109 protein-coding genes and 2 pseudogenes (2 of these 111 running past the window's edge) are annotated in these 112,481 nt (G+C 62.7%); 62 read left to right on the top strand and 49 right to left on the bottom strand.

Features of this window, described 5'->3' with window-relative positions; translation table 11 throughout:
* The 14 genes and pseudogenes from napE to ccmI form a co-directional block, all read left to right on the top strand.
* Window positions 1-140 carry the 3' portion of a periplasmic nitrate reductase, NapE protein gene (gene napE, locus ACAX43_RS15555; RefSeq protein ID WP_120344667.1) on the top strand. 10 nt of this gene lie to the left of the window's left edge, so the window shows 140 of its 150 coding nt (coding positions 11-150); the start codon falls outside the window, past its left edge; it ends in the stop codon at window positions 138-140.
* Window positions 141-197: 57 nt separating this feature from the next.
* A complete protein-coding gene (locus ACAX43_RS15550) occupies window positions 198-533 on the top strand; it encodes a chaperone NapD (RefSeq protein WP_370709282.1) in 336 nt (111 codons plus the stop codon).
* Window positions 505-2,997: a periplasmic nitrate reductase subunit alpha gene (napA, locus tag ACAX43_RS15545; RefSeq protein WP_370709281.1), complete on the top strand. Its 2,493-nt coding sequence runs from the start codon at window positions 505-507 to the stop codon at window positions 2,995-2,997. The genes ACAX43_RS15550 and napA overlap by 29 nt, the downstream gene beginning before the upstream one ends.
* A gap of 9 nt (window positions 2,998-3,006) precedes the next feature.
* Window positions 3,007-3,489 carry a nitrate reductase cytochrome c-type subunit gene (locus ACAX43_RS15540; RefSeq protein ID WP_370709280.1) on the top strand — a complete coding sequence of 161 codons (483 nt, stop codon included), beginning with the start codon at window positions 3,007-3,009 and terminating at the stop codon, window positions 3,487-3,489.
* 8 nt (window positions 3,490-3,497) lie between these two features.
* The gene (locus ACAX43_RS15535) at window positions 3,498-4,115 is read left to right on the top strand and encodes a NapC/NirT family cytochrome c (RefSeq protein ID WP_370709279.1); all 618 of its coding nucleotides are present in this window, start codon (window positions 3,498-3,500) and stop codon (window positions 4,113-4,115) included.
* A 67-nt stretch (window positions 4,116-4,182) separates the two neighbouring features.
* Window positions 4,183-4,821, top strand: coding sequence for a cytochrome c biogenesis heme-transporting ATPase CcmA (ccmA, locus tag ACAX43_RS15530; protein WP_370709278.1), 639 nt, complete (start codon window positions 4,183-4,185; stop codon window positions 4,819-4,821).
* Entirely contained in the window at window positions 4,818-5,486 is a 669-nt protein-coding gene (gene ccmB / locus ACAX43_RS15525) for a heme exporter protein CcmB (protein ID WP_370709277.1), read from the top strand. Before ccmA ends, ccmB begins: the two co-directional genes overlap by 4 nt.
* A 5-nt stretch (window positions 5,487-5,491) precedes the next feature.
* Complete coding sequence (gene ccmC / locus ACAX43_RS15520; RefSeq protein ID WP_370709276.1) at window positions 5,492-6,235, top strand: heme ABC transporter permease CcmC; 744 nt, start codon at window positions 5,492-5,494, stop codon at window positions 6,233-6,235.
* Window positions 6,232-6,408 (top strand): hypothetical protein, encoded by a 177-nt coding sequence (locus ACAX43_RS15515; protein ID WP_370709275.1) that lies wholly within the window; start codon window positions 6,232-6,234, stop codon window positions 6,406-6,408. The genes ccmC and ACAX43_RS15515 overlap by 4 nt, the downstream gene beginning before the upstream one ends.
* Window positions 6,398-6,814: pseudogene (gene ccmE / locus ACAX43_RS15510) on the top strand (cytochrome c maturation protein CcmE); the annotation flags it as partial. The gene ACAX43_RS15515 and the pseudogene ccmE, both read left to right, overlap by 11 nt.
* Window positions 6,815-6,939: 125 nt before the next feature.
* Window positions 6,940-9,141: a heme lyase CcmF/NrfE family subunit gene (locus ACAX43_RS15505; RefSeq protein ID WP_370709274.1), complete on the top strand. Its 2,202-nt coding sequence runs from the start codon at window positions 6,940-6,942 to the stop codon at window positions 9,139-9,141.
* On the top strand, window positions 9,138-9,683 hold the full coding sequence (locus ACAX43_RS15500; RefSeq protein ID WP_370709273.1) for a DsbE family thiol:disulfide interchange protein: 546 nt from the start codon (window positions 9,138-9,140) through the stop codon (window positions 9,681-9,683). Before ACAX43_RS15505 ends, ACAX43_RS15500 begins: the two co-directional genes overlap by 4 nt.
* Window positions 9,676-10,155: a cytochrome c-type biogenesis protein CcmH gene (locus ACAX43_RS15495; RefSeq protein ID WP_370709272.1), complete on the top strand. Its 480-nt coding sequence runs from the start codon at window positions 9,676-9,678 to the stop codon at window positions 10,153-10,155. Before ACAX43_RS15500 ends, ACAX43_RS15495 begins: the two co-directional genes overlap by 8 nt.
* The gene (gene ccmI / locus ACAX43_RS15490) at window positions 10,152-11,045 is read left to right on the top strand and encodes a c-type cytochrome biogenesis protein CcmI (protein WP_370709271.1); all 894 of its coding nucleotides are present in this window, start codon (window positions 10,152-10,154) and stop codon (window positions 11,043-11,045) included. The genes ACAX43_RS15495 and ccmI overlap by 4 nt, the downstream gene beginning before the upstream one ends.
* 166 nt (window positions 11,046-11,211) lie before the next feature.
* On the opposite strand, the gene ACAX43_RS15485 is transcribed toward ccmI, so the two are convergent.
* Both ACAX43_RS15485 and ACAX43_RS15480 read right to left on the bottom strand, forming a co-directional pair.
* Window positions 11,212-12,402: a porin gene (locus ACAX43_RS15485; RefSeq protein ID WP_370709270.1), complete on the bottom strand. Its 1,191-nt coding sequence runs from the start codon at window positions 12,400-12,402 to the stop codon at window positions 11,212-11,214.
* A 425-nt stretch (window positions 12,403-12,827) separates the two neighbouring features.
* Window positions 12,828-14,189 (bottom strand): YihY/virulence factor BrkB family protein, encoded by a 1,362-nt coding sequence (locus ACAX43_RS15480; RefSeq protein ID WP_370709342.1) that lies wholly within the window; start codon window positions 14,187-14,189, stop codon window positions 12,828-12,830.
* 203 nt (window positions 14,190-14,392) lie between these two features.
* Here ACAX43_RS15480 and ACAX43_RS15475 point away from each other — a divergent pair, with 203 nt between their 5' ends.
* A complete protein-coding gene (locus tag ACAX43_RS15475; protein ID WP_370709341.1) occupies window positions 14,393-14,968 on the top strand; it encodes a YbaK/EbsC family protein in 576 nt (191 codons plus the stop codon).
* A 47-nt stretch (window positions 14,969-15,015) separates the two neighbouring features.
* Here the strand turns inward: ACAX43_RS15475 and ACAX43_RS15470 are convergent, their stop codons facing one another.
* The 6 genes from ACAX43_RS15470 to ACAX43_RS15445 form a co-directional block, all read right to left on the bottom strand.
* A complete protein-coding gene (locus ACAX43_RS15470) occupies window positions 15,016-15,618 on the bottom strand; it encodes a histidine kinase (protein WP_370709269.1) in 603 nt (200 codons plus the stop codon).
* A gap of 199 nt (window positions 15,619-15,817) precedes the next feature.
* Window positions 15,818-16,408 carry a YSC84-related protein gene (locus ACAX43_RS15465; protein WP_370709268.1) on the bottom strand — a complete coding sequence of 197 codons (591 nt, stop codon included), beginning with the start codon at window positions 16,406-16,408 and terminating at the stop codon, window positions 15,818-15,820.
* Window positions 16,409-16,728: 320 nt separating this feature from the next.
* On the bottom strand, window positions 16,729-17,391 hold the full coding sequence (pdeM, locus tag ACAX43_RS15460) for a ligase-associated DNA damage response endonuclease PdeM (protein WP_370709267.1): 663 nt from the start codon (window positions 17,389-17,391) through the stop codon (window positions 16,729-16,731).
* On the bottom strand, window positions 17,388-20,033 hold the full coding sequence (locus tag ACAX43_RS15455) for a ligase-associated DNA damage response DEXH box helicase (protein ID WP_370709266.1): 2,646 nt from the start codon (window positions 20,031-20,033) through the stop codon (window positions 17,388-17,390). Before ACAX43_RS15455 ends, pdeM begins: the two co-directional genes overlap by 4 nt.
* Window positions 20,034-20,435: 402 nt before the next feature.
* The gene (locus tag ACAX43_RS15450; RefSeq protein WP_370709265.1) at window positions 20,436-21,770 is read right to left on the bottom strand and encodes an MFS transporter; all 1,335 of its coding nucleotides are present in this window, start codon (window positions 21,768-21,770) and stop codon (window positions 20,436-20,438) included.
* A 114-nt stretch (window positions 21,771-21,884) separates the two neighbouring features.
* The gene (locus ACAX43_RS15445) at window positions 21,885-23,456 is read right to left on the bottom strand and encodes a sulfatase-like hydrolase/transferase (RefSeq protein ID WP_370709264.1); all 1,572 of its coding nucleotides are present in this window, start codon (window positions 23,454-23,456) and stop codon (window positions 21,885-21,887) included.
* 213 nt (window positions 23,457-23,669) lie between these two features.
* Between ACAX43_RS15445 and ACAX43_RS15440 the strand changes: the two genes are divergently transcribed.
* Window positions 23,670-24,164: a MarR family winged helix-turn-helix transcriptional regulator gene (locus tag ACAX43_RS15440; protein WP_370709263.1), complete on the top strand. Its 495-nt coding sequence runs from the start codon at window positions 23,670-23,672 to the stop codon at window positions 24,162-24,164.
* Between the two features lie 14 nt (window positions 24,165-24,178).
* Here the strand turns inward: ACAX43_RS15440 and ACAX43_RS15435 are convergent, their stop codons facing one another.
* Complete coding sequence (locus ACAX43_RS15435) at window positions 24,179-25,468, bottom strand: NRAMP family divalent metal transporter (RefSeq protein WP_370709262.1); 1,290 nt, start codon at window positions 25,466-25,468, stop codon at window positions 24,179-24,181.
* A 254-nt stretch (window positions 25,469-25,722) separates the two neighbouring features.
* Between ACAX43_RS15435 and ACAX43_RS15430 the strand changes: the two genes are divergently transcribed.
* The 5 genes from ACAX43_RS15430 (at window position 25,723) to cls (ending at window position 29,863) form a co-directional block, all read left to right on the top strand.
* Window positions 25,723-26,073: an FKBP-type peptidyl-prolyl cis-trans isomerase gene (locus ACAX43_RS15430; RefSeq protein WP_370709340.1), complete on the top strand. Its 351-nt coding sequence runs from the start codon at window positions 25,723-25,725 to the stop codon at window positions 26,071-26,073.
* A 511-nt stretch (window positions 26,074-26,584) separates the two neighbouring features.
* Window positions 26,585-26,923 carry a hypothetical protein gene (locus ACAX43_RS15425; protein WP_370709261.1) on the top strand — a complete coding sequence of 113 codons (339 nt, stop codon included), beginning with the start codon at window positions 26,585-26,587 and terminating at the stop codon, window positions 26,921-26,923.
* 180 nt (window positions 26,924-27,103) lie between these two features.
* Window positions 27,104-27,916, top strand: coding sequence for an H-NS family nucleoid-associated regulatory protein (locus ACAX43_RS15420; RefSeq protein WP_370709260.1), 813 nt, complete (start codon window positions 27,104-27,106; stop codon window positions 27,914-27,916).
* A gap of 22 nt (window positions 27,917-27,938) precedes the next feature.
* Complete coding sequence (locus ACAX43_RS15415) at window positions 27,939-28,424, top strand: hypothetical protein (protein ID WP_370709259.1); 486 nt, start codon at window positions 27,939-27,941, stop codon at window positions 28,422-28,424.
* Between the two features lie 176 nt (window positions 28,425-28,600).
* Complete coding sequence (gene cls / locus ACAX43_RS15410; protein WP_370709339.1) at window positions 28,601-29,863, top strand: cardiolipin synthase; 1,263 nt, start codon at window positions 28,601-28,603, stop codon at window positions 29,861-29,863.
* 66 nt (window positions 29,864-29,929) lie between these two features.
* Here cls and ACAX43_RS15405 read toward each other — a convergent pair whose 3' ends face one another.
* From ACAX43_RS15405 to ACAX43_RS15395, 3 genes are all read right to left on the bottom strand, one after another.
* On the bottom strand, window positions 29,930-30,472 hold the full coding sequence (locus tag ACAX43_RS15405) for a hypothetical protein (protein ID WP_370709258.1): 543 nt from the start codon (window positions 30,470-30,472) through the stop codon (window positions 29,930-29,932).
* A 98-nt stretch (window positions 30,473-30,570) separates the two neighbouring features.
* Window positions 30,571-31,218 carry a response regulator gene (locus ACAX43_RS15400; protein WP_370709257.1) on the bottom strand — a complete coding sequence of 216 codons (648 nt, stop codon included), beginning with the start codon at window positions 31,216-31,218 and terminating at the stop codon, window positions 30,571-30,573.
* A gap of 2 nt (window positions 31,219-31,220) precedes the next feature.
* Window positions 31,221-32,630, bottom strand: a complete 1,410-nt coding sequence (locus ACAX43_RS15395; protein ID WP_370709256.1) for a cache domain-containing protein — start codon at window positions 32,628-32,630, stop codon at window positions 31,221-31,223.
* Window positions 32,631-32,831: 201 nt separating this feature from the next.
* Between ACAX43_RS15395 and ACAX43_RS15390 the strand changes: the two genes are divergently transcribed.
* The 5 genes from ACAX43_RS15390 to ACAX43_RS15370 all read left to right on the top strand — a co-directional run bounded on the left by ACAX43_RS15390 (window position 32,832) and on the right by ACAX43_RS15370 (window position 38,163).
* Window positions 32,832-33,029 (top strand): DUF3311 domain-containing protein, encoded by a 198-nt coding sequence (locus tag ACAX43_RS15390; RefSeq protein ID WP_093634922.1) that lies wholly within the window; start codon window positions 32,832-32,834, stop codon window positions 33,027-33,029.
* Entirely contained in the window at window positions 33,026-34,507 is a 1,482-nt protein-coding gene (gene mctP / locus ACAX43_RS15385; RefSeq protein WP_370709255.1) for a monocarboxylate uptake permease MctP, read from the top strand. The genes ACAX43_RS15390 and mctP overlap by 4 nt, the downstream gene beginning before the upstream one ends.
* A 258-nt stretch (window positions 34,508-34,765) precedes the next feature.
* Complete coding sequence (locus ACAX43_RS15380) at window positions 34,766-36,874, top strand: D-(-)-3-hydroxybutyrate oligomer hydrolase (protein WP_370709338.1); 2,109 nt, start codon at window positions 34,766-34,768, stop codon at window positions 36,872-36,874.
* Between the two features lie 236 nt (window positions 36,875-37,110).
* Window positions 37,111-37,329 carry a hypothetical protein gene (locus ACAX43_RS15375; protein ID WP_370709254.1) on the top strand — a complete coding sequence of 73 codons (219 nt, stop codon included), beginning with the start codon at window positions 37,111-37,113 and terminating at the stop codon, window positions 37,327-37,329.
* Window positions 37,330-37,353: 24 nt separating this feature from the next.
* A complete protein-coding gene (locus tag ACAX43_RS15370) occupies window positions 37,354-38,163 on the top strand; it encodes an exodeoxyribonuclease III (protein ID WP_370709253.1) in 810 nt (269 codons plus the stop codon).
* A 138-nt stretch (window positions 38,164-38,301) separates the two neighbouring features.
* On the opposite strand, the gene ACAX43_RS15365 is transcribed toward ACAX43_RS15370, so the two are convergent.
* Window positions 38,302-38,577, bottom strand: a complete 276-nt coding sequence (locus ACAX43_RS15365) for a CsbD family protein (RefSeq protein ID WP_370709252.1) — start codon at window positions 38,575-38,577, stop codon at window positions 38,302-38,304.
* Between the two features lie 280 nt (window positions 38,578-38,857).
* On the opposite strand from ACAX43_RS15365, the gene ACAX43_RS15360 reads away from it, so the two are divergent.
* Window positions 38,858-39,871 carry a hypothetical protein gene (locus ACAX43_RS15360; protein WP_370709251.1) on the top strand — a complete coding sequence of 338 codons (1,014 nt, stop codon included), beginning with the start codon at window positions 38,858-38,860 and terminating at the stop codon, window positions 39,869-39,871.
* A 156-nt stretch (window positions 39,872-40,027) separates the two neighbouring features.
* Window positions 40,028-41,440, top strand: coding sequence for a DUF2252 domain-containing protein (locus tag ACAX43_RS15355; protein ID WP_370709250.1), 1,413 nt, complete (start codon window positions 40,028-40,030; stop codon window positions 41,438-41,440).
* Window positions 41,441-41,514: 74 nt separating this feature from the next.
* Here ACAX43_RS15355 and ACAX43_RS15350 read toward each other — a convergent pair whose 3' ends face one another.
* Window positions 41,515-42,372 carry a polysaccharide deacetylase family protein gene (locus ACAX43_RS15350; protein WP_370709249.1) on the bottom strand — a complete coding sequence of 286 codons (858 nt, stop codon included), beginning with the start codon at window positions 42,370-42,372 and terminating at the stop codon, window positions 41,515-41,517.
* A gap of 238 nt (window positions 42,373-42,610) precedes the next feature.
* Here ACAX43_RS15350 and ACAX43_RS15345 point away from each other — a divergent pair, with 238 nt between their 5' ends.
* The 6 genes from ACAX43_RS15345 to ACAX43_RS15320 all read left to right on the top strand — a co-directional run bounded on the left by ACAX43_RS15345 (window position 42,611) and on the right by ACAX43_RS15320 (window position 47,530).
* A complete protein-coding gene (locus tag ACAX43_RS15345) occupies window positions 42,611-43,375 on the top strand; it encodes an SDR family oxidoreductase (RefSeq protein ID WP_370709248.1) in 765 nt (254 codons plus the stop codon).
* Window positions 43,376-43,497: 122 nt separating this feature from the next.
* The gene (locus ACAX43_RS15340) at window positions 43,498-43,710 is read left to right on the top strand and encodes an oxidoreductase-like domain-containing protein (RefSeq protein WP_370709247.1); all 213 of its coding nucleotides are present in this window, start codon (window positions 43,498-43,500) and stop codon (window positions 43,708-43,710) included.
* A 51-nt stretch (window positions 43,711-43,761) separates the two neighbouring features.
* The gene (locus tag ACAX43_RS15335) at window positions 43,762-44,631 is read left to right on the top strand and encodes an NAD-dependent protein deacetylase (RefSeq protein ID WP_370709246.1); all 870 of its coding nucleotides are present in this window, start codon (window positions 43,762-43,764) and stop codon (window positions 44,629-44,631) included.
* A gap of 90 nt (window positions 44,632-44,721) precedes the next feature.
* Complete coding sequence (locus ACAX43_RS15330; protein ID WP_370709245.1) at window positions 44,722-45,354, top strand: DUF938 domain-containing protein; 633 nt, start codon at window positions 44,722-44,724, stop codon at window positions 45,352-45,354.
* A 180-nt stretch (window positions 45,355-45,534) separates the two neighbouring features.
* Entirely contained in the window at window positions 45,535-46,944 is a 1,410-nt protein-coding gene (gene gndA / locus ACAX43_RS15325) for an NADP-dependent phosphogluconate dehydrogenase (RefSeq protein ID WP_370709244.1), read from the top strand.
* Between the two features lie 268 nt (window positions 46,945-47,212).
* On the top strand, window positions 47,213-47,530 hold the full coding sequence (locus ACAX43_RS15320) for a DUF4148 domain-containing protein (protein ID WP_370709243.1): 318 nt from the start codon (window positions 47,213-47,215) through the stop codon (window positions 47,528-47,530).
* Window positions 47,531-47,661: 131 nt separating this feature from the next.
* Here ACAX43_RS15320 and ACAX43_RS15315 read toward each other — a convergent pair whose 3' ends face one another.
* Complete coding sequence (locus ACAX43_RS15315; protein ID WP_370709242.1) at window positions 47,662-48,417, bottom strand: DUF2968 domain-containing protein; 756 nt, start codon at window positions 48,415-48,417, stop codon at window positions 47,662-47,664.
* A gap of 179 nt (window positions 48,418-48,596) precedes the next feature.
* A complete protein-coding gene (locus tag ACAX43_RS15310) occupies window positions 48,597-48,917 on the bottom strand; it encodes a hypothetical protein (RefSeq protein WP_370709241.1) in 321 nt (106 codons plus the stop codon).
* 248 nt (window positions 48,918-49,165) lie between these two features.
* Between ACAX43_RS15310 and ACAX43_RS15305 the strand changes: the two genes are divergently transcribed.
* From ACAX43_RS15305 to ACAX43_RS15290, 4 genes are all read left to right on the top strand, one after another.
* Entirely contained in the window at window positions 49,166-49,477 is a 312-nt protein-coding gene (locus tag ACAX43_RS15305) for a cupin domain-containing protein (protein ID WP_370709240.1), read from the top strand.
* A 147-nt stretch (window positions 49,478-49,624) separates the two neighbouring features.
* Entirely contained in the window at window positions 49,625-50,389 is a 765-nt protein-coding gene (locus tag ACAX43_RS15300) for a peptidoglycan DD-metalloendopeptidase family protein (protein WP_370709239.1), read from the top strand.
* A 141-nt stretch (window positions 50,390-50,530) separates the two neighbouring features.
* Complete coding sequence (gene ltaE, locus ACAX43_RS15295; protein ID WP_370709238.1) at window positions 50,531-51,538, top strand: low-specificity L-threonine aldolase; 1,008 nt, start codon at window positions 50,531-50,533, stop codon at window positions 51,536-51,538.
* Between the two features lie 597 nt (window positions 51,539-52,135).
* On the top strand, window positions 52,136-54,589 hold the full coding sequence (locus ACAX43_RS15290; RefSeq protein ID WP_370709237.1) for a glycogen/starch/alpha-glucan phosphorylase: 2,454 nt from the start codon (window positions 52,136-52,138) through the stop codon (window positions 54,587-54,589).
* A gap of 83 nt (window positions 54,590-54,672) precedes the next feature.
* On the opposite strand, the gene ACAX43_RS15285 is transcribed toward ACAX43_RS15290, so the two are convergent.
* Entirely contained in the window at window positions 54,673-55,764 is a 1,092-nt protein-coding gene (locus ACAX43_RS15285) for a hypothetical protein (RefSeq protein ID WP_370709236.1), read from the bottom strand.
* 336 nt (window positions 55,765-56,100) lie between these two features.
* Window positions 56,101-56,490 (bottom strand): DUF6232 family protein, encoded by a 390-nt coding sequence (locus ACAX43_RS15280; protein WP_370709235.1) that lies wholly within the window; start codon window positions 56,488-56,490, stop codon window positions 56,101-56,103.
* Between the two features lie 388 nt (window positions 56,491-56,878).
* On the opposite strand from ACAX43_RS15280, the gene ACAX43_RS15275 reads away from it, so the two are divergent.
* Window positions 56,879-58,363, top strand: coding sequence for an alkaline phosphatase family protein (locus ACAX43_RS15275; RefSeq protein WP_370709234.1), 1,485 nt, complete (start codon window positions 56,879-56,881; stop codon window positions 58,361-58,363).
* A gap of 114 nt (window positions 58,364-58,477) precedes the next feature.
* On the opposite strand, the gene ACAX43_RS15270 is transcribed toward ACAX43_RS15275, so the two are convergent.
* Entirely contained in the window at window positions 58,478-58,957 is a 480-nt protein-coding gene (locus ACAX43_RS15270; protein ID WP_370709233.1) for a hypothetical protein, read from the bottom strand.
* A gap of 186 nt (window positions 58,958-59,143) precedes the next feature.
* Window positions 59,144-60,172 carry a LacI family DNA-binding transcriptional regulator gene (locus tag ACAX43_RS15265; RefSeq protein ID WP_370709232.1) on the bottom strand — a complete coding sequence of 343 codons (1,029 nt, stop codon included), beginning with the start codon at window positions 60,170-60,172 and terminating at the stop codon, window positions 59,144-59,146.
* A gap of 157 nt (window positions 60,173-60,329) precedes the next feature.
* On the opposite strand from ACAX43_RS15265, the gene ACAX43_RS15260 reads away from it, so the two are divergent.
* The 3 genes from ACAX43_RS15260 (at window position 60,330) to ACAX43_RS15250 (ending at window position 63,639) form a co-directional block, all read left to right on the top strand.
* Window positions 60,330-60,917, top strand: coding sequence for a gluconokinase (locus ACAX43_RS15260; RefSeq protein WP_370709231.1), 588 nt, complete (start codon window positions 60,330-60,332; stop codon window positions 60,915-60,917).
* Between the two features lie 78 nt (window positions 60,918-60,995).
* Complete coding sequence (locus ACAX43_RS15255) at window positions 60,996-62,321, top strand: MFS transporter (protein WP_370709230.1); 1,326 nt, start codon at window positions 60,996-60,998, stop codon at window positions 62,319-62,321.
* Between the two features lie 94 nt (window positions 62,322-62,415).
* On the top strand, window positions 62,416-63,639 hold the full coding sequence (locus ACAX43_RS15250; RefSeq protein ID WP_370709229.1) for a porin: 1,224 nt from the start codon (window positions 62,416-62,418) through the stop codon (window positions 63,637-63,639).
* 195 nt (window positions 63,640-63,834) lie between these two features.
* Here ACAX43_RS15250 and ACAX43_RS15245 read toward each other — a convergent pair whose 3' ends face one another.
* The 3 genes from ACAX43_RS15245 to ACAX43_RS15235 all read right to left on the bottom strand — a co-directional run bounded on the left by ACAX43_RS15245 (window position 63,835) and on the right by ACAX43_RS15235 (window position 67,510).
* Window positions 63,835-64,998 carry a porin gene (locus tag ACAX43_RS15245; protein WP_370709228.1) on the bottom strand — a complete coding sequence of 388 codons (1,164 nt, stop codon included), beginning with the start codon at window positions 64,996-64,998 and terminating at the stop codon, window positions 63,835-63,837.
* A 377-nt stretch (window positions 64,999-65,375) separates the two neighbouring features.
* Complete coding sequence (locus ACAX43_RS15240; RefSeq protein WP_370709227.1) at window positions 65,376-66,491, bottom strand: succinylglutamate desuccinylase/aspartoacylase family protein; 1,116 nt, start codon at window positions 66,489-66,491, stop codon at window positions 65,376-65,378.
* Between the two features lie 236 nt (window positions 66,492-66,727).
* Window positions 66,728-67,510 carry an ABC transporter substrate-binding protein gene (locus ACAX43_RS15235; protein ID WP_370709226.1) on the bottom strand — a complete coding sequence of 261 codons (783 nt, stop codon included), beginning with the start codon at window positions 67,508-67,510 and terminating at the stop codon, window positions 66,728-66,730.
* Between the two features lie 360 nt (window positions 67,511-67,870).
* Between ACAX43_RS15235 and ACAX43_RS15230 the strand changes: the two are divergent.
* Together ACAX43_RS15230 and ACAX43_RS15225 are read left to right on the top strand one after the other, a co-directional pair.
* Window positions 67,871-68,017: pseudogene (locus ACAX43_RS15230) on the top strand (diguanylate cyclase domain-containing protein); the annotation flags it as partial.
* A 68-nt stretch (window positions 68,018-68,085) separates the two neighbouring features.
* Entirely contained in the window at window positions 68,086-68,376 is a 291-nt protein-coding gene (locus ACAX43_RS15225; protein ID WP_370709225.1) for a hypothetical protein, read from the top strand.
* Window positions 68,377-68,384: 8 nt separating this feature from the next.
* Here the strand turns inward: ACAX43_RS15225 and ACAX43_RS15220 are convergent, their stop codons facing one another.
* The 7 genes from ACAX43_RS15220 to phnG all read right to left on the bottom strand — a co-directional run bounded on the left by ACAX43_RS15220 (window position 68,385) and on the right by phnG (window position 74,293).
* On the bottom strand, window positions 68,385-69,518 hold the full coding sequence (locus ACAX43_RS15220; protein ID WP_370709224.1) for an alpha-D-ribose 1-methylphosphonate 5-triphosphate diphosphatase: 1,134 nt from the start codon (window positions 69,516-69,518) through the stop codon (window positions 68,385-68,387).
* A gap of 64 nt (window positions 69,519-69,582) precedes the next feature.
* Window positions 69,583-70,362, bottom strand: a complete 780-nt coding sequence (gene phnL / locus ACAX43_RS15215) for a phosphonate C-P lyase system protein PhnL (protein ID WP_370709223.1) — start codon at window positions 70,360-70,362, stop codon at window positions 69,583-69,585.
* A gap of 8 nt (window positions 70,363-70,370) precedes the next feature.
* Window positions 70,371-71,141 (bottom strand): phosphonate C-P lyase system protein PhnK, encoded by a 771-nt coding sequence (gene phnK, locus ACAX43_RS15210; RefSeq protein ID WP_370709222.1) that lies wholly within the window; start codon window positions 71,139-71,141, stop codon window positions 70,371-70,373.
* On the bottom strand, window positions 71,138-72,061 hold the full coding sequence (locus tag ACAX43_RS15205) for an alpha-D-ribose 1-methylphosphonate 5-phosphate C-P-lyase PhnJ (RefSeq protein WP_370709221.1): 924 nt from the start codon (window positions 72,059-72,061) through the stop codon (window positions 71,138-71,140). The genes phnK and ACAX43_RS15205 overlap by 4 nt, the downstream gene beginning before the upstream one ends.
* Complete coding sequence (locus ACAX43_RS15200) at window positions 72,058-73,197, bottom strand: carbon-phosphorus lyase complex subunit PhnI (RefSeq protein ID WP_370709220.1); 1,140 nt, start codon at window positions 73,195-73,197, stop codon at window positions 72,058-72,060. Before ACAX43_RS15200 ends, ACAX43_RS15205 begins: the two co-directional genes overlap by 4 nt.
* Window positions 73,197-73,808: a phosphonate C-P lyase system protein PhnH gene (gene phnH / locus ACAX43_RS15195; protein ID WP_370709219.1), complete on the bottom strand. Its 612-nt coding sequence runs from the start codon at window positions 73,806-73,808 to the stop codon at window positions 73,197-73,199. The genes ACAX43_RS15200 and phnH overlap by 1 nt, the downstream gene beginning before the upstream one ends.
* Window positions 73,808-74,293: a phosphonate C-P lyase system protein PhnG gene (gene phnG / locus ACAX43_RS15190; RefSeq protein WP_370709218.1), complete on the bottom strand. Its 486-nt coding sequence runs from the start codon at window positions 74,291-74,293 to the stop codon at window positions 73,808-73,810. Before phnG ends, phnH begins: the two co-directional genes overlap by 1 nt.
* A gap of 181 nt (window positions 74,294-74,474) precedes the next feature.
* Between phnG and phnF the strand changes: the two genes are divergently transcribed.
* From phnF to phnN, 3 genes are read left to right on the top strand one after another with little or no spacing between them, the layout of a single operon-like run.
* Complete coding sequence (gene phnF, locus ACAX43_RS15185) at window positions 74,475-75,233, top strand: phosphonate metabolism transcriptional regulator PhnF (RefSeq protein ID WP_370709217.1); 759 nt, start codon at window positions 74,475-74,477, stop codon at window positions 75,231-75,233.
* Window positions 75,230-75,952: a DUF1045 domain-containing protein gene (locus ACAX43_RS15180; protein ID WP_370709216.1), complete on the top strand. Its 723-nt coding sequence runs from the start codon at window positions 75,230-75,232 to the stop codon at window positions 75,950-75,952. Before phnF ends, ACAX43_RS15180 begins: the two co-directional genes overlap by 4 nt.
* Window positions 75,953-75,954: 2 nt before the next feature.
* A complete protein-coding gene (phnN, locus tag ACAX43_RS15175; RefSeq protein WP_370709215.1) occupies window positions 75,955-76,509 on the top strand; it encodes a phosphonate metabolism protein/1,5-bisphosphokinase (PRPP-forming) PhnN in 555 nt (184 codons plus the stop codon).
* Between the two features lie 6 nt (window positions 76,510-76,515).
* On the opposite strand, the gene ACAX43_RS15170 is transcribed toward phnN, so the two are convergent.
* Window positions 76,516-77,424 carry a LysR family transcriptional regulator gene (locus ACAX43_RS15170; protein WP_370709214.1) on the bottom strand — a complete coding sequence of 303 codons (909 nt, stop codon included), beginning with the start codon at window positions 77,422-77,424 and terminating at the stop codon, window positions 76,516-76,518.
* A 128-nt stretch (window positions 77,425-77,552) separates the two neighbouring features.
* Between ACAX43_RS15170 and ACAX43_RS15165 the strand changes: the two genes are divergently transcribed.
* A complete protein-coding gene (locus ACAX43_RS15165) occupies window positions 77,553-78,743 on the top strand; it encodes a M20 aminoacylase family protein (protein WP_370709213.1) in 1,191 nt (396 codons plus the stop codon).
* 90 nt (window positions 78,744-78,833) lie between these two features.
* Window positions 78,834-80,135 (top strand): MFS transporter, encoded by a 1,302-nt coding sequence (locus ACAX43_RS15160; RefSeq protein ID WP_370709212.1) that lies wholly within the window; start codon window positions 78,834-78,836, stop codon window positions 80,133-80,135.
* 107 nt (window positions 80,136-80,242) lie between these two features.
* On the opposite strand, the gene ACAX43_RS15155 is transcribed toward ACAX43_RS15160, so the two are convergent.
* Window positions 80,243-81,067, bottom strand: a complete 825-nt coding sequence (locus tag ACAX43_RS15155) for an IclR family transcriptional regulator (protein ID WP_370709211.1) — start codon at window positions 81,065-81,067, stop codon at window positions 80,243-80,245.
* Between the two features lie 206 nt (window positions 81,068-81,273).
* On the opposite strand from ACAX43_RS15155, the gene ACAX43_RS15150 reads away from it, so the two are divergent.
* The 7 genes from ACAX43_RS15150 (at window position 81,274) to pcaF (ending at window position 88,375) form a co-directional block, all read left to right on the top strand.
* Complete coding sequence (locus tag ACAX43_RS15150) at window positions 81,274-81,978, top strand: FadR/GntR family transcriptional regulator (RefSeq protein WP_370709210.1); 705 nt, start codon at window positions 81,274-81,276, stop codon at window positions 81,976-81,978.
* A gap of 71 nt (window positions 81,979-82,049) precedes the next feature.
* Window positions 82,050-82,940, top strand: a complete 891-nt coding sequence (gene ltnD, locus ACAX43_RS15145; protein ID WP_370709209.1) for an L-threonate dehydrogenase — start codon at window positions 82,050-82,052, stop codon at window positions 82,938-82,940.
* A gap of 15 nt (window positions 82,941-82,955) precedes the next feature.
* Complete coding sequence (gene otnK / locus ACAX43_RS15140; protein ID WP_370709208.1) at window positions 82,956-84,266, top strand: 3-oxo-tetronate kinase; 1,311 nt, start codon at window positions 82,956-82,958, stop codon at window positions 84,264-84,266.
* On the top strand, window positions 84,263-84,925 hold the full coding sequence (locus tag ACAX43_RS15135; protein WP_370709207.1) for an aldolase: 663 nt from the start codon (window positions 84,263-84,265) through the stop codon (window positions 84,923-84,925). Before otnK ends, ACAX43_RS15135 begins: the two co-directional genes overlap by 4 nt.
* A gap of 191 nt (window positions 84,926-85,116) precedes the next feature.
* Entirely contained in the window at window positions 85,117-85,905 is a 789-nt protein-coding gene (gene otnI, locus ACAX43_RS15130; protein WP_370709206.1) for a 2-oxo-tetronate isomerase, read from the top strand.
* A 17-nt stretch (window positions 85,906-85,922) separates the two neighbouring features.
* On the top strand, window positions 85,923-86,903 hold the full coding sequence (denD, locus tag ACAX43_RS15125; protein ID WP_370709205.1) for a D-erythronate dehydrogenase: 981 nt from the start codon (window positions 85,923-85,925) through the stop codon (window positions 86,901-86,903).
* Window positions 86,904-87,172: 269 nt separating this feature from the next.
* Window positions 87,173-88,375 carry a 3-oxoadipyl-CoA thiolase gene (gene pcaF, locus ACAX43_RS15120; protein ID WP_370709204.1) on the top strand — a complete coding sequence of 401 codons (1,203 nt, stop codon included), beginning with the start codon at window positions 87,173-87,175 and terminating at the stop codon, window positions 88,373-88,375.
* 34 nt (window positions 88,376-88,409) lie between these two features.
* Here the strand turns inward: pcaF and ACAX43_RS15115 are convergent, their stop codons facing one another.
* The gene (locus tag ACAX43_RS15115) at window positions 88,410-88,616 is read right to left on the bottom strand and encodes a hypothetical protein (RefSeq protein ID WP_370709203.1); all 207 of its coding nucleotides are present in this window, start codon (window positions 88,614-88,616) and stop codon (window positions 88,410-88,412) included.
* A gap of 316 nt (window positions 88,617-88,932) precedes the next feature.
* On the opposite strand from ACAX43_RS15115, the gene ACAX43_RS15110 reads away from it, so the two are divergent.
* Window positions 88,933-89,517: a hypothetical protein gene (locus ACAX43_RS15110; protein WP_370709202.1), complete on the top strand. Its 585-nt coding sequence runs from the start codon at window positions 88,933-88,935 to the stop codon at window positions 89,515-89,517.
* Window positions 89,518-89,829: 312 nt separating this feature from the next.
* Here ACAX43_RS15110 and ACAX43_RS15105 read toward each other — a convergent pair whose 3' ends face one another.
* The gene (locus ACAX43_RS15105) at window positions 89,830-91,104 is read right to left on the bottom strand and encodes a metallophosphoesterase (protein ID WP_370709201.1); all 1,275 of its coding nucleotides are present in this window, start codon (window positions 91,102-91,104) and stop codon (window positions 89,830-89,832) included.
* 37 nt (window positions 91,105-91,141) lie between these two features.
* On the opposite strand from ACAX43_RS15105, the gene ACAX43_RS15100 reads away from it, so the two are divergent.
* Together ACAX43_RS15100 and ACAX43_RS15095 are read left to right on the top strand one after the other, a co-directional pair.
* Entirely contained in the window at window positions 91,142-91,309 is a 168-nt protein-coding gene (locus tag ACAX43_RS15100) for a hypothetical protein (protein ID WP_370709200.1), read from the top strand.
* A gap of 338 nt (window positions 91,310-91,647) precedes the next feature.
* Window positions 91,648-92,595 (top strand): hypothetical protein, encoded by a 948-nt coding sequence (locus ACAX43_RS15095; RefSeq protein WP_370709199.1) that lies wholly within the window; start codon window positions 91,648-91,650, stop codon window positions 92,593-92,595.
* 72 nt (window positions 92,596-92,667) lie between these two features.
* Here ACAX43_RS15095 and ACAX43_RS15090 read toward each other — a convergent pair whose 3' ends face one another.
* Complete coding sequence (locus tag ACAX43_RS15090; RefSeq protein ID WP_370709198.1) at window positions 92,668-93,885, bottom strand: sensor histidine kinase; 1,218 nt, start codon at window positions 93,883-93,885, stop codon at window positions 92,668-92,670.
* Window positions 93,886-94,365: 480 nt separating this feature from the next.
* Here ACAX43_RS15090 and ACAX43_RS15085 point away from each other — a divergent pair, with 480 nt between their 5' ends.
* The gene (locus ACAX43_RS15085; protein ID WP_370709197.1) at window positions 94,366-95,364 is read left to right on the top strand and encodes an aldo/keto reductase; all 999 of its coding nucleotides are present in this window, start codon (window positions 94,366-94,368) and stop codon (window positions 95,362-95,364) included.
* Between the two features lie 8 nt (window positions 95,365-95,372).
* Here the strand turns inward: ACAX43_RS15085 and ACAX43_RS15080 are convergent, their stop codons facing one another.
* Both ACAX43_RS15080 and ACAX43_RS15075 read right to left on the bottom strand, forming a co-directional pair.
* Entirely contained in the window at window positions 95,373-96,683 is a 1,311-nt protein-coding gene (locus tag ACAX43_RS15080; protein WP_370709196.1) for an MFS transporter, read from the bottom strand.
* Window positions 96,684-96,776: 93 nt separating this feature from the next.
* Window positions 96,777-97,871, bottom strand: coding sequence for a tartrate dehydrogenase (locus ACAX43_RS15075; RefSeq protein WP_370709195.1), 1,095 nt, complete (start codon window positions 97,869-97,871; stop codon window positions 96,777-96,779).
* A 109-nt stretch (window positions 97,872-97,980) separates the two neighbouring features.
* Here ACAX43_RS15075 and ACAX43_RS15070 point away from each other — a divergent pair, with 109 nt between their 5' ends.
* Window positions 97,981-98,889, top strand: a complete 909-nt coding sequence (locus tag ACAX43_RS15070; protein ID WP_370709194.1) for a LysR substrate-binding domain-containing protein — start codon at window positions 97,981-97,983, stop codon at window positions 98,887-98,889.
* Here ACAX43_RS15070 and ACAX43_RS15065 read toward each other — a convergent pair.
* The 5 genes from ACAX43_RS15065 to ACAX43_RS15045 form a co-directional block, all read right to left on the bottom strand.
* On the bottom strand, window positions 98,864-99,835 hold the full coding sequence (locus ACAX43_RS15065) for an alpha/beta hydrolase (protein ID WP_370709193.1): 972 nt from the start codon (window positions 99,833-99,835) through the stop codon (window positions 98,864-98,866). The genes ACAX43_RS15070 and ACAX43_RS15065 overlap by 26 nt on opposite strands.
* Window positions 99,828-100,337, bottom strand: a complete 510-nt coding sequence (locus ACAX43_RS15060) for a thioesterase family protein (RefSeq protein ID WP_370709192.1) — start codon at window positions 100,335-100,337, stop codon at window positions 99,828-99,830. Before ACAX43_RS15060 ends, ACAX43_RS15065 begins: the two co-directional genes overlap by 8 nt.
* A 90-nt stretch (window positions 100,338-100,427) precedes the next feature.
* The gene (locus tag ACAX43_RS15055) at window positions 100,428-101,393 is read right to left on the bottom strand and encodes an L-carnitine dehydrogenase (protein WP_370709191.1); all 966 of its coding nucleotides are present in this window, start codon (window positions 101,391-101,393) and stop codon (window positions 100,428-100,430) included.
* A 76-nt stretch (window positions 101,394-101,469) separates the two neighbouring features.
* A complete protein-coding gene (locus ACAX43_RS15050) occupies window positions 101,470-102,399 on the bottom strand; it encodes a 3-keto-5-aminohexanoate cleavage protein (protein ID WP_370709190.1) in 930 nt (309 codons plus the stop codon).
* Between the two features lie 56 nt (window positions 102,400-102,455).
* Entirely contained in the window at window positions 102,456-103,409 is a 954-nt protein-coding gene (locus tag ACAX43_RS15045; RefSeq protein ID WP_370709189.1) for a choline ABC transporter substrate-binding protein, read from the bottom strand.
* Between the two features lie 341 nt (window positions 103,410-103,750).
* On the opposite strand from ACAX43_RS15045, the gene ACAX43_RS15040 reads away from it, so the two are divergent.
* The gene (locus ACAX43_RS15040; RefSeq protein WP_370709188.1) at window positions 103,751-104,725 is read left to right on the top strand and encodes a GlxA family transcriptional regulator; all 975 of its coding nucleotides are present in this window, start codon (window positions 103,751-103,753) and stop codon (window positions 104,723-104,725) included.
* Window positions 104,726-104,787: 62 nt separating this feature from the next.
* Here the strand turns inward: ACAX43_RS15040 and ACAX43_RS15035 are convergent, their stop codons facing one another.
* The 7 genes in view from ACAX43_RS15035 to ACAX43_RS15005 are tightly spaced (at most 49 nt apart) and all read right to left on the bottom strand, a layout consistent with a single transcriptional unit that may run on beyond the window.
* Window positions 104,788-105,582, bottom strand: coding sequence for a crotonase/enoyl-CoA hydratase family protein (locus ACAX43_RS15035; RefSeq protein ID WP_370709187.1), 795 nt, complete (start codon window positions 105,580-105,582; stop codon window positions 104,788-104,790).
* A gap of 16 nt (window positions 105,583-105,598) precedes the next feature.
* Window positions 105,599-106,606, bottom strand: a complete 1,008-nt coding sequence (locus ACAX43_RS15030) for an acyl-CoA dehydrogenase family protein (RefSeq protein WP_370709186.1) — start codon at window positions 106,604-106,606, stop codon at window positions 105,599-105,601.
* 48 nt (window positions 106,607-106,654) lie between these two features.
* Window positions 106,655-107,833, bottom strand: a complete 1,179-nt coding sequence (locus ACAX43_RS15025) for an acyl-CoA dehydrogenase family protein (protein WP_370709185.1) — start codon at window positions 107,831-107,833, stop codon at window positions 106,655-106,657.
* A 49-nt stretch (window positions 107,834-107,882) separates the two neighbouring features.
* A complete protein-coding gene (locus tag ACAX43_RS15020; RefSeq protein WP_370709184.1) occupies window positions 107,883-109,106 on the bottom strand; it encodes a CaiB/BaiF CoA transferase family protein in 1,224 nt (407 codons plus the stop codon).
* A gap of 38 nt (window positions 109,107-109,144) precedes the next feature.
* The gene (locus tag ACAX43_RS15015; RefSeq protein ID WP_370709183.1) at window positions 109,145-110,590 is read right to left on the bottom strand and encodes an aldehyde dehydrogenase family protein; all 1,446 of its coding nucleotides are present in this window, start codon (window positions 110,588-110,590) and stop codon (window positions 109,145-109,147) included.
* Window positions 110,591-110,611: 21 nt separating this feature from the next.
* Window positions 110,612-112,300: a thiamine pyrophosphate-binding protein gene (locus tag ACAX43_RS15010; RefSeq protein ID WP_370709182.1), complete on the bottom strand. Its 1,689-nt coding sequence runs from the start codon at window positions 112,298-112,300 to the stop codon at window positions 110,612-110,614.
* A gap of 7 nt (window positions 112,301-112,307) precedes the next feature.
* Window positions 112,308-112,481 carry the 3' portion of a 2-hydroxymuconate tautomerase gene (locus ACAX43_RS15005; RefSeq protein ID WP_370709181.1) on the bottom strand. 138 nt of this gene lie beyond the right edge of the window, so the window shows 174 of its 312 coding nt (coding positions 139-312); the start codon falls outside the window, past its right edge; its stop codon occupies window positions 112,308-112,310.

Genomic DNA, 112,481 nt, shown 5'->3' with positions numbered 1-112,481 from the left:
AAGTCCGTAAGTCGGAAGAGTGGCGTAGCTTTCTGTTTCTGACCGCAGTAATGGTGCCTGTTTTGACAGTGATCCTTATCGCCGGCTATGGTTTTGCCGTCTGGTTTTACCAATTGCTTATTGGTGGGCCGCCTCATTGATTTCCACCTGATTTTACCGTTTCCCATATAAACCGGATTTAACCGGAGGGCCGCGCCATGTCTGTCGTTTCAGAAGAAGCGGTATGCGGGAATGACGCGCGAGCCGAATTGCATATTGCCGGAATCGTCGTGCATGCACAGGCGGCGCGCCTCGACAGCGTCCGTCTCGCAATCGCCGGGATGCCCGGCGCTGAAATTCACGCCGTGAGCGAGCAGGGCAAACTGGTCGTGACGCTCGAAGGCGCTCACACGGCCGAAGTCGCCGCGCAATTGAGCGCGATTCACGCATTGCCGGGTGTTTATGGTGCCGCACTGGTTTATCAGCATCATGAAGATATCGATCCGTTGAACGAGGAGTTCGCCGATGAAGCTCACCCGCCGCGCGTTTATTAAGCAGACCGCGGCGGCGACCGCCGCTTCCGCCGCGGGCGTCGTGCTGCCGGGCATGGATGCCGCGGGCGCGAGCGCTGCCCATGACGACCTGCGCTGGTCGAAAGCGCCGTGCCGTTTTTGCGGCACGGGTTGCGGCGTCAGCGTGGGCGTGAAGGACGGCAAAGTCGTCGCGACGCAAGGCGATCCGCAAGCGGAGGTCAATCGCGGTCTGAACTGCGTCAAAGGCTATTTCCTGTCGAAAATCATGTACGGCCAGGATCGCCTGACCACGCCGCTCATGCGCATGAAAGACGGCAAGTACGACAAGAACGGCGAATTCGCGCCGGTGTCGTGGAACCACGCCTTCGACGAAATGGCCGCCCAGTTCAAACGCGTGCTGAAAGCCAAGGGGCCCACGGCCGTGGGTATGTTCGGCTCGGGTCAGTGGACCGTGTGGGAAGGCTACGCCGCAGTCAAGCTGATGAAGGCCGGCTTTCGCACCAACAATCTCGATCCGAACGCGCGCCACTGCATGGCCTCGGCGGTCACGGGCTTCATGCGCACCTTCGGCATGGACGAGCCGATGGGCTGTTACGACGACATCGAGCAAACCGATGCCTTCGTGCTGTGGGGCTCGAACATGGCTGAAATGCATCCAGTGCTGTGGACCCGCGTCACCGATCGCCGGCTGAGCGCGCCGGCCACCAAAGTCGTCACGTTGTCTACTTTCGAGCATCGCAGCTTCGATCTCGCCGACGAGACGATCATCTTCACACCGCAATCCGATCTGGCGATTCTCAACTACATCGCCAACTACATCATCAGGAATGGCCATGTGAACCGCGAGTTCGTCGATAAGCACGCGGTGTTCAAAGCGGGCAATACGGATATCGGCTATGGTCTGCGGCCCGACAATCCCCTGCAAATAGCCGCTAAAAACGCCGCCGATCCCAATGGTTCGCAACCGATCACCTACGAGGCGTTCGCGAAATTCGTCTCGAAGTACGACGCCGCCTACGTCACGAAACTCTCCGGCGTATCGAAACTCAAGCTCGATCAGCTGGCGCAGCTTTACGCCGATCCGAAGATCAAGGTCGTGTCGTTCTGGACCATGGGCTTTAACCAGCATACGCGCGGCACGTGGGCCAACAATATGGTCTACAACCTGCATCTGCTGACCGGCAAGATCGCGACGCCCGGCAACAGCCCGTTCTCGCTGACCGGCCAACCTTCGGCGTGCGGCACCGCGCGCGAAGTCGGTACTTTCTCGCACCGCCTGCCGGCCGACATGGTCGTCACCAACCCGAAGCATCGAGAGGAAGCCGAACATATCTGGAAGCTGCCGCCCGGCACGATTCCCGACAAGCCGGGGTTTCACGCCGTGCTGCAAAACCGCATGCTGCGCGACGGCAAGCTCAATGCCTACTGGGTGCAAGTGAACAACAACATGCAGGCCGGGGCGAACCTCAATCAGGAAGGACTGCCCGGCTACCGCAATCCGGAGAATTTCGTGGTCGTGTCGGACGTGTATCCGACGGTGACGGCGGTGGCAGCCGACCTGATCCTGCCGTCGGCGATGTGGGTCGAAAAGGAAGGGGCGTACGGCAATGCCGAGCGGCGCACGCAATTCTGGCATCAGCTTGTGGTGGCGCCCGGCGAGGCGCGTTCCGACCTGTGGCAACTGGTGGAATTCTCGAAGCGTTTCAAGGTGGAAGAGGTGTGGCCGGCGGAGCTGATCGCGCAAAAGCCTGAATACAAGGGCAAGACGCTCTACGACGTGCTGTATCGCAACGGCCAGGTCGACAAATTCCCGCTCTCGCAGACTGACGCGAGTTATCGCAACGACGAGGCGAAGGCGTTCGGTTTCTACATCCAGAAAGGTTTGTTCGAGGAATACGCGAGTTTCGGCCGCGGCCACGGTCACGATCTCGCGCCGTTCGACGACTATCACAAGGCGCGCGGCTTGCGCTGGCCGGTCGTCAACGGTAAGGAAACGCGCTGGCGCTACAAGGAAGGTTCCGATCCGTATGTGAAAGCGGGTACGGGCTGGCAGTTCTATGGCAATCCTGACGGCCGCGCGGTGATTTACGCGCTGCCCTACGAGCCGCCGCCCGAGTCGCCGGACAAGGAGTATCCGTTCTGGCTCGCCACCGGCCGCGTGCTCGAACACTGGCACTCGGGTTCGATGACGCGCCGCGTACCCGAGCTATACCGCGCATTTCCGAATGCCGTGTGCTTCATGCATCCCGACGACGCCAAAGCGATGGGCTTGCGGCGCGGCGTCGAAGTCAACGTGATGTCGCGGCGCGGATACATCCGCACGCGGATCGAGACGCGCGGTCGCGACAAGCCGCCACGCGGCCTCGTGTTCGTGCCGTGGTTCGATTCGAGCCAGCTCATCAACAAGGTCACGCTCGACGCCACCGATCCGATTTCGCTGCAGACCGACTTCAAGAAGTGCGCGGTGAAAATTGTCAAAGTCTAGGAGCACGCCATGCGCGCATGGTTCTTCCTTGCGGTCCTCTCGATGCTCGCGCTGGGCGCCAGCGCTCAGCCGACTATTCCGGCGACGCCGTTCCACGATACGTTGCGGGGCGCTACGCCGCTCGACGAGGAAGCGAAGCCGCCGCTGATCGCGCCCACCGAAAACCGGGATGTGATCCGCGGCCGCGCTTACGCGCAGCAGCCGCCGACCATTCCGCACAAGATCGACGGCTATCAGCTCGACCGCAATGCCAATCGATGTCTCGCCTGCCACGCCCGCAGCCGTGCTGAAGAGAGTGGCGCGGTGCCGATCGCGGTCTCGCACTACACCGACCGTGCCGGCGAAACGCTCGGTCATCTCGCGCCGCGCCGCTATTTCTGCACGCAGTGTCATGTGCCGCAGGCCGATACGAAGCCGTTGGTCGGCAGCACGTTCGCCGATATTGCGGACGTCCGGTTGCCGCCGGCCCCCGCCCAGCCCAGGAAGAAATAGAGGCCGACATGCGCGATCTGATCCGGCGCTACTGGCGAACCATCAATCGGCCGAGCACCTATTTCAGCCTGGGGTTTCTGACCCTGGGCGGTTTTATCGCGGGCGTGGTGTTCTGGGGCGCGTTCAACACGGCGATGGAATTGACCAACACCGAAGCGTTCTGCACCGGCTGCCACGAGATGCGCGACAACACCTTTGCCGAGCTGAAGACCACGATTCACTTCAGCAATCGCAGCGGCGTGCATGCCAAGTGTTCCGACTGTCACGTGCCGCACAACTGGACCGACAAGATCGCCCGCAAGATGCAGGCGTCGAAAGAAGTTTGGGCCAAGGTGTTCGGCGTGGTGAACACGCGCGAGAAGTTCCAGGACAAGCGGCTTGAGTTGGCAGAACACGAATGGGCGCGCTTCAAGGCGAACGATTCGCTGGAGTGCCGCAATTGCCACTCGTTCGAGTACATGGACTTCACGCGGCAGAGTCCGCGTGCGCAGGAGGCGCACCAGCGCTTCCTCGGGACCGGCGAGAAAACCTGTATCGACTGTCACAAGGGCATTGCGCACCAGTTGCCGAATATGACGCAGGCGCAGGCCGATGCGGCCGCGAAGCGCGACGCTGGCAAGCACTGAGCAGTGCAGTGAATGCATAGGCGAGCGGAGATGTAAGCGATGTCAGCCAATCCATGGGCGGTTTGCGATGCTATGTGCTGAACAGTTGGGGTTGGGACGCGGCGAGCGCATGATCGTCGACGGCGTCGGTTTCGAAATCGAGCCCGGTTCGGCGTTGCAAATCCACGGCTCGAATGGCTGCGGCAAGACCACGCTGCTGCGGGCGCTGGCGGGCCTGCTGCCGCCGGCCGCCGGCAGCGTGCGATGGCGCGGCATGAACGTGCAGGCGCAGCCGGAGCGGTTTCGCCGTGAGCGCGCCTACGTCGGTCATAGCAACGGGCTCAGCGACGATTTGTCCGTGCTGGAAAATCTGCGTTTCGCCGCGCTGCTCGGCGTGAATCCGGGCGGTTTGGGCGATGCCCGCCTGCACGAGCGCGACGTGCTGGAGATCGCCGGGCTGTGGCCGCTACGGCAGGTGCGCGTCGGCAGCTTGTCGCAAGGGCAGCGGCGCCGGGTGGCGCTGGCCCGCGTGATGCTCGAGCGCAAGCCCTTGTGGCTGCTCGACGAACCGGCCGAAGCGCTCGACGACGCCGCCCAGGCGTGGCTGTGCGACGCGCTCGACGACCATATGCAGGACGGCGGCATCGTGGTGGCGACCACCCACCTGCCGTTACCGACCGCCGTCACGTGCACTCATCATCTGCAACTCGAAGGGGGCGCGTCATGACCGCGCTGATGCTCGGCATCGTGCGCCGCGAACTCGCGCTCAGCTGGCGCAGGCGCAGCGTCGCGCTCGGTGGGTTGCTGTTCTTCGTGATCGCTTCGAGCCTGTTTCCGCTCGCGGTCGGCACCGATCCGGCGCTGCTGCATGTGATCGCCCCCGGCGTGCTCTGGGTGACGGCATTGTTCGCCGCGATGCTCTCCGCCGGACAGCTGTTCGGCCAGGATTTCGCGAGCGGCGCGCTCGAACAGATGATGCTGTCGCCGCAACCGCTGCCGGCCATCGTATTCGGCAAGATCGCCGCGCACTGGCTGACGAGCGGCTTCGCGCTGGTGCTGCTCGCGCCGGTGGTCGCGCTGCAATACGACCTCGGGTTGCGCGACACCGTGCCGTTGATGGCATCGCTGCTGCTCGGCACGCCGCTTCTGAGCCTGATCGGCTCGATGGGCGCCGCACTCACGCTCGGCATGCGAGGCGGCGGCGCGCTGCTCGGCCTGCTGATTCTGCCGCTGTATGTGCCGGTGCTGATTTTCGGCGTCGGCGCGGCCGATCCGGCCGGCAGCGCGGCGTGGTCCGCGGCCAACTTTTCGCTGCTCGGCGCAGCACTGTGCGCCGGCGTCCCGCTGTGCCCGTGGGCCAGCGCCGCCGCCCTGCGCATCACGATGGAGTAACGAAGATGAACCGCCCGAACTGGTTCCGCTACGCGTCGCCGCGCACCTTCGATCCACTCGCGGCACGGCTCGTGCCGTTTTTCGCCGCGGCCGCCGTGCTCTTGATGCTCGCCGGCCTCGCGATCGGCCTGATGGTGGCGCCGAGCGACGCGTTGCAGGGCGACGTGTATCGCATCATGTTCGTTCACGTGCCCGCCGCGTGGATGTCGATGCTGATCTATCTGGTGATGGCTTCTTATTGCGCACTCGGGCTGATGCTCAACGCGCGCCTCGCCGCGATGATGGCGCGGGCGCTGGCGCCCACCGGCGCACTCTTCACTTTTATCGCGCTGCTGTCCGGCTCGCTGTGGGGTAAGCCGACATGGGGCGCCTGGTGGGTGTGGGACGCGCGTCTCACGTCGGAACTGATCCTGCTGTTTCTCTACATCGGCTTTCTCGCGCTGTATGCGGCGATCGACGATCCGCGCCGCGCCGACCGCGCCTGCGCCGTGCAGGCGTTGATCGGCGTCGTGAATATTCCGGTGATCTATTTTTCGGTGCAGTGGTGGTACACGTTGCATCAGGGGCCGTCGCTGAGCTTCGGCAGCGGCGTGTCGATGAGCGCGTCGATGGTGTGGGGCATCGTCGTCATGACGGGCGGCTTCTGGTCGTACGCGATCGCCGTGACGCTGGCGCGTGTGCGCGCCGTCATGCGCGAGCGACGTCACGCGGCGCCGTGGGAAACGAACCTTGAGGAGCGTGCGGCATGAACAGCGTGGCAAGCGTAGTGGCGATGCTCGGGCAGAGCCCTTATCTGGCGGCGGCGCTCGCGACGACCTTCGCGTTGCTGGCCGTCGAAGCCTGGCGCGTGCGCGGCCAGGTCCGCGAAGTCGCGCGCGCGGCGCCCGCCGCCGGCGCGCCGGGGCGTGTGGATGAAGGCTAGAAGCTGGCGGCTCGGCTGGATCGTCGGCGCGGTGGCGGCCGCGGGGCTCACCTGCGCGCTGGTGCTCAACGCGTTTCGCGCCAACGTGGTGTTCTTCGTGAGTCCGAGCCAGATCGCGGCGCAACAAATGCCGGCGGTCCATCGGTTCCGTCTCGGCGGGCTGGTCGAACGCGGTTCGCTGACGCGTGCCCCGGACGGCCTGACCGTGCGCTTTGTCGTGACCGATACCGTCAAGCAGGTGGCCGTGGTCTATCACGGCGTCCTGCCGGACCTGTTCCGCGAAGGCAGCGGCGTGGTCGCGCAGGGCTGGCTCGGCAGCGACGGTCAGTTCCACGCCGACGAAGTGCTCGCGAAGCATGACGAAAAATACATGCCGCCCGACGCGGCCGACGCTGTTCGCCGCGCGCAAGCCGCAACGATGCGGCCGGCTGCATCGGCGGGCTCTGTCACGCCGGTGGCGTTGCGCGTGACAACTCGAATGACCGGCGGCGAGGATCGCGGCGCCGATCGCCGTAAAGAAGGAGCCCAACCTTGATCCCCGAGATCGGCCACTTTGCTCTGATCCTCGCACTGCTGCTCGCGCTGACGACGGGCATCCTGCCGCTGATCGGCGCGCAGCGAGGCATCGCAGGCTGGATGCGGCTCGCGTGGCCGGCGGCGCGTGCGCAGTGCGGGTTCGTTGGATTGGCGTTCGGCTGTCTCGCCTGGTCATTCCTGAACGACGATTTTTCGGTGGTCTACGTCGCCGACAATTCAAATTCCGCGCTGCCTGCCATCTATCGGTTCGCTGCCGTCTGGGGCGGCCATGAAGGCTCGTTGTTGCTATGGGTGCTGCTGCTGACCGTGTGGATGGTCGCCGTGACGTTTTTCAGCCGCCAACTCGCGGTGCCGATGGTGGCGCGCGTGCTTGCCGTGATGAGCTGGATCGCCGCCGGCTTCCTGCTGTTCATGCTGTTCACCTCCAATCCATTCAACCGCCTGATGCCGCCCGCGATGGACGGCCGCGATCTGAATCCGCTGCTGCAGGATCCGGGCATGGTGATTCACCCGCCCATGCTCTACATGGGCTACGTCGGCTTTTCGGTGGCGTTCGCGTTTGCGGTTGCGGCGCTGCTGTCGGGCGAACTGAATGCGGCGTGGGCGCGCTGGTCGCGCCCGTGGACGACGGCAGCATGGCTCTTTCTCACGCTCGGCATCATGCTCGGCAGCGGCTGGGCGTACTACGAGCTCGGCTGGGGCGGCTGGTGGTTCTGGGACCCGGTCGAAAACGCGTCGTTCATGCCGTGGCTCGCGGGCACCGCGCTGATCCATTCGCTGGCCGTGACCGACAAGCGCGGCAGCTTTCGTAGCTGGACCGCACTGCTGGCGATCTGCGCGTTTTCGCTGAGTCTGCTCGGCACGTTTCTCGTGCGCTCGGGCGTGGTCACGTCGGTGCATGCGTTTGCCAGCGATCCGACGCGCGGCATTTTCATTCTCGCGTTCCTTGCGCTGGTGGTGGGCGGCGCGCTGCTGCTGTTCGCGTGGCGTGCACCGCAGATCGGTCTGGGTGCGGGCTTCGAGCCGGTTTCGCGTGAGGCTCTGCTCCTGTCGAACAATGTGCTGCTGATGGTGGCGGCGGCGTCGGTGCTGCTTGGCACGCTGTATCCGATGGCGCTGGACGCGCTCGGTCTCGACAAGATTTCCGTCGGGCCGCCGTATTTCGACAGCGTGTTCGTGCCGCTGATGACGCCGGCGATCTTTCTGATGGGTATCGGGCCGCTCGCGCGCTGGCGCGCCGCGCGCGTGCCCGATCTGGCGCGGCGTCTGCGCTGGGCGGCACTGGTTAGCGTGCTCACCGCGCTGCTGTTGCCGTGGGTGCTGGGCAACTGGCGGCCGCTCGTCAGTCTGGGGATTCTTCTCGCGGTGTGGAGCTTCGCGACCGTGGCCGTGAGTGTGTACGAACGGCTCGGCGTGCCGGCGGGTGGGTCTGCGGGCGAGTCTGCGGGTGGGGCCTCGGTTGGGTCTGCGGTTGAGTCTTCGGCTGGGTCTGCGGTTGAGTCGGCAAGCGCCGCGGCCGTGATGCCGGCCGCCGGGCCAGATCGCCGTTCGCCTGGCAAAGCACGGGTCTCGCTCGTCGCGCGTGCGCGGCGGGTGCCGCGGGCGTACTACGGGATGTGGTTCGCGCATGCCGGCATCGGCGTGTTCATCATCGGCGTGACGATGGTCAAGGGTTATCAGGTGGAGCGTGACGTGCCGATGCGCAGCGGCGAGACCGTCGAACTCGGCGCTTATCGATTTCGTTTCGACGGCGTGGTTCAGGTCAGTGGTCCAAACTATCTGGCGACGCGCGCCAGCGTGGCCGTGAGCCGGGACGGCCGGTCGGTGGCCACGTTGTATCCCGAGAAACGCACGTTTCTCGTCCAGAAGATGCCGATGACCGAGGCGGCCATCGATCACGGCCTGCTGCGCGACCTGTACGTGGCGATGGGCGAGCCGATCGGTGCGGGCGCGTGGACGCTGCGTATCCAGATCAAGCCGTTCGTTCGCTGGATCTGGGGCGGCTGTCTGCTGATGGCGTTCGGCGGCCTGCTGGCCGCGAGCGACCGGCGCTATCGCTTGATGCCGGGGCGGCGCACGAGTGGGCGTTGGCGCGAGCGCGTCGTCGGCAACACGCTCACGCGGCCCGCCGCAGATGTCCCGGGCACGGCCGCCGCCGCCAAGGCAGCGAATTCCGTCAGCGAGGCAGGCCGATGAAACGTGCGCTGGTTCCGCTCGCCGCGTTCCTCGTGCTGCTCGCTTTGCTGGCGGCAGGCCTCAGACACGATCCGCGGCAGTTGCCCTCGGCGTTGATCGGGCGCCCCGCGCCCGGGTTCGATCTGCCGCGCCTCGCGGCAACCGGCGAGCGCGTGTCCTCGCACTCGTTGCGCGGGCAGGTGTGGATACTCAACGTGTGGGCCTCGTGGTGCGAGCCCTGCCGCGACGAGCAGCCGGTGCTGGTCGATCTCGCGGCGCGGCGGATCGCGCCGGTGTACGGCCTGAATTACAAGGACGACCCCCAGCCGGCGCGGCAGTGGCTGGCCGAGGCGGGCGATCCGTACACGGCGTCGCTGGTCGATCGCAGCGGCCAGACCGGGATCGACTACGGCGTGTACGGCGTGCCGGAGACTTTCGTGATCGATCGCCTGGGCATCGTCCGCTATCGGCAGGCCGGACCGCTGACAGCGGCATCGCTCGACGGCGTGATCGTACCCTTGCTCAGACAGCTGCAGCGAGAGGGCGGAGGCGGCAATGGTTAGCGGCGCGCGAAGCCGGGCACGGCGCGGCGGCGCGCTCGTGCTGCTGGCGATCTCGCTCGGCGCGGCGGCGGACGGCCCGGGCGTCGCCGGCGAAGATGCGCGCGTGCGCAATCTCGCCGAGAGCTTTCGGTGCCTCGTGTGCCAGAACCAGACCCTCGCCGATTCGAATGCCGATCTGGCCGCCGATCTGCGCGAGCGCATCCGCGAGCAGGTTCGAGGGGGCGCCACCGACGCGCAGATTCAGGCTTACATGGCGCGCCGCTACGGCGATTTCGTGCTGTACCGGCCCCCGCTCAAACCGCTGACGTGGGTGCTGTGGTTCGGCCCGTTCGCCGCGCTGGCGGCGGGTGCGTGGGTGGGGTGGCGCGTGATCGGGCGCCGGCGCGGCATCGCCGCCCGACCGCTCGACGACGCCGAGCGCCGCCGCGTCGACGCGTTAATGGCAACGGCTGACGAGGGCTTACCGAGATGATTCAATTCTGGCTGATCGTCGCGTCGATGCTGGTCGCGGCCCTGTTGTCCGTGATCGTGCCGCTGTTGCGACGAGGCTCCCGCGGCGACATGGCGCTAAGCCGTGCCGACGGCGGCGGCGCTGCCCTAGCCACGGTGATGTTCCGGACCGAAATGGCCGAGTTGGCGCGGCAGGTCGCGGCCGGCGACCTGTCGAGCGCGCAGCATGGCAACGCGCGGCGTGAACTCGAGCGGCGTTTCGTCGACGAGACCGGCGCGGAGCCCGCCCCGGCGACCGTGCGTGCGGGCAGCATCGCACAACGCGCGGGCACCGCGGCGCTGCTGCTGGCGTTGCTCCCGAGCGCGGCGCTGGTACTGTACATGCGCCTTGGTGATCCGCTCGCGGCGGCGGTGCAGGCGGACAGCGCCGCCGGACCGGAAGACAGCCACGCCGCCACCCAGGGCTCGCTCGACGTGATGGTTGGACGCCTCGCGGCCAGATTGCGGCGGCAGCCCGACGATGCCGCCGGCTGGACCATGCTGGCGCGCTCCTATGCCGTGCTCGAACGCGCCGACGATGCCGCTGCCGCTTACCGGCGCGCGCTTGCGTTGACGCCCGGCGATCCGCAGTTGCTCGCCGATTACGCCGACGCCCAGGCGAGCGCCAACGGCGGCGACCTGACGGGCGCGCCGTTGCAGAGCGTGGAGGCCGCGTTGACGCTCGATCCCGCGAACCCGAAGGCGTTGGCGCTGGCGGGGTCGGCGGCATTCGAAGCGCACGACTACCCGCGCGCGATCCAGTATTGGGAGCGGCTCGAACAGGTGCCGGGCGTGAGCGCGGAAATCGTGACGCAGGCTCGGGCGAATCTCGCCGAAGCGCGTCAACTGGCGAGCGGCGCTGCGCTGCGCTGAGGGCTATCGAGCGGCGCGTGGCCGGCATTCAGCGGACCACGGCTGCGATTCACGGGCGGGATCGAAGGAATCGAAAGAATCGAGGGACGAAAAAAAACCAGCCACAGGCTGTTCGCCCGTGGCTGGTCTTCAACTGCGTGTTGCTTCAGCAGTCCGTCAAGTTCGATTAGAACTTGTGGCGGATGCCCAGGCTGACCATTTCTTGCGAGCTGGAAGCCGAGTTGTAGCCGTACGAACCGATCGATGCGCCAGCCGAAACCAGTTTGCCGCCCGAGGTACGTTGTTCGCCGCTTGCGTGTTGCCATGCGCCGACCAGGTAGATGTCCGTGCGCTTCGACAGGTTGTAGTCGCCGCCCAGCGAGACCTGGTTGTACGTTGCGCTCGAGTCGCCCGTAGCCTTCGTGTAGATGTAGCCCACGCCCACCAGCATAGCCGGCGTTGCCTGGTAGCCAAGGTACACACCGCCGACGTTGAACTTCTCGGTCGAACCGAAGCCCGAATTCGCATCCGGCTTGTATTGCGCGTTGCTGTAGCGGAGGTTGACCGTGAACGGGCCTGCCACGTATTGCCCCGCGACCGACGCGATACCGATCGACTTCGCTGCAGCGTAGGCCGTGTTGACCTGGCCGTCGAACGTGCCGTCCGACGTGCTGCCGTTCCAGCCTGCTGCCGGCGGCGTGCCTGCCGTGCGGCTAGCCAGCGTGTTGCCGTTGTTGGCACGGTAGTAACCCGCAGCCACGCTGAACGGACCCGTTGCGTACGTTGCCGCGCCCGCCCACGTTTGACCCGAACCCGTCGAGCCGGCCACGCCGCCGAATGCGTACATGCCTTCGAACTGGAAGCCGCCCCACACCGGCGAGGTGTACTTGACAGCGCTGTTCGTGCGCGAGGAGTTATCGTTGTTGTCGACGTCGCCCGGCGTGGTGAAGGTGGAACCGAAGTAGTTGTCAGCCGTCAGCGGCTGAACCAGGTCGACCAGCGGATCGTATTGACGACCCAGCGTGAACGTACCCCATTGATCGCCCGTCAGGCCGACGTAGGCTTGACGACCGAACATCCGGCCGCCCTGACCCAGCTTGCCGGTGTTCACGTCAAAACCATTTTCAATCTGGAAGATTGCCTTCAGGCCACCGCCGAGGTCTTCCGTGCCCTTCAAGCCGAAGCGATCGCCTTGCAGGTTGCCGCCGTACATCGCAACCAGGTTCTTGTTCGGACCGCCGGCTGAATTCGTCGTGTTATGAACGTACTGGATCGATTCGTCGATCAAACCGTACAGGGTAACGCTGCTTTGAGCATGTGCCACGCCGGTGACGCCGAGAAGCGCCAGCGAGAGGGTAGACAGTGCGATTCGTTTCATCCATTTCTCCACGCAGATGATTAGTTTCGTTGTTGCGGAAAGGAGAATAGCTCACTGCCTCAAGCAGTAAGAAATGGAAAAAAAAGAGTGTCTCTAAAAAGTGACAAAGGCGCAAACCCTTGTATTTAAAGCCCGTTAGCGATTATTGCTGTTTTCGCAATAGTTATTCGTCAATGGCGCATTATTGTTGTTTTGTTGTCAGCGCGGGCTTCGGTTCCCGCAATTTGGATGCCTGTTTGAAGGCGTTTTGTAATCTAGTCGTCCAGCTTTCAGGGTTGCTCTGAAGCGCCCATATAAAAGTGGGGCCATGTCTCGCTTGACGGGCGCGCTGGACAGAATTTATGCGTTGTGAGCAGGCGCAAGCGCCGCGAATATCGATATCCGCCGCTGAGGTCTTTACGGCTGATGAGTCTTCACTCGCCTTGTCACCCGGGGCGCCCCCGCTTGCGTTCTGACTCGCGGAGGACGTGATCGTCGCCATTGCGGCGCGCCACGGTGGCGGCGGCCAGTCCGGCAGCCGCCGCAAACAGTACCGAGGTCCACGGATGCCGTCTTACATACCGATCGGCGGCTACGGCTTTGCGGCTCGCTTCGACCAGCGTGACGGCGGCCACGCGTGTCGCCTGCGCTTCGGCAATGACGACCGTGCGGCCGATCCTGACTGCGGCCGCCCGCGCCGAGGCCTTTTTTTGCGGTTGCGCCCGCGGCAAAGCCGACGCTGGAGCGGTTGCCGCAAGAGTCGCCGCCGCCGCCGCCGCCGTTCCGGTTGCGCTGGCAAGCCTGGCGGCACGGGCGTCGCGCTCGGCAACGCGCGGCGGCAGTGCGTCGGCCGATACCGTCGATGCAGCCAGCACCGAAGCGAGCTTGGCGCGACTGCCGGGCGGCGGGTCGTCCTGCATGCCCCAGCCCCCGCGCGGATCGTGCATGCGCCCGCGCGCCGCCGAAAACTCCGCGCCGAGCAGGAGCACGGCGGCCGAAAAGTACAGCCACATCAGCAGGACGGCGAGCGAGCCGGCAGCGCCGAACGAGCTGGCCATGCCGGCATGCGCGATATAGAGGGCGAACAGCTTCTTGCCAGCCGAGAACAGCACCGCCGCGACGAGCCCACCGACCAACGCATCGCGCCACCGCACCCTTGCGTCCGGCAGAAACTTCAACAGACCGGCGAAGGCGAAGGCCAGTACCAGCAAACCGACCCCGAGTTGCAGCAGGTTGCCGATCGCCACATACGGCGAATCGCCCCACAGCCACTTGCCGATGAAAGTGATGACCGTATCGAGCACCAGCGAGACGATCAGCAGGAACGCGACGCCGAGCACCAGGCCGAACGAGATCAGACGCACGCGCACCAGCGCGATCACGCTCGACGAACGCGGCCCGGCGTACGGCCACACGATATTGAGTGCGCTATTGAGCGACGAGAAGGTGGCCGAGGCGCCGATTGCCAGCATCGTGAACGAAATGATGGCCGCCACGCCGCCGGCGCTGCCGCTGTGATGTGCGTTCTCGACGATGGTCTGCACGCCCGCGGCCGCCTGGTCGCCGAGCAGACCGTGAATGTGGGTGAACAGTTCGCCGCGTGCGGCTTCGGCGCCGAAGAACCAGCCGGCGACGGCGATTACCATGACCAGCGTGGGCGCGAGCGAGAATGCCGCGTAGAAGGCGATGCTGGCGGCCATGGCTGCACAGCGGTCTTCAGCGAATTGTTTGAATGCGCTGATTGCCCAGTTAGCCTGTTTGCGAGCCACCAACTGGAGGTTCTCGGCGGAAAGCGTGTCGATGTCCATGTTCATGGTCGTTCTTCTCGATGGGTCCTGGCGCCGGATGCGCCATGTGCGCGCCGTTGAGGCGGCCTCGACGCAGTCTTCGCATCGATGCCTCGCGCAAACCTTGTGCCCGTCACTATAACAAGCCCGCTCCGTGCACCGGCGACACGCCGGGACCGAGGTGTGCCGTTAGAATGCCGATGGACCCACACACTTATTTCACTATGCACTCGCACGAACGCCTCAAGCAGTTGGACGTCATTCCCGCCGAACAATTGGGCGCGCATTTGCCGGAGCATGTCGCCGCGCAGTTGCCGGCCCAGGGCGTGACGGTGTTCGCCGTGAGCGACGACGCGTCGGACACCGCCGAATTCAGCTCGCGCTACGGTTTCGGCCTGGAGGACTGCGCGAACACGATCGTGATTCGCTATAAGAAGGACGGCGCCGAGCATTATGCGGCGCTGATCTCGCTGGGTTCGCGGCGCCTCGACATCAATGGCGCGGTGAAGGCTGCGTTGGGTGCGCAGCGGCTTTCGTTCGCCAAACGGGAGGCCGCCGTGGCGCATAGCGGGATGGAGTTTGGCGGAATCACGGCCTTCGGCCTGCCGCCGGATTGGCGCGTCCTCGCCGATGCCGCGGTGATGGAGCGCGCTCAGATCGTCATGGGTGCAGGGGTGCGAGCGGCTAAGTTGCTGTTGGCGCCCGAGGTGCTGCGGCAGTGGCCGCGGTGCGAGGTGGCCTCGCTTACGCTGCCGGAAACACAGCCTGAGGCCACGCCGCGAGCCAACGGATTGGGCTAAAACTGGCTGAGCCAACCGGGCTCGTTGCGAGTAGCCGTGCGTCTTGCTCAAGCGTGGACGAAATAGCCTTGGAGGATGTCCACCACGCGCCACAGCGAACAAGGCCGCCGGCAATGTCCGTCGAAACCGGCTGCCTTCAGCACACCAATTGGATCGAGCGGCCAGATATTGCTCATTGCCAGCAACAGTATTCCGGCGTTCGCTGCTTCGGCGCGCACGGTGCGCGTAAATTGGTAATCCGAAACGGAATCGAGCCTCGTATCGAGTAAAACCGCATGCGGTTTCCACCACTTCAGAAAGCTGTTTACCTTGCTTAGGTCGGTGGCGTAAACCGCATCGAATCCCTTCAGCGAAAGTAGCAGCTCAAGCGATTCGCCGATCGCCTTGTCGCGATGCCCGATCAATACGCGGCGCGACGGCGTCGCCTCTGCCGCGCTGCTTCGTTTCCAGATTGCGAATTCGGTCTCATCGTCGAGCGAGACGCGTCTTGTCACGTTGGCCTCCGGCATACTGCGCGAAACGTCTAATGTAGTAAAAAAGAACCGGCCTCGGGGAGCTTGCCGTTTGTCGGCGTTCGCATCATCCGGCGAACGTAACCGCAAAACGGCGGCAAACAGCGTGGCGATACGCGATGCGTCAGACAGGATCATGTCTCGGCGCAAGGCGGAGCAGGGGCCAGGCAAGATTGCAAAACGGGGGGTGAATTTTACACCGTGGTCAAGTTACACCGTGGTCAAGTGACCGAGGCCCGCGCCTCAATCAACGCACGGATCGCCGTCAGACGGAGCCGTCATGCAGTCGGCTGTGCGACTGCATGACGGCGTGCCTACTTGCCAGAGCGTGCCTCGCTCAGATCATCAGACGTGAGATCTTGGTGCCTTCCAGCGACACACCGGCCATCAAGCCGCCGTTCGTCAGCACAAAAGCTTCGACGGGGCTGGTGGCGGTCGAGGTGTCGACCGCGCCGTTCGCGCCGACCTTCAGCACGGCGACGGTCGCATCGGCGCCTGCCGCCCATCCCTCGCTGCGGAGGAATTTGTCGAGGGCCTCTTGCGTCATGAACAGAAACACGAGGGCCTTCGACTGAGCACCGATCTGCAAACCGAACGAGCCAGCGACGGTGCTGTAGTAGCCCGTCGTGCGGCCGCCCACGCGCAAGGCGCCTTCGCCGTATTGGCCGCCGACCCAGAAGCCCGCCGAAATCACGGACGGGAATACCAGCACCCCGCGTGCTTTGCCGACCAGTTCACGGGAGCCGGCGACATTTGCGTACAGGCGCGAAAGCGTGGAGTCGACACCGGCGTTGATCGTGTCGCGCTTACCGGCGTTCGCCGAAGGCGACGCGCTCGAGGACGGCGACGTGGTCGTACAGCCGGCGAGGCCAAGACCCGCAGTGGCTAAAGCGGCGCTGGTGGTCATGATGAATTGTCGTCTGCGCATGATGGTTTCCTTTTGCGTGGTGGAAATTGTGTTTTCTATTTGAGCAGTGGGTGCCGTAACGCCGGCATGCCTGTACGTCACTTGCTAACCAGCAGTTACCGTGCCTGACCCTGAAACTTGCGCGTGAGACAGGGTGGTCGCGCATGCGGGTGGGGGATTACGCTGCCCAGCGCGAACGGCGCGGCTGCGTCGAGAAAGCGCGGGCCCACGCGATGCGGCGCTCGTCGTCGCTCGCATCGTCCCAGCGGCCGTGCACAATGACTCGCGGCGGCATCTCACATCATCGCCAGCAAAGGCCAAAACCGATTTTCACAAAATCTTCACCGCCCCACCTCGATCACCCGTTCCTGCACCACTACAAAAACCTTCTCCCCAACCACGCGGCCATCCTCACGCGCGCCGCCGGTAAAACTGCCGAACGCCGGCAGCACCCCGCAAGCAGTCCCAAACCGGAAGCACGGCACACGCAGCGAATCGGTCCGCGTCGTGATTCGATAAACCGGATGCACATGACCCGCTAACGCATACGCACCCTCGACCACCTGCGGGTGATGACACAGCGCCCAAGGGCCAATCCGCCAAGGCTCCTGCACATACTCGACGCCGAGCGTATCCGGCAGCGCACCTGCATGCCGGTCATGATTGCCCTCGACCAGCACCACCCGCAGCGCCGCATGCTGCGCGCGCCAGATATGCAACGCGTCGAGCGTTTCTTTCCCGCGCGCCTCGCGCGCATGCAGCAGGTCGCCGAGAAACACGAGCAGGGCCGGTTCGAACTCAGCGATCAGGATATCGAGGCGCATCAGGTTGTCGGCGGTCGAACCGATCGGCACCGGAATGCCGCGTGCGCGAAACACCGCGTCCTTGCCGAAGTGCGCATCGGCCACGAACAAGCAGCGCAGCGTGGGATCGAATATCGCACTCAAGCTCGACAACACCAGGGGATGCCCGGCGATTTCGACCGGCAGCGAAGTGGGTTTCATGTGCGCGCCGCCTTCTCGAGTTCCGCAAGCATCCGCTCGACGCGATCCGCGAGTTTCTCCGTGCTGACTTTCTCGCGCAAGCGTCCGACGATCAGCGGAAACGCAAACGGCGTCGGCTTCTTTGGACGCATGACGACCACGCGGCTCGCATTCATCCGCTCGAGCGCGACGCGAATGCGCTGGGCATCGAGTTCCTGCAACAGCACCTCGGCATCGGCCTGATTGAGCAGCAGGTTGCCGCTATCGTGATTGCGGAAGATCTCGTAGAAGAGTCCACTCGACGCCTGCAATTGCCGTGCGCTTTTTTGCTGTCCGGGATGCCCTTGAAACACCAGCCCCGACACGCGCGCGATCTCGCGAAAGCGTCGCATGGAGAGTTCAGACGAATTGAGGCTCGCAAGAATGTCGTGATCGAGTTCGTTCAGCGACAACAGGCTGTTCTCTAATGCCGCCGCCCAATCGAATGGTTGCGCGGACAACAACTCGAAACCGTAGTCGTTCATCGAAATCGAAAAAGTGCCGGGCGTCTCGCGAGCCACCCGCCATGCGAGCAATGCACCCAGGCCGACGTGCGCGGTGCGCCCGGCAAACGGATAACAAAAGAAATGATGTCCTTCGCGCGATTTCACGAGTTCCACCACTAGCACACCAGGCTCCGGCAACGCCGACCACTTCTGCTGCAATTCCAGCAGGGGTCGCACAGCGCGCATTTCCGGTTCGTCGTAAATGCCGTTGGCGGCGCGCGCGAGCATCATCAACGTTGCATCGGCAAGCTCGGAGGAAAGCGGCATGCGGCTGCCCGCCCACTTCGGCATGGCTCCGCGTGACGAGGTGGCGCGCCTTACCCACGCGGTCATATCCTGCACGCGGATCAATTCGAGCGCGCGGCCTCCGAAGGTAAAAATATCACCCGGCTTCAGCCGCGAAATAAACGACTCCTCGATCGCCCCGATGCGGCCGCCGGACAGAAAGGCGACATTCAAGGTGCCGTTCGCGACGATCGTACCGATGTTGTTACGATGCCGGCGCACCAGATCCTCGCGTGGCACGCGATACAATCCGCCGCTGTCGCGCACCACGCGATGATAGTCGGGGTACGCACGCAACGCCGTGCCGCCGCCTTCGACAAAACCGAGGGCCCAGTCGAATTCCTCCGGGGTCAATTGCCGGTAGGCGTAGGTGCCGCGAATTTCGCCGTACAGTTCGTGGGCGTCGAAGCCACCCCCGATCGCCACGGTGACGAGATGCTGCACGAGCACGTCGAACGGTTTCTCCGGCGTTTCGCGGCCCTCTATCTGACGCTTTTCGACGGCCTCGCGCGCCGCGGCGGCTTCGACGAGTTCAAGCGCATGCGTCGGCACGATCGTGACGCGCGATGGGCGGCCCGGTGCATGGCCCGAGCGTCCCGCGCGTTGCATCAAACGGGCGACGCCCTTCGGCGAGCCGATCTGAAACACGCGTTCCACAGGCAGGAAATCGACGCCGAGATCGAGGCTCGATGTACACACAACCACTTTCAACATGCCGTTCTTGAGGCCGCGTTCGACCCATTCGCGTACTTCCTGGTCGAGCGAACCGTGATGCAACGCGATCAGGCCGGCCCATTCGGGCCGTGCTTCAAGCAGCGCCTGATACCAGACCTCGCACTGCGAACGCGTGTTGGTGAAAACGAGCGACGTCTGTGCTTCGCCGATCGCATCGGCCACGGCGCCGACCTGACGCATGCCGACATGGCCGCCCCACGGAAAGCGCTCGATGGTCTCCGGAATCACCGTGTCGACGATCAATGCTTTAGGGAGCGCCCCATGCACGCTGACGCGCGGCGTCTGCACGGGTGCGAGCAATACTTCGGTGGCGAAGGGCAGATTGCCGAGCGTCGCCGACAAGCCCCACACCAGCAATTCAGGCCGCCAATGCGCGAGACGCGCGAGCGCGAGTTGAGTCTGTGTGCCGCGCTTGTTGCCGAGCAACTCGTGCCATTCGTCGACGATCACCAGACGCACGTGCGAGAGCACGTCGCGCGCATCGGGCCGCGTAAGAATCAGCGTTAGGCTTTCGGGTGTCGTAACCAGCGCCGAGGGCATGCGCCGGTTCTGCCGCGCGCGCTCCGCCGACGATGTGTCGCCGGTACGCAGCCCGACGCTCCACGGGACGGCGAGTTCTGCCGCGGAGCTTTGCAAGGCACGCGCGGTATCCGCGGCGAGCGCGCGCATCGGCGTGATCCACAGAACGGTGAGCGGCTCAGGCTGCGTGCGCGGCGCGCGATGACGGGCGGACGGCGCTGTGGCAGCGAAGGCGCCAAGGGCACCGAACCAGACCGCCCATGTTTTACCCGCGCCGGTGGTGGCGTGCAGCAAACCGCTTGCGCCGCGGCCGATTTCTTGCCACACCTCGCGCTGAAAGTCGAATGGCTGCCAGCGGTGCGTTTTGAACCAGGCATCGAGTCTTTCGGTAAATGGGGGGCGCCCGGCGGCTTCGTCGACGGAAAACGGGATCGGTTCAAAGGCCGGCTCGCGTGCGGCCAGTCGCGCCTCCTGCTCGCGGCTGCGCGGAATCCGGCGCGGCCGGGGTGCGCGGCGCCGCTCGGAAGAAACCGAGGGGGCCGGGACGGTGTTGTCGTCGGAATCAGCCGGCTCGGTCATCTAGAGCGCTCTTTAGCATCGGATTCGCATGTCGGCAGATAGCGGGCAGTGGATGTCTCATGTGGACCGGTAAACCGCGAGGGTGGTTCACTACCGTATCTTCGCACTAACGTACGGAATGCCGTCCGTGTTTAAATGCCGAGGCTGCGCTGGCCGGTCTAAACGCTAAAGCTGAAACCCGGCAGCTGTGCCGCAACGGTCCATTCATATTCAACCGTTCCGGGGCGCTGATCGAGCCGTATCACAAACGACCGGGAAGGAGTGATGCCGCGCTACTCGCTCCGGCGTGCTGGCCGACGTGCGAGAGCGAGAGACGGTACCTGCGGACTTCAATGCGCGCGGCGATGAAACGACGGTTGGCTGCGTGGTGCACCGTCTGAACTGAAAGCTCGCGCGGCCTGCTTACTTCAACGCAGCCGGCCGCCCTGCGCTCACGGTATAGCGTTGCGGTGCGGGCACCGCCCACAGGAGCGCCACCATGCCCACGATCAGGAGCGCCGCGATAACGGCAAAACCGGCGTAGACGCTGCCTGTTTCGGTCTTCAGCATTCCAACGAGCGAAGGGCTTACCGCGCCGCCGATCGCACCAATCGCGGTAATCGTCGCGATACCTGCTGCGGCCGCGCCCCCGTCCAGATAGGCAGTGGGAATCGTCCAGAAGATACTCAGGGTCGCATAAATGCAAATCGACGCGACTACCAACAGGGCGACAGTGAACGGTACGCTATGCGCGGCCAGCGGTAGCAGCAGAAAACTGCCGGCCACCGCGAAGCCGCATCCAGCCACATGCCAGCGCCGTTCCGCGTGACGATCCGAGCTACGCCCGATCGCCACGATACCGATTGCGGTACATACGGAAATCGCGCCGCTCAGCCAGCCGATATTGCCGATCTGCTGCACGCCGACGTGCCGCAGCAGCGTCGGAATCCAGAAGCCGACCGCATTGAGCCCCATGAACACGCAGAAGTAAATCGCCGACAGCAAATAGATGCGTGGATTACGCAGCACGTCGGAGAGGCGAGCCGGCGGCGCGTAATGTGTGCCGCGCTGTTTTCGATCCGCTTCGAGCGCGGCGCTGATGTGGGCCTTCTCCGCGTCGCTCAGCCATTTTGCATGCAGGGGACGATCGTCCAGATACAGCATCGCCATCATGCCGAGCACGATGGCCGGGACGCCTTCGATCAGAAACAGCCACTGCCAGCCGCGCAAACCGAGCGTGTCATGGAAATGCACCATGATCCAGCCCGACAGCGGGCCGCCGATGATGCCCGCCAAGGGCACGGCCATGATGAACAGACTGGTGATGCGTCCGCGTTGCCGATCGGGAAACCAGTAAGTGAGGTAGAGAATGATGCCGGGAAAGAAGCCGGCTTCGGCGGCGCCCAGCAGAAAGCGCAGCAGATACAGCATGCTTGCGCTCTTGACGAACATCAGCAGCACCGTCAAGCCACCCCACAACACCATGATCCGCAAGAGCGTTTTGCGCACGCCGATGCGTTCCAGCAGCAGATTGCTCGGCAACTCGAACACCAGGTAGCCGACAAAAAACATCCCCGCCGCGAGACCGAACACGGCGTCGTCGAGCTTCAGATCTTGCAGGAATTGCAGCTTTGCAAAGCCGATGTTGACGCGGTCGATGAAATTGACCACGTAGCAGACGAACAGAAACGGCACGATGCGCCGCGCGATCTTGCGATAGATCGCGTCATCGGGCGTGAGGGCTGACGAGCGCTGCATGGTGTCTCCTGGCGTCGCGGCAGGGTGTGCCGGACGCATATGATGTTTTTTTTTGAGGCGCTGCTTGAGGCTCCGCCTCAAGCAGCATTCGCGCCTTTACCGTCAATTGCTTTACTACCACTCGCCGAAAAAGACGCCCCAATCCTTGTGCGTGTCGGTCTTGCTTTCGACAGTCGGGTTATCAATCGTGACGCGCTGTTTCAACGAGCCGTACCAGTCGGCGAGCTTCGCATGCATTTGCGCGCGAATCGTTGCGTGACTCGCGTCGGCGCCGAGGTCGACGTATTCGTCCGGATCGTTCGTCAGATCGAAGAGTTGCGGACGATAGCCCAGCCAGTGAACGTATTTCCAGCGCATATCGCGCACCATCCAGCCTCGGCATTCGTCGGGCCTGCGTTCCAGCGCGAGACGCGCGCCGCGGAAACTGTAGTCGAGTTCGGAGACCACGTAATCGCGCCAGCCTTGTGCGCGATCCGCTTCGCCGCGTGTGAGCGGCAAGACCGAGTGTCCCTCGATACGCTCTTCATAGGCCGGCAGGCCGAGCGCGTCGAGCACTGTCGGCACGACGTCGATGCCCGACATGAAACGCGTTTCGACACTGCCACGGGTGCCATCGGCACGCGTTGACGGATCGTAGACGATCATCGGCACGCGCTGCACGGTATCGTAGAACAATTCCTTTTCGCCGAGCCAATGGTCGCCGAGAAAGTCACCGTGGTCGGCGGTGAATACGATCAAGGTGTCCTGCCAGCGGCCGAGCCGTTCGAGCGTGTCCCACAGTTGGCCGAGGTGATCGTCAATCTGCTGGATCAAGCCTTGATAAACGGGCCGCACGGTGTTCGAGACTTCTTCTCGCGCGAAATTCACGCACTCTTCCTGCATACGATACGCAGCAACGACCGTATGCGCATTGTCGAGCTCAGCGGGCTTGCGCGCGAGCGGCAGACATTGATCGAGCGAATACAGGTTATGGTAAGGACGCGGCGCCACATACGGCCAATGCGGCTTCACATATGACAAATGCAAGGCCCACGGCCGATCGCCTTGCTGCTCGATGTAGCGGATCGCCTGATTCGTCATATACGCGGTTTCGGAATGCGGCTCGGCCACGCGCGCCGGCCAGCGCACATTGCGCATTTTCCAGCCCGAATGCACAGCGCCGCTGTCGTCTTCCACACTGATCGCGAAATCGCTCCACGGTTTGTCGCTGACGTAGCCGTGTTCGCGCAGGAAGGCCGGGTAGCCGCTCTCCCTGCCGGGTTCGTGATGACCGTCGTAGCGATCGAGTTCGTCGAATGAACCGGTCGAGAGGCGCTGGCCGAGCGGGCTCTGCCGCGCGATTTCGAGGCGCTCCATGCCGTTGCCGTCGGCCATCACGTGCGTCTTGCCGGCCAGCGCGAGTGAGCGGCCGTTCAGCCGCAGGTATTCGCCGAGCGTCATTTCGCCGACCGAGAGCGGCACGCGGTTCCAGTTGGCGCCGTGACTGCTCATCGTGCGGCCGGTGTAATACGACATGCGCGACGGACCGCACACGCCGGAACTGACGAATGCGTTGTCGAAACGCACGCCGCGCGCAGCCAGCGCATCGATGTGACGGGTTCGCAGATAAGGATGTCCGTAGCAGCCGAGATGATCGCGGCGAAGCTGGTCGCACATGATGAAGAGAACGTTGCGGGTGTCCGCCATCTATTAGCACCGTCTGCGGCCTTGCGGCCTGAAGTGGGAGAAACCGGGGAGATGTGTCGATGCTAGAAACGAACCTGACGATTGACCTAATCAAATATATGTGCGCACGCACAATGCGCCCGGGCCGTTGCCGCCAAAGCGCGTCATAATGGCCGCCAGGTCAACCTTTGTCGTACGCTCACCGTGCCTGCCACCGATCCTCCATCGCTACCCATGCTGAAACATCCCGAGCATATCGACGAATTCCTGCTTTATCGGCTGCACAACCTTGCCCGCGTGGCGACTCAGGGCGTTGGTCTGATGTTCCGGCGGGAGCTCGGCATTAGCCGGCGTGACTGGCGCATTCTCGCGTTTGTCGGCAAGTACCCGGACGCGAGCCTGACCCGGCTCGCCGAACTGGCCGCCCTCGACATGGTGGTGGCGAGCCGCTGCGTCGCCAATATGGTGAACAAGGGCTTGATTACGAAAACGCGCTTGCCGGAGAACAAGCGGGTGACCGTGCTCGCGCTCACCGAAGCCGGCCACACCGCCTATGAACAGGCACGCGTGAGTGGGCAACGCTATAACACCGAGTTTGCGTCCTGCCTGAACGATGAAGAAGCCCATTTGCTGGACGGCTTGCTCAAGCGGATGGAGCAGCAAGCCGCGCAACTCACGCAGCGCGAGATTGCGAAAAGCGGGCCTCTGTTGAGCGAAGACGTCGAATAAGCCCGCCTATGCATTCACATAGGCCAGAACATGCCGGCCGCGGCCAGCCCCATCGCGGCGGTGGCGATCCAGCCGAGCCAGCGCAACCACCCCGTGACGGCGAACTGGCCCATGACCTTGGGGCTGCCCGCCATCACCATCACTAGCACCATGATCGGCACGGCCGCGACGCCGTTGATCACCGCACTCCAATACAGCGCCTTGATCGGGTCGAGCCGCATGAACGTGAGCGCAATGCCGCCCAGAATCGCCACGGCGATCACGGCATAGAACTGCTTCGCCAGATTCACCTGCAATGCGAGACTGTTGCGCCATTTCATGGTGCCCGCTGCTGCGTAGGCGGCCGAACCCGCCAACACCGGCAACGCCAGTAGTCCCGTGCCGATGATGCCGAGACTGAACAGCGCAAACGTCAGGTTGCCGGCAATCGGCCTGAGCGCACTGGCGGCGTCGGCGGTGGTTTTTACTTCAATGTGATGCACGTGCAGCGTGGCGGCGGCGGTCAGCATGATAAAAAACGCCACGCCATTTGAAACGGCCATGCCGACCCACGTATCGATGTTGATCCGCTTCAGTTGCGCGGAGGCTTGCATCGGCGCGCGCAATAGCGGCTGCTCCGCCGGTTTCGAGCGGATCTCCTCGACTTCCTGCGACGCCTGCCAGAAGAAGAGATATGGACTGATCGTCGTCCCGAGCACCGCGACCACGGTAGTCAGATAGTCGCCTGACCATTGGATCTGCGGCTTTACGATACTCAGGCCGACGGCTTTCCAATCGATCGGAATCACGAAGATGATGGCGATATACGCGAACAGCGCAAGCGTCAGCCATTTCAGAATGCTCGCATAGCGTTCGTATGGAATGAATACCTGCATCAGCAAAGACACGGTGCCCAGCAACGCGACATAAAGCTGAACCGGGCCGCCGATCACCAGCTTGGCGGCCGCGCCCATTGCCGCGAGATCGGCCGCGATATTGATCGTGTTGGCCGCGAGCAGCAGCAGTACTGCAAGATACAAAAGGGGCGCGGGGTAGTGGCGGCGCAGATTGGTTGCGAGTCCGCTGCCCGTCACTCGTCCCATGCGTGCGCTGACCAGCTGGATCGATACCATGAGCGGATAGGTAATCAACAGCGTCCACAACATTCCGAAACCGAATTGCGCGCCCGCCTGCGAATAGGTGGCGATCCCGCTCGGGTCGTCGTCCGCGGCGCCGGTGATCAGGCCCGGCCCGAGCCGTTTCATCCACGAGCGTTCGGCGGCGTCTTCAACGACAAGTTCCGGCTCTAGGTTTTCAGTGGTCATCGCTATCCGCCTGCAAGGAAGCCGTGTCGAATCTTTTCTCTCTCGTGCGTACGAGCGCAGCCGTCGCGGTACTCGCCTCTCGTCAGCGAAGTAGCATACTTTGTGCCACCGCAGTGGGGGCCGCGATTGTTGCTGTCGCGTGGCGCCGGCATGCAACATGGCATCCGCTACAATGGCGCGCACTACCCACCTGGAGAGTCGCTTTGAAATCTATCGTTGCTTTGTTCGCCGCAGCTGTTCTTTCTTCAACGGCGATGGCCGCCACACCCACGACTGAAAAACTGCCGTCCGGCGTAGTTGTCGAACACCTGACGCAGGGCACGGGCGCGCAGCCGACCGCCGACGATGTCGTGAAGGTCAACTACCGCGGCACGCTCGCCAACGGCACCGAGTTCGATAGTTCCGCGAAGCATGGCGGCCCGGCAACGTTCCCGCTCAATCGCGTGATTCCGTGCTGGACGCAAGGCGTGCAAAAGATGAAGGTCGGCGGCAAGGCCAAGCTGACGTGTCCGGCGGCCACTGCCTATGGCGAGCGCGGTGTCGGCACGATTCCGCCGAATAGCGATCTGACCTTTGAAGTCGAACTGGTTGGCATCGTGAAGTAATACTGCGCGAAGCGCGTTGAGAAAACCCCCGCCCCGGAAGAATCCCGGCGCGGGGGTTTTTCTATTGCAGGGCACGGCATTGGCTCACTGAAGCTTATCGGTGATGCGGTTTGAGTGTTTTAAAGCAGGTGATGCTTGCGCGATGATCGAGTCTCACGCGTACTCGATAACCTGGCAACCGCGGCAAGGGCGGCCTTGATAAAGCCAGCTTTCATCTGAAAGTACCATGCTAGTGAGCTTTTAGAAGGTGACGCTTTTGCGCATCATTTGAATAGCCGCCCAAAGGTCGCATCCACATGCGCGGACCTCACGCCTACTAAGTTCGGTCCGGAGTGTAGAAGGGTGGTCCGGACGCAGGTGAAACAGCTCTGCGAGATTGGTAACATGGGGTAGCTGGTTAAAAAATGTACTGCCGCCCTTTGAATCTTCGAATGCTTGCCTATAGTAGAAGCGTCTATTACCGCATTGCACAGCGGCAGGCTTCTCTTGACGTGGTGACGGGGAAACAGAAATGACGCCATCGAACGCTGCGATTTATCAGGCCCAAGCTTGCACGCCGGATTCATTACGAACGCTTGCCGGCTATCTCGAACTGGCGCTGGACGAAGGTGAAAGCGTGGTTCTAATGCGGATCGGTACGCAAGTACGAAGTGTGTACGTCGGCAATCCGTCCGGCGCATTGGAGGATTTGACGGATCACGGCGTAGTGGCCGCTTTTCAAGCCGACGAGATGCTGGCGTTGACGCAGTTGGGACTCAACCGGATAACCGCCGATGATCAGCAGTACCGGTTCATGCGCAGTGTGAGGTACATTGCCGACCGCCAGGTCGTCGTTTTTACTCCGACGTAAGCGGCTGGGGTGCAAAGGGAAAGGTAAAAGAATGTGGCTATAGAGTAGTGGACTCGAAAGCTTCGTACTCCACCGGATACGCGATTTTCGTAAGCCGGATATCTCAATAGTCGTATAGATCTGCCTTTCTCCCGCTATTCGTGGCATAGTTCGATCGATTACCACATAAGGAGCAATCAAATGCCCACGTTAGAGCAAATCCAGACAAAGCTTAAGAAGCTCCAGGCGCAAGCCGACGTTCTTATTGCCAGGAAAGCACAAGTCGCGGTCGACCAGATTCGCGAACTCATGCTTAAGCACGGCCTGACTACCGAAGATATCGAAGCAAAGGCAAAGGCGAGGCGCGCGGCGAATACCTTGAATGGCCATGCCGCAGGTGGCAAGGCAAAAACCTCCGGCGCAGGCAAGACGCTGCCGAAGTACCGCGATCATAAAACCGGCGCGACCTGGACGGGTCACGGGCGTGCACCGGGATGGATTGCCGCTGTGAAAGACCGGACTCAATTCCTGATCGAAGGCGCCAGCGAATTGAAGTCCGCTGCGAAGGCACCAGTCACGCACGCCAAAGGCGGAAGTAAAGGCCAGCCTAAAGGCGCACAGCCGCCCAAGTACCTCAACCCTAAAACCGGTGCGACCTGGAGCGGACGCGGTCCGGCGCCGGCATGGCTCGCGTCGGTCAAAGACCGCACCAGGTTTTTGATCGATAGCGCCGCGGCTAGCAAGAATGTCGCAGCCAAAAAAGTCGTGGCGGCGAAAAAAGCAGTAGCGTCCAAAACGGCTGCCAGGAAGGGAACGGCGGCGACCAAAAAAACGGCGGCAAAGAAAAGCGCTGCCAAGCCCGCTGTGAAAAAGATTGCTGTGAAGAAGATTGCTGTGAAGAAGACGGCTGCGGCAAAGAAAGCGCCGGGCCGCAAGACGGGTGGAAAGGGTAAGGCAGGCGCGACGAGCGCTGCCGCAGCGCCGCAAACCTCGACGGTGCAAGACGGCGCGTGAGCGCAACGGAGTAGCGAAGTAGATGACCAGCACGCTCGAGTCACCCCAGCAGGAAGACCACGTCGTCCTGCTGGACTCCGTTCCTCATCCGGCGGTTGATGCCGCCGAACCATTCATCGTCGCCAGCGGCCGCCGGGTGATTCTGGCTTATCCCATTGCGGAATCCGATTTCGAACGGTTTGGGCCATTCGATTCCGACGACGATCCATTTTGCACCGTGCTATTTCCAGACGCGGTGTTTCATCGGGTGGGGCCACCCGGCGATAGCGATCTCGAGATTCATCCACTCGCCTCGCAAGGGCTGAGCGGCTACTCGGTTCACGAAGTGATGAATTCTTCGCTGGCCGCCGAGATTTCCGCCGTTACTTCGCCCGGGTCCGCGCAGCGCCATTTTGTCATTACTTTTCAGGGCTCGACGTTCGAATGCGTGGCGTCCGACTATACGGTGGTCGGCGTGTATGGCGCGGGTGAAATTGCCAGCCGGGAAGCATTTTCCCTGGTCCGTTAGCGTGGTTGGGTGTTCCCGGAAGAGACAATCAGCGAAGCAAGACGCGATCCTGATCACGGGCACGCGCAATGCGTCCTGTGTTGCGAGTGAAGCCCGGGTCCACGGTCCGGGCATGTCCACCAAACCGCAGCGCGCCTACCGGCGCGTCTTGCCGATTAGCATCGAGGCCACGCATGCTGCTGACGATTTCAATTACCGCCTTTGTTACGCTCGTCATCGTATTGGTGATTGCCAATCTGTCGAGTGGCGAAAAAAAGATCGAACACAAGATCGAACGGCTTTACGCGAGCGACGATCCGCAGTTTCTGCGCTCAATGGGGTTGCTGCTCGGGCCGCCCGTCATCTCGGGAAATCGCTTTGAGATGCTGTTGAACGGAGACCGCATTTTTCCGTCGATGCTCGAAGGCATCCGCTCCGCGCGTAAAACCATCACGTTCGAAACCTTCATCTACTGGTCTGGCGAAATCGGCGAGGAGTTCGCCCGCGCACTTGCGGATAAAGCGCGCGAAGGTGTCGCCGTGCATGTGCTACTAGACTGGGTCGGCTCGTCGAAAATGGATAAGCGCTACCTGAATACGCTGCGCGACGCGGGCGCGGAGGTGATTCAGTATCACAAGCCGCATTGGACCGGCCTCGGGCGAATGAACAATCGCACTCACCGCAAGCTGCTGGTGATCGATGGACATATCGGCTTTACGGGGGGCGTCGGCATTGCGCCTGAGTGGACCGGTCACGCGCAAGATGAAAAGCATTGGCGCGATACGCATTTTCGCGTGGCCGGCCCGGTGGTCGGCCACATGCAGGCGGTGTTCATGGACAACTGGATCAAGGCGACCGGCAACGTGCTGCACGGGCCGGACTATTTTCCGGAAGTCGACCCGGTCGGCGACGGTCTCGCGCATATGTTCAGCAGTTCACCGTCTGGCGGCAGCGACGACATGCAGTTGATGTATCTGTTGGCGATCACCGCGGCCACGCATACCATTCATCTGGCGAGCGCCTACTTCGTGCCGGACAAGCTGACGATCAATGCGATCGTCGAGGCCGCGAAGCGCGGCGTGAAAGTGCAGATCATCACGCCAGGAAAACGTATCGACACGCATACCGTGCGCGAAGCATCGCGTGCGTGCTGGGGCGATTTGCTGAGAGCGGGCGTCGAGATGTTTGAATACCAGCCGACCATGTTTCATTGCAAGTTGCTGGTGGTGGACGAGTATCTGGTTTCGGTCGGCTCCACCAATTTCGACAGCCGCTCGTTCAAGCTCAACGACGAAGCCAACCTGAACATCTACGACAGCGACTTCGCAAAGCAGCAAACCGCAACCTTCGCGGACGATATCAAGAAATCGCAGCAGGTAACGCTCGAGGCATGGATGCAGCGGCCGTTTACCGAGAAGGTGATCGAGAAGTTCGTGTCGCTGCTGGATACGCAGCTGTGACGCAACGATGCGTTGCTATGTTCGATTGTCGATATAAGGCTTGAGCGTGGTGCGGCTCTTGTGCCGCTAGTTGCCTGGATCGGTCACTGGTTTGTCCGGGGCTGCGAGTGTTTTGTAGGGCAGTTGCGCGGCGTGCGGATTGGTTGTTGTGTTGTCGATCACGCGATCGACGTCCGCTGTTTTGGCGAGTTCCGCGAGGAACGTCTGTTTGTCGAAGCCGGGCGCGACGCAACCTTCCACGTAGATGAAGCGGCGCTGCAGGGTGAGCCAAAGCGTCGACTGTTCGCGCCAATGGGTTGTGTAATGGATGTTGGTGAGACGCCGTTGGACCGCATCGGCGATTTCCGCGTCGTAGAGGTAGGCATTCGACAGGCGGCAACGGCCTTCCAGCCAACAGCTATTGCCGCGCTCGATCCGGTAATGACTGTCGTCAAGCCATTCCTGCTCGGTCTCGAGTGGACCAAGCGGCACCGGGCATTCGCTGATTGCTTTGGATATCTGAAAGAACGGATCGTGGCCGCGGTTGATGCGTTGCGCTTCGGCATGGGCGTGCGTCGCAGCCATGCAGATCAGCAGACTCGCCAGTGGCAGTTGGATCGGGCGTTTCATCGTCCTGGGCTCCGGTCTTTTGAGCGTAAGGAAAAACGGCTCGATGGACTTGGTTCGTAGGTAATTCAGCGGAGAGGATGCGACGGTGTTTCAGGACCTCACCGGCCCTTGCGTCGGTTCTCGACCGCGAACTTGATCAACTCGGCCTGACCTTCGATATCGAGCTTGCGTTTCAGATTCAGCCTATGCGTTTCCACCGTGCGCACCGACAGGTCATTGCGTTGAGCGATCTGCTTGCTCGAAAGACCTTCCGCCAGCGCATCGAGAATATCGCGCTCGCGCGGCGTGAGCCGTTCGATGGGCGATTGCATTGCCGACGCCTGAATCAACCGCGCGCCCAGCCCCGCGCTGAAAAACGTCTTGCCGTCGAGCACCGCGCCGATCGCCTGAATGATCTCGGTGGCGGGCGAATCCTTGAGCACATAGCCGCTGGCGCCCGCACGTACCGCCTGGGTCACGTACTCGAGGTTATCGTGCATGGACAGCATCAGTACGCGGATCGCCGGGAAGCGTTCATGAAACATGCCGGCCAACGCGATGCCGTTCATCCCGTTCATGCCGACGTCCATCAACACCAGATGAGGGTTCTGGCTGGCGGCAAGCGCGAGTGCTTCCTGCGCATTGCCCGCTTCGCCGACGATTTCGATGTTGCGCACGGCTTCGAGCCGGGCGCGCAAACCGTCGCGCACGAGCGGATGATCGTCGATGAGAAGCAGACGTGCGATGGCGAGTGAGTGATCATTCATAGTCAGATTTCCTGCAAGGCCTGCAAGTGAGGCGCGTGCGTTCCCAGCGGCACGCTTGCGCTCACCTGGGTGTGGCCTGGTTGCGAACCGAGCGACAGCGTGCCGCCCAGCGCTTCCAGCCGCTCGCGCATATTGCGCAGACCCACGCCCGAGCGCCGGCCAACGAATGCATGAGTCACGTCGAATCCGCGCCCGTTGTCCGAGATCCTCAACGTAACGGCGTCGTTCGATACTTCCAGTGCGAGTGCCGCGCTCGATGCTTGCGCGTGACGCACGATGTTCGTGAGCGCTTCCTGGGCGATACGAAATAGGACCGTATTGACCGCTTCCGGCAAAACCGCGGCGTTCGTGTGCGCGATTTGGGTGAAGCCGATCTCGATACCCGACTCGTCGCTCAGTTCGCGCGTGAGTTGCTCCAGGGCGGCCGCCACACCGAGGTCATCGAGCATTGACGGACGCAGCGCATGAGAAATGCGGCGCACCTCGCGCAACGTATCGCCAAGGCGCGTGAGGCTGGTGGATAGGGCGGCTTCTGCCGCGGGCACACGCACTTCGCTGCGCTCGAAGCGCGCCAACGCGGATTCGAGCAGGAGTTTCACGGAGACCATCATCTGGCTGATACCGTCGTGCAGTTCACGCGAGAGACGCGCCCGTTCGTTTTCTTGCGAGTCGACCACCTGCTGCGCGAGCCGCTTCAATTTTGCATCGGCACTGCGGTATTCGGTCACGTTGAGCACCAGTGCACACAGTGCGATCACGGCGAGTCCGGCCACGGCGATGCCATCGATCCACTGCATCGTGCGATCGATGTTGGCCGCCGCGCCTTGATCGATGTGCGCAAGCGTTGCGTCGATATCGTCGAGATAGATACCGGTGCCGATCATCCAGCCCCAGCGGGGGAGCGGCACCACGTAGCCGAGTTTCGATGCGAGCTTGCCCGTCGACGGACGATGCCACACGTAGCGCACATATCCGCCGCCGCGCGAGGCCGCGGCGAGCAGTTGCTGGATCGTCGGCGTGCCTTGCGGATCGCGCAGCGCCCACAGATCACGTCCGACCAGATCGGGCTCGCGTGGATGCATCAACGATCGGCCGTGCATGTCGTAGACGAAGAAGTAGCCATCCTCGCCGAAATCCATTTTCTCCAACGTGGCGAGCGCGCGGGTGCGCAGCATCGCTTCGTCGCGCGCGTTGTCGCCGCCGGCGTCGTAGAGCGGTGCGATCGCCGTGGTGGCGAGCTCGACGTAATGCTTGAGTTCGAGTTCCTTGCTGGCCATGTACGCGGCCTGGGTGGTCGCGTGCTGCGTTTCGGCAAGCGCGGTGGCTTCCCGGCGCACACCGGTTTCAATGCTGGCGATGGCCGCCAGAAAAGGCACGATCGCCAGCAGGACAATCTTTGCTTTGAGTTTCATCGTTGAAAAGACGGCCGGTGGGCTACGTGGTATTACGTAGCCGGCTTACGTAGTTGCGCGCTTGTGGGGAGGCTCACGAAAGCGAATACTACATCCCCACGGCACACCGCGTCTGTCGGCGTGTGTCGTTGCAAAGCGCGAGCCGGCGTGCCGGCCACAAGTCATGGCACGCGGTTTCAATAATAGACTTAGGAGAAGTTTGTGGAGACCTCCCAATCCGCCGGCCGTTCGTGGCTATGGCTCATCTTGCTGATCCCGTATATCGCGTTGTTGTGGTTGCCGTTCTATAACGACACACGCCCTTCGTTCGCCGGCTTTCCGTTCTTCTACTGGTATCAGTTCTTGTGGGTGCCGTTGACCTCGCTACTGATTTACGTCGTGTATCGAGGTGTCAAATGAGCGATGTCCATGCTGTGAACCCGGTCGCGATGACCGTCTTTATCGCATTCTTTGTTCTCGTCACCGTGATCGGGTTTTTTGCCGCTCGCTGGAAGCGGGGCGACCTGACGCAATTGAGCGAATGGGGCCTCGGCGGCCGCCAGTTCGGCACGGTGATCTCGTGGTTTCTCGTCGGCGGTGACTTCTATACCGCCTATACCGTGATCGCGGTGCCCGCACTGGTGTATTCGGTGGGCGCATATGGTTTCTTTGCGCTGCCGTACACGATCATCGTTTACCCCTTTGTGTTCGCGGTGATGCCGAAACTGTGGAAGATCGCCCACGCGAAGAACCACATCACGGCAGCGGACTACGTGCAGGGGGAATACGGGGGCAAGTGGTTCCCTGCCGCGGTGGCGATCACCGGAATCGTGGCCACCATGCCGTACATTGCGCTGCAACTGGTGGGTATGCAGGTGGTGATCAAGGGGCTTGGCGTGACGGGTGAAATGCCGTTGATCGTCGCCTTCGTGATTCTTGCACTGTATACCTATGCAAGCGGCCTGCGGGCACCGGCGATGATCGCGTTCGTAAAGGACATCATGATCTATATCGTCGTCATCGCGGCGATCTGGCTGATTCCGGCGAAGCTTGGCGGCTACGCGCACGTGTTCGATGCGGCCGATACGTATTTCAAGGCCAAGGGTGGCGCGACCGGAATCATTCTGAAGCCGACGCAGTTCACGGCCTATGCATCGCTTGCGCTGGGCTCGGCGCTGGCGGCGTTCATGTATCCGCATACGATGACGGCGGTGTTGTCGTCCTCGTCGGCGAGCACGGTGCGCAAGAATGCGATTTTCCTGCCGGCTTACACGCTGTTGCTCGGCCTGATTGCCTTGCTCGGCTATATGGCGATTGCAGCAGGCGTGCACGTGAAGTCGGCGTCCGACATGGTGCCGGCGCTGTTCAACACGCTGTTCCCGTCATGGTTCGTCGGTTTTGCAGCCGCGGCGATTGCGATTAGCGCGTTGGTGCCTGCCGCCATCATGTCGATTGGCGCGGCCAATCTGTTCACACGGAATTTGTGGCGTCCTCTCGTCTCGCCGAATATCACGCCTGAAGGCGAGGCCAGGACCGCGAAGATCGTTTCACTGGTCGTGAAGTTCGGCGCGCTGTTGTTTATTGTGTTCTTGCCGACGCAGTATGCGATTGATTTGCAGTTGCTGGGCGGCGTTTGGATTTTGCAGATTTTCCCGGCTATTGTGTTCTCTTTGTATACGCGGCGGTTGAACACGCCAGGGTTGTTTCTTGGTTGGCTTGTCGGGATTGTGATCGGCACGGGTATGGCAGTTTCTCAAGGCCTCAAGCCGGTGTTCGCCTTGCATCTTGGTGATGCGGTTTATCCGGTTTATATCGGCTTGATCGCGTTGGCCGCAAACGTTGTGGTTAGTTTTGCCGTGTCGGTTTTGTCGCCGCGGAGGGTTGTGGCTGCTATTTGATTTTTTTCTGACCGGCGCTTTGGGGTGGTGCGCCCCGAGGCGTCGGGTCTTGCTTCTCCTTTTGCGTACGCGGTGCGCGAACAAAAAACCTCTTTCAAAACGGCAACCGCCTCCTAAACTTGCATCAAGCTTCCATCCACCCCCAGGGTAAAACCGATCTCCTGACAGGTGACACCAGGAAGCGCGATTCATCGAGAACCCCACCCCAAGTGGGTCCACGAACAAAAAACAGTGGAGACAGCAAAGATGACATCACCGATGAGAACAGGGGCAGCGCCGAGATCCACCGCACTAACGCGCGCAACAGTCATGGCAACGGCAATCGCCCTAACCGCCTGCCACGGCGGCAACGACGACACTAACAATCCAGCCCAAGCCAACATTCTCCCGAACTTCATTACCAGCTCGGTAAAAACTCAATCGTATGACGGCAATACCGACGACCTCCTCACCGCCGGTCTCGGTAAATCCGGCCTCGCCTTAGCCACGCCGCCGGCAATCGCCAATGCGGCACAACCGACCGCCGCCGAACTCAGGCGTCTCGCCATCTGGTCGAACTATCGCGCACTCGTCGACATGACGGCGAATGGCGGCTATGGACGTTTCTGGGGCCCCAATGTGGACCTGAACGGCAACGACACGCTCGGCGAGGGCAAAATCGCGGGCAAGGAATACCTCGCGTTCGCGGACGACGGCAGCGGCACACTGAATGTGAGCATGCTGGTGCAAATCCCGACAAGCTTCAATCCGGATCAGCCGTGCATCGTCACGGCCACGTCTTCAGGCTCGCGCGGCGTGTACGGCGCGATTTCGGCAGCCGGGGAATGGGGCCTCAAGCGCGGTTGTGCGGTGGCCTACACCGACAAGGGCAGCGGCAATGGCGCGCATGAACTGTCTACCAACCGCGTCACGCTGATCGATGGCACCTTGCAGGACGCCACCGCTGCTGGCAAGGCCAGTGTCTTCACGGCGAACCTCGGCAGCAGCGATCTCGCGTCGTTCAACGCTAATTTCCCGAACCGCTACGCGTTCAAACACGCGCACTCGCAGCGGAACCCGGAAAAGGACTGGGGCAAAAACACGCTGCAGGCCATCCAGTTCGCCTACTGGGCGCTCAACGATTCGTACGGCACGCTGAACGGCTCGGCGCGCAGCGTGCGCTATGCAAACGGCAGCATCACCACAATCGCGGCGTCGGTGAGCAACGGCGGCGGTGCGTCGCTCGCGGCGGCCGAACAGGATACGTCCGGGTTGATCACCGCGGTCGTCGTCGGCGAGCCGCAAATCAATTTGCGGCTGCCCGCGCAAGTGTCGGTGACGCAGGGCGGCGTGCCCGTCGGTGCGTTCGGCAAACCGCTCGCCGACTATACGACGCTCGCGAACACGTTACAGCCGTGCGCCGCGCTTGCGCCTGCCGCAGCCGGTGCGCCGTATCTGAGTGCTTTGCCGCTCGCGACGACCACGGCAATTCGCACCGCGCGATGCGCGTCGCTGGCGGCCAACAGCGTTATCGCCGGCGCGGATGTGACGACCCAGGCGACCAACGCGCTCGCGCTGCTGCATCAAAACGGCTACCAGGCCGACTCCGACTTGCTGCAGGCGCCGATGTGGGACTCGCAAGCGGTACCGGCCGTCGCCGTGACCTACGCGAACGCTTACGCGATGGCGAGTGTTACCGACAACCTCTGCAACTTCAGCTTCGGCACCACCAGCGCGACTGGTGTGGCCGGCGTTACGCCGGCGGTGTCGCCGATGCTCACGGTGTTCGGCAACGGTAACGGGGTGCCGCCTACCAATGGCATTAACCTGGTCTACAACGCGGGCTCGGCCGGCGCGGCGGATCATCGGCTTGCGAGTGCCGACGGCAGCTATGCCGGCGCCGCCTGTCTGCGTGCGCTGTGGACCAACGGCAGGCTGACCAGCAGCGTCGAGGCAATCCGTGTGAACGCGAATTTGCACGGCAAACCCGCCATCATCGTGCAAGGGCGTGCGGATGCGCTGGTGCCGATCAACCACGCCTCACGCCCGTATCTGGCAATGAATGAGTTGGCCGAAGGGGGCGCCAGCAAGCTGTCGTTTTACGAAGTGACGAACGGTCAGCATTTCGACGCGTTCCTTGGCGTGGCCGGCTTCGATACGCGCTTCGTGCCGGTGCACTACTACAACATTCAGGCGCTCAACCTGATGTGGAGTCATCTGAAGAACGGCACGCCGCTGCCGCCGTCTCAGGTGATTCACACGACGCCACGCGGTGGCACCCCCGGTGCCGCGCCGGCGTTGACCACGGCCAATCTGCCGGCGATTGCGGTTAGCCCGGGCGTCAATGCGATTACGGTCGCCAATGGTGCGGTGAGCGTACCGAACTGAGTCAGGCCGGCCCGCGGCGGAGACGATGCGGGCCGAGTACCTGATATGGGCATGCCGTCGCCACGGCAAAAAAAATCGCTGTGCAGCGTAACAGGTAACCTTCTTCTGCTTGATCCCTGACAGTGCGCGACCGCATACGCCGATGCTTGAAAAAAAAAGCGATTGCAAACAAAAGAGCGGAACATGGACAGCGGTTCCGGTCAAAACCCCAGAACCCACTTCAAAGGGAAGCCAAAGTGCAATTCGACTACAAACACTTCCACCTCGATTGCCGAGCACGCCACGCGGAAGACGGCGTCTACTACGCCCGGGCCAAAATCACCCGCGTGCCCCGAAAGAACGAGCATGTCCAGTCGCACGATTCGGGCGACATCGACACCTTTTCCAACGAAGCGGACGCCATTTCATGCGCGAAGTCGTGGGCCATCGAATGGTGCGACGCGGCGGCAAAATAGGTTGCTTTCGAGGGAGCACATGGGATGGCCAAGCTTCGAATCGCGACTTTCAACATCAACGGTATCCGTTCGCGCCTGCCGGCATTGCTGCAATGGCTCGAGCGCGAAGCGCCGGATATCGTGTGTTTGCAGGAACTGAAAGCCGTGGACAGCGCTTTCCCCGCCGACGCATTGCGCGAGGCGGGCTACAGCGCCATCTGGCAAGGTCAGAGCGCATGGAACGGCGTGGCGATTCTCTCGAAGGGAGAGGCGCCCCTCGAGAGCCGCCGCGGCCTGCCCGGTTTTGAAAACGACACGCATAGCCGCTATCTGGAAGCGGCCGTGGGGGGCGTACTGGTGGCGTGTTTGTACCTGCCGAACGGCAATCCCCAACCGGGCCCCAAGTTCGACTACAAACTTGCATGGTTCGACCATCTGATCGCGCACGCCGCGAAGCTATTCGAGAGCGGCCATCCGGTGGTGCTGGCGGGCGACTTCAACGTCGTCCCCACCGACGAAGACATCTACAACCCGCGTTCATGGCTGAAAGACGCCTTACTGCAACCCGAAACCCGCGAACGTTACCAACGGCTGCTTACGCAAGGTTGGACCGACGCGTTGCGAACGCACTTTGGCGACGAGCGCGTCTACACCTTCTGGGACTATTTCCGCCGGCACTGGGACACAAACTCGGGCTTACGTATCGACCACATACTGCTGAGCGCCGACCTGGCGCCGCGTTTGCGCGATGCGGGCGTAGACCGCTGGGTGCGCGGCGAACCGCACGCGAGCGATCACGCGCCGACGTGGGTGGCGTTGGATCTGAGCGCAGGACGTCGCAAGAAAAGCGGCTGATAGCCGGTACATCTCGGGCGCGTCGAAAAGCGAATGTCGGGAAGAGCGCACCAACAAGAATGCATCTGAAGAGCCAAGCAAAAACAGAATCGGGCGATCGCCATTGGCGGATCGCCCGATGATCAGACACGTCGAAGATTACCGGCGATAGCCGCGATCCGAAGCACCGTGTGACCAGAGCGCCCCTGCGACGAAGCCAGCGAGAGCGACGACCGCGATCGTGGCAAAAGGGCTTTCGACGGTGGTATCGCGAACCAGGCTGGTGGTACTCGCGCAGAGCTGCTGGGCTTTGCCGCTGAGTTCTTTGGCCTTCCCGGCCAGTTGAGTGCTTGTATCACCGAGCACGTCGCCGACGGCGCCTTGAACTTTCCCTGCGATTTCCTTGACTGCGCCTTCTGCTGAGTTGGTGTTCATACATTTGCTCCCATTGTCATATTTACGTGTGAGCGCATTGCCATGCAACCTCGCCACACTCGGGACTACGCAGGCCGCCTCGCCGCGCGGCTGCGTCCACCAGACGACGCGCAAGAAGCGCGCCCGAGATCCGGAATAGCACGAGGCAACATTTTTACCGGGCGGTCTGCTAGCATGACAAACAATTTGTAACCACAGCCGGTTTCCAGCGCCCAAGCCATGATCCGGCTTCTCGTCGAATCACGAATACCGGCAGCGACCCATCGGAGACGCAAACAGCATGCGGAATCTGAATTCTGCGGCGAGCCTTAGGCTGGCATCCAAGGCGGCTTCCTGCATTGCCGGTCTCTGCCTCCTGTTGACCTCCAACGTTGGCCACGCTCAGGAGTTTTCGCTATTCGGCGGCGGCTCGCGCGCCGGCAGCACGAATACCTACACGTGGGCGTTCAACTATCAGGAAGGGCTCGGGCAATACTTTGCCGCGAGCTTTACGTGGCTCAATGAAGGACACATTCCCGATCATCATCGCGACGGCCAGATGATCCAGCTATGGGGCCGCATTCCCGTGGGGAGTCCTCAGTTCGTCTTGCAGGCGGGCGTCGGCCCATATCGTTACTTCGACACCACCACGGCCGTGCAAGGCGGAAGTTATTCCGACACGCACGGCTGGGGTGTCGTGTATAGCGTGCGCGCCGCGTACTACGCATCGAGCCGGTGGATCACTCAACTGCAGTTGAATCGCGTGCACGTGCAGCGCGGGCCGGATGCGACGAGCGTGATGTTCGGCGTGGGCTATCAGCTCGATGCCCCGAGCACGCCCGGTCCGCGAGACTGGGCGAGCGGCAGCACGCACAAGGTCACCAACAACGAAGTCGCGGTGTACCTCGGCGAAACCATCATCAATTCGACCAGCTCGCCCACCGCGCTGGGTGGCGCGATCGAGTACCGGCGCGGCCTTGCGAAATACCTCGACCTGACGGTAGGCTATCTTCACGAGGGCAGCAGCAAGGCGTCGCGCCGCGACGGTATTACCAGCCAGTTGTGGGCGACCCGCGCGTTCGCCAACGACAAGGTGACGTTGGCGCTCGGCGTCGGCACCTACTATGCGATCAACGAGAACGAGAACAGCCTGACACCGGGGCCGGGCGCGGGGAAGTTTTCCGGCCTTGTCACGATTGCGGGCTCTTATCGCTTCACCGATCACTGGGATGCCCGGATCGAATGGAATCGCGTCGTGACACGCTATGATCGCGATTCGGATGTGATCTTCGGTGGCGTGGGCTACCGTTGGTGATGGCATCCGCAGTTGTGTAGTTCGATGTATGCGCGGGCATTGCAGTTCGATACTGAATGCCCGCGGATCGTTTCACAAAACGCCCCGTTTTACGTGCCAGCAGAAGCAGTCTTCTACAACCGATAGTAAAGTTTCATACAAAAACCGGAGAAGAGCATGAAAGCCAGCACTATCGCCGAGCGGGAGGCCCGTGGCCGTGCCGCCCGTGAACACTCGAAACGATCGAGCCATCGTACGGTAGGGGAATTGAACCGCAACCCCATCGAGTTGCTCAAGCAAAGCAGCGAGGGACGCGTGACGAACCTGGTGCCGCTACGCTATGGGCGCATGGCCGTGTCGCCTTTCACCTTTTTTCGCGGCACCGCGATCATTCAAGCCCACGATCTAAGCAAGGTCCCCGACACCGGCCTCACCATGCCGATTTGCGGCGACGGCCATCTGATGAATTTCGGCGGATTCGCGACGCCGGAGCGTCAGCTCGTATTCGATCTGAATGACTTCGACGAAGTCGCGATCGGCCCTTTCGAATGGGACCTGAAACGGCTGACCGCGAGTCTCGTGGTCGCCGCGCGTCATATGCGTTTGAGCCGCGGCGCGGCCGAGCACCTGGTGATGACCGCCGCCACCGAATATCGCGACCGCATGGCGCAATACGCGCAATGCGGGGCGCTGGAACTTTGGTACGACCGTATCACCTTCGACCGGATGGCGGAAACCGCGCTGACTCCCGAGCGTCGCCGCACCGTGCGGCGCGGCATGGAGAAGGCCGCGAGCCGTACGCACGAAAACCTGCTGGAGAAAATGGCCGAGCGCGACGGCGATCACTGGAAAATCCGTGATGCGCCGCCGGCCTTGTTCCACGTGCTGGGCGCGAACACGCTGTTCACGCCGGAAGAGACCGAAGCGTTCAGAGATGCCAACTGGCGCAAGATGCTGGAACGCATGTGGGGCGAGTATCTGAAAACGATGTCGCACGATCGGCGTGAGTTGCTGAGTCATTTCACCGTGCAGGACATCGTGTTCAAGGTGGTGGGCGTCGGCAGCGTGGGCACGCGCTGTATGGTGGTGCTGAGCGTCGATCACATGGACAAGCCGCTGTTCCTGCAAATCAAGGAAGCGCGGCCGTCGGTGATTGCGCAGCACTACAAGTCGCCGTCCATCAAGCACGAAGGCGAACGCGTCGTGCAAGGGCAACGTATGCTGCAGGCCGCGAGCGACATCTTCCTCGGCTGGGCGACCGGGCCGTTAGGACGTCATTTCTATTTTCGCCAACTGCGCGATATGAAACTGTCGGCGAACATCGAGTTGTTCGACACCGACCTGCTGGAAGGTTATGCGCGACTCTGTGGCTGGATCATGGCGCGCGCCCATGCCAAAGCGAGTGGCCAGGCAATCGAGGTCAGCGCATATATCGGCCGTGGCGACCAGTTCGCGGAAGCGCTGACCAGTTATGCCACCCGCTACGCGGACCAGGTGGAACGCGACTATGACGTGTTCCTGAAGGCGTGCCGCAGCGGTGAGCTCGAAGCGCGTACGGACGAGGACATGGCAGCGGATTTCCGCGTGTAGCAGCAGTGTGCGCGCGGCTTGCTGAATAGAGCGCCGCGAGCCGCGCGAAGGCGTGCTGAGTTCAGTCCTCGGGTCTAGTCCTCGATACGCGCATCACGTAGCGTAACGAAGCGCAAGTGTTGCCGCCGTGCCGCGTCGATCACGCGCGGCAGGACCGCGAGGATCAGCGGTTTGCCTTCAACGGTGAGCGCGGCGTTGCCGTCGTGCAGCAGCAGAATGTCGCGCGGAGCAAGGCCATCGAGCAGCCGGCGCGCGACCACTTGCGGATCGCGCTCGCGCGTGTCGTAGCCGCGCCGTGTCCACGCCGCGAGCCGCAAATCGAGTTTGCGCAGCACCGGCTCGAGAAAGAGATTGCGCAGCCCCGCCGGCGCGCGGAAGAACATCGGCCGCGCGCCGCTCAATGCCTCGAAGGTGCGCTGTGCAGTGTCGATCTCACGCGTGAGCGCGCGCGGAAACGTCACCGAAAACGTGTGCATGTGCACCTGCGAATGGTTTTCCAGCGCATGGCCGCGCGCGACGATCTCGCGTGTGAGTTCCGGATAGCGCTGCGCTTGCGCGCCGATGCAGAAGAAGGTGGCGCGCACGTCGAAGGCGTCGAGCAGGTCGAGTACTTGCGGTGTGACGACCGGGTCGGGACCGTCGTCGATGGTCAGTGCGATCGCGTCGGCGTTGCGCGCGCCGGTGGGCAGGCGCGTCCAGTTCGGGCCCAGCAGCGAGGTGCGCGGCAACAGGCCGGCCACCGTAAAAATGGCGTGATTCACGAAGAGCGCGGCCAGCCACCACGGCCACGCGGCAGGCGCCAGCAGCCATCCGGTCAGCACGAATACATGCCATGCGGCGGTGGCGGTCAGCATCGCGGGATAGGGGGTGCGCGGCCATCGGCGCTGCGGCGTGGACTGGGCGCCGTGCGGCGGCTTGAAGGGTTCGTTCATAAAGCGTGCTTCCTGTCTTCCTTCCTCCGTCCTGGGAAGGTCTTGAACAGCGCGCGTGGCGCGCAACAGCAAACGATACCATTGATGCGTCGCTCAAGAGCTTTGCTGACAGGAACGGCAAAATAATGAAAGCGCGCTGAAAGACGTTGTGCTTCGCGGCCGCCGCGCCATCGCATTGTGACAGGCGACCGGCTGTTGTATGGTTCCAAGGCTAAAGAAACGGACCAGGAGACGCGCTGTGACAGAAACGGGAATCAAGAAGGTTGCTTTGGTGACGGGCGCAGGCAGCGGCATCGGCTGCGCGTGTGCGCTCAAGCTGCTGGCGCACGGCTATAGCGTCGTGCTCGCGGGCCGTCGTCAGGCGCCGCTCGACGCGGTCGTCGAAGAAGCACGGCAGCAGGGTGGCGACGCGCTCGCCGTGACTTGCGACGTGACGGACGTAGAAAGCGTCGCGGCACTGTTCGACACGATCCGCACGCGGCGCGGCCGGCTCGACGTGCTGTTCAACAACGCGGGCCGCAACGGTTCGCCGGTGGATATCGACGAACTCGATATCGACGAATGGCGCTCGGTGGTCGACACCAATCTCACTGGCGTATTTCTCTGCACGCGCGCCGCCTTCGGCCTGATGAAAACGCAGACGCCGCGCGGCGGCCGCATCATCAACAATGGCTCGATTTCGGCGCATGCGCCGAGGCCGAACAGCATCGCCTACACAGCGACCAAGCATGCGATCACCGGCATCACGAAAGCCGTTTCGCTCGATGGCCGCAAATACGACATCGTGTGCGGGCAAATCGATATCGGCAACGCGGCGACGGAAATGGCCGAGCGGATGGCGCGCGGCGTGCCGCAGGCAAACGGCGCAATCGCGGTCGAGCCGTTGATGGACGTTCAGCACGTCGCGGACGCGGTGCTGCATATGGCGGAATTGCCGCTGTCGGCGAACGTGCAGTTCATGACCATCATGGCGAGCAAGATGCCGTTCGTCGGACGGGGCTGAGCGGGCGCTGAAAAAACTCGACCCGGCTCGGGAGGCCGGGCTTGAGGCACGAGCCGCCGCCGCACGCGGCGCGGAAGATCAACTTATACTGAGCGCTCCCGCCTTCCGGAAAGCGATTCGCCGTGCCCCGAGCCACACCCAAGGACGACCCGCAGCCGGTGCCGCCCGTGCAGCCCGATCTCGACGATTGTTGTCATAGTGGCTGCAATCCGTGTGTCTTCGATCTCTACGATGAAGCGCTCGACCGCTACCAGGCCGCGCTAGCCGAGTGGCAAGCACGGCAGGCGGTGCGGACAGTACACGCGCGACCAGGCAAGCCGCGCACGCGCCGTTGAGCGGCGTTTCAGGTTTTACGCCGAGCCCGCAGCCATCCTAATGTCCCCGTCATGACCGACCTTCAACCCGCGTCCATCGAAGCCGTCAACGAATCGCACACACTGGACGACCTGCATACCTTCGTGCAGCGTTATCCGCGTCTGTTCGTGCTGACGGGCGCGGGCATCAGTACCGACTCGGGCATTCCCGGTTATCGCGACGATAACGGCGAATGGAAGCGTTCGCCGCCGATCACCCTGCAGGAATTTCTCGGCACCGTCGCGATGCGCCAGCGCTATTGGGCGCGCAGCATGGTCGGCTGGCCGGTGGTCGCCGACGCGCAGCCGAACGCCGCCCATATCGCGCTGGCCCGGCTCGAGGCAGCGGGCCATGTGCCGACGCTGGTTACGCAGAACGTCGACGGTCTGCATCAGCGGGCGGGCAGCCGCGCGGTGATCGAACTGCACGGCGGCATCGGCGGTGTGACGTGTCTGGACTGCGGGACGCAGCATTCGCGCGCGTCTATCCAGCAGACGCTCGAAGCCGACAACCCCGCGTTGCTGAACGTCGTCGCCGAAACCGCTGCCGACGGCGACGCGCATCTCGAGTGGCACGATCTCAAGGCTTTCCGCATTCCGCCGTGCTCGAACTGCGGCGGCTTGCTGAAGCCTTCGGTGGTGTTCTTCGGCGAAAGCGTGCCGCGTGAGCGTGTCGAAGCGGCCTCGCATGCGCTCGATACGGCGGACGCTGTGCTGGTGGTGGGTTCGTCGCTGATGGTTTATTCGGGCTACCGCTTCTGCGTGTGGGCGCAAAAGCAGGGCAAGCCGATCGTCGCGATCAATCTGGGGCGCACGCGCGCCGATGCGCTGCTGTCGCTGAAAATCGTGGCGCCCTGTGGGGATACGCTGACTGCATTGGCGGGGCGGCTGGCGCTGGATTGATTAGACCGCTCGGGCCGCACGCGGCCTGAACTACGACCGTGAACTCGCAGAAAGAGTGCGCACGGCCCTGTACTGCAACAAAAGCTCACTATGACTCATTTCCATCCGGCGCCGCAGCAACGTTCGCCTTCCGCGGAACGCAACCGCGAACCGATTCTCGCCGTGCTGCGCGAGGTGCTGCCCGCCACCGGCCGCGTGCTGGAGATCGCGAGCGGGACCGGCCAGCATGCCATCTGCTTCGCCGGCGCGTTGCCCGGTCTCGACTGGCAACCGAGCGATCTCGATGTGGACGCGCGTGCGTCGATCGCGGCCTGGATCGCGCATGAAGGATTGGCGAATGTGCGCGCACCGCTCGCTCTCGACGTCCATCAAGCGGATTGGGGCGTCGGCACGCTCGACGCGGTAGTCTGCATCAACATGATTCACATCTCGCCCTGGAGCGCGACGCAAGCGTTGTTCGCAGGCGCGAGCCGCCGGCTCGTCGACGGCGGTGTTCTGTATCTGTACGGTCCTTACAAACGTGGCGGCGCGCAAACCTCGCCGAGCAACGAGGCGTTCGATCAACAATTGCGCAGCCGCGACCCCGCGTGGGGCGTGCGCGACATGGAAGCCGTGGTAGCGTTAGGCGCATCGGTCGGGCTCGTGTGCGACGAGGCGATCGCGATGCCGGCCAACAATTTCAGTCTGGTGTTCAGGAAACGCCAGGACGCGACGCCGGTCTGACAAACGTTCGGCCGCAAGCCGGCGCCTAATGGCGGCGTCATGGAGTGCGTCATCAAGCGCTGCGCGTTGCCCGCCAACGAGCGGCAAGGCGGCATTTCTTTTATCCTTTCACCCTCGACGTCCCGCCCGCGTTTCTTCCGGCGTGGTGTCTCGACATTTTTTGGACTCTGGAGAATTCACATGGGCAAACAGGCAATCGGCGTGGTGGGGCTGGCGGTCATGGGCCGCAATCTGGCGCTCAACATCGAGAGCCGCGGCCACGCGGTGTCGGTGTTCAACCGTAGCCGCGCAAAAACCGACGAACTCATCGCCGAATATCCGGACAAGAAGCTGGTGCCGGCCTTCACGCTGGAAGCGTTCGTGGAGTCGCTGGAAAAACCGCGCCGCATTCTGCTGATGGTCAAGGCAGGCGAGCCGACCGACGCCACCATCGCCTCGCTCAAACCGCTGCTGGACAAGGGCGATATTCTGATCGACGGCGGCAACACCCATTTCACCGACACCATTCGCCGCAATCAGGAACTGGCGAAAGCCGGCTTGCATTTCATCGGCACGGGCGTGTCGGGCGGCGAGGAGGGTGCGCTGAAAGGGCCGTCGATCATGCCGGGCGGCCAGCGCGACGCCTACGATCTGGTCGCACCGATCCTTACCGAGATCGCCGCGAAGGCGCCGGACGGCGAGCCGTGCGTGGCCTACATGGGACCGGACGGCGCAGGCCACTTCGTGAAGATGGTGCACAACGGCATCGAATACGGCGACATGCAACTGATCGCCGAAAGTTATGCGGTACTCAAGCAGGTTGTCGGCCTGTCGAACGAAGAGCTGGGCAAGGTCTACACCGAATGGAATCAGGGCGAACTCGACAGCTATCTGATCGAAATCACCTCGAAGATTTTCGCCAGGAAAGATGAGGAAACCGGCAAGGATCTGGTCGACGTGATTCTCGATCGCGCGGCGCAGAAGGGCACCGGCAAGTGGACGAGCCAGAACGCACTCGACCTGGGCGCGCCGCTGCCGCTGATTACGGAAGCCGTCTTTGCGCGCGTGCTGTCGTCGCTGAAGGATCAGCGCGTGGCCGCGAGCAAGGTGCTCGAAGGACCGAAGGCGAAGCCGCTCGGCGCCGAGCGTGATGCATTCATCGAATCGGTGCGCCGTGCGTTGTACTTCAGCAAGGTAATTTCGTACGCGCAAGGTTTCGCGCAACTGCGTGCGGCGTCGGAAGAGTACAAGTGGGATCTCGATTTCGGCACGATCGCGAAGATTTTCCGCGCCGGCTGTATCATTCGCGCCCGCTTCCTGCAGAAGATCACCGACGCCTATACGAACGACAAAGCGATCGCCAATCTGCTACTCGATCCGTACTTCCGCGACATCGCCAAAAATTACCAGTCGGCGTTGCGCGAGGTGGTGATTGCCGCCATCAACGCGGGCGTGCCGGTGCCGGCATTCGCGTCGGCGGTTGCCTATTTCGACGCGTATCGTTCGGAACGCCTGCCGGCGAACCTCGTGCAGGCACAGCGCGATTTCTTCGGCGCGCATACGTTCGAGCGTATCGACAAACCGGGTAGCTTCCACGCGAACTGGAGCTAAGGGTTTGAATCGTGGCCGGGCGCGCGCGCTTGCCGTAAGGCGCGTCTGGCTGCGACACCTATCGGATTCCAGAGGAGGAATTGTTGCTGAAAAATATTGCGAGAATGGCTGGGCGGCACGGCAAACTGATTACTGTTGCGAAAATTGAAATAGAGTTTCGTCATTTTAGGTGTTTACCCTAGGGCTCGACACTCCTAAACTTCGATTTATGCGCTACGGGACAACAAGCCCCAAAGCGAATTAAAAACAAGTTCTGGAGGTTTACATCATGAAGACTCTTATCTCTGCAGTTGTCGTCGCCGCCGCTCTGGTTGCTCCTGTCGCTTCGTTTGCCCAGTCGAACCAGCCGGTCTCGCGCGCTCAGGTCCGCGCTGAACTCGTGCAACTCGAAAAGGCCGGCTACAACCCGGTTGGCAATCAGATCGACTACCCGGCCAACATTCAGGCCGCTCAAGCACGCGTCGATGCGCAGAACGGCACCGCTCAAGCGATGAACAGCGGCTATGGCGCGCCGATCGCAGGCAGCTCGCAAGCCGGCCGTCCCGTGAGCGGCAATGACCGTAACGCGGTCTACTTCGGCAACTAAGTTGCGCTGAAGCTGATGCAACCGCCGCCTGACTAACAGGTGGCGCGCAATAAAGAACGCCGTCCGATTTTCGGACGGCGTTTTGTCGTGTGCGGCTCTGTTTGGCCGTCAACGCGATTTCAACCGGCGGCTCAACGATTCGGCAAATGCGGAATCCCTTCATTGCTCGTCAGATTGAGCTGGTGAATCTGCCGATGCGCCTTGTTCAGATGCGCCTGCGCGGCCACGCGTTGCGCTTCCAGTTGCGACACCTCCTTGCGCACCTGATGCTGCCGGTTCGACACCGTTTGTTCCTGCGCGCCGCGCCGCTGCAGATCGGTGCGCAGTCGTTCGGCGTGCGCCTCTGAGCGCGCGATCATGCGCGCCAGCTGCTCGTTTTGCGCCTCCAATTGCGCGCGGCGGGTTTCGCCGTCCGAGAGCCGCGTCGCCTGATCCTCGAAATGATGGAAGGCCGCTTCAGCGGCTTCGAGGTCGTTGGCTTTCAGCGCGTGCCACAGCGAGCCGTCCTGATACAGCGCGACGTAGTAAGCCAGTTCCTTCGCGTGGAATAGCAGGCTGACCGAATAGGCGAAGCTGCGGAAGACGCGGAACGGCGTCAGTGCTTCTTCCTCGGCCAACCATTCCACTTCGGCGGTGTCGGCCATCTGTACGCCGCGCGCGCTGACCTGCGTGGGCACCACCGGCACCGGCCGTAACGTCGTCACCGGCCGCGCCGGCTCGGGGGCAGGGGCAGCCGCAGCGGCGGGCGCGGCGCCGGCGGCCGCCGCGGCCAACGTTGCTTCCTCGCTGTCGTCGGCCGATACGGGACCGGCGGTGTTCTCTCGTGCGACCTGCACGAGGTGCGATGGACCTGCGAGCACGGTGCGGCGTGTCAGGAGACTTTTCACGGCGATTCCTCCGGTTTGACTCGCCCGAAACCCTGCAGACAGCGCCGACGGTCACGCATGCCGGACAATCTGGCGGTTCGAGCGGTGGGCGAAAAGTGGCGGACCGGCGGCGCCTGGTGATGAGCGCCGGGGTGCGCGGCAGTGCGGATGCGATCCGCTCATGCAGCCTTGATGCGTCTCTAATGCAGGGTGCGAGACCGTCGGCCTATTTCATCGAACAGCGCGCGGCTCGGTTCGAGGGCGAGCAGCCAGGATTCGTCGTAGCCGCTCAGATTGTCGAGCGCCTCGCGCAACCGTTCGATCGCCAAGGCGGGGATCTCGACGCTGGCTTCGACGCCGCTCGACAATCCCGCGATGCTGGCCAGCTGAACCAGTGCGTCGGCGGCCTCGGCCACGTCTGCCGCGAAAACCAGATGCGTATTCAGCAACTCGGCCAAGCCGGGCGACGCCGCAATGTCGTCCACGTTGAGTTGCACGGCCAGAAAGGTGGCTTTGTTCATCCCCAGCTCCTCGCATATTTCAGACGTTTTGCTTACAGTGCGTTGCGGCAGCATGAGGGAGTATAGGCGAGGGTTGAAAGGATTCAATGCTCACACGAATACAGCGGGGCAATGTCGTGCCGGCAGTTGTATCTGCCGCAGGTCCTATAATGGGCCACTCGAAACGTGCGACTCAGGCAGGCCGGGTGGTCCGGTATGCGGCAGAGATAGCGCGTCGACGGCATCTGCTCTCCTACCGGCTATTCACCATGAAAATCATTCGCAGCAAGAGCTTTACCGCGACGCGTCCGTGGGGCGCGCTCGATATCGCCAACATGGGCGGCATCACGACGCGCCTGCATTGGACCGATCAGCCGTATAAATGGCACGTCAACGACGGCGAGGAAGTGTTTGCCGTGCTCGACGGTCGCGTCGAGATGCGTTACCGCGAAGCCGGCGCCGAACAGTCGGCCATTCTGGAAACGGGCGATGTGTTCTACGCGTCGGTGGGCACCGAACATGTCGCGCATCCGATCGGCGCGGCGCGCATTCTGGTGGTCGAGTCCGAGGGCAGTGCCTGACGACCCCCCGGACGCCGCCGCATTGGCGCCGACCGCGGCGCCCCTGGCAGCATAATCGTCACGCACGGCTGTGCCCTCCGTCTAGCGGCACGGGAATTGCTACGGGCTGGTTGAATCCGATTGAACCAAAGTGTCGAGGAAAATCACATGACAAGACAATGGCAATTCACGGGGACCCGGTTGCTGATGGCGGCCGCGCTTGGCGTCCTGTTTACCGGCTGTACGACGATGCCGTGGGATAGCACGCCGTTCTACAGCAATGCGCCTGCCCGCCCGACTACGCTTGGAACGGTCCCTGTGCCGGCCGGTTACTACCGTGCCAATCCGGGTGACACGCTGGCGGGCATCGCCGCGGCTTACGGCCATAAGCCGCAGGAGATCGCAGCCTGGAACGGCCTCGCGTCGAATTCGGCGGTCAATCCGGGGCAGGTGCTGCGGGTGTCTCCGCCGATGGCGTCGGGCAGTGTGGTGACTCCACCGGTCAATGTTGCTGGCCAGAATAGTCCGGGCGCCACGCCGGCTACTCCCGGCGTTCCTCTGCAAGGCGTGCTGCAGTGGCCGCTGCGCGGTCCGGTGCTGAAGGCCTTCGCGCCGGGCAAGTCGAACGGCATCGTGATTGGCGGCCGCCCGGGCGATCCGGTCAAGGCCGCCGCCACCGGCCGGGTGGTCTATGCCGGCTCGGGTATCGAGGCGTACGGCCCGCTCATCATCATCAAGCACGACGACTCGCTGATCACCGCCTACGGTCAGAACAGCACGCTGCTCGTCAAGGAAGGCGACGCTGTCGCGCAAGGGCAAACCATCGGCGAAGTCGGCGTGGATAGCCGTGGCGTGGCGTCGATACAGTTCGAAGTCCGCCAGAACGGCCAGCCAGTCGATCCGCTTGCGTGGCTGCCGAAGTCGGGCGGATGATTCTCACCGCCGTGTTAATTGAATACACTGTGTGGCTAAACCGCCTGAGCCGCGTCCCCATTTGGGCAGACGCGGCGGCACGCGGGCCGACAGTGACAGGCTGTCATACGTAGACAAACAGGGACACACAAGGCTCTCACAATGATCGATTTGCGCAGCGATACCGTAACCCGTCCGACTCCGGCAATGCTCGCGGCCATGTCGGCCGCAGAAGTGGGCGACGACGTCTGGGGCGACGACCCAACCGTGCTGCGTCTGCAAGCCACGGTCGCGGAGCGCGCCGGCAAGGCGGCCGGCCTGTTCTTCCCGAGCGGCACGCAGAGCAATCTGGCGGCATTGATGGCGCACTGCGCGCGTGGCGACGAATACATCGTCGGCCAGTTGGCTCACACGTATAAGTACGAAGGCGGCGGTGCCGCGGTGCTCGGCAGCATCCAGCCGCAGCCGCTCGAGAACGCGGAAGACGGGTCGATCCCGCTCGAGAAGATCGCTGCCGCGATCAAGCCGATCGACAATCACTTCGCGCGCACGCGATTGCTGGCGTTGGAAAACACCATCGGGGGCAAGGTGCTGCCGGCGGGTTACGTCGCCGAGGCGGTGCAGCTCGCGCGCCAACGCGGTCTGTCGGCTCACCTGGACGGCGCGCGGGTCTACAACGCGGCGGTCGCGTCGGGCAAGCCGGTCGCGGCGCTGTGCGAGCCGTTCGATTCGATCTCGATCTGTTTTTCGAAAGGCCTGGGCGCGCCGGTTGGCTCGGTGCTGGTCGGCAGCCAGGCGCTGATCGACGTGGCGCATCGCTGGCGCAAGGTGCTGGGCGGCGGCATGCGGCAGGCTGGCGTGCTGGCGGCGGCCTGCCTGTACGCGTTGGATCACAACGTCGAACGTCTCGCGGACGATCACGCGAACGCCGCGCATCTGGCGGCCGGTCTGGAGGCTATCGAGCAGGTCAAGGTGCAGTCGATCGCGACCAACATGGTGTTCGCCCAGTTTCCGCAGCAGCATTGTGCGCCGCTGGAAGCATGGCTCAAGGAGCGCGGCGTCCTTACGCAGATGCTGTACGCGTCGCGATTCGTCACGCATAAGGATGTGTCGCGTGCCGATATCGATACGTTTATCGCGGCGGTGAAGGAGTATTTCGCCGCGCGTTGATCGAGAGAACAGGGTTGCCGGCAAGCCAGGATCGAACTGCCCGAGTTTGAAAGATCGGGATCATAAAAGCGGGCGCACTGCCACGGCAGCGCGCCCGCTTTGTTTTTACGCAGCGACGGCAGCTGCGCAAGACACCGTTCTGTTTGCATGTAATGCAACTAACGGTCAAGCCCGCACCCCGTTTTCGAATGGGCGAAGTTGGCGGCGTAACGTAAGCCCTTCCGATACAACCGATCCGCAGGGGAGGCGGCTCGATTCGACCACCTATGAGTGCCATGGATTCATTCATCCGAGCGTTACACAAAAAAACAATGCCTCGGTGCGCTTTCGGCGTGCCGCTAAGTGCCCGCATTTATTTACTTGTTTTACGAGCCGATGCGCGCGTACAGGCCGTTTGCGCCGCATCCGTGCGCACTGCCGCCGAAGCACCGCGTGTCGGCGGGCATGGCATGTGCGTGCTCAATCGCTCCCGCTCGCCGATGTCTGCGGGCAGTAAAATGTCCTACTCTGTTTGTTAACCCGCCTGACCGGCACGCGCCTCCCGTCCGTCATCTGTGCGGTTCGCGCATGTCGCGTCGTTTTTTCCCGGAGGCTTCGATGACAGCCGTCGATCTGGAATTCGACCAGCTCAACAGTACCGTCGACGCGCTACGGCGCTCAATTTCCAATCGCATGATGTACGGCGTCGGCAAAGATGCCGTCACCGCTCACCCGCATGACTGGTTGCATGCCGCAGCGCTCGCCGTGCGCGACCGGTTGGTCGCGCGATGGATGAAGACCACGCGCCTGCAGTACGAACAGGACGTCAAACGCGTCTACTACCTGTCGATGGAATTCCTGATCGGCCGCACGTTTACGAACGCGCTGCTCGCCCTCGGCATCCACGATCAGATGAAGGAAGCGCTCGCGAGTCTGGGCGTCGATATGGACATGCTGATCAATATCGAGCCTGACGCCGCACTCGGCAACGGCGGCCTCGGCCGGCTCGCTGCCTGTTTTCTCGATTCGATGGCGACGCTCGGTATTCCGGGCTTCGGCTACGGTATCCGATACGAATATGGCATGTTTCGCCAGGAGATCGTCGACGGTGAGCAGGTCGAAGCGCCGGACTACTGGCTGCGCGCGGGCAATCCGTGGGAGTTTCCGCGGCCGGAGATCAAGTATATGGTGCACTTCGGCGGTCGCACGGTGCAGCGCGGCGAGCACGTCGAATGGATCGACACAGAACATGTGAATGCAACCGCGTACGACACCGTCATTCCCGGGTATGCGACGGACGCAACTAATACGCTGCGCCTGTGGTCGGCGCGCGCCACCGAAGAACTCGATCTCGGCGCGTTCAATCGTGGCGACTACCGCAACGCGGTCGACACGAAGAACATGTCGGAGAATGTCTCGCGGCTGCTGTACCCGGACGACTCGACGCCGGCCGGCCGCGAATTGAGGCTGCGTCAGGAATACTTTTTCGTCTCGGCGACCATGCAGGATCTGATTCGCCGCTATCAGCGCACGCACAGCACGTTCGGGCGCTTCTCCGAAAAGGTCGCCGTGCATCTGAACGACACGCACCCCGTGCTGGCGATTCCGGAACTGATGCGATTGCTGGTGGATGTCCATCACCTGCCGTGGGACAAGGCGTGGAAGCACGTCACGCAGATCTTCTCGTACACGAACCACACCTTGATGCCCGAAGCGCTCGAAACGTGGGACGTGGAAATGCTCTCGCGCCTGCTGCCGCGGCATCTGGAGATCATCTTCGAGATCAACGCCGGGTTTCTCAAGCATGTCAGCGAGCAATCGGGACATGACGCCGAGATGATCCGCCGCATTTCGCTGGTCGACGAATATGGTCAACGGCGCGTGCGGATGGCGTATCTGGCGATCGTCGCGAGTCACAAGGTGAATGGTGTGTCCAAGCTGCATTCGCAACTGATGACGCGCGATATCTTCGCCGACTTCGCGCGCATCTATCCGGACCGCTTCACTAACGTGACCAACGGCATCACGCCGCGGCGCTGGCTCGCGCAAGCGAGTCCGTCGCTGTCGTCGCTGATCGATCAGCAGATCGGCAAGCATTGGCGCAGCGATCTGTTCGAGCTGGAACAACTGCGCAGTCTGCGCAACGACAGCGCGTTCATCGACGCCTTCCGTGAAGCGAAGCGGCAGAATAAATTGCGTCTCGTGCAGCGACTCGCGCATCACACGAAGCTGCACTTCGATCCCGATGCGTTGTTCGACCTTCAGGTCAAACGCATTCACGAATACAAGCGGCAGTTGTTGAATGTGCTTCACGTGATCGTGCGCTACAACCAGATTCGTGCGAATCCGGAGCGCGATTGGGTGCCGCGTGTGGTGATGTTCGCCGGCAAGGCCGCCTCCGCGTACCGGATGGCGAAGACGATCATCAAGCTGATTGGTGACGTCAGCCAGAAAGTCAATCACGATCCGTTGATCGGCAATCGCCTGAAGGTGGTGTTCGTGCCGAACTACGGCGTGAGCGTGGCAGAGTTGATCATTCCGGCGGCCGATCTGTCGGAGCAGATTTCGATGGCCGGCACCGAAGCGTCGGGCACCGGCAACATGAAGCTCGCGTTGAACGGCGCGTTGACGATCGGCACGATGGACGGCGCGAACATCGAGATCTGCGACGCGGTGGGGCGCGACAACATCTTCATTTTCGGCCATACCGCTGACGAAGTGGACAGCCTGCGCGCCACTGGCTACCGGCCGCGGCAAGTCTACGAGGAGAATCTGGATTTGCGCATGGCGCTCGACCAGATTCGCTCGGGCTACTTCTCGCCGGACGATCCGCTGCGCTTCCTGGACATCTTCCACACGCTAGTGGATTGGGGCGATCACTATATGGTGCTCGCCGATTTCGCCGCATTTGCGAAAGCGCAAGACGAGGTGGATGCGCGTTTCGTCGACAAGCGCGCGTGGACCGAGAGCGCGATCGAAAACGTGGCGGGCATGGGGCAGTTTTCGTCGGACCGGACGATTGGCGAATATGCGCGCAATATCTGGCACGTGAATCCGCTCGATATGGACTGACGTGGGCGTGTCTGTGGCGCTTGCTCAAAATGAAAAGGCCGTGCGAAATTTTCGCACGGCCTTTCTTTATCGCACGTTGAATATCACGGCGCGAATCGTTCGCTTTCTTTCGCGGCATGCAGACCGAATTGCCCGCGCGGGAAGTCGAACAGTATGTCGATGTTCTGCATTGCCATCAAACCGACCACGATGCGGTTCGCGTCGGGCTTGGCCTTGACGATCGTGACTTGCGCGGTCTCGTAACGGTGCACCCAGGGCCCCGTGCCGATTGCCGTCTCGTAGTTGCCCTGGTCGAGCACGTTGCCGACGTCGTTGTCGCCGGTCCAGTTCGGCGCCTTGTCCGTTTCGATGCGGATCATGCCGGTGCTGCCGGTTGCGAACACCAGCGGCGCGCAGAAGGTCATCTTGTTGCCCACATTCACGCAGCCTCGCGGCCATTGCGCCGTGCCGTCTTTCGACACGGTCATCGGTACCATTGTGTAGTCTTTCGTGATGGCGTTCGAGGGGCTCAACACCATGTACGGTTTTGCGAAGTTCGAGTGCACCAGATAGCGTTGGCCGATGTTGCCGGGCAACGCGCGCAGCGGTTGCGTATAGCTGCCGCCGTTCGACTGCGCGGCGCCGACGCCGAAAATGCCGGAGAACGCCCAGCCGAATTCACCGGTGTAGCCGTCCATCGCCACGCAGTGCCGCGCGTTAGGCAGGCAGCGCACGGTGTCGACCGCTTGCGCGGCGATCGGCGCGGACGTGGTGCCGGCCAGGCTGATCGGTACTTTTACGCCCGCGCCGAGAATCTCCGCGCCGTTCGCGAATGACAACGACGTCACGCCGCCGGCGCTTGCATAGTTCGAACCCGGCAGCACCGACTTCAACACCCGCACGCCTTGCGTGCCCGTGTCGAGTGCGACGTACACCGGCTTACCGTCAAGCTGGACCGGCAGGCCGAGGCGCGCGTGATCTTCGTCGGCGCGTTCCACGTGCAGCGGAATCAACAGGCCGTCGTTGCCGCCGTTGATCAGCGCGGCATTGGGAGCCGGCGGCGTGGGGGTGGGGAAGGTGGTGGAACAGCCGGTCAGTGCGATGAGCGCGCCGGTTGAGACCAGCGCCGCCGCGGTGGAATGACGAAAATGATGACCAAAACGCCGGCGTGCGGCATCGAGAGACGACAGGAACATAGGATCACGCTTTGCAAAAAAAGGCGGGTCCCTGGCGAAGGCGATGCATCGTGAGCTGCGAGTTGGACAGCACTGGCGGCAATCTCACTGGATTGCCGCGGCGTGGGCGGGGAAACCGGGACGCTTGCGGGGGCCTGCGGGAGGGAACACGCGATAACAGGAGCCGCGACTCTACACGGCTAGTCGCGGGCAATTGCAAAGATATGTCAAGGTTCGGGGTGCGGCTAGAGACTTGCTCGTGCAAGCATTGATCTATGTCAATAGTCGCGTGGATGCCGGATCACGGTAGCGTGCGCGGGGCCCAGCGTGGCGCCGGGCGTTTTTGGACGAAACGGCTCAGGCCTTGCCAACCGCAGGGGCTGCCTTCGCCTCGTGCACGGCCTCGGCGACCCGCTCGACGAACTCGCGATCCGTGCTCATCAGCGCCTCACGCACACCATTAGTGGTCTGCACCATCAGACGATGCGTGACGTCCTGTGTCGCCCAGGTGAGCCAGCCGACCACCACCAGCATCGTGCCGCACACCATGCCGACCGGCGAGTGCAATATCCCGCCGACGATAGCGCCGACGAGTCCAAGCAACGAGATTGTGCGTGGCAAGATCTTGTTCTTCTGCACGGTGACGACCTGCACATCCACGATATCGCGCAGCGGAAAAACCTGGCCGGCGGACGAGAGTGCGTTACGCGTGACCGATACGCCACGATCATTGAAAGGGGTTTCCATCGAGTCGAATACAGGCGGTAGCAAAGGGCGCAGCGTATCAGACTTTAGTTAACTACCATCAAGGGTTTTCTGCTGAATAGCTCCTCTGTTGCCAAGGCTCAACCGGTGCCTGACTAAAAATCTCAGGCCATTTGCGTGGCGCCATTCGCAGGTGCCCGCGGCGCTCGCAAACGGACTGTTCCGCAAGGCAGGAATGCAGGGGCGATCTCCCCGGGTGCCTACATATGCCCGCTGTAGGGTGCGGCAACGCTAGTTATCCGCAAAGAGAGGCGGGCAGTCTGCCCTCGCGGAGGCGGGAACACTAAGTGCTGTCTCGATCGACTGAATCGCACACAGCGGCACGAATACAGCCGCGCGATTTACAAATAAACCCATCGGAGACAACACTATGAGCACTCGGCCCACGAATCCGCCCGATCCAGCACGCCGGAAAATTCTCGCTGCGCTTGCAAGTTCTGTCGCATTGTCGGCTTGCGGCGGAGGTGGCGGGGGCGCCTCCGGTTCAGGCGGCTCCACGCCTGTGATCGGCTCAGTCCCGCCGGCTCGCGCAAATCTTCCGCGTTCCCCATTGCCCGATCCGGCGACCTCGGGCATCGACCACGTCGTGCTCGTCACGATGGAAAACCGTTCCTTCGATCATCTGCTGGGTTGGGTGCCCAACGCCGAAAGCGCGCAGACGGGGCGCACGTTTTCCGATGCGTTCGGCGCAGCACACGCGTCGTTCGCGCTCTCTGCAAATCCGGCGTATGGATTCCAGGGCTGCGCGTATGCGGATCCGAATCACGCCTACGATGCTGGGCGCGTCCACCTGGCAAACGGTGCGATGAACGGCTTTCTGAAGACGCCGGGCACTAGCCTCACGCCGGGTGACTTGCTGCCGATCGGCTATTTCCAGTCCGCGGATCTCGACTTCTACCGAGGGGCTGCCGCGCAATACACTGTTTGCGACTACTACATGAGCGGCATTCTCGCCGACACCTACCCGAACCGGATCTACCTGCATAGCGGTGAGACGGATCGCCTCGCCGACACGCTTGACTCGTCGTCGTTACCGACGATCTGGGACCGCCTCGACGCGAAGAATGTCTCGTCGGCCTACTATTTCCACGACGTACCGTTCACGGCGCTCTACGGAACCCGCTATGTCGGACGCTCGAAGCTGTTTGCCGAGTTCCTGACCGATGCGGCCGCAGGCACGTTACCGTCGTTCTGTATGGTCGATCCGAGTTTCGGCGGCGAATCACAGGGGACGTCGAGCGACGATCATCCCCATGCCGACGTGCGCAACGGCCAGGTGCTGCTGGGACAGATCTACGATGCACTGCGCACAAGCCCGAACTGGAGCAAGACGCTCGTGATCATCGTCTACGACGAGTGGGGCGGCTTCATGGAACATGTCGCGCCGCCGGTGAGGGCGGTGTCGGCCGCTGAGAGCGCGTTGGGCAACGACGGGCGACTCGGGTTTCGCGTGCCCTGCGTGCTGCTCGGACCGCGTGTGCGTGCGAATAACGTCTCGCGCTATCCGTTTGATCCCAGTTCGATCCACAAACTGCTCGCGTGGCGCTTCGGGCTCGATCCGCTCGGCGTGCGAGGAGGCGATTCGGGTACGGTCAACCTGGCGTATGCGTTGGATCTGACGGATGCGCCACGCACCGACGCGCCTGCCATCGCCGTCACGCAGGGTGTCTTCGGCGCGGCGTGTGCGACGTCGGCGTCCACAGTGACCTCGGGCGTGACCGGCATCGCGCAACTGGATAAGAGTCAGCTCACGCCGGGAAGCACTGTCCCCGACACGGCGGTGAGCCCGGTGGGCGGCCGTTTCGCGGAGCTGAGAACGAAGGCTGACGCTCTTGGTTTTCCAACTCCGAAGTAACGAGGCGTCAAGCGTGTTCGCTGCATTCCGTTCGCCCGCGCGGAGGGAGACCACGAGTCGCTTTTCGATGCGGGCAATCCTTGCCTGATGTAAGCGACTCGGGTAACGCTCGGCTTATTGCTTCTTGGCGGCGTCGACATTCGCGTCGGCGGCCTTTTTGTTTGCGTCGCCTTGCGCTTCGGTTTTTTCCTTATTGGCCTTCGCTTGCGCCACGTTGGCATCCCGCGCGGCTTCTTGTTTCTTCTTGTCAGCCTTGGCCTGTGCGTCGTGCTTCTTCTTATTGGCCTTGGTTTGCGCCTTCGTGGCATCGCCCCGTGCATCTGATGCTTCCGCCGGCGTGGTCGCCTTCGCTACCTTGGCGGCTTTCTTGTCAGCGTCGGCCTGGGCCGATGCCTTGTCCTCATTCGCTGATGCCTGGGCCTTGTCCGCGTCACTCTGTGCTTCGGCCTTTTTTTTGTTGGCGGTAGCCTGGGCTTCACCTTTTTCGCTATTTGCCTTCATCTGAGCCTTGGCAGCGTCCGTGGGCGCGGTCGTTTGGGCGAATGCCGTGGTGACGAGCAATGCGGATGCGAGAGCAGCGACGATCTTTTTCATGGTTTTAGCCTCTTTAAATGCACTGAGTGGATCAGTGCTATCCCTATCAACGTCGATAGGTTGGCAAGCGTTGACCTTTCCCTCGGTGATAAATGGTAACCAGTTGAGACGAAATGCAACGCCGAGCGCTTACGGCACGAGATCCGCGAAGTCGGCATGGAGAGTGGCAGTGCTTTGGCGCCTGGCTCAGGCGCTTTCCCTGACAACAAGCTCGTAGCCCAGATCGACCACCGGAGAGCTCACTGCCTCGTTGCCGATCAAGGACAGCAGTAGATTGGCCGCCACGCGTCCTACTTCGGCCCGCGGCGTACGCACCGTGGTCAGGCGGGGCACGCAATCCGCCGCGCCGGCGAGGTCGTTGAAACCCACGATCGCAACTTGCTCAGGTACCGCGATACCCTGACGGCGCGCCTCAAAGAGCGCACCTTGCGCAAGGTCGTCGTTGCCGAAAAATATTCCGTCGACATCCGGCCGCCTCTGGATCAGCTGTCCGAACAATTCGCAGCCAAGACCGATCGATGATGGCGCCGGCGTGAGCACTTCCAGATCCGCGTCGTAGAGTCCCTTGCGCTTGAGTACATCGCGGAATCCTTCGCCTCGTTGCATCATCCGGGCATCGAGCTGCGCGGCAACGAACGCATTGCGGCGACACCCGCGCGCAATCAGATGGTCCGCTACGGCTTCGCCCGCGCGCGCCTGGGAAAAGCCGACGCAATGCACGCCCTCGACGTCCTCAAGTTCCATGATATGCACGCACGGTACCCCGCTTGCATCGATCAGGCGCCGCGCGGCCTCCGTCCGGTCAAATCCGGTGACGATCATCCCGCTCGGCGGTGATGCAAGGTAATGACGCAACAGATCCTCTTCCGCGCTGCGTGAGTAGTGCGAATTGCCAATCAGGACTTCGAAGCCGCGCGGTCGTAACACGGTGTGAACCGATTCGAGCACGTCGACAAACACCGCATTCGACAGCGACGGTATCAATACCGCGACGGCGGCGCTTCGAGACGAAGCCAATGCCCGCGCGGCGGGATTGGTGACGTAGTTCAGATCTCTCGCCGCCTCCTTAACTCGCTGCACATATTCCGGCCCCACTGTATCGAGGCCCCGCAGCGCCCGCGACGCTGTAATGGTGCTTACCCCGGCACGCCGCGCAACCTCTTCCAAGGTGGGGCGGCCAGTGCTTCGGGTTTTCCTGAGTGTCGGTATCGTCATGATTATTTTAGGATAGCGCTATCCCGGTACTGACGCAATCCCGCTTTCTGCGGGGTGCGCGGGCGCGCGGGTGCGTGCAAGACAAGCCAGCGGCTAGATCAGCCGCTATTTTCGGACAAGCAAAGATAGCGCTATCTTGGCGTATAGGAGCGTGGCGATGGGTCAGACCATGGATTCCCTCGTTGTTATGGGCGTCGCTGGCTGCGGTAAGAGCAGTGTCGCAGAAGCACTGGCGGCGAGCATCGGCGGCCGGTTGATCGAAGGCGATGCGTTTCACCCCAGCGCGAATGTCGAGAAAATGCGGCGCGGCATTCCGCTATCCGACGCGGATCGCGCAGGCTGGCTGGACCGACTGGCGGCTGAGTTGGCGCGCGTGGCAAGTCAGGGCGAACGTGCCGTGCTGGCGTGCTCGGCGCTGAAACGCCGCTACCGCGACCGTCTGCGTGACGGCACCTCCCCGCTGGGGTTCGTCTTTCTGGATCTGCCTCCGGCAGAAGCGGAGCGACGCGTCGGCCAGCGCGCCGGCCACTTCATGCCCAAGACGCTGGTCGACAGCCAGTTCGCCGATCTCGAACCGCCGGTGACCGAAGCCTTTACGCTTGCCGTCGATGCGACTTGCTCGCTGACCGCCATCGTCAACCAGACGCTCGCCTGGTGGGCGCAGGCCATTCCAGACAGCGGGTTTTTTCGACATCGTGAGATAGCGCTGTCTCGATGCGGTGCTGTGGAGCTAAAAGCGAGCTAAAGGCACACGAAATTCAGCCGATGCGGCTAGACCGCTCACGCTTTGTTGCAATTCAAGTGACATTCAAGGAGACCATAGATGGCAGTCGCAGCAGGGAAAAAAATACCCAATCGGCGTTGGACGATTGGCTTACTGTTGGGCATCGGCGTGCTCATCAACTATTTCGACCGTATCAACCTGTCGGTCGCCGCGCCGCAATTGAAAGAGGCGTTCCACTTGACGCCGGCGGAGATGGGCTTGCTGTTCAGCGCATTTTTCTGGCCGTATGCGTTGCTGCAAGTCCCGGCCGGGCTCTTTCTCGATCGCTTTGGCACCACTCGCGTCGGTCGATGGGGGGCGTTCCTGTGGGGCCTTGCTTCCGCAATCACTGTCTTTGCAAGCGGCTTTGGCGGAATCTTTGCGGCGCGCGCAATGCTTGGCATCGCCGAAGCGCCAGGATTTCCTGTCAGTTCGAAGGCGACGGGCTACTGGTTCCCGCGCAAGGAGCGCGCGCTGGCCACCGCGATCTTCGACGCAGCGGCGAAGTTCTCAAACGTGATCGGCGTGCCGCTTGTTGCCGTCGTGGTCGTGAACTGCGGATGGCGCTGGGGATTCGGTGTCACCGCGATCCTGAGTTTCGCGTACTTCGTTGCGTTCTTCCTGATCTATCGCGACCCGAGCAAGGACTCGAAGCTGACCGACCTCGAGCGCGACTACATTCAGCAAGGTGGCGCAACGCCTGAGGGTACATCCAGCGCGAGCGCGTTCGGCATGCTGGGCTATCTGCTGACGAAAACCAAGGTGTGGGGGCTGACGATCGGCTTCGCTGCATATGGCTATTCGTTCTATCTGTTCCTGACGTGGTTGCCGGGATATCTGGTGCAGACGATGCACATGAGCATCCTCAAGTCGGCGGGCTTCGCGGCGATACCGTGGGCTGTGGCGACGGTCACCGATCTCGCCGTTGGCGGGTGGCTGATCGATCACCTGATCGCACGCGGCAAGGACGAAACGCGCGTACGCAAGACCGTGCTCGTGACCGGCATGCTGTTTGGCCTCGCGGTGTTCGGCGCGACGCAAACCATTCAGCCGGGCTGGGCGATTTTCTGGATCTCGATCGCATTGGGCGGCCTCGCCGCCGCGGCGCCTGTCGGCTGGTCCTTGCCGTCGCTGATCGCGCCGAAGGGCGGGGTCGGCACCGTCGGCGGCGTAATGAATTTCGTCAACAACCTGATGGGCGTCGCGGCGCCGATCGTCACGGGCTTCATTGTCGGCGCAACCAATTCATTCACTAACGCTTTCCTGGTCGCGGGCGTCATCCTGGCGATCGGCATCGTCTCGTTCGTCTTCGTCATGGGCAAGATCGAAGCGATTCCGGAACCGGATGAATCAACGCAACGCGGCCGCACGTCGACGGTCCAGTAAGCGGATATCGCGCCGCTGTCCGAAGGCGCGATCGCTATCGGGAACAAGCACGCTTTCAATAACTGCCCTAACAAAAGGGTTTGGGGAAACTGCCATGAAAAACAAAAATCAACATGCGCTCGCGCTCGGCGTCGCTACGGTCGCCGCGTGTATCGCAGCGCCTGCCTTCGCCCAAAGCAGCGTCACGCTGTACGGCATCGTGGATGCGGGTATCGGCTATCAAAGCAGCCAGACGTCCCTCGGCTCGACTTCGGGCGGTAAATCCGCCGTCAAGATGATCAACGGCGTATGGGCGGGCAGCCGCTTCGGCCTGAAGGGCGCGGAAGATCTCGGGGGCGGTACCAAGGCCGTCTTCCAGTTGGAGTCCGGTTTCAATTCCACCACCGGCGCGCAGCAGTACACGAACGCGCTGTTCGGCCGCCAGGCATGGGTCGGCGTGACGAATTCGACCTACGGTACGTTCACCGCCGGCCGTCAATACACGGCGTACTATTCGCTGCTCTCGCCGTATAGCCCGACGACGTGGCTCACCGGCTACTACGGCGCGCACCCGGGCGACGTCGACGCACTCGACACGATCTACCGCGCGAACAATTCACTGGTCTATACATCGCCGAAACTGTACGGCTTCACGTTCAGCGGTTCATATTCACTGGGCGGCGTGCCGGGCAGCCTGAACCGCGGCTCGACGTGGAGCGGCGCGGTTCAGTATCTCAACGGCCCGGTTGGCGTCGCGGTCGGCTTCATGCGTATCAACAATTCGACGCTGGGTGGCGGCGCGTACGGCGCGGATTCGACCGTGTCGAACAATGGCGCGCAACCGGGCGTGTCGGCGGTGACCAACGGCTATCAGACGGCGCAGGCGCAGCAGCGCTTCGCGGTGACCGGCGGCTACAACTTCGGCAACGGCTGGGACGTGTCGGCCGCCTACTCGAACGTGCAGTACATTCCGGGTGTAGGCTCGAGTTTCCGCGATACGGCGATCTTCAACACGGCCGGCGTCGTGCTGCACTGGAAGCCGACGGTTGCATGGGACTTCGCGACGGGCTATAGCTACACGCGCGCAACGAAGGCGAACGGCATCACGAGTTCGGCGCAGTACCAGCAGGTCAACCTGTCCGAGTACTATGCCCTGTCGAAGCGCACCGGCCTCTATGCATTGCAGGCGTTCCAGCGCACCAACGGCAATACGCTCGGCACGGCCGGTTCGGGCCACATCATCACCGCTACGGCAACGATCGGCGATGGCTTCCAGAGCGCACCGTCGTCGTCGCGCAGCCAGTTCGCTGCCGGCGTAGGCATCGTGCACCGCTTCTAGGCGGCGCGAACGAACTTAAACCATTGAGTTCTTCATCCGTCAACTGAGCCATCGGTCTGTGACCGAAGGTCAGCATCGGCGAGCAGGGCGGCGCTGGAATGTGCTGCCTCAAAAGAAAAACGCCCCGCAGGGCGTTTTTCTCAACCTTGGGTCGGCAAGGCGCTCGCGCGTTTCGCCGACCAGGTCAAGAGCCGCTTAGAACTTGTGACGGATACCGACGCGGAATGCCAGTTGGTTGTCCGCGCCCGTGCCCGACGTGCCGAAGTAGCTCGTGCTCGAACCGATCTGCGCCTGCAGATCCTGCGTGCCGTTGTGTCCGGCAGCGATCTGGTAGATACCCAGTGCATACACGTCCGTACGCTTGCTCAGCGCGTAGTCGACGCTCAGGTCCGCCTGGTTCCAGTGGCCCGTGTTGGCGTTGCTCAGGTGCATGTAGGTGTAGCCGGCGCCTGCCGTCAGTGCCGGCGTGAACGCGTACTTCGCGCCTGCTTCGTACGCAGCGAACGTGGTCGAGCTGCCCGTGATCGGTTGGAAGCGCGTATTCGTGTACAACGCCCACAGCGTCGCTGCGCCGATCGAGTAACGGCCGCCGACACCGAACGTGCGCAGATCGCGGACGCTGCCGGTTGCCACGTTGGCGATGCTGGTCGAGAACGCCGGGGTCGCCTGGCTCGGGTAACGGATGTCCGTGTACGCTGCGCCGACGCCGAACGGGCCGTTCGCGTAGTTCACGCCGAGGCTGTATGCGCGCGACGAACCCGCCACCGGTGCCGCGGTCGTGCCGCTAGCCGGTGCGCCGGCGAATGCGCCAGCCTGGTTCGAGAAGCCGTACATCGCGCCGAAGGTCAGGCCCGCGAAATTCGCGCTGCTGAACTTGACTGCGTTGTTGATACGGCTCGACGTCAACTGGTCGACGTCGTTGATGTGGTAGGCGTAGTTACCCGCGACGGTTTGGCCGCCGGTCGAGTAGTTGCCGCCCAGATAATCCGTCGAAAACGAATACTGGCGACCGAATGTCAGCGAGCCGACGCCGTTTTGCGACAGACCGACATACGCTTGACGGCCAAACAGCGCGCCGCCCTGGCCGAGCGTGCCGTTACCGCTATTAAACCCGCTTTCCAATACGAACAGCGCCTTCAGGCCGCCACCCAGATCTTCCGTGCCGCGCAGGCCCCAACGGCTGCCTTGGGCAACGCCGTCGTCGTACTTGAAGAGGTTGTCGTGACCGGTGGCGGTCTTCGAGTTGTTCACGTAGCTGATACCGGCATCGATCAGGCCATACAGGGTGACGCTGCTTTGTGCATGAGCAGCGCTGGCGAAGACGGCGAGAGTAGCGGCGGTCAATACATGCTTGTTCAAGATTTTCTCCGATTAAAAATTAAGCGATCGCGGCGCCATGCTCTTTGGCAAGGTCGTGCGATGGCCCGCAATTTAAGGGAACGCAGAGTAAGGTATGTGACAGCTTTGCTTATTTTCGAAATCTGTCGCGCTGGCGCGACACTCACATAGCTTTGCTGGTGGAGATCGCGCAAGGCACCCCGCGTATAAGCTTTGCCAGATCACGCCTATAAGCGTGTGAAAAACGATTGGTTTTCGGGCGTCTCGGCTGCATGCGACGATGCGCGCTTATCAATCAAAATGCGTAAACGCAGATCGCCCGCTGAAATAGCGGGCGATCTGCTTGGTGGCCAGGCTCAATGCAAGCCGGTGCAGGGAAGCACGGCCCCTGCGGCTCTTTAGTTGCTCAACAGCGAACCGCTTCTGAACGCCGTCGCGCCGGCAATGCGCGCGAATTCAAGCCCGGCCGTTGCAAAGCGCGTCAAATGCCGCGCGTACAACACGCCGGCCACGCTGCTCTTCAACGTCACGACGCGATCGGTCAACGGATCGACGATATCGGCGATTTCATGGCCGACATCGACCCAGGTACCGACTTCGCAGCGATACACCAGCACGCCGCTGATCGGCGCGACAAGCGGCTCGGCGCCGGCCAGCGGCGTGGCGGCGAATTCGAGCGCTGGCAACGGTGCGGGCGTGCCGTCGATTACACCACGCGAGGTCAGGTACTCGATGATCGCCTGGGCATCACGATCCGCGTATTCGTACGACACTTCGCGCTGACCGCGCAATTCGATCGTGACCGAGATCGAGCCGTTCGGAATCGGAAAACGGTCGCCGAAACGGCCGCGCAGATCCGACCAGCAGAAGCTGTGGATTTCGTCGAACGGATTGCCCACCGAATTCAGCGCGAGGAGTGACGCCTTGGCGTCGAGATAGCAGGCAAGCGGCTCGACTTCCGGCCACAGATCCGGGTTCGTGTAGAGGTGCATCGCGGCTTCCCAGTCGCAATGCAGATCGAGCACGACATCGGCGTCGTACGACAGCTTTTGCAGCGCGAGGCGCTGCGATTCGAGTTCGGTTTCCGGCTTCTGCGCGTCGAGCGCCTCGCGCATTGCCGAACGGATCGCCGTGCGATTGGCGTCGACATTGTCAGTCAGGTGCGCCTCGATGCCCGGCTGCACCAGCGCCGACAGGTCGTGGAAATTGCGGTTGAAGTTCTGCGCGGTGTTGGTTTCGAAGCGGCCTGTCAAATGGCCGAGAAAGTGCTGATTCAGACCAATCGGATTGGCCACCGGCACGATCACGACTTCGCCGCGCACCTTGCCGGCGGACTCCAGCGCGGCGAGCTTGCGGCGCAACGCCCACGACACCAGCATGCCGGGCAACTCGTCGGCATGCAGCGACGACTGAACATAAATCTTCTGCCCGCCGCCGGGACCATAGTGAAAACTCGTCAGATTACGAGCGGTGCCAAGCGTCGGGGCAATCAGCGGATGGGTTTGGGTTTGCATGGTTTTCAAATCCGCGGGCATGTGAGACGTGCCGCGCTATGTCGTTGATTACAGGGGAAAGGGGGCTTCATGGCCGGTCAGGGGCGGGCTGGTTCGCCGCGCCTCGGTCGCACGATCTTAGCCGATATGGCGCAAGGTGTGGTTTTATGCGGCCCTGCAAACGAAACGGGCCCCGCATGAGGCGGAGCCCGTTCCTTGCAAGCCGGCGAGCGCGCCGTCAGAAGCGCGTGGCTGGCTTAGCTGCCGTACACGTTGAAGTCGAAGTACTTCTTCTCGATCTTCTTGTACGTACCGTCCTTGATGATGTCGGCGATCGCCTTGTCGACCTTCGCCTTCAAGTCGGTGTCTTCCTTGCGCATGCCGATGCCGGCACCATTGCCGAGGATCGTCGCATCCTTGAGATCCCCGCCGACGAAGTCGAAGCCCGCGCCGCGCGGCGTCTTCAGGAAGCCGATTTCAGCTTGCACGGCGTCCTGCAAGGCTGCGTCCAGACGGCCAGACAGCAAGTCCGCATAGACCTGGTCCTGGTTCTGATACGGCACAACCTTCGCGCCCTTCGCTTCCCAGTACGTCTTTGCGTAGGTTTCCTGGATCGTGCCTTGTTCCACGCCAACCGTCTTGCCCTTGAGCGAGTCGGCCGTCGGCAGGATGCCCGAACCCTTCTTCGCCACGAGGCGCGTCGGCGTGTTGAACAGCTTGGACGAGAAGGCGATCTGCTCAGCGCGTTTCGGTGTCATGGACATCGACGACAGCACGCCGTCGAACTTCTTCGCCTTCAGCGCCGGGATCATGCCGTCGAAGTCGTTTTCGACCCACACGCACTTGGCCTTCAGGCGCGCGCAGATTTCATTGCCGAGGTCGATGTCGAAGCCCACGAGCTTGCCGTCCGAGCCCTTGGACTCAAACGGGGGGTAGCTGGCGTCAACGCCGAAACGGATCGTCGACCAATCTTTAGCGTGTGCGCCAATCGAGACGGTAGCAAGCAGAGCAACCGTCAAAGCCGCTAGCAGTTTTTTCACTGTTTAACTCCTCGTGTAGTTCGAATACTCCCGTACGCGGTTGTGCCGCTGCGGGACGCCCGGCGGACTCACGACCGGGCTTGGGTTGAAGCTGCCGGCCGGGGAGGCCAGCAGCGCGCGCCAAGCTTACCAGTTCAAAAAGATTGGATAGCTAGTGAAATACCGGATGGCGCGCGAGGATAGCTTTTCAGGCCTGTATGTGGTGGAGATCCGAAGAGGTAGCCAGTGCATATTGCCTTGCTTTCGTGCGGCGCCTGTTGGGTTGTAAAGACGTCGTAATGAAGTTGGCCAATAGTGGCGGCTGATTCTCGCCGGCTAATCGCGCGCCGTTCAAAAGCGGCTATTCCTGCCCAATGAACCGGGCAATGCATGACAGTGGGCGCGAGCATCGGCATCAGCCAGTTCCCGGACGATAGCACCACGATGGAGGCGCTATTGCTCAACGCCGACACGGCAATGTATGCAGCCAAAGCCTGGGGGCGGAGTGCGTATATGCGCCATCAGGATGGTGCGGTGCAGCACAAGGTTCGTTTTTCCGCTATATTCGGGTACGGCTTATGTCCCAGGAGGTCAGCATGTACGATGCCGAAATCGCCGCCACGCTCCTGAATCGTTGGGCCTCCCGTCCCTCGACCGTCGACTTCGACGCCTATCTCGACTTGTTGCGCGAAGGTAATCTCAGTTTCATCTATCAATCCGGCCATGTGCGCGATGCAGGCCTTACGGAGGGGAGCGCGTTCAACATCGAATCGCTGGTTTTCGGCGACGGCTCGCGCACGCTGCGCGTTGAAGCACCTGACAGGACGCCCCGCTGGACGCGCTGGGCGGCGGTAGAACCGTTGCTGCCCGCGTCCCACGAGACCTGAGGGTCTCTTCAGACAATGCGCGTGCCGGCGCGGTAAGTTGCGCGCGGCACCGGCAGCGTGTCGAGCATCGTCACGCGCACGAAGTCCGCGCGCAAACCAGCCTCGATTGCGCCGCGGTCATGCAAGCCGGCCGTGCGCGCGGGTTCGGCGGAGACCGTCGCCATGGCGCGCGGGAGGGTCCAGCCGGCCTTGTCGACCAGTTCGAACACGGCGGTCATCAAACTGGACGGCACATAATCCGAGGACAGAATATCGAGCAGGTTCGCCTTGGCCAGTTCAAGCGCCGATACGTTGCCCGAATGCGATCCGCCGCGCACGATATTCGGTGCACCCATGATGGTCGAAATGCCATGCTCGCGCGCCGTTTCAGCGGCGATGCGGGTCGTCGGAAACTCCGCCAGCACAATGCCTTCGGCCTTGGCCTGTTCGACATGTTCGATCAGCGTGTCGTCGTGGCTCGCCACTGGAATGCCGAGCCGTTTGCAGCGCGCGACGATTTCGTGGCGGTGCGCTTCGGCGTAACGTTCCTGTTCGACGGACAGTTCGGCCAGTGCGGTCGCCACGTGTTCGTCGGTCAGCTTGCCGTTGCGTTCCTGGAAGCGGCGCCATTGCTCGCGGTCGTGCCATTGACGCTGGCCGGGCGTGTGATCCATCACCGAGGCAAGGCGCAGCAACGGATGCGCGCACAACGAATCGAACACCTCCACCACATCGGCAGTGGCGATTTCGCAGCGCAGATGCAAAAAGTGTTCGGCGCGCAGCAGCTTGCGCTCGGAGAAGCGCGTAAGAGATTCAGCACACTGCGTTTGCAGATCGCGGCCACGTAGGCCCACATTCGAGCGCGAACCGATGGCGAGCGCGTCGAACACGGTGGTGATGCCGGCGGCCGCCACTTGCGCGTCGTGGATCACGAAGGCGGCATCGGTATTCCATTGCACGCCCGGACGCGGCGCCAGATGTTTCTCGAGGTTGTCCGTGTGCAGTTCGATCAGGCCGGGCAACAGATAGTCGCCATGCCAGTCTTCCGCTTCGCGCGCCGTGGTCGTGCCGCGCTCGATGTCGCGAATCATGCCGTCTTCGACGCGCATCACGCCGGTGAATACCTCGTCTCGCGTCACAATGCGAGCGTTCCTGATCAACATCGACTTGCTCCGTAGTCAGTCTTGAGTGTTGCTGCTCAGTGCGTCAGTGTAGTGCCGTTTCGTGTCAATGCGTGATTAGCGGCGGCTTGAGTTCGAAGCGGCGTGTGGCGATCTTGTTGCGGGTCTCTTCGTCGTGAAAGATGCCGACGATCGCGGCGCCACGCTCGCGTGCCTCGACGATCAGATCGGCGACGACGTCGCGGTTCTCCGCGTCGAGCGAAGCCGTAGGCTCGTCGAGCAGCAGCAACGGATGCCCGGCGATCAGACCGCGAGCGATGTTCACGCGCTGCTGTTCGCCGCCGGAGAAGGTGGCGGGCGCCAACCCCCACAACCGATCCGGCACATTCAATCTGGCCAGCAACGCCGCAGCACGCTCACGCGCTTCGTCTTCCGCCACGCCGCGCGACAACAGCGGTTCGGCAACGAGTGTAAGCGCCGGCACGCGCGGAATCACGCGCAGAAACTGGCTGACGTAACCGACTACGCCGCGGCGCAAGCGCAACACGTCGTGCGGCTCGGCGCCGGTGATCGATACCGGCTGACCGTCCGCCGCCGCATCGCGAATGACAATGGAGCCCGTACTGGCAAGGTAATTGCCATACAGACAGCGTAGCAGCGTACTCTTGCCCGCACCTGAAGGCCCGACCAGTACGACGCACTCGCCGCGCTCGACATCGAGCGAGACGCCCGCGACCGCTTCGATCTGCACGCCGCCCTGGCCGTGCAGCGTGAAGGTCTTGCCGATGTCGACTGCCTGCAGCATCAGCGCCGCGTTGTCGATAAAAGCGCGCCCGGACACGCGTGACTCGGTGTTTGCTTCAGTGCTTGTTTCAATGGATCGCATGGTGAGCCTCAAACCGGCAGAACCGAGGAAACCAGCGTTTGCGTGTACGGATGCTGCGGATCGTCGAGCACCTGATCCGTCAGCCCCGCCTCGACCACTTCGCCGCCTTGCATGACCATCAGACGATGCGCGAGCAGGCGCGCCACGCCGATATCGTGTGTGACGATCAGCACCGACAGATGCAATGTGGACGTCAACGTGCGCAGCAAATCGAGCAGGCGCGCCTGCACCGATACGTCGAGACCGGCGGTCGGCTCGTCCATGAAGACAAGGCGTGGACCGGTGACGAGATTGCGCGCGATCTGCAAACGCTGCTGCATACCGCCGGAAAACGCGGCTGGAAATTCGTCGATGCGCGAGGCGTCGAGTTCGACACGCTCCATCCATTGCGTTGCCGTGTGGCGGATCTCGCCGTAGTGGCGGGCACCGACAGCCATCAACGGCTCGCCGATATTCGCGCCGGCGGAGACGCCGCTACGCAGGCCGTCGCGTGGATTTTGCTGGACGAAGCCCCACTCGGTACGCATCAGGAGACGCCGGCGCGGTTCGGACAGGGCGAGCAGATCGAGTTTTTCACCCTGCGTGGCCGCGTAATGGAGCGAGCCGCTATCGCTTTCCGTTTTCAAGGCAAGCGTATTCAACAGCGTGGTCTTGCCCGAGCCGGATTCGCCGACAATGCACAACACTTCGCCCGGATACAGATCGAAGCTGACATTCCTGCAGCCATTGCGACCGCCGTATTGTTTAGTGAGCGAACGGGCGCTCAACAGCGGCGTCATGCGGGTTCTCCTTTGCGCGCTTCGTGTGACGACAGGTCGAGGTCCTGATCGCCGCGGCGTGCGTGGCAGTAGTCGCTATCCGAGCACACGAACATGCGCTTGCCGGCATTGTCGACGATCATCTCGTCGAGGAAGCTCTCCGTCGAGCCGCATAGCGCACACGCGTGCTGCCACTTCTGCACTTCGAACGGATGATCGTCGAAGTCCAGACTGCGCACCGGCGTGTACGGCGGAATCGCGTGAATGCGACGTTCGCGGCCGGCGCCGAACAATTGCAGCGCGGGGTTCATATGCATCTTCGGATTGTCGAACTTCGGAATCGGCGACGGCGATGCCAGATAGCGGTTGTTGACGATCACCGGATAGTCGTACGTGGTGGCGATGCTGCCGTGATGCACGATGTCCTCGTACAGCTTCACGCTGATCAAACCGTAATCGGCCAGCGCGTGCAGCTTCTTGCATTCGGCGACGCGCGGTTCCAGCCGATACAACGGTTCGGGCATCGGCACCTGATAGACCAGAATCTGCTTGTCGGTGAGCGGCGCTTCGGGAATCCGGTGACGTGTCTGGATGATCGTCGCTTCTGTCGTGCGGCGCGTGGTCGCCACGCCTGTGGTGCGCGCGAAGAAGCGGCGGATATTGACCGCGTTGGTCGTTTCGTCGGAGCCCTGATCGATGACCTTCAGTGTATCGCTCTTGCCGATGATCGCCGCGGTCACCTGGATACCGCCGGTGCCCCAGCCAAACGGCAACGGCATTTCCCGCGACGCGAACGGCACCTGATAGCCCGGCACGGCGACCGCTTTGAGCAACGCGCGGCGCAGCATGCGTTTAGTCTGCTCGTCGAGGTAGGCGAAGTTGTAGCCGTCCGCGGCGCTGTCGTAGGGCGCGGTGGCGAAGGAAGTGTCCGGCGCGTTCATGCGGCTTGCTCCTGCTGATCCTGATCTCTACCTTGATCCTTGTCCTGCACGCCGTGCTGCACCCGCAGGCGCCGCACAAGTTCGAGTTCCGACTGGAAGTCGACGTAGTGAGGCAATTTCAGATGCTGAACAAAGCCGGACGCCTCGACGTTATCGCTATGCGAGAGCATGAATTCGATGTCCTGCGTCGGCGAGGCGAGCGTTTCACCGAGCTCTTCAGCGCGCAACGCGCGATCCACTAGCGCCATCGCCATCGCCTTGCGCTCCGAGTGGCCGAACGCGAGGCCGTAGCCTTGCGTGAAAGCAGGCGGCACGTCGCCGCTGCCCGCGAACTGGTTGATCATCTGGCATTCGGTGATGTCGATGTCGCCGATCTCGACCGTCTCGCCCAGTTCGTCGAGTTCCATTTCAACGGCGATCGCGCCGAAGCGGATTTCGCCGGCAAACGGATGCGAGTGCGCGTAGCCGCGTTGCGTGGCGTAGCCCATGGCGAGCAGAAAACCTTCGTCGCCGCGAGCGAGATTCTGCAAACGCGTGGCGCGGCTCGCGGGAAAAGCGAGCGGCTCGCGTGACAGGTCACCGGGTTCCGGCGCTTGCGGCGTGGGGCGTTCCTGTTCGATCAGACCTTCCTTGTCGAGCAGGGTCACGACCCGCGGCATCGCTTCGGCTTCGGGGTGCGCGGCTTGAATTGAAGAAAGGGTTGCGGCCGCATCGGTCCCGGCATCGCCCTCGGCGAGCAACGCGAAATCCAGCAGACGCTGCGTGTAATCGTAAGTTGCGCCGAGTAACTGCCCGCCCGGCACGTCTTTGAACGTTGCCGAAATGCGGCGCTCCACTTGCATGGCTTCCGTATCGATCGCTTGCGTATAGCCGAAACGCGGCAACGTGGTGCGATACGCGCGCAACAGAAAGATCGCTTCGACCAGATCGCCCGCGGCCTGTTTGATCGCGAGCGCGGCGAGTTCTTCATCGTAGACCGAGCCTTCGGTCATGACTCGCGCGACGGCGAGGCGCAATTGCTCGCGAATCTGCGCGACGCTGAGTTCGGCGAGCCGCGTGTCGCCGCGGCGCGCCTTGTCGAGCAGACGCCACGACGCTTCGATCGCGCGTTCTCCACCCTTGACGGCAACGTACATCAGTTCACCTTCGCTTCAGTTGTGCGTGGCAGGCCAATCAACGTGCTGCCGCAGACGAGATAACAATCGATGCCGCAGGGAAAGAGCGGTGCGAGGGCGGCGCGTTCACGCCAGAAACGCTCGGGCAGGCCGACCGGCGCGATCGTCTCGGTGTGCTGAATGCCGGGACCGCTCAGTACGACCGGCATGCCCCCCGTCAACGCTTCGACGCGGATCAGCAGGGTCACCGATTGTTCGGGCGATTCCGCTGCGCCGGATGCAAAGCTTTCCAACGACGGCAATGCGCCGGCGTCGTGGATATAGGCGAATGCGGCTTGTCCCGGTTCGTCGACGAGCGGCGCGCCGGTATGAAAGCGCAGTGCCGAACCCAGCGCTGTGTCGGGCTGCGCGAGCCAGACGGGCGTTGTGTAGTCGCATAGCGTCAGCAGTGCGGCGAATGCCGCGCGCTCGGCGCGGCTTGCCCGCACCTCCGGCAATACGTTTTCGACGATGCGGAGCGTGCCCGGCCGCGACAGCGCGTCCAGCAGCGTGCGAAACACCGCCTGGGTGTCGTGGACCGGGTCGGCGAAACCTGGCGTCAATGTAGACAATGCAATCTGCGAGTTTTCCATCAGTCGCCCCTGACCATCGTGAAGAATTCGACGCGCGTCGCCGCAGCGTCCTGCCGGCGCGCCGCGCGTTCAGCGGCCTGCCGCGCGGCAAACGGCTCGATCAAGTGCCGATGCAAGGCCGCGTGATGATCGGGCATTTGCAGTAGCGCATCTGCCAGCGCAGCCAGTTCGGCGCGCCGGCGGTCGCGGCCCAGATGACACGCAACGCCGACGACAGCGACAGCGTCACCCGTGGCGAGCAAACGCAAGGTGGCGCGCGTGACCGTGGCTTCGCCGAGATTGAACGGGTCGCCGCTGCCGCCGACGCGGCCACGCACCATCGCGAGGCCGATTTCGGGTGGCCGCAGCCAGTCGTAAGGGGGTGGCGGAACACCTTGCAGCGCACCCTCCAGCGCGGCTTCGAGATCGGCGCGCGGCGTGCGAGCCAGCACGGCCATCCATGCGCGCCGCGTGGCGGAGGACGGCGAGGCGGAAGTGGCACTCATCGAAATTCCTGTTGATCCAGCGAGCGTTCATTTGACCATCTATTCATCTAAACGTCTAGACGTTTAGAGGTGTGCTTGACGAACGCTGTGACGTACCGCCGCCATTTCACATTTCCATCACGGCTTGCGCACTACAATGCACGACATAGCGAATATTTGAACCCAAGGGAATGACAGCACCATGACATCGAACGACAACGCGACGCCGGGCACGTTGCTCGAACGCGGCGCGGGCGTTGCCGTCTGGCGGCAGATCGAACAGATTCTGGCTGCGGAAATCGCGGCAAGCGGCTTCGGCGAAGATGGCCGTTTGCCGAGCGAGGGCGAACTGGCCAAACGCTTCGACGTGAACCGGCATACCGTGCGCCGGGCCATGTTGGGTCTCGCCGCACTGGGCCTTGTCAGTGTCGAGCAGGGTCGTGGCACGTTCGTGCAGCCCGGCGCGATTGACTACACGATCGGCCGCCGCACGCGGTTTACAGAAAACTTGCGGCAACAGCATCATGCGGCGGCAGGCACGATGTTGGCGGCCGCGCGCGTGAAGGCGGAACCGAATGTCGCGAAGGCGCTTGGCCTGCGCGCGGGCGCATCGGTCTACCGGATCGAGTCGCTGCACGAGTCGGACGGCGTGCCGCTCACGTTCGCGCGCAACTGGTATCCGGCCGTGCGTTTTGCGGACTTGCCGGCAGTGCTGGAGCGTACCGGCAGCATCACCAGGGCGATGGCCGAATACGGCGTGACCGATTATCTGCGCAAGTGGAGCCGCATCGGCAGCGTGTTGCCCGAGCCGGAAGTGGCGCGGCGCTTGAACATCAATCGGCAGCAACCGGTGTTGTGGGTCGAGAACGTCGACGTCGATCTGGAAGGCACGCCGATCAAATACGGCTTTACGCATTTTGCGGCGGACCGTGTGCAGTTGCTGGTGGAGCACGACGTATGAGCGGCGCAGCGTGGGGCGCCGATGCACGGTTCGCGGTGTATTACGCGCCGTCGCGCGAGTCGGCATGGTGGCAAGCTGGTTCGGCGTGGTTGGGGCGTGATGCGGAAAGCGGCGAGCCATGCGTGCCGCCGCAACCGGACGGCCTGCGACGTCGGCTGGCGGAGTTAACCGAAGCGCCGTATCGCTACGGTTGGCACGGCACGCTGGTCGCGCCGTTTCGTCTTGCTGGAGGCGTGACTCAAGAGCATGTGCTGGACGCGACGCGTCAATGGGCGCAAGCCCAAAGCCCGTTCTTGTTGCCAGTGGAAGCCGCGACGCTCGGGGATTTCGTAGCGTTGCGTCCCGCCGATCAACAGAGCGAGGCGAAGATGCGCACGGTCGCTGCGAGTGCCTTGCAAACGCTCGATGCCTTGCGCGCCAGGCCGTCCGCTGCCGATCTCGCGCGCCGTCTCGCCGCGCCGTTGAGCGAACGGCAACGTGCATTGCTGGTCGAATGGGGCTATCCGTACGTCTTCGACGAATTCCGTTTTCACATGACGCTGTCCAGTTCGCTCGCAGATGCGGATGAGCGCGCGACGCTGGTTGCATGGTGGCAGGCGCGAACGCCCGTGCTCGGGCCGCTCGCTGTCGATCACGCCGCGCTCTTTGTCGAATCCGCGCCCGGCGAGCCGTTCGTCCTGTGGCAGCGTGTTCCGTTTCAGACCCGCGAGGTGAAATAAGCATGGCAGGTCGTTTGATCTATGTAATGGGGCCGTCCGGCGCGGGCAAGGATTCCTTGCTGCGTTTTGCGCGAAGCCGCTTGATGGGTGAGCCGATTGTGTTCGCGCACCGCTACATCACGCGGCCGAGCGGCAATGGTGAAGAACATGTTGCATTGAGCATGGAAGAATTTGCGGCGCGCTCCGTGCTCGGTCTGTTCGCGCTCGAATGGTCGAGCCATTCGTTGCGTTACGGCATCGGTATCGAACTCGATACGTGGCTTGCACGCGATTGCACGGTCGTCGTCAACGGGTCGCGCCAGCATTTGCAGCATACGTTGGCGCGTTATCCGCACACGGAGGTCGTGCATGTCGACGCTGCGCCGCACATTCTCGAAGCACGGCTCGATGCGCGGGCGCGTGAGTCGGCGGAGCAGGTGGCGGCAAGGCTCGCACGCCGCGCGCCGTTTTCGTTGCCCGATGGGATTCGCTGCACGACGATCGATAACTCGGGTGCGCTGGTTGACGCGGGACAGGCGTTGATTGCGTTTTTGCAGGCGGAAGCCGACGTCCGATAAGATCGGCTACCCAGCCGCCGCCATCCGCTCCCTGGTCGCCTCCTGCAAACACGACACAAACTGCAGCACCGCCGGCGTAGGCAACAAATCACGCCGCGAGATGATGCTGAGATCGTAACTTGGCAGCGCCTCTTCAATCTGAGCGACGCGTATTCCCAGCGGCGCGACCATCTGTGCAAGCGGCCTTGTAAAGCAGCCGATCACATCGGTTTGCGACACCAGCCCGAGCGTCACCGCGAACGACGACGGCGCCCGCACCAGCCGCTTCGGCACCGGCAAGCCGTGCGCGTTGAACATCGCCATCATCACGCTGTGGGGAAAGTGATCCGCGCCCACTGTCACGATCCATTCGGCGTCGAGCAATTCGTGCAGACGCGTGACGTTCGCCAGCGGATGCCCGGCGCGCATCGCGACCACGAACTGCGTCGAGTACAGCGGCGCTTGCACCAGGTCGCTGTCGAGCGCCTGAACGTGATGGATCGCCGCGATATCAAGCGCGCCGTTACGCAAGCGTGCCACTGCATCGGGAATCGTCACTTCTTCCAGATGCAGGTTCACGAGCGGCATTGCAAGCCGAAACTTCGAGACCGCATGCGGCAGCGCTGTCAATGCAATCGACGGCATGGTGCCCACGCTGACTTTGCCCGCCAACTCTCCCTTCACCTGTTCGACCGCTTCGACCGTGCGGCGCATATCGCCCAGCAACTGCTCGGCACGCGGCAACAGCGCAAGCCCGCACGCGGTCAATTCAATGCCGCGCACGCTCCGCACCATCAACTCCGCATTCAGCGCGCTCTCCAGCTCGCGAATCGAATGCGTGACCGCCGGTTGCGTCACGCCGAGTTCGCGCGCCGCGGCACGCAGGCTGCGGTGATGGGCGGCGGCGACGAACGCCTGCAACTGCTGCAGCTTCATGAGGGTATTCCCGTATATAACGCTTGTTAATCAGGGTGAAAAAAACAGCATCTTATTCGAACAAAACGGCGTGGCTATAGTGCTTGCCTATTTGCCGCGTATGCGGTGTGAATTCCTTGGAGCGATCGATGAGCGAAGCCGCGCGTTTTACCGAAGTGTCCGACCTGGCGCCTGCCGCCGAAAGCCTGCGCGAAATCCGCCATCACATCCACCACCACCCGGAACTCGCCTACGAGGAAGTGCAAACCGGCGCGTTGGTGGCTGAGAAGCTCGAACAATGGGGCTGGCAGGTCACGCGCGGGGTCGGTCAAACCGGCGTGGTGGGCACGCTGAAAGTGGGCGACGGGAAGCGCAGCATCGGCATTCGCGCCGACATGGACGCGTTGCCGATCATCGAGCAAACCGGTCTGCCGTATGCAAGCGGCACCCACGGCAAGATGCATGCATGCGGCCACGACGGCCACACGACGATGCTGCTCGGCGCCGCGCAACACCTCGCCGCCACGCGCAATTTCTCGGGCACCGTGCATCTGTACTTCCAGCCGGCGGAAGAAAGCGGCATCGACAGCGGCGCGATGAAAATGATCAAGGACGGCCTGTTCGAGCGCTTCCCGTGTGATGCCGTGTTTGGTCTGCACAACCATCCGGGCGAGGAACCGGGTGTGATGCTGTTCCGCAAGGGCCCGTTCATGTCGGCGGGAGACAAGGCGATCATCACGATCGAAGGCGTCGGCGGTCATGCCGCGCGCCCGCATCTGACCGTCGATCCGGTGGTGGTGGCGGCCAGCATCGTGATGGCGTTGCAGACCATCGTCGCGCGTAACGTCGATCCGTCGCAGCCGGCGGTGGTGACGGTCGGCTCGATGCATGCGGGCACCGCGAACAACGTGATTTCGAGCAGCGCGAAGCTGGAGTTAAGCGTGCGTTCGTTCAGCCCCGAAGTGCGCTCGCTGCTGAAAAAGCGCATTACCGAACTCGCCGAAAGCCAGGCCGCGAGCTATGGCGGCAAGGCGGTGGTGGAGTACATCGAAGGCTATCCGGTCGTGATCAATTCGGATGCCGAAACAGATTTTGCAATGCAGGTGGCACGCGAACTGGTCGGCGACGACAAAGTGGTGGAGCAGACCGACATCCTGATGGGCAGCGAAGATTTCGCCTTCATGCTGCAAAAGCGGCCGGGCACGTTCCTGCGGATCGGCAACGGTGCGGGCGAAGACGGCTGCATGGTGCACAACCCGCATTACGACTTCAACGACCACAATCTGCCGGTCGGCGCGGCGTTCTGGACAAGGCTGGTGGAGCGGTATCTGGGCCAATAAGGGGCCAATAGCGGGCCGGCAACGGGCCCATGAGCGGGCAGTGAGTTCGCACCGCAGGCCATAAAATCATAACAAAGAGGAAGACCCGCGATGAACGCGACAACGGATGCGAACCATGCTGTCGACGCCACCCGAACCACCAGCCGTGGCGCGATTGCGGCCGCGGTGATCGGCAACTGGCTCGAGTTTTTCGACTTTACCGTGTACGGCTTTTTTGCCGTGATCATCGGCAGGCTGTTTTTCCCATCGGTGGATCCGACCACGTCATTGCTGTTATCGGTGGCGACCTTCGCGGCGGGCTTCATCACGCGGCCGCTCGGCAGCGTGATGCTTGGCGTGTACGCGGACCGCAAAGGCCGCAAGTCGGCGCTCAACCTGACTATCATGCTGATGGCGGCGAGCACGGGCTTGATCGCGATTGCCCCGACGTATGCGCAGATCGGCCTCGCCGCGCCGCTGCTGATCGTGCTGGCGCGTCTCGTGCAAGGGTTCTCGCAGGGTGGCGAATTTGGCGCGGCGACCTCCACCTTGCTCGAACAGGGCGGCGGCACGCGACGTGGTTTTCGGGCCAGCTGGCAACTGGCGACGCAAGGCGGCGCGGCGTTGATGGGCTCGGGCCTTGCGGCGGCGCTCTCGGCCGCTCTGCCGAAAGAGTCGCTGGAAAGCTGGGGCTGGCGTATTCCGTTTCTGATCGGCGTGCTGATCGCGCCGGTCGGCATCTATCTGCGCCGCCGTCTAGCGGACGACCCGTCCGGCGCGCATGGCCACGCCATTGAGCGCGGTGTGCTGCACGAACTCTTCACGGCGCATCTGCGGCCGTTGTTGCTGATTACGCTGACGGTGATGGGCGGCACGGTCTCGACCTACATTCTGACCTTTTACATGCCGACCTATGCGATCCATACGCTCGGCCTGCCGATGTCGCTGTCGATGCTGGTCGGCGTCGCGTCGGGTTGCGTGATGCTGGTGACGTGTCCGCTGTTCGGCATGCTGTCGGACCGCATCGGCAGCCGTAAGCGGCCGATTCTGTTCGGGCGCGGCGTGCTGCTCCTGCTGCTGTTCCCGGCCTTCATGCTGATCAACCGTTTTCCGCACTTGCCCGTCATCATGTCGGCGACCGCGCTGATGCTGTTGTTTTACTCAATGGGATCGGCGTCGGAATTTGCGTTGATGTGCGAGTCGTTTCCGCGGCGCGTGCGCGCCACCGGCATTTCGATCGCCTATGCGTTGAGCGTGTGCGTATTCGGCGGCACCGCGCAGCTGGTGGCGACATGGCTGATCAAACTGACCGGCAGCAAGCTGGCGCCGGCCGGTTATGTGGCCGCGTGCGTGGCGGTGTCGTTGATCGCGGTGTCGATGCTGAAGGAAACGGCGGATAAGCCGATTGATTGATTGATCGATTGTAACGTCGCCCCTTGTCGGGGCCTTGCGCTTGACCGGCGCGCGTGCGAGAAACGCGCGCCTTGATCGCAAGCATTGCGTGCATCAGCCGCGCGCAATCATCCGCGCCGCGCGACCATCTCCGAGACCGTTTGCGCGGCGTGCTGTAACGGCTCCAGAAACGCCTTCACCATCTGCTTGGCCGAATTGCGCTGGGCGTTGCCGCTGATATTCATCGCCGCGATCACGCGCCCCTGGCGGTTGCGAATCGGCGCGGATAGCGAAATCAGACCACCTTCCAGTTCCTGATCGACGATCGCCCATCCCTGGCGGCGTACCTGCGCAATCAGCTTTTTCAGCTCTTCCTTGTCGGTGACCGTGCGCGGCGTGTGCGCGTAGAGCGGCGCCGAGCTCAGGGTCGCTTCGAGCGCTTCGTCGTCGAGGGCGGAGAGCAGCACGCGGCCCATCGACGTGCAATACGCGGGCAGGCGGCTGCCGATCGACAGGTTGATGGTCATGATCTTGTGAGTCGGCACGCGCAGCACGTAGACGATCTCGGTGCGATCGAGCACGGCCGCCGAGCAACTCTCGTGGACCTGCGCCGACAGTTCCTCCATCACCGGTTCGGCGAGGTTCCAGAACGGCATCGAGGTCAGATACGCGAAGCCGAGGTCGAGAATCTTCGGCGTGAGGCGGAACAGGCGGCCTTCGGCCTCCACGTAGCCGAGCGTCTGCAGGGTCAGCAGGATGCGGCGTGCACCGGCGCGCGTCAGGCCGGTGGCGGCGGCGACGTCCGTGAGCGTCTGTTCGGGGCGGCTGGCGTCGAACGCCCGGATCACCGCGAGACCTCGGGCGAACGACTGCACATACGAGTCGCCCGGTTTGTCCGGGGCCGGTTCGGCGCTGACAGGAACGGCTGAAGACGGCGGCAGGGCTTTGCTCATGGGCCTTGAGAATGCGTTCGAAGAAGGGCGCGCGACGATCGCGCGGGTTCAGCCGGCGCGATGCTGCGCAAAGGCGTGACGATAGCTTAAGCCTTCTGTTTCGCCAACTTTGCCCGCGTTTGCTAAAAAACTCAGGGTTTGCAGGGATGCAGTCCTAGGGGGCAAATTTGTATGATGACCCGACAACGTGGTTCATCGAGACATGCATGTTCGACAAGATTCCTGCTCGGGCGCTGAGCGATACCGTCGCGCAGCAGTTGCTCAGGCAGATCGATAAAGGCACCTTCGCGCGCGGCGGCAAGCTGCCGACCGAGGCGGTGCTGGCGCAGCAGTTCGGCGTGAGCCGCACGGTGATCCGCGAGGCGATTTCGCGGCTGAAGAACGAAGGCGTGGTCCAGCCGCGGCAAGGCAGTGGTGTGTTCATTGCCGCGCACGGCGCGATCCGGCCGCTGCGCATCGATTACGCGGAAGCGGTTGAAGCGGGGTCGGTGCTGCAAATCCTCGCGCTGCGGCGGGCGATCGAGGCGGAAGTCGCTTCGGAAGCCGCCCTGCGTCGCAGTGATGCCGACATGATGTCGATCGACGCCGCGCTCGCGAAGATCGACGAAGCAGCTGCTGACGGCGAAAACGGCGTTGCCGAAGACGTCGCTTTTCACCGCGCAATCGCCGCGGCCACCGGCAATCCGTATTTCCTCAAGACGCTCACCTTCCTGAATCAATACCTTGAAGCCGGCACGATGGTGACGCGGCGCAATGAAGCGCTCCGCGATGACTTCTCGCGTCAGGTGCGCGAAGAACATGCGGCCATCGTCGCGGCGATCCGGGCGGCCGATCCGCTGGCGGCGCGCGACGCGGCGAGTACCCATATGTACAACGCGGCGCGGCGACTGGCGGAAGCGGGTATTTGCTGAGCTGAGCCGATCTGAGCCAAGCCGGATTGGGCTCCATCGGGGCCAGCGGCTAACCAACGTAGAGGTCAAGCATGTCCAGAAAAGTCGGTGTCATCGGTCTCGGTGCAATGGGCATGGGCGTGGCACGCTCGCTGCTGCGCGCGGGCTTTCAGGTTCACGCGTGTGATCTGCGCAACGAGATCTTGCAAGCGTTTGTCGCGGCAGGCGGGGTCGGCTGTGCTTCTCCCGCGGAGCTCGGGTCGCAATGCGAAGTGGTCGTCACGCTGGTCGTCAATGCTGCGCAAACCGAAGCCGTGCTTTTCGGCGCGCAAGGTGCCGTTGCGACGATGAAGCCAGGTAGCGTGGTGATTGCAAGCGCAACGGTTGCACCGGACTTCGCTATCGAACTCGGCCAGCGTGTCGAAGCCGCCGGTGTGCACATGCTCGATGCGCCTGTGTCCGGTGGCGCGGCGCGCGCCGCATCCGGTGAAATGACGATGATGACGTCCGGGCCGGCCGCCGCCTATGCCGCATGCGAGGACGTGCTGGCCGCGATGGCCGCCAAGGTGTATCGGCTGGGGGCGGCGCACGGCGCAGGTTCGAAGGTAAAGATCATCAATCAACTGCTGGCCGGCGTGCACATCGCCGTGGCCGCCGAGGCGATGGCGCTCGGTTTGCGCGAAGGGGTCGATCCCGATGCGCTGTACGAGGTCATCACGCATAGCGCGGGCAATTCGTGGATGTTCGAGAACCGTGTGCCGCACATTCTGAGCGGCGATTACACGCCGCTCTCGGCGGTCGATATCTTCGTGAAGGATCTCGGCCTCGTGCTCGATACCGCGCGCCGTTCGAAATTCCCCTTACCGTTGTCGGCGGCGGCGCATCAGATGTTCATGATGGCGTCGACCGCCGGACATGGTGGCGAGGACGATTCCGCGGTGATCAAGATTTTCTCCGGCATCGACTTGCCGGCCGCGAAGTAAGCAGGAGAGCCTGCCATGACCACTCCGTCCCAACGCGCGCTGCTCGGCTGCATCGCCGACGATTTCACCGGTGCCACCGATCTCGCCAACATGCTGGTGCGCGGCGGCATGCGCACGGTGCAGACGATCGGCGTGCCCGCGTCGAGCGAGGCGGTCGAAGCGGATGCGCTGGTGGTCGCGTTGAAATCGCGCACGATTCCCGCCGCCGATGCGGTCGCGCAATCGCTTGCCGCGCTCGACTGGTTGCGCGCGCAAGGATGCCGCCAGTTCTTTTTCAAATACTGCTCGACGTTCGATTCGACCGACGCCGGCAACATTGGTCCGGTCACGGATGCCTTGCTCGATGCATTGTCTGCCGAGGGCGGCGCGGCGGCTTTTACCATTGCCTGCCCGGCGTTTCCCGAGAACGGCCGCACGATCTATCGCGGTCATTTATTCGTCGGCGATACGTTGCTGAACGAATCCGGCATGGAAAACCATCCGCTCACGCCGATGCGCGATGCGAACCTCGTGCGCGTATTACAACGGCAGACCGAATCGAAAGTCGGCCTTGTCCGTTACGACGCCGTGGCCAAAGGCGTGTCGGCAGTACGGGAATCGTTCGCTGCGTTGCGCCGCGACGGCGTGCGGATGGCGATTGCCGATTCGGTGTCCGACGCTGATCTGTATGTGCTCGGCGAGGCATGTGCCGACCTCGCGCTGATCACGGGCGGCTCCGGCGTCGCGCTGGGTTTGCCGGCCAATTTTCGCCGCACGGGTTTGCTCGCGGAACAAGCCGACGCCGCGCAATTGCCGCGCGCCGAAGGATTGTCGGTGGTGCTTGCGGGCAGCGCCTCGAAAGCGACCAACGCGCAAGTGGCGGCCTGGCGCGAAACGCGGCCCGCGTTCCGCATCGATCCGCTCGCGGCGGCGCGCGGCGAACCCGTAGTCGAGCAGGCGCTGGCGTTTGCACAGCAGTACTTTGATAAAGCCGAGCCCGTGCTGATTTATGCCACCGCCACGCCCGACGAAGTCAAAGCGGTGCAACGCGAACTCGGCGTCAACGAAGCGGGACATCTGGTCGAATCCCTCCTGGCGTCGATCGCACGCGGTTTGCGCGAGCGCGGCGTACGCAAGTTCGTGGTGGCGGGCGGCGAAACCTCGGGTGCGGTGGTGCAGGCGCTCGATGTGCATACGCTGCGGATCGGCGCGCAGATCGATCCCGGTGTGCCGGCCACCGCGACGACCAACGCCGAGCCGCTCGCGCTCGCATTGAAATCCGGCAATTTCGGCACAGCCGACTTTTTTGAAAAGGCGCTGCGTCATCTCGATGGAGCGGCGTCATGACTGGCTCGCCCGCACTCCACACGACGAACGAAGCCAAGGTCCGCGAGGAAATCTGCGTGACCGGTGCGAGTCTCTATCAACGCGGCTATACGGTGGGCAGCGCCGGCAACATCAGCGCGCGTCTCGAAGACGGCTGGCTGATCACGCCTACCGATGCATGCCTCGGCCGGCTCGATCCGGCCGATATCGCCAAGGTCGATTTCAAGGGCAACGCAGTGTCCGGCGGAAAGCCGTCGAAAACGCTGGCGCTGCATCGGAGCATCTACGCACGCAACGGCGAGGCGCGCGGCATCGTCCACACGCATTCGACCCATCTGGTCGCGTTGACGCTCGCCGGCGTATGGAACGACCACGATGTTCTACCGCCGATCACCCCGTACTACGTGATGAAAGTGGGACATGTCCCGCTGATTCGGTACAAGCGTCCCGGTGATCCGCAGGTGGCCGAGCAGATCGCCGCACTCGCCGACGCCGTTCGCGCGGTTTTGCTTGAGCGCCTCGGTCCCGTGGTGTGGGAGCGCTCAGTGGCGCAGGCGTCGTATGCGCTCGAAGAACTCGAAGAGACTGCCCGCGTGTGGCTGATGACGAATCCGCGGCCCGCGCCGCTCGACGATGCGGCGCTGGAAGAACTGCGCACGGTGTTCGGCGCGCGCTGGTAGACACGGACAAAACCCAAGCCGGGTGGCGCTGCCACGCTGGCAGAGAGGTACTGACATGCTGGTGATCGGCGCGATGCCGGTCTTGCTCAAGCAGGCGAGACCGGCATCGCGAGATCGAAATCTTGCGCGCGGAGCACACCTTCATTGCCGCTGCCGCGCACTGAGTCAACCGTTTCCAAGGAGTTGCCGCCATGCCTCGCTTTGCCGCCAACCTGACGATGATGTACAACGAGCACGCTTTCCTCGACCGTTTCGCCGCTGCGGCAACAGACGGCTTCAAGGCGGTGGAGTTTCTGTTTCCCTACGATTTTCGTGCCGCGGAAATCCAGGCACGGCTCGAGGCCCACGGTCTGACTCAGGCGCTCTTCAATGCGCCGCCTGGCGACTGGGCCGCTGGCGAACGCGGCATTGCTTCGCTGCCGGGTCGCGAAGACGAATTTCGCCGCAGTGTCGACACCGCGCTCGATTACGCACGTGTACTCGGCAATCGCAAGCTGCATGTGATGGCAGGGCTGATCGGCGAGGATCAGCCGCGGGCCCGGCATCGCGAGGTGTATCTGAAGAATCTCGCCTACGCCGCGAAGGCTGCGCAGGCGGAGGGCATCACCGTGATGATCGAACCGATCAACACGCGCGATATGCCCGGCTTCTTTCTGAACCGCCAGGACGATGCACAGGCGATTTGCGCGGAAGTGGGCGCGCCGAATCTCAAGGTTCAGTTCGACTGCTATCACTGTCAGATCGTCGAAGGCGATCTGGCGGCAAAGCTCAAACGCGATATGGCCGGTATCGGCCACATTCAGGTGGCCGGCGTGCCGGAGCGCCATGAACCGGATATCGGCGAACTGAACTACCTCTATCTGTTCGAGTTGATCGACACGCTCGGTTATGACGGCTACGTCGGTTGCGAATACCGCCCGCGTGCGGCCACCTCGGCAGGTCTCGGTTGGCTCAAGCCGTATCTGAACCTCGCTGGCTAACAAGGACGAACTCCATCATGAAAGTACTGATTACCGGCGGCGCGGGTTTTCTCGGCCAGCGTCTCGCACGTGAACTGCTGGCCCGTGGTTCCTTGAAGGACACGGGCGGCACGCCGCGCGCGATCACCGAACTCGTGCTGCTCGACGTGGTGCGCGCAAGCAATGTCGGCGACAGCCGCGTGCGCACGGAAGTGGGCGACATCGCCGAGCGCAGCGTGCTCGAAAGCGTGATCGACGGCAAAACCTCGGCGATCTTTCACCTCGCCGCGATCGTGAGCGGGCAGGCCGAAGCGGATTTCGATCTCGGCATGCGCATCAATCTGGATGCGTCGCGTTTGCTGCTGGAAGCCTGCCGGCAGCGCGCGCACAAACCGCGGGTGGTGTTCACGAGTTCAGTGGCCGTGTATGGAGGCGATCTGCCCGAAGTCGTGCAGAACGACACCGCGTTGAATCCGCAATCGTCGTACGGCGCGCAGAAGGCGATCGCGGAGCTGTTGCTGAACGACTACACGCGGCGTGGTTTCGTCGACGGCCGGGTGTTGCGGCTGCCCACCATCAGCGTGCGGCCGGGCAAGCCGAATGCGGCGGCGTCGTCGTTTGCGAGCGGCATCATTCGCGAGCCACTGAACGGCGAAACGGCGGCGTGTCCGGTCGCGGGCACGACGCGCTTGTGGCTGCTGTCGCCGCGCAAGGCCATCGAAAGCCTGATCGCCGGACTCGAACTCGATTCTGCTCTGCTCGGCCACCAACGCGTGCTGAATCTGCCGGGGATTTCGGTAAGCGTCGACGAGATGGTCGCGGCGCTGCGCGAGGTCGCGGGCGACGAGACTGCAAAGCGGATCGCGTGGGAGCCCGATGCGCGGGTGGAAAAGATTGTCGGCAGCTGGCCGGGGCGTTGGGACTTCTCGCGTGCCGAACGGCTCGGTTTGACCGGTGACGGCAGTTTCGCCGATGTGATTCGCGGCTATATCGCGGATGAGCGGATCCAGGTTCGCTGAAACGGTCTGAATGCCTCGTGCCGGGAGACGTAAGCGCGCTTTTGCCGGCACGAGCGTGTCAATCATCAGATCCTTTGCATAACGATCCCATCAGGCTGCCGGCCTGCACGTATTCCCTGGTCCTGGACGGGCTTCGCTTGACATGGTTTCGGGCACACGCCTATTATCGAGTCCAGTTGTTCGTTATATGACCGTATGTTCGTGTAAAGAACAAATATGGATATTCGCAAGCGGCGCAGCGCACGCAGCACACCAACTGGAGACATCACATGACCGAAGCATTCCTGTGCGACGCGATTCGCACCCCCATCGGCCGCTATGCGGGTTCGCTGTCGTCGGTTCGCGCCGACGATCTGGGCGCGGTGCCGCTCAAAGCGCTGATGGAGCGCAACAAGGACGTCGACTGGAACGCGATCGACGACGTCATCTACGGCTGTGCGAATCAGGCCGGTGAAGACAACCGCAATGTCGCGCGCATGTCGCTCTTGCTGGCCGGTTTGCCGCTAGACGTGCCGGGCTCCACGGTGAACCGCCTGTGCGGCTCGGGCATGGACGCGGTAGGTATTGCGGCGCGCGCGATCAAGTCGGGCGAGGCCGCGTTGATGGTGGCAGGCGGTGTCGAAAGCATGAGCCGTGCACCGTTCGTGATGAGCAAGGCAACCAGCGCATTTTCGCGCCAGGCCGACATCTTCGATACGACAATCGGCTGGCGTTTCGTGAACCCGTTGATGAAGCAACTGTACGGCGTCGATTCCATGCCGGAAACCGGCGAAAACGTCGCGACCGACTACAAGATCAGCCGCGCCGATCAGGACGCTTTTGCGCTGCGCAGTCAGCAGAAAGCCGCACGTGCGCAACGAGATGGCACGCTCGCGCAGGAAATCGTCGGCGTGACCATCGCGCAGAAGAAGGGCGATCCGATCATGGTGTCGCAAGACGAACACCCGCGCGAAACCAGCCTCGAAACGCTCGCCAAACTCAAAGGCGTGGTGCGTCCGGACGGCACGGTCACGGCAGGTAACGCATCGGGCGTGAACGACGGCGCAGCGGCGTTGCTGCTGGCCAATGAAGCAACCGCGAAGCGCTTCGGCCTCACGCCGCGTGCCCGCGTGCTGGGTATTGCAACGGCAGGTGTCGCGCCGCGCGTAATGGGCATCGGCCCCGCGCCCGCCACGCAAAAGCTGCTGGCCCGTCTGAACATGACGATCGAGCAGTTCGACGTGATCGAATTGAACGAAGCGTTCGCCTCGCAAGGGCTTGCTGTGCTGCGCGCGCTCGGCGTCGCCGACGACGACGCACGCGTGAACCCGAACGGCGGCGCGATCGCGCTTGGCCACCCGCTCGGCATGAGCGGCGCGCGTCTGGTGACCACCGCGATGTATCAACTGCACCGCACGCAAGGACGTTTTGCACTGTGCACGATGTGTATCGGTGTGGGTCAAGGCATCGCGATCGCTATCGAACGCGTGTGAGGGTTTCGCGCTTGTGCACAGAAGCGTCACGGCATCATTGGACGTGATGCGCGGCATGTAGCGCTCCTGTGACGGCATCATGAACAGCCCCTTCGCTCAGGCGACGGGGCTGTTTTAATTTGCGCGGGGTATTGATTCGCAGGCTATTGAGTTTGTGTTTAATCGATGTTAATGAAGTTTTCCAAGGGCGCGCCAGCGAGTGCCGCTGATAAAAAGCGATAATTGAGCATTCGTTTTTCATGCAGACTGAATTTAATGCTATGCGCATATTATGCATTGCCACCATATTAACTTGGCCACGAAAGGTAAAACGGTTGCTACCCGGCAAGATGCCGCTGTGGCTCTATGTCACTGGGCTTGGCGTCATATGGCGCCGCGATTTGAAAATCACTCTATAAACAATCGCAGCTTCTTGTAAGGCATGTACAATCGTCGCGCCGTATCCCTTTTAATCATTGTCACCCTGAAGGTGTATTCATTCATGGCGTTAAAATCGGCATCCTTCGGTTTCAGATTGCCGTAACGCCAGATTGAACAATTTATCGAGGAGAGCGTAAATGAAAGCAGCGACGATTGGAGCAGCGTTGATGGTAGCGGCTTTCGCCGCGGCGCAACCGGTGTGGGCGCAAGATGCGATGGCCAGTGCCGCGCAGGGCGTCGTCAGTGCAGTGCAGCCGGTGCATGTGAAGGCGCAGATCGTTGGCATCGATCCGGGCAGCCGCACGCTCACGCTGAAGGGACCGGACGGCAATGCGGTGGTCGTGCTGGTGAGCCAGCAGGTGGCCGGCTTCGATCAGTTGAAGGTCGGCGATCGGGTGGATGTACTGTACAAGAATGCGCTGCTCGTGAAGGCCGACAAGGTCAGCGGCGCGAACAAGGGCATTCGTACTCGCGTCGATACGCAGGTGTATGCACCGGCCTCGGGCGGCTTTGAATCCGCGCGTCAGGTCGAGGTGCTCGCCACCGTGCAGAAGATCGATCACAAGAAGCGCCTCGTCACGCTGCGCGGCGCGTATCAGACGCAAACGCTGGAAATCGGACCGGACGTCGATCTGAAGGGTGTTAAGGTCGGCGATACGATTCACGCGGTATTCGTTTCGGCAGCGGCCGTGCAGGTGACGCCGCAAGAGGCAGTGCAGTAAATGCCATGCCAACAGGCGGTGCGTCTATAAGCAGCAAGACGTAGCCAGGCAATAAGGCATGCCCGTCTCCTCGGAGCCCGCATGGCTGATCGGCAAACACCCCTCATTGCAGGGGTGTTTGCTTTTTTGCAGTGCCAAAGCTCGACCATCGAGTCATTGCGGGCCATGCTAACGTGGCGCCGGTGCTCCCAGGCTCAACCATGCGAGCCGCCCTGGCCCACGCCTGACGAGCCCACGTTTCGCGGGCAACGCGCAACTCAACGACGCGCACGCGGCACGCTTGCCGTCTGTGCTGAGCCACACGCGTTCGGGCTAACGACGCATCAAAGCACGAGCAGCTTTGGCCGCCGTCGGATGACCCATGTCCGACGCTACGAAATGAGCCACTTTACGGTCGGCAAGGTTGATCGTCACATAGTCGTTCGGCGCCTTCGTGTTGAGACCATCGGATGCCGAGTGGTACTCGATGCGTAACTGCGTCGCGGTAACGACCACGCGCAGATAACCGTAGTTGGTGTCGTCGTAGTTTTCCAGTACGACCTGATCCGTGGTGGCCGACGCCGCCTGCAAGATTTGCGGCGCACGAATGGCGGGCGTACCCTGCGCGGCCAGCTTGATCAAACCGTGCCCCCCGTTGCCGCACACGAGGTAGGGAATCTGCGTGCCGTCCGCGGTTCGCGTGCGCGTGAAGCGCTGATAATTGTGTGCATGGCCTGAAAGAAACGCATGTGGCCAAACCCCGTTGGCTTCGCACACCGTGTCGATCTGCGCCAGCATAGCGGAGCTCGATCCGTGCCCCCCTGCGCAGTACGGCGGATGATGATCCGCGATCAGCAGCGCGCCGGTGAACTTCTCGGCTTTGATGCGCTTGAGCGCGGCGTCGAGAAAGTCGAGTTGAGTGCGTCCGATGTTCGGGTCTGAAATCACACCGGGATCTTCGAGCGTGTTGCTGTAAATCACCAGCACGCGGACGAACGGCGCCTCGAACGTGAAGAACACGCCGGGTTGGATTTGCGCGGTGCGCGACAGCCCGCCCGCTTCGGGTGTAACGGCGAACGTCTTGGCGCAAAAATTTCTCAGGAACGCGGTGAGACTCGCGGCGTGCGCTTCCGGCGAAACCATCCCGTCATGATTGCCGGCGCACGCGAGGATCGGTGCCGGATAGTCTCTATACGGTTCGTAAAACTGATCGTAATAGTACTGACGCTCGCCAAAGCTATAGACCACGTCGCCGAGTAACAATGCGAACTGCGGCACCTCCCCGGCATTGGCTTCGTTGAAGTCAGCGGCCAATTTATCGGCCACTTCGTTTTGGGTCGCCGGGCCCTTCGTATTGCCGCAGTCTCCGAGTGCGTGAAATACCAGTTGTCCGGACGCGGTGATCCTGTCGATGGCGTTTCTGTTTCCGCCCATGACTTCAACCAGGGAGAGCTGAGGTTCCACGCCACCTCTGGGCGCGGGAAACGGCAACGGAAACAGCTTGTGTTCGGCATTGAGCTTGTCGATCTCCTTGTAGGCCGCGTCGTCCGATGGATGAGGTACACGAAATACCGTTGGGTCCGCGGTCGGCTGAGGCTGCGCGAACACGGGTCTGTCCAGCATCCGCGGACGGAGCGGCGTCGCGGTGCCCGTCGAGGCAGGCGGGTTTGAATCGCCGGCGAGCGCAGTGGCCTTTTTGCCGGATGCGGCTGCCTTGCTGGCTGACTTTCGTTTGCCTTCTGCTTTTGCAGTGCTTTCTTTTACCTCGGTTTTGGATTTCGACTCGCGTTTTGCCGACATGAGCGCCTCTTGAGAAAGAGTAAGCGGGGAGGGGCGCAAGCGGCTTGCGCCGTTGCGTTCATCGAACCCTACGACATGCATATTTCGGAAACGTGTCGCGGCAGTGTCGCACGGCTCGGCGTCCGGCTTGACCCGACGAGCGGCCGAGGCGGAGTTCGACGCGCGACAATTTATGTCGACATATTTCGCGGCGCGTTCGAATTGCCTGAAAACCCTTGACTGGCGGCCCTTCGCTGCGGTGAAACAGGGTGACATATCTTCGTTGCTGATTAAATTCAGGCGTCCTTCTATAGTCCGTTCATCGCCACGCCGCAGTACCCGGAAGTGGCCCGAAACCAGGAAGGACATACCGTGAAAAACCGTTCGTTCATCGCCCCAGCCACCGCCGCTTGCGCACCCTGCGTGACGACCACCGCATCCGTGGGCAGCATGCTGCGCAAGCTCGTGTTCGCCGCAACCGTCGCCGTGCTCGCGCTCCGCAGTGCTTCGGCTTTCGCCTGGTCGCAACATGGCACTGCGTACACCTCGCGCGGCACATACAACGGCGCGCATTACGGCTCGTGTGGCGGCGGCAGCTGCTCGCATGCCGGCGGTGTCGCGGGACCCTATGGCGGTGTGGCGACCAACACGGGAACGGTGACCCGCAACGCACCTGGCCAGTTCTCGAATTCGGGCACCGCGACAGGACGCTACGGCAACCAGGTTCAGCATGCAGGCGACACCAACTGCGCGGGCGGCACCTGTTCGCACACCGGCACGCTCACAGGACCGGACGGCAAAACGACCACCACCTCCGGCGACGTGACCAGGACCGCACCTGGCCAGTACTCGTCGTCCGGGTCGGTCACGGGCTCGAACGGCAACACGGTCAACCATTCGGCTTCGACCAACTGCGCGGGTGCTTCGTGCTCACGTTCGGGCACGTTGACGGGATCCGATGGCGGGACCGTCAATCACGCCGGCACGGCCACGCAAGTTGCACCGGGCGTCGTGACGACGTCGACGAGTGCGACGGGTACGCACGGCAATACGGTGACGACGAGTGGGACGGTTACGACCACCGGCGTCGTCACGACGGGCAGCACGACCGTAGTCGTTGCACCAAAGCCGGTTGTGGTCGTACCGCCGCCGGCCGTGTATGTTCCGCCGCCTCCTCCAGTTGTCTACGTGCCGCCGCCCCCGCCGCCTGCCGTATATGTCGCGCCGCGCGTCGTGTATGTCGCGCCTGTGCCGCGGCCTGTGGTGTGGGTGCCGGGCCACTGGGTAGGGAACGTCTGGGTGCCGGCGCACTGGGCATAACCGTGCGCCTCGGTTTGCGCCTGTGTAAGTCGCGTCATCACCCGGTGCTGGCGTCGGCTACCAGTAGGCGGCTTATTGAATCTCAGCCAGCACCAGCGGGAACCGGATTTCGAATGTTGTCCCAACCCCTTCGCGTGATACAAAATCAATCTGGCCGTTCAGCACGCGGCACAACTCCTTGACGATCGCGAGGCCGAGCCCCGTGCCGGGAATATCTTCGCCCGCGGCGCGTTCGAATTCGTCGAACACGCGATCCGCATCCGCAGGCGCAATGCCCACGCCGGTATCCGACACGCGAATCGACCAATGTTCCGCGCCGGCCGCAGCGAAGGCCAGTTCGATTTCTCCCGACTTCGTGTACTTCGTCGCGTTGGACAGCAGATTGACTGCGATCTGCTTCAGCTTGAGACGATTGGAGGTGACGACGGACAACGCCGGATCGAACGCCGCGTGCAATTTCAGTCTTTTGGCCTCGATTGCCGGACGCGAGGACGCGACGAGTTCATCGTAAAGCCCATGCAGGTCAACGCGCTCGACGGTGAGCGGGGCGCCATCGCCGAGCACGACCGAGTACTCGACCATCTGCTCGACGAGTTGTTTCATGTCCGCGGCCTGCCGGTTGGCCAGCGTTAGCGCGGTATCGGCTTTTGACGGCGCCCGTCCGATCAATTGCAGCGCGATCGAAAACGCGTTCAGAAAATTGCGCAAATCGTGGACCACGCTGCGCGTGATCTGCATGCGCGACTCGTAAAGGTCGCTGACCAGCTGCTGCTTGAGCGTCAGTTCGTGATTGGCGCGCTCGAGTCTGCCGGTGTACTCGTCGATCTTGCGGTCCCGTTCACTGACCACCTCCTTGATCGACGTGAGGGTGACCATGCTGAGCGTTTCGGCGATCAGGCGCCGCGCCCGGCCTTCATGGCGGCGCGTGAACGTGCTGTCCTGGTCGGCGAACGCTTCTAGCGCGTCGGCGAGTACCTGATGAAACAGATCGAGTTCGCGTACGAGTTCCTCGATCCGATAACCCTGCCGCCAGCGGACCAAACCGTGTTTTCTCGCGTTGCGTTCGATTGCCGGTTCGACGCGGTCGAGATCTTCGACGTCGAGGGCCTGGCAGAGTCCTTCGAGAATTTCCGGCATGTGATCGGCGAGTTGCTGGTAGGTGAGTCTGTCAGCTTCGACGAGGTCGACGTCGCCGAATACGGCTTTCATCCATTGCCCGGTCAGTCGGGTTCGCTGCTCGCGAACGAAATCGGCAAACTTGCGCAGCGGGCTGAGGCGTGTATCGGTCATGTTGGGTGAGTCGGGATGAAGTTGCTACAACGGACATATGCTCGAACCATACCAGACGCGTCGGACCGAAAGCGGGTGCCTGCATCTTGCGAAAAACCTACTTTCGGCTGGAATGACCTGGAGGCCTGGTGCCGGCAGGCTCGCGGCTTCAGGGTTTCCGAAGCCGGGGCGCTGCAGCCGATAAATGCGTCATTATCGCCGCAATCGCAATTCGTGGAACGCTGCTTGCATTGCCCGAGCCAGATCCCTGCCCTCGACCCCGGAAACGCGGGTTCCCGCGTGCCATTCATGAATGGCATTCATAGGTGTTTGCCGATTCCACTGTCTAGTCGTCTACCGCCGAAGCCGGTAAATTCGACGCTGTAGGCGATCCATGTGGCACGGGCGCAAAGCGGGCCGTGCGATGGATTGCAGCTTGAGCGGCAGGATTGAGTCTGCCGGCAATTTCTATCTCAGGTATAGCCTGAACGGAGTACACCCATGGACTATCGGTATCTGGGCCGCAGCGCCCTGAAGGTTTCGCCCTTGTGTCTCGGCGCGATGATGTTCGGCGGTGAGACTGACGAGACGAACTCGAAACGGATCATCGACAAAGCCTATGATCAAGGCGTCAATTTCATCGACACGGCCGACGTTTATCATGCGGGTCGTTCGGAAGAAATCGTCGGGCGCGCCATTGCGGAGCGCCGCGACAACTGGGTCGTCGCCACCAAGTTCGGCTTCCCGACTGCGACAGGACCGAACCAGCAAGGCCAGTCGCGCAAGTGGATCATCCAGTCTGTCGAAGCGAGCCTGAAGCGGCTCGGCACCGACTACATCGACATTCTTTACTTTCACCGCGCGCTCGCCGATGCACCGATGGAAGAGGGCGTGCGCGCCATTGGCGATCTGATCCGACAGGGCAAGATCCGCTACTTCGGCGTGTCGAATTTCCGTGGCTGGCGCATCGCCGAAATCGCGCGTCTTGCCGATCAGCTCGGAATCGACCGGCCGGTGGCCAGCGAGCCGCTTTACAACATCGTCGACCGCACGGCGGAAGTCGAGCAGTTGCCGGCGGCGGACCACTACGGTCTGGGTGTCGTCTCGTATAGCCCGCTCGCGCGTGGCGTGCTCAGCGGAAAATATGCCGTGGATGCGACGCCGCCAGCCGATTCCCGCGCAGGCCGCGGCGATAAGCGAATCCAGCAGACCGAGTGGCGACCGGAGTCGCTCAGGATCGCGCAGGCGATCGCCGGCCACGCAGCACAGCGTGGCACGACTTCGATTGCGTTCGCGCTCGCGTGGGTGCTCAAGAACCGGCTCGTCAGCAGCACGATTGCCGGTCCGCGTACCGAAGCGCAATGGGACAGCTATGTCGAGGCGTTGACATTGCAGCTGGGGCCGGACGACGAGAAATTTGTCGATAGCCTCGTGGCGCCTGGCCATGCCTCTACGCCGGGCTATACCGATCCTGGATATCCGGTTGAAGGGCGGAAGTAGGCCGCTGTTCAGTGCCCGTTCCGTTCCCCAACCGGGACGGGTGTTCCCTTCGTCTGCCGGCTCAGCATGAGCGTCACCACGGCGGACACGGCCAACGTCGCGCCGACCACATATAACCCTGCCGAGTAACTACCCGTCACGTTCTTGAGCCAGCCAATCGCGAACGGACCGACGAAGCCGCCGAGATTCCCGACCGAATTGATCATCGCGATCCCAGCGGCCGCACCGGCGCCCGACAGGAACATGCTCGGCATGGCCCACAACGGCGCCTTGGCTGCGCTGATCCCAATGTTCACGATGACGAGCGCCAGGATGATCGTCAGCGCAGTCGTGGCGTTACCGGCGAAGACGAATCCGAGACATGCCAGAACGCACGGAATGACGACATGCCACGTCCGTTCTTCGGTACGGTCCGAGTGCTTCGCCCACAGGATCATCGCGATCACGGCGAGGATGGCCGGCACGCCGGCAAGCAGACCGGTTTCGAACGAACCGAAGCCATACTGGTGAATGATGAGGGGCGCCCAGAGGCCGAGCGTATACAGGCCGGCCGACGTACCAAAGTAGATGAGTGCCAGCGCAAGGACACGCGGATCGCGCAATGCGCTGAGCGCACCGGCGGTGTGGCCGGCACGCGACTCCTTCTCCCCGGCTTCCATTTTCAGCTTCGCGATCAACCATTCGCGCTCTTCAGGCTGTAACCAGTGCGCCTTCGACGGTGTGTCGGTCATGTACTTCAGGACTACAAAACCGAGAAGGATGGCGGGCGCCGCCTCGAGGATGTAGAGCATTTGCCAGTCAGCGAATCCGGCGATCGGAGGAAGTTTCATGATCGCGCCGGAAAGCGGCGAGCCGACCGCCGTGGAGATCGGCGCAGCGGCCATGAACCATGCCGCTGCGACCGCGCGTTGACGCGACGGGAACCACAGGCTCAGATACAGGATGATGCCGGGGAAGAACCCCGCTTCGGCGACGCCCAGGATGAAGCGCAGCGCGTAGAAACTGTTCGGGCCGACGACGAACGCCGACGCCAGCGACACGATCCCCCACGACACCATCACACGCGCGATCCACCGGCGCGCGCCGACCTTGTGAAGAATCAGGTTCGACGGCACTTCGAACAGGAAGTAGCCGATGAAGAACAGCCCGCCACCGAGACCAAATGCGGTCGGCGAAAGACCGATGGCCTTGTTCATCGACAGCGCGGCAAAGCCCACGTTGACGCGGTCGAGAAAACTCACGAAATACAGCAGCATGACAAACGGAATGATCCGCAGCATGAGCTTGCGGGAAACCCGGCTTTCGAGTTCGGAAATCATTGTCTCCTCCTTTGGAGGTTTGAGCAGACGCGGCCGCTTTCAGCAGGCCACGCCGTGCCGCATCGTACAGCCGATCACGTCGGCTGATCGCGCTTAAGCTGCGTTGGCGGTGGGCACTGCGGCGCTTTCGATGAACGCGCAAACGGCAGCGGTCACCTGTGCTGTCGTTGCCGTGCCGCCGAGATCCCCTGTGTGCAGCGACTTGTCCGCAGTCACGGCTTCGACCGCCTGCATCACGCGCTTCGCCGCGTCGAATTCGCCCAAATGTTCGAGCAGCATGACGACCGACCAGAAGGTGCCGACCGGATTCGCGAGGCCTTTGCCCATGATGTCGAATGCAGACCCATGGATCGGCTCGAACATCGATGGAAAGCGGCGCTCCGGATCGATATTGCCCGTCGGCGCGATGCCGAGGCTGCCGGCGAGCGCGGCGGCAAGGTCGCTCAGAATGTCGGCGTGCAGGTTGGTGGCGACGATCGTGTCGAGCGTCGCGGGGCGGTTCACCATACGCGCGGTCGACGCGTCCACCAGTTCCTTGTCCCATTTGACGTCCGGGAATTCCTTCGAGACTTCGAGTGCGATCTCGTCCCACATCACCATGGCGTGACGTTGCGCATTGCTCTTCGTGATGACCGTGAGCAGTTTGCGCGGACGGGATTGCGCGAGCCGGAACGCGAAACGCATGATCCGTTCGACGCCTGCCCGGGTCAGAATCGATACGTCCGTCGCGGCTTCAATCGGATGGCCCTGGTGGACGCGGCCGCCGACACCCGAATATTCGCCTTCCGAGTTTTCTCGAACGATGACCCAGTTCAGGTCTTCCGGCTTGCAGCGCTTCAGCGGTCCGTCGATGCCAGGCAGGATGCGTGTCGGGCGAACGTTCGCGTACTGGTCGAAGCCCTGGCAGATCTTCAGGCGCAGGCCCCACAGCGTGATGTGATCGGGGATGTCCGGGTCGCCCGCCGAGCCGAACAGGATCGCGTCCTTGTTGCGGATCGCGTCGAGCCCGTCGGCGGGCATCATGACACCGTGCTCGCGGTAGTAGTCGCCACCCCAGCCGAAGTTTTCGAACTCGAATGCGAACGACTTCGTGGTCTTCGCAAGTGCTTCGAGGACCTGCGCGCCGGCGGGTATGACTTCCTTGCCGATGCCGTCGCCGGGGATGGTGGCGATGCGATAGGTGTTCATGTCTCCGTCCTTCTGATGTTGAGGATGTGGGTGAACTTTATCGACATCTGGACGTAAAAACCGGTGCTAAACTCAAAGCATATTTAACTTTAATTCACAAGTGAAAACCGTGCGCGACACTGTCCAGCCGTCCGATCTGAGCTTTTTCTCAACGCTCGCCGCGTCAGGCAGCCTGAGCGCCGCGGCGCGGGAGCTGGGTCTGACGCCGGCAGCCGTCAGCAAGCGCCTGACGCAGATGGAGAGCCGCGCGGGCGTGGCGCTCGTCAACCGCACGACGCGACGGATGATGCTCACGCCGGAGGGCGAGCTGTATCTCGATCATGCGCGCAGGATTCTCGACGAGATCGACGAACTGGCCGAACTGCTCGGCACAGCGAAGAAGAGTCCCAAGGGACTGCTGCGCGTCAATGCCACGCTCGGTTTCGGGCGCACCCATGTCGCGCCGGCGATTTCGCGCTTTGTCGCGAAGTATCCGCAGGTGTCCGTGCAGCTTCAGCTGTCGGTCACGCCTCCGCCACTGACGGACGACACGTTCGACGTCTGCATACGATTCGGCGAGCCGCCCGATGCGCGAGTGGTCGCGCGGCATCTGGCGAGCAATCGGCGGGTGCTCTGTGCCTCGCCTTCGTACCTCGCCTCACGCGGGATGCCAATGACCGCGCACGACCTGACGCGGCACAACTGCATCGGCATCCGTCAGGGCGACGAAGCCTACGGCGTGTGGCGGTTGACTTCGGGCCGGGGTGCCTCACGCAAAACGGAAGCCGTGCGGATCAATGGCACGTTGACAACGAACGATGGCGAAATCGCAGTGAAGTGGGCGCTCGAAGGTCACGGCATTCTGATGCGTGCCGAGTGGGACATCAAACAGTATCTGGCCGATGGCTCACTGGTTCTCGTGCTGCCCGATCATGACACGCCGAATGCCGATATCTTCGCGGTGTATTCGCAGCGGCATCAGATGTCGAATCGCATTCGCGCGTTCGTCGACTTCATTGCGCAGGATCTTTCGCAATGACGCGGGTGAACTTGCCGGCGCATAGAAATTGGCACACTTTGCGATGCAATGCCTGTACGCCGGGGCTCGTTTCGAGCGCACGCCAGCACCCGTGTACGAGTCCGGTGCCAAGCCAGAACTGGGCATCTCCGCCAGCCGCATTCACGCGCTCGGCAAACACCCGTGCATCGTCCCGTAACGGATCGTGTTCGACGCCTACGGCGAGCGTGGGCGGCAGACCATCGAAGCGCGTGGCATCGAGCGGTATCGTCCAGGCGGAGTAGGGCGTGCGTTCGGGCCAATACAGATCGCGAAACGCATGCACGTCGGCGAGCGTGAGCATCGGCGCGTGCGCTTCGCTTTCGCGCGCAGGCAGTTGTGGCTCGGTGCCGAGCATCGGATAGACTAGCGCAAGTCCGCACACGCCTTGAATGCCGTTGTCGCGCAGCCGCATGGCAACACTGGCAGCGAGATTGCCGCCAGCGCTATCGCCTGCCAACTGCAGCGCACCTTCTGCTAGCGAAGCAAACGGTAATCGTCCTTCCAATGCCGCGAGCGTCACTTCCAGACAATCATCGTGCGCGGCCGGCGCGCGATGTTCCGGAGCGAGCCGGTAATCGACCGCGATCACGTCGAGGCCGGTATCCGCGGCAATACGTGCTGTCACGACCTGATGACTGTCCAACGAGCCAAGCACGAAGCCGCCACCGTGAAAGTACAAAACGGTGCCTCGGATTGTTCCCTTCGCGTTCGCACGAAGCCGATAAAGCCGTAGCTTGATCAAATGCCCCGCACTTGCTCGAAACGCAGCGTCTTCAGCCATCACGCCATCCGGCAACGGCGGCGTAAACACAGCGGCGTAACGATCGTAAATCGCGCGCTGCGCACCCGGCGGTAATGACGTCGTATGTGCCGGATAAATCGCGGTGGTCCTTTCAACAAACGCAGCGATCTCCGGCTCAAGCATGCCCGCTCCCATGGCGCGGCGTCTTGACGGGCAACCCGATCACACGCCCCGCAAATCTGGCTGCTGGCAGCGCGGCATGTGCTTCAGCGAGTTCCCGCACGCGCGCTTCCACGTCTGGATCGAACGCAACGGCGCGTGGGCCACCGGTGTCCACATGCAGTAGCATCTGCTCCCCAGCGGCCACGGGTTCAACACCATCGTCAGCAAACATTTCGAGGTAAAGATGCAGCCTTTTTGCATCATGCCCAAGCACCCGCATATCGACCCGCACCTGCACGCCTTCCTTGATCTCGTGCAGATAGTTGATGTGCGCTTCAAGCGTGTAGATCGACCGCTTACGCGCTTTACGCACGGCATCGGGCAGCCCGATAACATCGATCAACGCGTCGGTCGCGAAGCTGAAAATCAGCATATAGAACGCATCACGCAGATGACCGTTATAGTCGACCCACTCGGCGCGCACCGTGTCGCGATAGCAGGGCAATGAAACATGTTGCGGCATATGCAATCGTCTCCTTCATCGGTCAGAGCCGCATCGAAAGCGGCCATAGTGCGGCGCACGACGCAGCAGTGGGCCTCTCATCGCGCAGCATTACTCTGCAGGAAGCAACCCGTGCCGCGCCTTCGCCTCTCCAATCGCGGCCAGCACACTCGTAATGCAATCATCCCGGTAGCGTTCGAGCTGCTTGATCGAGCGCGGCCCGACCTGTTCCGACGTGCCGTTCACGACCCGATCGATCAATTCATCGGTCAGCTCCGGTGCCTCCAGTTTAGTCCACGGCAGCGCCAATGCCGGTCCAAACTGCTGCATGAAGTGCCGCATACCCGCATCACCGCCCGCCAGCGTGTAGGTCAGGAACGTCCCCATGAATGACCAACGGATGCCCGCGCCGAAGCGGATCGCATCGTCGATTTCGCCCGTGGTCGCCACGCCTTCGTTGACCAGATGCAGCGCCTCGCGCCATAGCGCTTCGAGCAAACGGTCGGCGATAAAGCCGGGCACTTCCTTGCGCACTCGCAGCGGCCGCATTGACAGTGAACGATACACCTGCAGCGCTGCATCGATAGTTTCCGGCGCGGTACGTTCGCCGCCGAGCACTTCGACGAGCGGCAGCAGATACACCGGGTTGAACGGATGCCCGACGATGCAACGCTGCGGATTCACCGCTTGCGCGTAGAAATCGCTCGGCAGCAGGCCGGAAGTGGACGAAGCGATGATCGCATCCGGCTTCGCTGCACGGCTGATCTGTTCGTGCAACGCGAGCTTCAGCGATTCGCGTTCGGGCGCGCTTTCCTGAATGAAGTCCGCATGTTCGACGCACGCTGCGATCGTATCGACGAAGCGCAACCGGCTCGGTGACGCGCCTTCGGCCAGGCCGACGCGCTCCAATGCCGGCCACGCATTAGCGATGTTCTCGCGCAACTGCTTCTCCGCGCCGGGCGCGGGGTCCCACGCGACGACGTCGAGCCCGTGAGCGAGCGCGCGCGCCACCCAGCCGCTGCCGATCACGCCCGCGCCGATTGCCGCAAATGTTTTGATATCGACGATGACTGCCATTGCTGATGTTTCCTTTATCTATGAGTTCTCAGGTTCCGAAGCACGCCGTATTAAGCGTAATGAATACGCGCCGTGATCACGCATACTGTCCAGCCGCACGCCGTTCCAACTGCCGCTCGCCCCGTGCGGGCAAGCCGAGCTTGCGGCGACCTTCCGCGGGACTCAGCGCGCGCCCACCAAGCCGTTCGATGATCTCGACCGCGCGTCGCACCAGCGTGCCGTTCGTTGCAGGCACACCTTTGTCGAGCCAGAGGTTGTCTTCGAGGCCGACGCGCACGTGGCCTCCAAGAAGCATCGCTTGCGCGACCATCGGCATCTGCATGCGGCCGATGCCGAAGCCCGCCCATTGCGCGCCGGGCGGCAGATTGTCGGCCATTGCTTTCATGGTGGTGGTATCGGCGGGCGCTCCCCACGGAATGCCCAGGCAAATCTGAAACAGCGGCGGCGCGTCGAGCAAACCTTCCTTGAGCAATTGCTTCGCGAACCACAGGTGTCCGGTATCGAAGATCTCCAGTTCCGGCTTCACGCCGAGTTCCTGGATGCGCTGTGCGCCGGCCCGCAATTGCGCGGGCGTCGACACATAGATGTAGTCGCCGTCGCCGAAATTGAGCGTGCCGCAATCGAGCGTGCAGATTTCCGGCAGCAGTTCCTCGACATGCGCGAGCCGTGTCAAGCCGCCCACCAGATCGGTGCCGGCGCCGAAGCGCATCGGGTCTTCGCCGGGACCGATCTCCAGATCGCCGCCCATGCCCGCCGTCAAATTGATGATCACGTCGGTGCCGGACGAACGGATCCGGTCGACCACCTCGCGATACAACTGCGGATCGCGACTGCCGCGTCCGGTCTTCGGATCGCGGACGTGGCAATGCGCGACCGTGGCGCCGGCTTTCGCGGCTTCGATGGCGGCTTCGGCGATCTGCTTCGGCGTGACGGGAATGGCCGGATGCTTGCCGACCGTATCGCCTGCGCCGGTGACCGCGCAGGTCACGATGACTTCATGATTCATGCGTGCTAGTTCCTGTGGATTGAAATGCGCGACTCAATGGATCAAAGCGGCTTGCGTCAAAGTCCGAGATAGGCTTTCACCGCAGGCAAGCCGTCCTTGCCGTCATAGGTCTTCACGCCGGCGAGCCATGCATCCAGTACTTGCGGGTTCTTCTTCAGATACGCTTTGGCGGCATCGGTGGGCTTTTCCTTATTCATCACCGACTGCATCACGACGTTCTCCAGTTGCGTCGAAAAGCGCAGATTGCTCACGAGCTTGCCCGCGTTTGGACAGCGCGTCAGAAAGTCGGGGGACGTCAGCGTATAAACGCGTGCTTCGCCGTCATTCGGACCGAACGCGCCATCGCTGCCGGTGAGGTATTTCATATCGATCTGGATGTTCATCGGATGCGGTTCCCAGCCGAGAAACACGACCCATTTCTTCTCGCGAATCGCGCGATCCACCGACACCAGCATGCCCGCTTCACTCGATTCGATCAGCTTGAAGCCGCCGAGGCCGAACTGATTGCTGGCGATCATTTTCTGAATCGCCGCGTTCGCGCTGCTGCCGGGTTCGATGCCGTAGATCTTGCCGTCGAGTTGCTCGCGGTGTTTCGCGATGTCGGCGAAAGTCTTCAGGCCTGCGTCGTATTCGTAGCTCGGCACTGCGAAGGTCGCCTTGGCACCAGTGAGATTAGGCGGTTGCAGCACCTGGATCGATTTCGAATCGACGAACGGTGCAATCGCCTTTTCCTGCACCGGCCACCAGTAGCCGAGCGAGACGTCGAGCTGTTTGCTCTTCAGACCCGCGAACGAGATCGGCACCGAGGCGACGGTCGTAACGGGCTGATAGCCAAGCCCTTCGAATACGGTCGACGCGAGCGCGGTGGTCGACGTGATATCGGTCCAGCCGATGTCGGCAAAATGCACGGCACGGCAGGTGGGTGGATCCTGAGCGAGCACCGGCGATGCGGCGACGACGCCCGCCAGACAAGCGAGATGGGCAAACAAGGCTTTGACGCGTAACTTCATGACGTTCCCCCTTCGGACACGTTTGACAGCGTGTTTCGAACCGGGCCGCGGCTAAAAAAATCCAGCCGGCCCCCGGACATGCGCGATACGGCTTGAGTGATGCTTGAGTTGCAAGAATGACGTTACGTTAATGCCCCATATTCCGGCCAAAGCGACCGCCAGCGACCCGTTCTTGCTTCCACGCGACAACGAGGGAAAACCAGCATCGCCCGGCATTGCGGTGCAGCATCGCGTCGTGTGGTGATTTTGGTGCGCCTTGCCGGTTCGCGCGCTGCTTGCTACGCTCGCCGGGAATCCCGCGTCCGCTTGCGGTTTTTGTCCCCCGATCGAGTCTCCGCAAGATGCCCGAAGATATGTCGTTTCTCCTGCTGCCGGGCTTTTCGGCGATCGGCTTCATGTCGGCGGTGGAGCCTTTGCGCGTGGCGAACCGTTTTCGCGGCGATCTGTACCGCTGGCGCATCCTGAGCCTCGACGGCGCGCCGGTCGCGGCCAGCAACGGCATTTCGATCAATGCAGATGCGGCAATCGGCGACGTCGAAACGGCGCAAACGGTATTCGTCGTCGCGGGTTTCGAGCCGCTTGCCTGCTATTCGCGTGCGCTTTGCGATTGCTTGAAGCGGCTCGAGCGTGCCGGCGCGACGCTCGGCGGCATCGACACCGGCAGCTTCATCCTCGCGGAAGCCGGGCTACTCAGCGGTTCGGACAGCGTGACCGTCCATTGGGAAGCGTTGTCGGCGTTTCGCGAGCGCTATGCCTCGCTGAACGCAAGCCAGGAGCTGTTCGAAATTGGCGCGCGGCGCATCACCTGCGCGGGCGGCACGGCGTCGATCGACATGATGCTCGACCTGATCGGCCGCAAGCACGGCGCGACTTTGGCCTCGGCGGTATCGGAGCAGTTTGTCGTGAGCCGGATTCGGCAGCGTTCGGACCATCAGCGGATGGAGATTGCGGCGCGCTACGGCGTGCACAACCGCAAGCTGATTCAGGTGATCGGTGTGATGGAACAGCATATGGAAGAGCCGCTGACGCCGGACCAACTCGCGCAGGAGATCGGCGTGACGCGGCGGCAACTGGAGCGGCTCTTCTGCGCATCGCTGAAGGACACGCCGACGCATTTCTATCTGCAACTCCGGCTCGCCCGTGCGCGTGAGTTGCTGCAACAGACCGACATGTCGATCACATCAATCTGCGTTGCATGCGGATTTGAGTCGCCGTCGCATTTCTCGCGGACGTATCGTGCGCGGTTCGGCATGAGTCCGAGAGGCGACCGGCAGGTCATGGGCGGCAGGAATGGCTGTGGTGCAAATAGCGATTAGCGAATCGGTTGGCGTGTCGGCCTGACTGATCACGCACAACCACCTCACTAGAGCTGATCTGATCAGTCTTGCAGCCGCGGCACACGCTTCTCGATAAAAGCCATCACCGCCTCGCGATGCTGCGTGGACTTGTGCGCGACGGCTTGCATGGCGGCGGACATTTCCAGCACGGTATCGAGCCGATTGTCCTGACTTTCGCGCAGCAGGCGTTTGGTCATGCGCAACGCAGGACCGGAATTGCGCACGATGCGCGCGGCCAGGTCGCGCGCGGTCTGCAGCAAGTCGGCCGCCGGCACCACGCGCGAGACGAGCCCAAATTCCAGCGCCTGCTGCGCCGTGAGCATGTCTCCGGTAAAAGCCATTTCCGCCGCCCGCGATCGTCCTATCGTGCGTGAGAGCAGCCACGCGCCGCCGTCGCCAGGAACAATTCCCACTTTCACAAAGCTCTCTGCAAATCCTGCATTTTCCGACGCCACCCGCATGTCGCACATGCAACTCAAATCGCACCCCGCGCCGATGGCGGGACCGCCGACCGCGGCGATGGTGGGCACGTCGAGGCCGTAAATGGCCTGGGTCAGGCGCTGGATGCCGTTGCGGTACTCGTGCACGATCTGTGCGGGCGTGAGGGCGTCATCGAAGAAACGTCGCATGTCCTTCACGTTGCCGCCCGATGAAAACATGCCGTCGTAACCCGTGATGATCACGCAGCGCACCGATAAATCCGCGTTGATCTTCTCGCAGGCCGCGAGGAATTCGGCGATCGCCGTATTGCCGGTCAGCGCGTTGCGGACCTCGGGCGCGTTCATCGAAAGGGTCACGACGGGACCCTCGCTCTCGTAAGTCAGAAATGAACTCATGGTGTTCAGCCTCGTATCAAGCTATCGAAGGGGCGAGATGGGCGCGCGTGAAATCCAGTGCGCTGCTGGCGTCCAGCAACCACGCGCGGCCGAGTTCGGCGTGCCACGCCGTTTCCGCGCCGAAGGCGCGCCGCCAGGCGTGAAGCCGGCGGGTGTACAGATTGAGATCGTGTTCCGCAGTGATACCGATAGCGCCGTGCACCGCGTGCGCTATCGCGGTGATCTCGATCGCGGCGGCGCTCGCGTAGCCCTTCGCGACGGCGACGGCGTGACGATCGAGCGGAATCCGCGTCGCGGGGCACGCGATGCGCGATGCCATCCGCGTGGCGAACGTGCGCTCGGCGAACAGACTGATCTGTTGCTGCACCGCCTGGAATCTGCCGATCGGCTTGCCGAACTGTTTGCGGTCGTTCGCATAGGCGATGGTCATATCGAGCAGCCGTTCCATTGCCCCCGCCATCATCAGTGCTGTGGTGGCGGCGCCGACCGCGCGCCAGTCGGCGTGTTCCAGGCCGATGGCATCGGCCGGAACGGACGGCCACAGGAAGCTTGCGTCGAGGCTGCCGTGAATGCCGTCGTGCTCGATCTTCGCGGCTTTCGCCGGCCAGAGCGCGCATGCACCATCGTGCGTGACGACAAGCCACTCCGATACCGCGCCGAACGGCACGTGCGCGCAGCGAATGCCATCGCGAACCGCGTGCGCTGGCTTATCGGCAATCGTCACTGGGCCGTCCACCTGATTTGCGCCGGCCCGTTCGAGCGCCGCGCGGGCGAGCACGGTGTAGGCGAGCGGCACGGGCAGCGCGTGGCGTCCGCATGCTTCGATCAAGGGCGCGGCGGCGTGCAGCGAGAGGCCCGCGCCGCCGCCTTCCTCCGAGACCAGCAAGTCAGCAAAGCCGGCCTCGGCGAGCGCTGACCAGAGTGGGCCGGGCGCCGCGCCCGCTTCGATCTCGCGCACTATCGCGGGTGTGCACACGCCGCCAAGCAGCCGCTCGAACGACTCGGCGAAGATGTCATCGGTCATGGTTGGGGAATCCTTTCTGTGCTGTGCAGATGCTGGAGGTTTGCGGGATCAGCGTAACCCCAGCCCACGCGCGATCATGCTGCGCAAGATCTCGCGCGTGCCGCCGCGCAGCGAGAATGAAGGCGCCACGTGCGTCACGTAGGCGAGCGCGCGGACCAGGTCGGCGGGCGGTTCGAGATCGCCCGTCGACACCAGATCGGCGATGACGGTCGGTACGCGTTGCTCGAATTCGGTTCCCAGATCCTTCGTCAAGGCCGCCACCGTGGCAGGGCTTTCCCCTGCCGCCAGCTTCGCGACGATGGAAATCGCCATTGCCCGCAAGGTGGCGAGCGTGGCGATCAACCTGCCCGCCGCGACCTCCACAAGCGGATTGATCCCGCGGATCTGGCCGCTTGAGCGCAGCCACGCGGCCCATTCGTTCAGCACGACGATGCTCGAGTAGATCCGCTCCGGACCGCTACGCTCGAACGCGAGTTCGGCGGTGACCTGACGCCAGCCATCGCCTTCGGTGCCGATCAGTGCGTCGGCGGCGAGCGCGACGTCGTCGAAAAAAACCTCGCAAAAATGGCTGTCGCCGGTCAGGTCCTCGATAGGCCGCACGGTGACGCCCGGCAGCGACAAATTCACGATCACCTGCGACAGGCCTACGTGCCGGTCTTCCGGCGCGCCGGACGTGCGCACGAGCGCGATCATGTAATGCGATTTCGAAGCCTGGGTCGTCCAGATTTTCTGACCGGACAGCCGCCAGCCGTCATCGGTTCGCGTGGCGCGCGTGCGCACGCTTGCCAGATCCGAGCCGGCGTTCGGCTCGCTCATGCCGATGCAGAAATAGGCCTCGCCGCGGCAGATGCGAGGCAAGTAGAAGTGCTTTTGCGCGTCGGTGCCGTACGAGAGAATCAGCGGGCCGCTCTGACGGTCGGCGATCCAGTGCGCGGCTACCGGCGCGCCGGCGTTCAGCAATTCCTCGACCAGCACGAAGCGCGCGTACGCGCCTGTGCCGTTCGCTGCATCCGCCGCGCGGCCGCCGCCATACTCACGTGGCAGCGTGAGGCCCAGCCAGCCGCGTTGTCCGAGCGCCCGGCTGAATTCGGCGGAGAAGCCCATCCAGGAGCGGGCGCGAACGCTCGCGTCCGTTTGAGGCAAGTGCTCGTCAATGAACGCGCGCACCTCGCGCCGGAACGCCTGGGCGTCGGCCGGAATGCTGGTGTAGGGAAGGGATTCGATCATCGGTATGGTTCAGGCTCATGCAGTCGGAGTGGCTCGTGCGCACCGCACTTCAGATCACGTGTGCAGCGCTGAGGCGTTCGAGCGCGTCGGCGTCGAGTTGCAGGATATCGGTCAGCACCTCTCTGGTATGTTCACCAAGCAAAGGTGGCGGATGTCGATATTCGACCGGCGTGCCGGAAAGGCGTATGGGACTCGCGACGAGCGGCAAGGCGCCCCCGAGCGGATGCGCCATTTCGATCCGGATGCCCCGATCGATCACTTGCGGATCGCGGAACACGCGATCGAGCGTATTGATCGGACCGCACGGCACGCCGGCCGCCTCGAGCCGCGCGATCCAGTCGTCGGTGCTGCGTTGCGTGGTGAGGCCGCGCAGCGTGGGGATCAGCGTGTCCCGATTGGCGACGCGCGCGGCGTTGGTCACGTAGCGCGCATCCACGGCAAGTTCCGGGCGCTCCATCGCCGCGCACAGCCGGGCAAACTGACTGTCGTTGCCGACCGCGAGGATCATGTCGCCGTCTGCCGTGGGAAAGTCCTGGTATGGCACGACGTTCGGATGCGCATTGCCCATGCGGCGCGGTGCGATGCCCGTGTGAAGATAGTTCATTGACTGATTGGCCAGACACGCGATGCCGACATCGAGCAGGCTCATGTCGATCTGCTGGCCACGGCCGGTCGATTCGCGCGCGCTAAGGGCGGCAAGAATGGCGGTCGATGCATACAGGCCCGTCATCACGTCAGTCAATGCCACGCCGGCCTTGATTGGACCTGCACCGGGTTCGTCGTCGCGCCGTCCCGTGACGCTCATCAATCCGCCGAGCCCCTGGATCAGAAAGTCGTAGCCTGCGCGCGCCGCATAGGGCCCGGTCTGACCAAAACCTGTAATTGAGCAATACACGAGACGGGGATTCAGCTCGCTCAACGACGCATAGTCCAGTCCGTATTGCTTCAGGCCGCCCACCTTGAAGTTCTCGACGATCACGTCCGCGCGCGCCGCGAGTTGCCGCAACACGGCCTGGCCTTCGGGCCGGGTGAAGTCGATCGCGAGCGACTTCTTGTTGCGGTTGGTGCACATGAAATAGGCCGATTCCGAGGTGGCCTCGCCGGTCGCGTCTTTCACATAGGGCGGCCCCCACGTACGTGTATCGTCGCCGGTGTCCGGCCGCTCGACCTTGATGACCTCGGCGCCGAGATCGCCCAGGATCTGCGTCGCCCAAGGGCCGGCCAGCACCCGCGATAAATCCAGCACCCTGATATGCGAAAGCGATCCTGCCATTGTTGCTGCTCCGTGAGATGACTCGCGTCCGTAAGCGGCTACCCCAGCCGCGAATAGACTGTCTTGGTCGATGTAAAGAACTGCATGGCGTGATGACCCTGTTCGCGCGGCCCGTATGACGAGTTCTTCGCGCCGCCGAACGGCACGTGATAGTCGAGGCCGCTCGTGCCGAGATTGACCTTCACCACGCCCGCGCGCGCGTGCAGGCGGAAGTGGCTTGCATATTTCTGACTGTCGGTGCAGATGCCAGCGGTGAGGCCGAATTCGGTATCGTTGGCGAGAGCCAGGCCTTCGTCATAGTCGCGAGCGCGCTGCACGACCGCGACTGGTCCAAAAATTTCCTCGCGGGCAATGCGCATGCCGGGCGCGACGTCGGTAAACAGCGCCGGCTGCAGATAGTGGCCGGGCGTCGCGCGTTCCAGCGTGTCGCCGCCCCAGTGAAGACGCGCGCCTTCCTGCTTGCCGATCTCGATGTACGCGAGGTCTTTCGCGAGCTGGGTGTCGTTGACGACCGGGCCGATGTCGATGCCGGTTTCGAGCGCATGGCCGACTCGCATGGCCGACAGCCGCGCCGTCAGCGCCGAGACGAAGCGATCGTGAATGCCGTCGGTCACGATCAGCCGCGACGACGCCGTGCAACGCTGCCCGGTCGAGAAGAACGCGCCGTTCAACGCGCATTCCACGGCGAGATCGAGGTCGGCGTCGTCGAGTACCAGCAGCGGATTCTTGCCGCCGAGTTCGAGCTGAAGCCTTTTCATCGGCGTCGATTCGATGCCCGCAAGGCCGACTTTTCGCCCGGTCGCGGCCGATCCGGTGAAACTGATCGCCGCCACGTCCGGATGCGCGGCAATCGCGTGGCCCACGTCGCCCGCGCCCATCACGAGATTCAGCACGCCAGGCGGCAGGCCCGCGCGCTGCAGGATGTCGACCAGCGCCCACGCCGAACCGGGCACGAGTTCGGACGGTTTGAAGACCACGGTATTGCCGTACGCGAGCGCCGGCGCGATTTTCCACGCGGGAATCGCGATAGGAAAGTTCCACGGCGTCACGATGCCGATCACGCCCACCGGCTCATGGACGACGTCGATCTCGCTGTCGGCGGCAAGACCCGTCAGCTTCTCGCCGCTGATGCGCAGCGCTTCGCCCGCCATGTACAACATCACCTGCGCCGCGCGGCCGACTTCGCCCGTTGCTTCGGGCAGCGTCTTGCCTTCTTCGCGCGCGAGCAGCGTGCCGAGCTCCGCTTTCCTCGCGACGATTTCGTCGCTGGCCCGTTTCAGGACGTCATGGCGCAACTGCGGCGCGCTTGCGGCCCACCCAGCGGCGGCGGCTTTGGCCGCGGCAATCGCGTGCCCGGCGTCTTCAACCGATGCCAACGCATAGTGCCCGACGATCTCGCGCGTATCGGACGGATTGATGTTGTCCAGAAAGCGCGTGCTGCTCACGCGCTCTGCGCCTATCCAGTTACTGAAGTGTTCGGGCATCGCGATGTCTCCTGCTGTTGCTTAACGCTGCGCGCCGAGCGCGGCGGCGCGCAGTTCGCTCAGGCTCGCGTTGGGCGTGATGGCCTCGGGGTCAAGCACGCAATGGAGGATGGCCGGTTTTCCCGATGCCACCGCGCGCTCGAATGCGGGACCGAATTCTTCGGTGTCTTGCACACGTTCGCCATGGCCGCCGAAGGTTCGCGCGTACGCCGCGAAGTCGGGATTGCGCAGCGCCGTGGCCGAGACCCGCCCTGGATACGCTTTTTCCTGATGCATGCGGATCGTGCCGTACATGCCGTTATCGACGACGATCACCACGATCGGCAGGTCGTACTGCACGGCGGTCGCGAACTCCTGGCCGTTCATCAGGAAACAGCCGTCACCGGCGAACGCCACGACCGTTCTCTGCGGATACAACCGCTTGGCCGCCACGGCCGCGGGAGTGCCGTAGCCCATCGAACCCGAAGTCGGCGCGAGTTGCGTGCCGAATTGTCCAAAGCGGAAGAACCGGTGCAGCCAGGTGGCGTAATTGCCCGCGCCGTTGCAGAGAATCGCATCGGCGGGAAGATGCTTCTGCAGATAAGTGATCACCTGCGGCATTTGCAGGCGACCCGGCGAGCGGATCGCGGCGGGATCGCTCCATGTTTCGTATTCGGCACGCGCGCGGCGGGTGGCTTCGCGCCAGCGCGGCGGCGCGGCGGGACGCCGCTCGGCAAGGGCGGCGGCGAATGCCACGGGCGAGGCGTGAATGGCCAGGTCGGGTTGATACACGCGCCCGAGTTCAGCGCCCTCTGCATGGACGTGAACGAACTTCTGCACCGGATCAGGAATGCGCAGCACGGTATAGCCCTGGCTCGATGCCTCCGACAAGCGCCCGCCGATCAGCAGCACGAGATCGGCTTGCGCAAACCGCTCGACAAGCTTCGGATTCGGTCCCAGTCCCAGATCGCCGATGAAATTCGGGTGATCGGCGGGAAACAGCATCTGGCGGCGAAACGATACGGCGACGGGCAATGCGAAGCGCTCGCTGAAAGCGGTGAACTGGGCGACGGCTTGCGCCGTCCAGCCGCTGCCGCCGACCAGCGCCACCGGCTTTTCGGCGCTGGCGAGCAGCGCGTCGAGTGCGTCCAGGCCGGCCACGCCCGGATGCGTTTCGAGCGGTTGAAAAGGCCGGGCGTCGCGGGTCTCGCAGCGTTCGGTCAGCATGTCTTCCGGCAACGCGATCACGACCGGCCCAGGCCTGCCCGACGTCGCTACGTGGAACGCGCGCGCGACGATCTCGGGAATGCGCTTCGGATCGTCAATTTCCGTCGCCCACTTGGCGAACGGCCCGAAGACAGCGCGGTAATCCAGCTCCTGGAACGCATCGCGACCGCGCGCCACGCGCTCGATCTGGCCGACGAACAGGATCATCGGCGTGGAATCCTGCTGCGCGATATGCACGCCATGTGCGGCATTCGTCGCGCCGGGCCCGCGCGTGACAAAGCACACGCCGGGGCGTCCGGTCAGCTTGCCGTGCGCTTCGGCCATCATCGCGGCGCCGCCTTCCTGGCGGCAGACGGTGAGCTGGATGTCGGCGTCGTGCAGCGCGTCCAGTGCGGCGAGAAAACTTTCGCCCGGCACGCAGAAAACGTGCTGCACGCCGTGCGTGAGCAACTGGTCGACCAGTACCTGGCCGCCGGTACGTTGAGAAAGGGACGAGTTCTGCATGGCGCGCCTAGCTATTGTTCGAGGACGTGGCCGGGCCGCCGGCGGGCGGGCTCGACGGCCCGGCCTTGCGCTTGCCTGCCGTGGCGAAATGGCGCGGCGGAACTTCGTAGATCATGATCCGCACGGCTTCGCGCGGCGTATCCGTGGTGCGATGAATGGCTTCGGTGATTTCGTGAAACAT

Source organism: Paraburkholderia sp. IW21, assembly GCF_041321145.1.
Classification (GTDB): Bacteria; Pseudomonadota; Gammaproteobacteria; order Burkholderiales; family Burkholderiaceae; genus Paraburkholderia.
This window is presented reverse-complemented; position numbering and strand designations above follow the sequence as displayed.

Excerpts from the sequence above, each read along its gene's own strand:
- ACAX43_RS15550 (WP_370709282.1), top strand. The coding sequence starts at position 198 with ATGTCTGTCGTTTCAGAAGAAGCGGTATGCGGGAATGACGCGCGAGCC.
- napA (WP_370709281.1), top strand. The coding sequence starts at position 505 with ATGAAGCTCACCCGCCGCGCGTTTATTAAGCAGACCGCGGCGGCGACC.
- ACAX43_RS15540 (WP_370709280.1), top strand. The coding sequence starts at position 3,007 with ATGCGCGCATGGTTCTTCCTTGCGGTCCTCTCGATGCTCGCGCTGGGC.
- ACAX43_RS15535 (WP_370709279.1), top strand. The coding sequence starts at position 3,498 with ATGCGCGATCTGATCCGGCGCTACTGGCGAACCATCAATCGGCCGAGC.
- ccmA (WP_370709278.1), top strand. The coding sequence starts at position 4,183 with ATGCTATGTGCTGAACAGTTGGGGTTGGGACGCGGCGAGCGCATGATC.
- ccmB (WP_370709277.1), top strand. The coding sequence starts at position 4,818 with ATGACCGCGCTGATGCTCGGCATCGTGCGCCGCGAACTCGCGCTCAGC.
- ccmC (WP_370709276.1), top strand. The coding sequence starts at position 5,492 with ATGAACCGCCCGAACTGGTTCCGCTACGCGTCGCCGCGCACCTTCGAT.
- ACAX43_RS15515 (WP_370709275.1), top strand. The coding sequence starts at position 6,232 with ATGAACAGCGTGGCAAGCGTAGTGGCGATGCTCGGGCAGAGCCCTTAT.
- ACAX43_RS15500 (WP_370709273.1), top strand. The coding sequence starts at position 9,138 with ATGAAACGTGCGCTGGTTCCGCTCGCCGCGTTCCTCGTGCTGCTCGCT.
- ACAX43_RS15495 (WP_370709272.1), top strand. The coding sequence starts at position 9,676 with ATGGTTAGCGGCGCGCGAAGCCGGGCACGGCGCGGCGGCGCGCTCGTG.
- ccmI (WP_370709271.1), top strand. The coding sequence starts at position 10,152 with ATGATTCAATTCTGGCTGATCGTCGCGTCGATGCTGGTCGCGGCCCTG.
- ACAX43_RS15485 (WP_370709270.1), bottom strand. The coding sequence starts at position 12,402 with ATGAAACGAATCGCACTGTCTACCCTCTCGCTGGCGCTTCTCGGCGTC.
- ACAX43_RS15480 (WP_370709342.1), bottom strand. The coding sequence starts at position 14,189 with ATGGACATCGACACGCTTTCCGCCGAGAACCTCCAGTTGGTGGCTCGC.
- ACAX43_RS15475 (WP_370709341.1), top strand. The coding sequence starts at position 14,393 with ATGCACTCGCACGAACGCCTCAAGCAGTTGGACGTCATTCCCGCCGAA.
- ACAX43_RS15470 (WP_370709269.1), bottom strand. The coding sequence starts at position 15,618 with ATGATCCTGTCTGACGCATCGCGTATCGCCACGCTGTTTGCCGCCGTT.
- ACAX43_RS15465 (WP_370709268.1), bottom strand. The coding sequence starts at position 16,408 with ATGCGCAGACGACAATTCATCATGACCACCAGCGCCGCTTTAGCCACT.
- pdeM (WP_370709267.1), bottom strand. The coding sequence starts at position 17,391 with ATGAAACCCACTTCGCTGCCGGTCGAAATCGCCGGGCATCCCCTGGTG.
- ACAX43_RS15455 (WP_370709266.1), bottom strand. The coding sequence starts at position 20,033 with ATGACCGAGCCGGCTGATTCCGACGACAACACCGTCCCGGCCCCCTCG.
- ACAX43_RS15450 (WP_370709265.1), bottom strand. The coding sequence starts at position 21,770 with ATGCAGCGCTCGTCAGCCCTCACGCCCGATGACGCGATCTATCGCAAG.
- ACAX43_RS15445 (WP_370709264.1), bottom strand. The coding sequence starts at position 23,456 with ATGGCGGACACCCGCAACGTTCTCTTCATCATGTGCGACCAGCTTCGC.
- ACAX43_RS15440 (WP_370709263.1), top strand. The coding sequence starts at position 23,670 with ATGCTGAAACATCCCGAGCATATCGACGAATTCCTGCTTTATCGGCTG.
- ACAX43_RS15435 (WP_370709262.1), bottom strand. The coding sequence starts at position 25,468 with ATGACCACTGAAAACCTAGAGCCGGAACTTGTCGTTGAAGACGCCGCC.
- ACAX43_RS15430 (WP_370709340.1), top strand. The coding sequence starts at position 25,723 with ATGGCCGCCACACCCACGACTGAAAAACTGCCGTCCGGCGTAGTTGTC.
- ACAX43_RS15425 (WP_370709261.1), top strand. The coding sequence starts at position 26,585 with ATGACGCCATCGAACGCTGCGATTTATCAGGCCCAAGCTTGCACGCCG.
- ACAX43_RS15420 (WP_370709260.1), top strand. The coding sequence starts at position 27,104 with ATGCCCACGTTAGAGCAAATCCAGACAAAGCTTAAGAAGCTCCAGGCG.
- ACAX43_RS15415 (WP_370709259.1), top strand. The coding sequence starts at position 27,939 with ATGACCAGCACGCTCGAGTCACCCCAGCAGGAAGACCACGTCGTCCTG.
- ACAX43_RS15405 (WP_370709258.1), bottom strand. The coding sequence starts at position 30,472 with ATGAAACGCCCGATCCAACTGCCACTGGCGAGTCTGCTGATCTGCATG.
- ACAX43_RS15400 (WP_370709257.1), bottom strand. The coding sequence starts at position 31,218 with ATGAATGATCACTCACTCGCCATCGCACGTCTGCTTCTCATCGACGAT.
- ACAX43_RS15395 (WP_370709256.1), bottom strand. The coding sequence starts at position 32,630 with ATGAAACTCAAAGCAAAGATTGTCCTGCTGGCGATCGTGCCTTTTCTG.
- mctP (WP_370709255.1), top strand. The coding sequence starts at position 33,026 with ATGAGCGATGTCCATGCTGTGAACCCGGTCGCGATGACCGTCTTTATC.
- ACAX43_RS15380 (WP_370709338.1), top strand. The coding sequence starts at position 34,766 with ATGAGAACAGGGGCAGCGCCGAGATCCACCGCACTAACGCGCGCAACA.
- ACAX43_RS15370 (WP_370709253.1), top strand. The coding sequence starts at position 37,354 with ATGGCCAAGCTTCGAATCGCGACTTTCAACATCAACGGTATCCGTTCG.
- ACAX43_RS15365 (WP_370709252.1), bottom strand. The coding sequence starts at position 38,577 with ATGAACACCAACTCAGCAGAAGGCGCAGTCAAGGAAATCGCAGGGAAA.
- ACAX43_RS15360 (WP_370709251.1), top strand. The coding sequence starts at position 38,858 with ATGCGGAATCTGAATTCTGCGGCGAGCCTTAGGCTGGCATCCAAGGCG.
- ACAX43_RS15355 (WP_370709250.1), top strand. The coding sequence starts at position 40,028 with ATGAAAGCCAGCACTATCGCCGAGCGGGAGGCCCGTGGCCGTGCCGCC.
- ACAX43_RS15350 (WP_370709249.1), bottom strand. The coding sequence starts at position 42,372 with ATGAACGAACCCTTCAAGCCGCCGCACGGCGCCCAGTCCACGCCGCAG.
- ACAX43_RS15335 (WP_370709246.1), top strand. The coding sequence starts at position 43,762 with ATGACCGACCTTCAACCCGCGTCCATCGAAGCCGTCAACGAATCGCAC.
- ACAX43_RS15330 (WP_370709245.1), top strand. The coding sequence starts at position 44,722 with ATGACTCATTTCCATCCGGCGCCGCAGCAACGTTCGCCTTCCGCGGAA.
- gndA (WP_370709244.1), top strand. The coding sequence starts at position 45,535 with ATGGGCAAACAGGCAATCGGCGTGGTGGGGCTGGCGGTCATGGGCCGC.
- ACAX43_RS15320 (WP_370709243.1), top strand. The coding sequence starts at position 47,213 with ATGAAGACTCTTATCTCTGCAGTTGTCGTCGCCGCCGCTCTGGTTGCT.
- ACAX43_RS15310 (WP_370709241.1), bottom strand. The coding sequence starts at position 48,917 with ATGAACAAAGCCACCTTTCTGGCCGTGCAACTCAACGTGGACGACATT.
- ACAX43_RS15305 (WP_370709240.1), top strand. The coding sequence starts at position 49,166 with ATGAAAATCATTCGCAGCAAGAGCTTTACCGCGACGCGTCCGTGGGGC.
- ACAX43_RS15300 (WP_370709239.1), top strand. The coding sequence starts at position 49,625 with ATGACAAGACAATGGCAATTCACGGGGACCCGGTTGCTGATGGCGGCC.
- ltaE (WP_370709238.1), top strand. The coding sequence starts at position 50,531 with ATGATCGATTTGCGCAGCGATACCGTAACCCGTCCGACTCCGGCAATG.
- ACAX43_RS15290 (WP_370709237.1), top strand. The coding sequence starts at position 52,136 with ATGACAGCCGTCGATCTGGAATTCGACCAGCTCAACAGTACCGTCGAC.
- ACAX43_RS15285 (WP_370709236.1), bottom strand. The coding sequence starts at position 55,764 with ATGTTCCTGTCGTCTCTCGATGCCGCACGCCGGCGTTTTGGTCATCAT.
- ACAX43_RS15280 (WP_370709235.1), bottom strand. The coding sequence starts at position 56,490 with ATGGAAACCCCTTTCAATGATCGTGGCGTATCGGTCACGCGTAACGCA.
- ACAX43_RS15275 (WP_370709234.1), top strand. The coding sequence starts at position 56,879 with ATGAGCACTCGGCCCACGAATCCGCCCGATCCAGCACGCCGGAAAATT.
- ACAX43_RS15270 (WP_370709233.1), bottom strand. The coding sequence starts at position 58,957 with ATGAAAAAGATCGTCGCTGCTCTCGCATCCGCATTGCTCGTCACCACG.
- ACAX43_RS15265 (WP_370709232.1), bottom strand. The coding sequence starts at position 60,172 with ATGACGATACCGACACTCAGGAAAACCCGAAGCACTGGCCGCCCCACC.
- ACAX43_RS15260 (WP_370709231.1), top strand. The coding sequence starts at position 60,330 with ATGGGTCAGACCATGGATTCCCTCGTTGTTATGGGCGTCGCTGGCTGC.
- ACAX43_RS15255 (WP_370709230.1), top strand. The coding sequence starts at position 60,996 with ATGGCAGTCGCAGCAGGGAAAAAAATACCCAATCGGCGTTGGACGATT.
- ACAX43_RS15250 (WP_370709229.1), top strand. The coding sequence starts at position 62,416 with ATGAAAAACAAAAATCAACATGCGCTCGCGCTCGGCGTCGCTACGGTC.
- ACAX43_RS15240 (WP_370709227.1), bottom strand. The coding sequence starts at position 66,491 with ATGCAAACCCAAACCCATCCGCTGATTGCCCCGACGCTTGGCACCGCT.
- ACAX43_RS15225 (WP_370709225.1), top strand. The coding sequence starts at position 68,086 with ATGTACGATGCCGAAATCGCCGCCACGCTCCTGAATCGTTGGGCCTCC.
- ACAX43_RS15220 (WP_370709224.1), bottom strand. The coding sequence starts at position 69,518 with ATGTTGATCAGGAACGCTCGCATTGTGACGCGAGACGAGGTATTCACC.
- phnL (WP_370709223.1), bottom strand. The coding sequence starts at position 70,362 with ATGCGATCCATTGAAACAAGCACTGAAGCAAACACCGAGTCACGCGTG.
- phnK (WP_370709222.1), bottom strand. The coding sequence starts at position 71,141 with ATGACGCCGCTGTTGAGCGCCCGTTCGCTCACTAAACAATACGGCGGT.
- ACAX43_RS15205 (WP_370709221.1), bottom strand. The coding sequence starts at position 72,061 with ATGAACGCGCCGGACACTTCCTTCGCCACCGCGCCCTACGACAGCGCC.
- ACAX43_RS15200 (WP_370709220.1), bottom strand. The coding sequence starts at position 73,197 with ATGTACGTTGCCGTCAAGGGTGGAGAACGCGCGATCGAAGCGTCGTGG.
- phnH (WP_370709219.1), bottom strand. The coding sequence starts at position 73,808 with ATGGAAAACTCGCAGATTGCATTGTCTACATTGACGCCAGGTTTCGCC.
- phnG (WP_370709218.1), bottom strand. The coding sequence starts at position 74,293 with ATGAGTGCCACTTCCGCCTCGCCGTCCTCCGCCACGCGGCGCGCATGG.
- phnF (WP_370709217.1), top strand. The coding sequence starts at position 74,475 with ATGACATCGAACGACAACGCGACGCCGGGCACGTTGCTCGAACGCGGC.
- ACAX43_RS15180 (WP_370709216.1), top strand. The coding sequence starts at position 75,230 with ATGAGCGGCGCAGCGTGGGGCGCCGATGCACGGTTCGCGGTGTATTAC.
- phnN (WP_370709215.1), top strand. The coding sequence starts at position 75,955 with ATGGCAGGTCGTTTGATCTATGTAATGGGGCCGTCCGGCGCGGGCAAG.
- ACAX43_RS15170 (WP_370709214.1), bottom strand. The coding sequence starts at position 77,424 with ATGAAGCTGCAGCAGTTGCAGGCGTTCGTCGCCGCCGCCCATCACCGC.
- ACAX43_RS15165 (WP_370709213.1), top strand. The coding sequence starts at position 77,553 with ATGAGCGAAGCCGCGCGTTTTACCGAAGTGTCCGACCTGGCGCCTGCC.
- ACAX43_RS15160 (WP_370709212.1), top strand. The coding sequence starts at position 78,834 with ATGAACGCGACAACGGATGCGAACCATGCTGTCGACGCCACCCGAACC.
- ACAX43_RS15155 (WP_370709211.1), bottom strand. The coding sequence starts at position 81,067 with ATGAGCAAAGCCCTGCCGCCGTCTTCAGCCGTTCCTGTCAGCGCCGAA.
- ACAX43_RS15150 (WP_370709210.1), top strand. The coding sequence starts at position 81,274 with ATGTTCGACAAGATTCCTGCTCGGGCGCTGAGCGATACCGTCGCGCAG.
- ltnD (WP_370709209.1), top strand. The coding sequence starts at position 82,050 with ATGTCCAGAAAAGTCGGTGTCATCGGTCTCGGTGCAATGGGCATGGGC.
- otnK (WP_370709208.1), top strand. The coding sequence starts at position 82,956 with ATGACCACTCCGTCCCAACGCGCGCTGCTCGGCTGCATCGCCGACGAT.
- ACAX43_RS15135 (WP_370709207.1), top strand. The coding sequence starts at position 84,263 with ATGACTGGCTCGCCCGCACTCCACACGACGAACGAAGCCAAGGTCCGC.
- otnI (WP_370709206.1), top strand. The coding sequence starts at position 85,117 with ATGCCTCGCTTTGCCGCCAACCTGACGATGATGTACAACGAGCACGCT.
- denD (WP_370709205.1), top strand. The coding sequence starts at position 85,923 with ATGAAAGTACTGATTACCGGCGGCGCGGGTTTTCTCGGCCAGCGTCTC.
- pcaF (WP_370709204.1), top strand. The coding sequence starts at position 87,173 with ATGACCGAAGCATTCCTGTGCGACGCGATTCGCACCCCCATCGGCCGC.
- ACAX43_RS15115 (WP_370709203.1), bottom strand. The coding sequence starts at position 88,616 with ATGAAAAACGAATGCTCAATTATCGCTTTTTATCAGCGGCACTCGCTG.
- ACAX43_RS15110 (WP_370709202.1), top strand. The coding sequence starts at position 88,933 with ATGAAAGCAGCGACGATTGGAGCAGCGTTGATGGTAGCGGCTTTCGCC.
- ACAX43_RS15090 (WP_370709198.1), bottom strand. The coding sequence starts at position 93,885 with ATGACCGATACACGCCTCAGCCCGCTGCGCAAGTTTGCCGATTTCGTT.
- ACAX43_RS15085 (WP_370709197.1), top strand. The coding sequence starts at position 94,366 with ATGGACTATCGGTATCTGGGCCGCAGCGCCCTGAAGGTTTCGCCCTTG.
- ACAX43_RS15080 (WP_370709196.1), bottom strand. The coding sequence starts at position 96,683 with ATGATTTCCGAACTCGAAAGCCGGGTTTCCCGCAAGCTCATGCTGCGG.
- ACAX43_RS15075 (WP_370709195.1), bottom strand. The coding sequence starts at position 97,871 with ATGAACACCTATCGCATCGCCACCATCCCCGGCGACGGCATCGGCAAG.
- ACAX43_RS15065 (WP_370709193.1), bottom strand. The coding sequence starts at position 99,835 with ATGCTTGAGCCGGAGATCGCTGCGTTTGTTGAAAGGACCACCGCGATT.
- ACAX43_RS15060 (WP_370709192.1), bottom strand. The coding sequence starts at position 100,337 with ATGCCGCAACATGTTTCATTGCCCTGCTATCGCGACACGGTGCGCGCC.
- ACAX43_RS15055 (WP_370709191.1), bottom strand. The coding sequence starts at position 101,393 with ATGGCAGTCATCGTCGATATCAAAACATTTGCGGCAATCGGCGCGGGC.
- ACAX43_RS15050 (WP_370709190.1), bottom strand. The coding sequence starts at position 102,399 with ATGAATCATGAAGTCATCGTGACCTGCGCGGTCACCGGCGCAGGCGAT.
- ACAX43_RS15045 (WP_370709189.1), bottom strand. The coding sequence starts at position 103,409 with ATGAAGTTACGCGTCAAAGCCTTGTTTGCCCATCTCGCTTGTCTGGCG.
- ACAX43_RS15040 (WP_370709188.1), top strand. The coding sequence starts at position 103,751 with ATGCCCGAAGATATGTCGTTTCTCCTGCTGCCGGGCTTTTCGGCGATC.
- ACAX43_RS15035 (WP_370709187.1), bottom strand. The coding sequence starts at position 105,582 with ATGAGTTCATTTCTGACTTACGAGAGCGAGGGTCCCGTCGTGACCCTT.
- ACAX43_RS15030 (WP_370709186.1), bottom strand. The coding sequence starts at position 106,606 with ATGACCGATGACATCTTCGCCGAGTCGTTCGAGCGGCTGCTTGGCGGC.
- ACAX43_RS15025 (WP_370709185.1), bottom strand. The coding sequence starts at position 107,833 with ATGATCGAATCCCTTCCCTACACCAGCATTCCGGCCGACGCCCAGGCG.
- ACAX43_RS15020 (WP_370709184.1), bottom strand. The coding sequence starts at position 109,106 with ATGGCAGGATCGCTTTCGCATATCAGGGTGCTGGATTTATCGCGGGTG.
- ACAX43_RS15015 (WP_370709183.1), bottom strand. The coding sequence starts at position 110,590 with ATGCCCGAACACTTCAGTAACTGGATAGGCGCAGAGCGCGTGAGCAGC.
- ACAX43_RS15010 (WP_370709182.1), bottom strand. The coding sequence starts at position 112,300 with ATGCAGAACTCGTCCCTTTCTCAACGTACCGGCGGCCAGGTACTGGTC.